At 66.0% G+C, this 112,427-nt stretch carries 108 protein-coding genes, 5 tRNA genes and 1 riboswitch (2 of these 114 cut by a window edge); of the genes, 35 read left to right on the forward strand and 78 right to left on the reverse strand.

All coding sequences use genetic code 11. From position 1 onward, the window contains the following. The 13 genes from rplJ to IIE29_RS13365 all read right to left on the reverse strand — a co-directional run. A protein-coding gene (gene rplJ / locus IIE29_RS13305) for a 50S ribosomal protein L10 (protein WP_209325787.1) crosses the window boundary here: on the reverse strand, window positions 1-517 show its 5' portion. Its footprint begins 11 nt before the window's first position; only the first 517 of its 528 coding nucleotides appear in the window; its start codon is at window positions 515-517; its stop codon lies beyond the left edge, outside the window. Between the two features lie 352 nt (window positions 518-869). Next, complete coding sequence (gene adhP / locus IIE29_RS13310) at window positions 870-1,889, reverse strand: alcohol dehydrogenase AdhP (protein WP_209325788.1); 1,020 nt, start codon at window positions 1,887-1,889, stop codon at window positions 870-872. Window positions 1,890-2,023: 134 nt separating this feature from the next. Beyond that, the gene (exaC, locus tag IIE29_RS13315) at window positions 2,024-3,547 is read right to left on the reverse strand and encodes an acetaldehyde dehydrogenase ExaC (protein WP_209325789.1); all 1,524 of its coding nucleotides are present in this window, start codon (window positions 3,545-3,547) and stop codon (window positions 2,024-2,026) included. Window positions 3,548-3,662: 115 nt separating this feature from the next. Beyond that, the gene (locus tag IIE29_RS13320; RefSeq protein ID WP_209325790.1) at window positions 3,663-4,955 is read right to left on the reverse strand and encodes a GAF domain-containing protein; all 1,293 of its coding nucleotides are present in this window, start codon (window positions 4,953-4,955) and stop codon (window positions 3,663-3,665) included. 164 nt (window positions 4,956-5,119) lie between these two features. Next, a complete protein-coding gene (gene rplA / locus IIE29_RS13325) occupies window positions 5,120-5,815 on the reverse strand; it encodes a 50S ribosomal protein L1 (RefSeq protein ID WP_209325791.1) in 696 nt (231 codons plus the stop codon). A gap of 64 nt (window positions 5,816-5,879) precedes the next feature. Continuing rightward, the gene (gene rplK / locus IIE29_RS13330) at window positions 5,880-6,317 is read right to left on the reverse strand and encodes a 50S ribosomal protein L11 (RefSeq protein WP_209325792.1); all 438 of its coding nucleotides are present in this window, start codon (window positions 6,315-6,317) and stop codon (window positions 5,880-5,882) included. Window positions 6,318-6,567: 250 nt separating this feature from the next. After that, window positions 6,568-7,407 (reverse strand): transcription termination/antitermination protein NusG, encoded by an 840-nt coding sequence (gene nusG / locus IIE29_RS13335; RefSeq protein ID WP_209325793.1) that lies wholly within the window; start codon window positions 7,405-7,407, stop codon window positions 6,568-6,570. Between the two features lie 82 nt (window positions 7,408-7,489). After that, a complete protein-coding gene (gene secE, locus IIE29_RS13340; RefSeq protein ID WP_135537149.1) occupies window positions 7,490-7,768 on the reverse strand; it encodes a preprotein translocase subunit SecE in 279 nt (92 codons plus the stop codon). A 97-nt stretch (window positions 7,769-7,865) separates the two neighbouring features. Next, a tRNA-Trp gene (locus IIE29_RS13345) sits at window positions 7,866-7,938 on the reverse strand. Between the two features lie 126 nt (window positions 7,939-8,064). After that, on the reverse strand, window positions 8,065-9,711 hold the full coding sequence (locus IIE29_RS13350; RefSeq protein ID WP_343071911.1) for a metallophosphoesterase family protein: 1,647 nt from the start codon (window positions 9,709-9,711) through the stop codon (window positions 8,065-8,067). A 14-nt stretch (window positions 9,712-9,725) separates the two neighbouring features. After that, on the reverse strand, window positions 9,726-10,823 hold the full coding sequence (locus tag IIE29_RS13355) for a UDP-N-acetylmuramate dehydrogenase (RefSeq protein WP_343071902.1): 1,098 nt from the start codon (window positions 10,821-10,823) through the stop codon (window positions 9,726-9,728). Continuing rightward, complete coding sequence (locus IIE29_RS13360; RefSeq protein ID WP_209325794.1) at window positions 10,820-11,263, reverse strand: MaoC/PaaZ C-terminal domain-containing protein; 444 nt, start codon at window positions 11,261-11,263, stop codon at window positions 10,820-10,822. Before IIE29_RS13360 ends, IIE29_RS13355 begins: the two co-directional genes overlap by 4 nt. Then, a complete protein-coding gene (locus IIE29_RS13365; RefSeq protein ID WP_209325795.1) occupies window positions 11,260-11,709 on the reverse strand; it encodes an FAS1-like dehydratase domain-containing protein in 450 nt (149 codons plus the stop codon). The genes IIE29_RS13360 and IIE29_RS13365 overlap by 4 nt, the downstream gene beginning before the upstream one ends. 196 nt (window positions 11,710-11,905) lie before the next feature. Here IIE29_RS13365 and IIE29_RS13370 point away from each other — a divergent pair, with 196 nt between their 5' ends. From IIE29_RS13370 to IIE29_RS13380, 3 genes are all read left to right on the forward strand, one after another. Then, window positions 11,906-13,513: a biotin carboxylase gene (locus tag IIE29_RS13370; protein WP_209325796.1), complete on the forward strand. Its 1,608-nt coding sequence runs from the start codon at window positions 11,906-11,908 to the stop codon at window positions 13,511-13,513. 139 nt (window positions 13,514-13,652) lie between these two features. Continuing rightward, window positions 13,653-14,909: a serine hydrolase domain-containing protein gene (locus IIE29_RS13375; protein ID WP_343071903.1), complete on the forward strand. Its 1,257-nt coding sequence runs from the start codon at window positions 13,653-13,655 to the stop codon at window positions 14,907-14,909. 374 nt (window positions 14,910-15,283) lie between these two features. Continuing rightward, window positions 15,284-15,904, forward strand: a complete 621-nt coding sequence (locus IIE29_RS13380; RefSeq protein ID WP_209325797.1) for a hypothetical protein — start codon at window positions 15,284-15,286, stop codon at window positions 15,902-15,904. Between the two features lie 30 nt (window positions 15,905-15,934). Here the strand turns inward: IIE29_RS13380 and IIE29_RS13385 are convergent, their stop codons facing one another. From IIE29_RS13385 to IIE29_RS13400, 4 genes are all read right to left on the reverse strand, one after another. Next, a complete protein-coding gene (locus tag IIE29_RS13385; RefSeq protein WP_209325798.1) occupies window positions 15,935-17,125 on the reverse strand; it encodes a M20 metallopeptidase family protein in 1,191 nt (396 codons plus the stop codon). 235 nt (window positions 17,126-17,360) lie between these two features. Next, window positions 17,361-17,434 (reverse strand) — tRNA-Met (locus tag IIE29_RS13390). Between the two features lie 27 nt (window positions 17,435-17,461). Then, a tRNA-Thr gene (locus IIE29_RS13395) sits at window positions 17,462-17,534 on the reverse strand. 89 nt (window positions 17,535-17,623) lie between these two features. Further along, the gene (locus IIE29_RS13400) at window positions 17,624-18,424 is read right to left on the reverse strand and encodes a glycerophosphodiester phosphodiesterase (RefSeq protein WP_209325799.1); all 801 of its coding nucleotides are present in this window, start codon (window positions 18,422-18,424) and stop codon (window positions 17,624-17,626) included. A 150-nt stretch (window positions 18,425-18,574) separates the two neighbouring features. On the opposite strand from IIE29_RS13400, the gene IIE29_RS13405 reads away from it, so the two are divergent. Continuing rightward, window positions 18,575-19,747 (forward strand): hypothetical protein, encoded by a 1,173-nt coding sequence (locus tag IIE29_RS13405; RefSeq protein WP_209325800.1) that lies wholly within the window; start codon window positions 18,575-18,577, stop codon window positions 19,745-19,747. A 24-nt stretch (window positions 19,748-19,771) separates the two neighbouring features. Continuing rightward, window positions 19,772-20,977 (forward strand): M20 metallopeptidase family protein, encoded by a 1,206-nt coding sequence (locus tag IIE29_RS13410; RefSeq protein WP_209325801.1) that lies wholly within the window; start codon window positions 19,772-19,774, stop codon window positions 20,975-20,977. Between the two features lie 6 nt (window positions 20,978-20,983). Here the strand turns inward: IIE29_RS13410 and IIE29_RS13415 are convergent, their stop codons facing one another. Beyond that, window positions 20,984-21,556 (reverse strand): DnaJ family domain-containing protein, encoded by a 573-nt coding sequence (locus IIE29_RS13415; RefSeq protein ID WP_209325802.1) that lies wholly within the window; start codon window positions 21,554-21,556, stop codon window positions 20,984-20,986. A gap of 118 nt (window positions 21,557-21,674) precedes the next feature. Further along, window positions 21,675-21,756: transfer RNA gene (locus tag IIE29_RS13420), tRNA-Tyr, on the reverse strand. Window positions 21,757-21,916: 160 nt separating this feature from the next. Here IIE29_RS13420 and IIE29_RS13425 point away from each other — a divergent pair. The 4 genes from IIE29_RS13425 to IIE29_RS17245 all read left to right on the forward strand — a co-directional run bounded on the left by IIE29_RS13425 (window position 21,917) and on the right by IIE29_RS17245 (window position 25,991). After that, complete coding sequence (locus IIE29_RS13425; RefSeq protein WP_209325803.1) at window positions 21,917-22,408, forward strand: YajQ family cyclic di-GMP-binding protein; 492 nt, start codon at window positions 21,917-21,919, stop codon at window positions 22,406-22,408. A 172-nt stretch (window positions 22,409-22,580) separates the two neighbouring features. Next, a complete protein-coding gene (locus IIE29_RS13430; RefSeq protein ID WP_209325804.1) occupies window positions 22,581-23,642 on the forward strand; it encodes a methylenetetrahydrofolate reductase in 1,062 nt (353 codons plus the stop codon). Then, window positions 23,639-25,123, forward strand: a complete 1,485-nt coding sequence (locus IIE29_RS17240; protein ID WP_425491470.1) for a hypothetical protein — start codon at window positions 23,639-23,641, stop codon at window positions 25,121-25,123. Before IIE29_RS13430 ends, IIE29_RS17240 begins: the two co-directional genes overlap by 4 nt. Further along, window positions 25,053-25,991, forward strand: a complete 939-nt coding sequence (locus IIE29_RS17245; RefSeq protein ID WP_425491471.1) for a hypothetical protein — start codon at window positions 25,053-25,055, stop codon at window positions 25,989-25,991. Before IIE29_RS17240 ends, IIE29_RS17245 begins: the two co-directional genes overlap by 71 nt. A gap of 26 nt (window positions 25,992-26,017) precedes the next feature. On the opposite strand, the gene IIE29_RS13440 is transcribed toward IIE29_RS17245, so the two are convergent. After that, window positions 26,018-26,944, reverse strand: a complete 927-nt coding sequence (locus IIE29_RS13440; protein WP_209325805.1) for a GTP pyrophosphokinase — start codon at window positions 26,942-26,944, stop codon at window positions 26,018-26,020. Between the two features lie 289 nt (window positions 26,945-27,233). Beyond that, window positions 27,234-28,652: an FAD-dependent oxidoreductase gene (locus IIE29_RS13445; RefSeq protein WP_209325806.1), complete on the reverse strand. Its 1,419-nt coding sequence runs from the start codon at window positions 28,650-28,652 to the stop codon at window positions 27,234-27,236. Between the two features lie 155 nt (window positions 28,653-28,807). Between IIE29_RS13445 and rarD the strand changes: the two genes are divergently transcribed. The 4 genes from rarD (at window position 28,808) to IIE29_RS13465 (ending at window position 31,900) form a co-directional block, all read left to right on the forward strand. Further along, the gene (gene rarD, locus IIE29_RS13450) at window positions 28,808-29,713 is read left to right on the forward strand and encodes an EamA family transporter RarD (RefSeq protein ID WP_209325905.1); all 906 of its coding nucleotides are present in this window, start codon (window positions 28,808-28,810) and stop codon (window positions 29,711-29,713) included. A 112-nt stretch (window positions 29,714-29,825) separates the two neighbouring features. Next, window positions 29,826-30,239 carry a GntR family transcriptional regulator gene (locus IIE29_RS13455; RefSeq protein ID WP_216629782.1) on the forward strand — a complete coding sequence of 138 codons (414 nt, stop codon included), beginning with the start codon at window positions 29,826-29,828 and terminating at the stop codon, window positions 30,237-30,239. A 3-nt stretch (window positions 30,240-30,242) separates the two neighbouring features. Then, window positions 30,243-31,160 (forward strand): ABC transporter ATP-binding protein, encoded by a 918-nt coding sequence (locus tag IIE29_RS13460; protein WP_209325807.1) that lies wholly within the window; start codon window positions 30,243-30,245, stop codon window positions 31,158-31,160. Further along, the gene (locus IIE29_RS13465) at window positions 31,157-31,900 is read left to right on the forward strand and encodes a hypothetical protein (RefSeq protein ID WP_209325808.1); all 744 of its coding nucleotides are present in this window, start codon (window positions 31,157-31,159) and stop codon (window positions 31,898-31,900) included. Before IIE29_RS13460 ends, IIE29_RS13465 begins: the two co-directional genes overlap by 4 nt. Before the next feature lie 141 nt (window positions 31,901-32,041). On the opposite strand, the gene IIE29_RS13470 is transcribed toward IIE29_RS13465, so the two are convergent. From IIE29_RS13470 to IIE29_RS13480, 3 genes are read right to left on the reverse strand one after another with little or no spacing between them, the layout of a single operon-like run. Beyond that, window positions 32,042-33,052, reverse strand: coding sequence for a polyprenyl synthetase family protein (locus IIE29_RS13470; RefSeq protein ID WP_209325809.1), 1,011 nt, complete (start codon window positions 33,050-33,052; stop codon window positions 32,042-32,044). A 45-nt stretch (window positions 33,053-33,097) separates the two neighbouring features. Then, complete coding sequence (locus IIE29_RS13475; RefSeq protein ID WP_209325907.1) at window positions 33,098-34,399, reverse strand: geranylgeranyl reductase family protein; 1,302 nt, start codon at window positions 34,397-34,399, stop codon at window positions 33,098-33,100. Window positions 34,400-34,407: 8 nt separating this feature from the next. Next, entirely contained in the window at window positions 34,408-35,157 is a 750-nt protein-coding gene (locus IIE29_RS13480) for a demethylmenaquinone methyltransferase (protein ID WP_209325810.1), read from the reverse strand. A 159-nt stretch (window positions 35,158-35,316) separates the two neighbouring features. Between IIE29_RS13480 and IIE29_RS13485 the strand changes: the two genes are divergently transcribed. Continuing rightward, entirely contained in the window at window positions 35,317-36,681 is a 1,365-nt protein-coding gene (locus IIE29_RS13485) for an isochorismate synthase (protein WP_209325811.1), read from the forward strand. A gap of 36 nt (window positions 36,682-36,717) precedes the next feature. Here the strand turns inward: IIE29_RS13485 and menD are convergent, their stop codons facing one another. Then, window positions 36,718-38,481, reverse strand: coding sequence for a 2-succinyl-5-enolpyruvyl-6-hydroxy-3-cyclohexene-1-carboxylic-acid synthase (gene menD / locus IIE29_RS13490; protein WP_216629783.1), 1,764 nt, complete (start codon window positions 38,479-38,481; stop codon window positions 36,718-36,720). Between the two features lie 59 nt (window positions 38,482-38,540). On the opposite strand from menD, the gene IIE29_RS13495 reads away from it, so the two are divergent. After that, window positions 38,541-40,148 carry an alpha/beta hydrolase gene (locus tag IIE29_RS13495; protein ID WP_209325812.1) on the forward strand — a complete coding sequence of 536 codons (1,608 nt, stop codon included), beginning with the start codon at window positions 38,541-38,543 and terminating at the stop codon, window positions 40,146-40,148. 15 nt (window positions 40,149-40,163) lie between these two features. Beyond that, window positions 40,164-40,871 (forward strand): hypothetical protein, encoded by a 708-nt coding sequence (locus IIE29_RS13500; RefSeq protein WP_209325813.1) that lies wholly within the window; start codon window positions 40,164-40,166, stop codon window positions 40,869-40,871. A 1-nt stretch (window position 40,872) separates the two neighbouring features. Here the strand turns inward: IIE29_RS13500 and IIE29_RS13505 are convergent, their stop codons facing one another. Both IIE29_RS13505 and IIE29_RS13510 read right to left on the reverse strand, forming a co-directional pair. Further along, the gene (locus tag IIE29_RS13505; RefSeq protein WP_209325814.1) at window positions 40,873-42,033 is read right to left on the reverse strand and encodes an o-succinylbenzoate synthase; all 1,161 of its coding nucleotides are present in this window, start codon (window positions 42,031-42,033) and stop codon (window positions 40,873-40,875) included. Between the two features lie 68 nt (window positions 42,034-42,101). After that, window positions 42,102-42,671 carry a dienelactone hydrolase family protein gene (locus tag IIE29_RS13510; protein ID WP_209325815.1) on the reverse strand — a complete coding sequence of 190 codons (570 nt, stop codon included), beginning with the start codon at window positions 42,669-42,671 and terminating at the stop codon, window positions 42,102-42,104. Window positions 42,672-42,791: 120 nt separating this feature from the next. Between IIE29_RS13510 and IIE29_RS13515 the strand changes: the two genes are divergently transcribed. Genes IIE29_RS13515 through IIE29_RS13525 form a run of 3 tightly spaced genes read left to right on the forward strand, consistent with a single transcriptional unit; the run spans window position 42,792 to window position 45,964 of the window. Further along, window positions 42,792-43,712 (forward strand): 1,4-dihydroxy-2-naphthoyl-CoA synthase, encoded by a 921-nt coding sequence (locus tag IIE29_RS13515; RefSeq protein ID WP_209325816.1) that lies wholly within the window; start codon window positions 42,792-42,794, stop codon window positions 43,710-43,712. 20 nt (window positions 43,713-43,732) lie between these two features. Further along, window positions 43,733-44,977, forward strand: a complete 1,245-nt coding sequence (locus IIE29_RS13520; RefSeq protein ID WP_209325817.1) for an AMP-binding protein — start codon at window positions 43,733-43,735, stop codon at window positions 44,975-44,977. Between the two features lie 54 nt (window positions 44,978-45,031). Beyond that, the gene (locus tag IIE29_RS13525) at window positions 45,032-45,964 is read left to right on the forward strand and encodes a 1,4-dihydroxy-2-naphthoate polyprenyltransferase (RefSeq protein WP_209325818.1); all 933 of its coding nucleotides are present in this window, start codon (window positions 45,032-45,034) and stop codon (window positions 45,962-45,964) included. A gap of 46 nt (window positions 45,965-46,010) precedes the next feature. Here the strand turns inward: IIE29_RS13525 and IIE29_RS13530 are convergent, their stop codons facing one another. Then, window positions 46,011-46,319, reverse strand: coding sequence for a DUF4229 domain-containing protein (locus IIE29_RS13530; protein WP_209325819.1), 309 nt, complete (start codon window positions 46,317-46,319; stop codon window positions 46,011-46,013). 84 nt (window positions 46,320-46,403) lie between these two features. Here IIE29_RS13530 and IIE29_RS13535 point away from each other — a divergent pair, with 84 nt between their 5' ends. Then, the gene (locus IIE29_RS13535; protein ID WP_209325820.1) at window positions 46,404-46,838 is read left to right on the forward strand and encodes a PLD nuclease N-terminal domain-containing protein; all 435 of its coding nucleotides are present in this window, start codon (window positions 46,404-46,406) and stop codon (window positions 46,836-46,838) included. 356 nt (window positions 46,839-47,194) lie between these two features. On the opposite strand, the gene ccsB is transcribed toward IIE29_RS13535, so the two are convergent. The 14 genes from ccsB to IIE29_RS13605 all read right to left on the reverse strand — a co-directional run bounded on the left by ccsB (window position 47,195) and on the right by IIE29_RS13605 (window position 61,441). Beyond that, window positions 47,195-48,202 (reverse strand): c-type cytochrome biogenesis protein CcsB, encoded by a 1,008-nt coding sequence (gene ccsB, locus IIE29_RS13540; protein WP_209325821.1) that lies wholly within the window; start codon window positions 48,200-48,202, stop codon window positions 47,195-47,197. Between the two features lie 132 nt (window positions 48,203-48,334). Further along, window positions 48,335-49,966, reverse strand: coding sequence for a cytochrome c biogenesis protein ResB (gene resB / locus IIE29_RS13545; RefSeq protein WP_343071904.1), 1,632 nt, complete (start codon window positions 49,964-49,966; stop codon window positions 48,335-48,337). After that, on the reverse strand, window positions 49,966-50,721 hold the full coding sequence (locus tag IIE29_RS13550) for a cytochrome c biogenesis CcdA family protein (RefSeq protein ID WP_209325910.1): 756 nt from the start codon (window positions 50,719-50,721) through the stop codon (window positions 49,966-49,968). The genes resB and IIE29_RS13550 overlap by 1 nt, the downstream gene beginning before the upstream one ends. 5 nt (window positions 50,722-50,726) lie before the next feature. Continuing rightward, window positions 50,727-51,326, reverse strand: coding sequence for a TlpA family protein disulfide reductase (locus IIE29_RS13555; protein WP_209325822.1), 600 nt, complete (start codon window positions 51,324-51,326; stop codon window positions 50,727-50,729). Next, window positions 51,323-51,964, reverse strand: a complete 642-nt coding sequence (locus tag IIE29_RS13560; protein WP_209325823.1) for a histidine phosphatase family protein — start codon at window positions 51,962-51,964, stop codon at window positions 51,323-51,325. Before IIE29_RS13560 ends, IIE29_RS13555 begins: the two co-directional genes overlap by 4 nt. Next, window positions 51,961-53,322, reverse strand: coding sequence for a glutamate-1-semialdehyde 2,1-aminomutase (hemL, locus tag IIE29_RS13565; protein WP_209325824.1), 1,362 nt, complete (start codon window positions 53,320-53,322; stop codon window positions 51,961-51,963). Before hemL ends, IIE29_RS13560 begins: the two co-directional genes overlap by 4 nt. A 53-nt stretch (window positions 53,323-53,375) precedes the next feature. Beyond that, window positions 53,376-53,846, reverse strand: a complete 471-nt coding sequence (locus tag IIE29_RS13570) for a MarR family winged helix-turn-helix transcriptional regulator (protein WP_343071905.1) — start codon at window positions 53,844-53,846, stop codon at window positions 53,376-53,378. After that, window positions 53,843-54,874, reverse strand: a complete 1,032-nt coding sequence (gene hemB, locus IIE29_RS13575; protein WP_209325825.1) for a porphobilinogen synthase — start codon at window positions 54,872-54,874, stop codon at window positions 53,843-53,845. The genes IIE29_RS13570 and hemB overlap by 4 nt, the downstream gene beginning before the upstream one ends. Before the next feature lies 1 nt (window position 54,875). Next, the gene (locus IIE29_RS13580) at window positions 54,876-56,480 is read right to left on the reverse strand and encodes a bifunctional uroporphyrinogen-III C-methyltransferase/uroporphyrinogen-III synthase (protein ID WP_209325826.1); all 1,605 of its coding nucleotides are present in this window, start codon (window positions 56,478-56,480) and stop codon (window positions 54,876-54,878) included. Beyond that, complete coding sequence (gene hemA / locus IIE29_RS13585; protein ID WP_209325827.1) at window positions 56,477-58,954, reverse strand: glutamyl-tRNA reductase; 2,478 nt, start codon at window positions 58,952-58,954, stop codon at window positions 56,477-56,479. Before hemA ends, IIE29_RS13580 begins: the two co-directional genes overlap by 4 nt. Further along, window positions 58,951-59,646, reverse strand: coding sequence for a redox-sensing transcriptional repressor Rex (locus IIE29_RS13590; RefSeq protein WP_209325828.1), 696 nt, complete (start codon window positions 59,644-59,646; stop codon window positions 58,951-58,953). The genes hemA and IIE29_RS13590 overlap by 4 nt, the downstream gene beginning before the upstream one ends. Before the next feature lie 27 nt (window positions 59,647-59,673). Continuing rightward, the gene (locus IIE29_RS13595) at window positions 59,674-59,919 is read right to left on the reverse strand and encodes a glutaredoxin family protein (protein WP_209325829.1); all 246 of its coding nucleotides are present in this window, start codon (window positions 59,917-59,919) and stop codon (window positions 59,674-59,676) included. Between the two features lie 75 nt (window positions 59,920-59,994). Then, window positions 59,995-60,093, reverse strand: a complete 99-nt coding sequence (locus tag IIE29_RS13600) for a 30S ribosomal protein bS22 (protein WP_209325830.1) — start codon at window positions 60,091-60,093, stop codon at window positions 59,995-59,997. Between the two features lie 151 nt (window positions 60,094-60,244). Then, on the reverse strand, window positions 60,245-61,441 hold the full coding sequence (locus IIE29_RS13605; protein ID WP_209325831.1) for an acetoin utilization protein AcuC: 1,197 nt from the start codon (window positions 61,439-61,441) through the stop codon (window positions 60,245-60,247). Between the two features lie 58 nt (window positions 61,442-61,499). On the opposite strand from IIE29_RS13605, the gene IIE29_RS13610 reads away from it, so the two are divergent. Further along, window positions 61,500-62,918 (forward strand): TrkH family potassium uptake protein, encoded by a 1,419-nt coding sequence (locus IIE29_RS13610; RefSeq protein ID WP_209325832.1) that lies wholly within the window; start codon window positions 61,500-61,502, stop codon window positions 62,916-62,918. Beyond that, on the forward strand, window positions 62,911-63,573 hold the full coding sequence (locus tag IIE29_RS13615; protein WP_209325833.1) for a potassium channel family protein: 663 nt from the start codon (window positions 62,911-62,913) through the stop codon (window positions 63,571-63,573). Before IIE29_RS13610 ends, IIE29_RS13615 begins: the two co-directional genes overlap by 8 nt. A 268-nt stretch (window positions 63,574-63,841) precedes the next feature. Here the strand turns inward: IIE29_RS13615 and IIE29_RS13620 are convergent. The 3 genes from IIE29_RS13620 to IIE29_RS13630 form a co-directional block, all read right to left on the reverse strand. Beyond that, a tRNA-Gly gene (locus tag IIE29_RS13620) sits at window positions 63,842-63,912 on the reverse strand. A 290-nt stretch (window positions 63,913-64,202) separates the two neighbouring features. Continuing rightward, complete coding sequence (locus IIE29_RS13625) at window positions 64,203-65,816, reverse strand: solute symporter family protein (RefSeq protein WP_209325912.1); 1,614 nt, start codon at window positions 65,814-65,816, stop codon at window positions 64,203-64,205. A 35-nt stretch (window positions 65,817-65,851) separates the two neighbouring features. Further along, window positions 65,852-66,193 (reverse strand): DUF485 domain-containing protein, encoded by a 342-nt coding sequence (locus IIE29_RS13630; protein WP_209325834.1) that lies wholly within the window; start codon window positions 66,191-66,193, stop codon window positions 65,852-65,854. Window positions 66,194-66,299: 106 nt separating this feature from the next. On the opposite strand from IIE29_RS13630, the gene IIE29_RS13635 reads away from it, so the two are divergent. Next, on the forward strand, window positions 66,300-67,181 hold the full coding sequence (locus IIE29_RS13635; RefSeq protein ID WP_209325835.1) for a helix-turn-helix transcriptional regulator: 882 nt from the start codon (window positions 66,300-66,302) through the stop codon (window positions 67,179-67,181). Between the two features lie 29 nt (window positions 67,182-67,210). On the opposite strand, the gene proC is transcribed toward IIE29_RS13635, so the two are convergent. The 10 genes from proC to IIE29_RS13685 form a co-directional block, all read right to left on the reverse strand. After that, window positions 67,211-68,047, reverse strand: a complete 837-nt coding sequence (gene proC / locus IIE29_RS13640; protein WP_209325836.1) for a pyrroline-5-carboxylate reductase — start codon at window positions 68,045-68,047, stop codon at window positions 67,211-67,213. Window positions 68,048-68,111: 64 nt separating this feature from the next. Further along, a complete protein-coding gene (locus tag IIE29_RS13645; protein WP_209325837.1) occupies window positions 68,112-69,110 on the reverse strand; it encodes a sugar phosphate isomerase/epimerase family protein in 999 nt (332 codons plus the stop codon). Window positions 69,111-69,270: 160 nt separating this feature from the next. Next, on the reverse strand, window positions 69,271-70,803 hold the full coding sequence (glpK, locus tag IIE29_RS13650; protein ID WP_209325838.1) for a glycerol kinase GlpK: 1,533 nt from the start codon (window positions 70,801-70,803) through the stop codon (window positions 69,271-69,273). A gap of 41 nt (window positions 70,804-70,844) precedes the next feature. After that, window positions 70,845-71,567, reverse strand: a complete 723-nt coding sequence (locus IIE29_RS13655) for an MIP/aquaporin family protein (protein WP_209325839.1) — start codon at window positions 71,565-71,567, stop codon at window positions 70,845-70,847. A gap of 38 nt (window positions 71,568-71,605) precedes the next feature. Then, window positions 71,606-73,324 (reverse strand): glycerol-3-phosphate dehydrogenase/oxidase, encoded by a 1,719-nt coding sequence (locus IIE29_RS13660; RefSeq protein ID WP_209325840.1) that lies wholly within the window; start codon window positions 73,322-73,324, stop codon window positions 71,606-71,608. Window positions 73,325-73,467: 143 nt separating this feature from the next. Next, the gene (locus tag IIE29_RS13665; protein ID WP_209325841.1) at window positions 73,468-74,445 is read right to left on the reverse strand and encodes a Ppx/GppA phosphatase family protein; all 978 of its coding nucleotides are present in this window, start codon (window positions 74,443-74,445) and stop codon (window positions 73,468-73,470) included. Window positions 74,446-74,600: 155 nt separating this feature from the next. Further along, window positions 74,601-75,437: an enoyl-CoA hydratase/isomerase family protein gene (locus IIE29_RS13670; protein WP_209325842.1), complete on the reverse strand. Its 837-nt coding sequence runs from the start codon at window positions 75,435-75,437 to the stop codon at window positions 74,601-74,603. A 23-nt stretch (window positions 75,438-75,460) separates the two neighbouring features. After that, complete coding sequence (locus IIE29_RS13675) at window positions 75,461-76,582, reverse strand: bifunctional 2-methylcitrate synthase/citrate synthase (protein WP_209325843.1); 1,122 nt, start codon at window positions 76,580-76,582, stop codon at window positions 75,461-75,463. After that, window positions 76,579-77,484, reverse strand: coding sequence for a methylisocitrate lyase (gene prpB, locus IIE29_RS13680; protein WP_209325844.1), 906 nt, complete (start codon window positions 77,482-77,484; stop codon window positions 76,579-76,581). The genes IIE29_RS13675 and prpB overlap by 4 nt, the downstream gene beginning before the upstream one ends. After that, the gene (locus IIE29_RS13685; protein WP_209325845.1) at window positions 77,484-78,980 is read right to left on the reverse strand and encodes an MmgE/PrpD family protein; all 1,497 of its coding nucleotides are present in this window, start codon (window positions 78,978-78,980) and stop codon (window positions 77,484-77,486) included. The genes prpB and IIE29_RS13685 overlap by 1 nt, the downstream gene beginning before the upstream one ends. Before the next feature lie 195 nt (window positions 78,981-79,175). Here IIE29_RS13685 and IIE29_RS13690 point away from each other — a divergent pair, with 195 nt between their 5' ends. The 5 genes from IIE29_RS13690 to IIE29_RS13710 all read left to right on the forward strand — a co-directional run bounded on the left by IIE29_RS13690 (window position 79,176) and on the right by IIE29_RS13710 (window position 83,973). After that, the gene (locus IIE29_RS13690; RefSeq protein ID WP_209325846.1) at window positions 79,176-79,715 is read left to right on the forward strand and encodes a DUF4916 domain-containing protein; all 540 of its coding nucleotides are present in this window, start codon (window positions 79,176-79,178) and stop codon (window positions 79,713-79,715) included. A 136-nt stretch (window positions 79,716-79,851) separates the two neighbouring features. Then, window positions 79,852-80,784: a universal stress protein gene (locus tag IIE29_RS13695; RefSeq protein WP_209325847.1), complete on the forward strand. Its 933-nt coding sequence runs from the start codon at window positions 79,852-79,854 to the stop codon at window positions 80,782-80,784. A 60-nt stretch (window positions 80,785-80,844) separates the two neighbouring features. Next, window positions 80,845-80,953: riboswitch (TPP riboswitch) on the forward strand. Between the two features lie 23 nt (window positions 80,954-80,976). Then, a complete protein-coding gene (locus IIE29_RS13700; RefSeq protein ID WP_209325848.1) occupies window positions 80,977-81,606 on the forward strand; it encodes an ECF transporter S component in 630 nt (209 codons plus the stop codon). Continuing rightward, window positions 81,606-83,135 (forward strand): ABC transporter ATP-binding protein, encoded by a 1,530-nt coding sequence (locus IIE29_RS13705; protein WP_209325849.1) that lies wholly within the window; start codon window positions 81,606-81,608, stop codon window positions 83,133-83,135. Before IIE29_RS13700 ends, IIE29_RS13705 begins: the two co-directional genes overlap by 1 nt. Window positions 83,136-83,175: 40 nt before the next feature. Continuing rightward, window positions 83,176-83,973, forward strand: coding sequence for an energy-coupling factor transporter transmembrane component T family protein (locus IIE29_RS13710; protein ID WP_343071906.1), 798 nt, complete (start codon window positions 83,176-83,178; stop codon window positions 83,971-83,973). A gap of 40 nt (window positions 83,974-84,013) precedes the next feature. On the opposite strand, the gene IIE29_RS13715 is transcribed toward IIE29_RS13710, so the two are convergent. The 4 genes from IIE29_RS13715 to IIE29_RS13730 form a co-directional block, all read right to left on the reverse strand. Next, entirely contained in the window at window positions 84,014-84,556 is a 543-nt protein-coding gene (locus IIE29_RS13715) for a hypothetical protein (protein WP_209325850.1), read from the reverse strand. Between the two features lie 50 nt (window positions 84,557-84,606). Then, window positions 84,607-84,927 (reverse strand): putative quinol monooxygenase, encoded by a 321-nt coding sequence (locus tag IIE29_RS13720; RefSeq protein WP_209325851.1) that lies wholly within the window; start codon window positions 84,925-84,927, stop codon window positions 84,607-84,609. A gap of 102 nt (window positions 84,928-85,029) precedes the next feature. Then, window positions 85,030-85,632 carry a class I SAM-dependent methyltransferase gene (locus IIE29_RS13725; RefSeq protein WP_209325852.1) on the reverse strand — a complete coding sequence of 201 codons (603 nt, stop codon included), beginning with the start codon at window positions 85,630-85,632 and terminating at the stop codon, window positions 85,030-85,032. 22 nt (window positions 85,633-85,654) lie between these two features. Continuing rightward, the gene (locus IIE29_RS13730; RefSeq protein WP_209325853.1) at window positions 85,655-86,530 is read right to left on the reverse strand and encodes a LysR family transcriptional regulator; all 876 of its coding nucleotides are present in this window, start codon (window positions 86,528-86,530) and stop codon (window positions 85,655-85,657) included. A 180-nt stretch (window positions 86,531-86,710) separates the two neighbouring features. Between IIE29_RS13730 and IIE29_RS13735 the strand changes: the two genes are divergently transcribed. Continuing rightward, entirely contained in the window at window positions 86,711-87,913 is a 1,203-nt protein-coding gene (locus IIE29_RS13735) for an NAD(P)/FAD-dependent oxidoreductase (RefSeq protein ID WP_343071907.1), read from the forward strand. 75 nt (window positions 87,914-87,988) lie between these two features. After that, window positions 87,989-89,524, forward strand: coding sequence for an L-piperidine-6-carboxylate dehydrogenase (gene amaB / locus IIE29_RS13740; protein WP_209325854.1), 1,536 nt, complete (start codon window positions 87,989-87,991; stop codon window positions 89,522-89,524). 100 nt (window positions 89,525-89,624) lie between these two features. On the opposite strand, the gene IIE29_RS13745 is transcribed toward amaB, so the two are convergent. Beyond that, complete coding sequence (locus tag IIE29_RS13745; RefSeq protein ID WP_209325855.1) at window positions 89,625-89,837, reverse strand: hypothetical protein; 213 nt, start codon at window positions 89,835-89,837, stop codon at window positions 89,625-89,627. 166 nt (window positions 89,838-90,003) lie between these two features. Between IIE29_RS13745 and map the strand changes: the two genes are divergently transcribed. The 3 genes from map (at window position 90,004) to IIE29_RS13760 (ending at window position 92,665) form a co-directional block, all read left to right on the forward strand. Next, entirely contained in the window at window positions 90,004-90,771 is a 768-nt protein-coding gene (gene map / locus IIE29_RS13750) for a type I methionyl aminopeptidase (protein WP_209325856.1), read from the forward strand. 102 nt (window positions 90,772-90,873) lie between these two features. Continuing rightward, window positions 90,874-92,220, forward strand: coding sequence for a DNA repair protein RadA (gene radA, locus IIE29_RS13755; protein WP_209325857.1), 1,347 nt, complete (start codon window positions 90,874-90,876; stop codon window positions 92,218-92,220). 52 nt (window positions 92,221-92,272) lie between these two features. After that, window positions 92,273-92,665, forward strand: a complete 393-nt coding sequence (locus IIE29_RS13760; RefSeq protein ID WP_246475951.1) for a VOC family protein — start codon at window positions 92,273-92,275, stop codon at window positions 92,663-92,665. A gap of 25 nt (window positions 92,666-92,690) precedes the next feature. Here the strand turns inward: IIE29_RS13760 and IIE29_RS13765 are convergent, their stop codons facing one another. After that, entirely contained in the window at window positions 92,691-93,434 is a 744-nt protein-coding gene (locus IIE29_RS13765) for a hypothetical protein (RefSeq protein WP_209325858.1), read from the reverse strand. 117 nt (window positions 93,435-93,551) lie between these two features. Here IIE29_RS13765 and IIE29_RS13770 point away from each other — a divergent pair, with 117 nt between their 5' ends. After that, window positions 93,552-94,580, forward strand: a complete 1,029-nt coding sequence (locus IIE29_RS13770) for an HhH-GPD family protein (protein ID WP_209325859.1) — start codon at window positions 93,552-93,554, stop codon at window positions 94,578-94,580. A gap of 16 nt (window positions 94,581-94,596) precedes the next feature. Here IIE29_RS13770 and IIE29_RS13775 read toward each other — a convergent pair whose 3' ends face one another. The 17 genes from IIE29_RS13775 to IIE29_RS13860 form a co-directional block, all read right to left on the reverse strand. After that, window positions 94,597-95,181, reverse strand: a complete 585-nt coding sequence (locus tag IIE29_RS13775; protein WP_209325860.1) for an amino-acid N-acetyltransferase — start codon at window positions 95,179-95,181, stop codon at window positions 94,597-94,599. A 92-nt stretch (window positions 95,182-95,273) separates the two neighbouring features. Next, the gene (locus IIE29_RS13780; RefSeq protein WP_209325861.1) at window positions 95,274-97,814 is read right to left on the reverse strand and encodes an ATP-dependent Clp protease ATP-binding subunit; all 2,541 of its coding nucleotides are present in this window, start codon (window positions 97,812-97,814) and stop codon (window positions 95,274-95,276) included. 299 nt (window positions 97,815-98,113) lie between these two features. Then, complete coding sequence (locus IIE29_RS13785) at window positions 98,114-98,257, reverse strand: GPGG-motif small membrane protein (RefSeq protein ID WP_209325862.1); 144 nt, start codon at window positions 98,255-98,257, stop codon at window positions 98,114-98,116. Window positions 98,258-98,326: 69 nt separating this feature from the next. Continuing rightward, window positions 98,327-98,854 carry a hypothetical protein gene (locus IIE29_RS13790; RefSeq protein ID WP_209325863.1) on the reverse strand — a complete coding sequence of 176 codons (528 nt, stop codon included), beginning with the start codon at window positions 98,852-98,854 and terminating at the stop codon, window positions 98,327-98,329. Window positions 98,855-99,424: 570 nt separating this feature from the next. Continuing rightward, the gene (locus tag IIE29_RS13800; RefSeq protein ID WP_209325865.1) at window positions 99,425-99,757 is read right to left on the reverse strand and encodes a histone-like nucleoid-structuring protein Lsr2; all 333 of its coding nucleotides are present in this window, start codon (window positions 99,755-99,757) and stop codon (window positions 99,425-99,427) included. Next, a complete protein-coding gene (locus IIE29_RS13805; protein ID WP_209325919.1) occupies window positions 99,723-99,968 on the reverse strand; it encodes a hypothetical protein in 246 nt (81 codons plus the stop codon). Before IIE29_RS13805 ends, IIE29_RS13800 begins: the two co-directional genes overlap by 35 nt. 5 nt (window positions 99,969-99,973) lie before the next feature. After that, window positions 99,974-101,533 (reverse strand): lysine--tRNA ligase, encoded by a 1,560-nt coding sequence (gene lysS, locus IIE29_RS13810; protein WP_209325866.1) that lies wholly within the window; start codon window positions 101,531-101,533, stop codon window positions 99,974-99,976. Window positions 101,534-101,576: 43 nt separating this feature from the next. Further along, the gene (locus IIE29_RS13815) at window positions 101,577-102,467 is read right to left on the reverse strand and encodes a Rossmann-like and DUF2520 domain-containing protein (protein WP_209325867.1); all 891 of its coding nucleotides are present in this window, start codon (window positions 102,465-102,467) and stop codon (window positions 101,577-101,579) included. After that, a complete protein-coding gene (locus tag IIE29_RS13820) occupies window positions 102,464-104,272 on the reverse strand; it encodes a PH domain-containing protein (protein ID WP_209325916.1) in 1,809 nt (602 codons plus the stop codon). Before IIE29_RS13820 ends, IIE29_RS13815 begins: the two co-directional genes overlap by 4 nt. A gap of 2 nt (window positions 104,273-104,274) precedes the next feature. Beyond that, entirely contained in the window at window positions 104,275-104,775 is a 501-nt protein-coding gene (locus IIE29_RS13825) for a PH domain-containing protein (RefSeq protein WP_209325868.1), read from the reverse strand. Next, window positions 104,772-105,233, reverse strand: coding sequence for a DUF3180 domain-containing protein (locus IIE29_RS13830; RefSeq protein ID WP_209325869.1), 462 nt, complete (start codon window positions 105,231-105,233; stop codon window positions 104,772-104,774). The genes IIE29_RS13825 and IIE29_RS13830 overlap by 4 nt, the downstream gene beginning before the upstream one ends. A gap of 28 nt (window positions 105,234-105,261) precedes the next feature. After that, the gene (folK, locus tag IIE29_RS13835) at window positions 105,262-106,170 is read right to left on the reverse strand and encodes a 2-amino-4-hydroxy-6-hydroxymethyldihydropteridine diphosphokinase (RefSeq protein ID WP_209325870.1); all 909 of its coding nucleotides are present in this window, start codon (window positions 106,168-106,170) and stop codon (window positions 105,262-105,264) included. After that, a complete protein-coding gene (gene folP / locus IIE29_RS13840; RefSeq protein WP_246475952.1) occupies window positions 106,167-107,036 on the reverse strand; it encodes a dihydropteroate synthase in 870 nt (289 codons plus the stop codon). Before folP ends, folK begins: the two co-directional genes overlap by 4 nt. 7 nt (window positions 107,037-107,043) lie before the next feature. Beyond that, window positions 107,044-107,667: a GTP cyclohydrolase I FolE gene (gene folE, locus IIE29_RS13845; RefSeq protein WP_209325871.1), complete on the reverse strand. Its 624-nt coding sequence runs from the start codon at window positions 107,665-107,667 to the stop codon at window positions 107,044-107,046. Then, on the reverse strand, window positions 107,667-109,850 hold the full coding sequence (ftsH, locus tag IIE29_RS13850; RefSeq protein ID WP_209325872.1) for an ATP-dependent zinc metalloprotease FtsH: 2,184 nt from the start codon (window positions 109,848-109,850) through the stop codon (window positions 107,667-107,669). The genes folE and ftsH overlap by 1 nt, the downstream gene beginning before the upstream one ends. Window positions 109,851-110,030: 180 nt before the next feature. After that, window positions 110,031-110,582, reverse strand: coding sequence for a hypoxanthine phosphoribosyltransferase (gene hpt, locus IIE29_RS13855; protein WP_209325873.1), 552 nt, complete (start codon window positions 110,580-110,582; stop codon window positions 110,031-110,033). A 46-nt stretch (window positions 110,583-110,628) separates the two neighbouring features. Further along, window positions 110,629-111,900 (reverse strand): MFS transporter, encoded by a 1,272-nt coding sequence (locus IIE29_RS13860; RefSeq protein ID WP_209325874.1) that lies wholly within the window; start codon window positions 111,898-111,900, stop codon window positions 110,629-110,631. A gap of 127 nt (window positions 111,901-112,027) precedes the next feature. Between IIE29_RS13860 and IIE29_RS13865 the strand changes: the two genes are divergently transcribed. Beyond that, window positions 112,028-112,427 carry the start of an amidohydrolase family protein gene (locus IIE29_RS13865; protein ID WP_209325875.1) on the forward strand. 875 nt of this gene lie beyond the right edge of the window, so only the first 400 of its 1,275 coding nucleotides appear in the window; it begins with the start codon at window positions 112,028-112,030; the stop codon falls past the right edge of the window.

Raw genomic sequence — 112,427 nt, forward strand, 5'->3', positions numbered from 1 at the left:
GAGTGTCGTCCTGCTTCTCGCGGAGGGCATCGACAGTGCGCGCGGCCTTGACCAGCGGAGCGGTGAACAGGTAAGCCGCCTGGTGGAGGCTTGCCTTCATGGCACCGGCTGCCTTTGCAAGCAGCACTTCGCGGGATTCGAGGTCGGCGAGCTGGTTGACCTGCTCGGCGCTGAGAGCGGCTCCATCGAAGTAACCGCCCTTCACCACGAGCTGGGAGTTCGCCTTGGCAAAGTTACGCAGAGCCTTGGCAGCCTCAGGGGGTTCGCCGTTGACGAACGCGATCGCGGTGGGCCCGTTGAGGTGCTCATCGAGACCGGTGACTCCGGCTTCCTTGGCTGCAATCTTGGTCAGCGTGTTCTTTACCACGGCGTAGCTGACGTTCTCACCGAGAGAAACGCGCAGTTCTTTCATCTGCGCGACGGTGAGACCGCGGTACTCGGTCAGCAACACAGCGTCGGAGTTCTCAAACTGCTGTTTGATCTCCTCGACTGCGGCTGCCTTGTCTGGCCTCGCCATGGTGTTCCTTTCATAAGTCGTCCGGTCTGTCCCGACAACAGAAAAAGCGCTCCACGCAGGAAGGCGTGAAACGCTTGGCCGCCGATTCCGAAAGGAATCCAGCGGAAGTATCTCGAGCTCACCTGCGTGGGACACTCACTGGGAGTCTTCGCCCGCGGGCACCTGAATCCGATGGCGAATCCAGGTGGAACCGCAGAGACCGACGGTCTTGGGTGTGTTCAGTCTAGCCAACCCCGTCGCGCCAAGTCCAATCCCGCCCCGAGATCCCCACCACACCTCTCCCCCACGGCATCTGACGGCGGCTCTGGTGCCACGCGCGTGGCACCGGAGCCGCCGTCAGACAGCAGCGAGGTCAGTATTCGATGACGACTCGGCCGTCGATCTTCCCATGGACCATCTCGTCGAAGATCGCGTTGATGTCCTCGAGCGGCCTCTTCGTGAACGTCGGACGGATCTTCCCGGCGGCATAGAATTCGAGCGCCTCGACCATGTCTTGCCGAGTGCCGACGATCGAGCCGCGGATCGTCAGTCCCTTGAGCACGATGTCGAAGATCGGTGCGGGGAAGTCGCCCGGAGGCAGACCGTTGAAGACGATCGTCCCACCCCGGCGGGTCATGTTGATGGCCTGACCGAAGGCCGCCGGGTGCACCGCCGTGACGAGGACTCCGTGCGAGCCGCCGATCTCGGACTGGATGATCTCGGCCGGGTCCTCGGCGAAGGCATTGACGGTGATCTCCGCCCCGTGCTTCTTCGCCAGCGCCAGTTTGTCATCGGCGACGTCGACGGCGACGACACGCATACCCATCGCCACCGCATACTGCACGGCGATGTGACCGAGTCCGCCGATGCCGGAGATGACGACCCACTGTCCCGGCTTGACCTCAGTGCGCTTGAGTCCTTTGTAGACGGTGACTCCGGCGCACAGGACCGGAGCGATCTCATAGGGATCGGAGCCTTCGGGGATGATCGCCGCGAACTTCGTGTCCACGAGCATGTACTCGCCGAAGGAGCCGTTGGTGCCGTAGCCGCCGTTGACCTGCCGCTCGCACAGGGTCTCCCAGCCCTGGCGGCAGTGCTCGCAGGTTCCGCAGGCGCTCCACAGCCACGCATTGCCGATCATCTGCCCGACCTCGACGTCGGTGACGCCTTCGCCGACCTTCTCGACGATGCCCACGCCCTCGTGGCCCGGGATGAGAGGGACCTTGGGCTTGACCGGCCAGTCGCCCTGCGCCGCATGGAGATCGGTATGGCAGACCCCCGAGGCGATGAGCTTGACGAGAGCCTGGCCCGGCCCGGGTTTGGGAATGTCGCTGTCGGTGACGGTGAGCTCCTTGCCGAGCTCTTCGACGATCGCTGCCTTCATTTCGGACATCATTCGCTCCTTTGTGACGATGTGGGGTTTCCTGATCATGCGGGGTTTGAGATCGCAGCGGCGGGCAGAATGTTGCTGCCGCCTCCGGAGTCGGTGCCGGACGGGACCCGGCACCGCTCGGTGAATCGAATCGCTCAGAAGAATCCCTGTGCGTTCTCGGAGTAGCTAACCAGCAGGTTCTTCGTCTGCTGGTAGTGGTCGAGCATCATCTTGTGGTTCTCGCGTCCGATGCCCGAGGCCTTGTAGCCGCCGAAGGCCGCATGCGCCGGGTAGGCGTGATAGTTGTTGACCCACACGCGTCCGGCTTGGATGTCCCTGCCCGCGCGGTAGGCGGTGTTGCCGTCGCGCGACCAGACACCGGCACCGAGGCCGTAGAGGGTGTCGTTGGCCGTGGTCAGGGCATCGTCGTAGCCCGAGAAGGTCGCGACCGAGACGACGGGCCCGAAGATCTCCTCTTGGAAGATGCGCATCGAGTTCGTGCCCTTGAAGATCGTCGGCTGGACGTAGAAGCCGCCGGCGAGGTCGCCGTCGAGTTCGGCCCGGCCACCGCCGGTGAGCACCTCGGCGCCCTCCTGCCGACCGATGTCGAGGTAGGACATGATCTTCTCGAACTGATCGTTCGAGGCTTGGGCGCCCATCATGGTGTCGGTGTCGAGGGGATTGCCCTGGACGATCTTCTTGGTCCTGGCCACAGCCGCCTCGAGGAACGGATCGGCGATCGCGTCCTGGATGAGAGCACGGGACGGGCATGTGCAGACTTCGCCCTGGTTGAGCGCGAACATCGTGAAGCCCTCCAGGGCCTTGTCCGCGAACGCATCGTCTTTCGCCAGCACATCCTCGAAGAAGATGTTCGGCGACTTCCCGCCGAGCTCGAGGGTCACCGGGATGATGTTCTGCGAGGCGTACTGCATGATCAGACGACCCGTGGTCGTCTCACCGGTGAACGCGATCTTCGAGATCCGCTTGTTCGATGCCAAGGGCTTGCCGGCCTCGAGGCCGAAGCCGTTGACGACGTTGAGCACGCCGTCGGGCAGCAGGTCGGCGATGAGTTCGACGAGCACGAGGATCGAGGCCGGCGTCTGCTCGGCCGGCTTGAGGACGATCGCGTTGCCGGCAGCCAGTGCCGGAGCCATCTTCCACACGCCCATGAGGATCGGAAAGTTCCAGGGAATGATCTGGCCGACCACGCCGAGGGGCTCATGGAAGTGATAAGCCACGGTGTCGTCGTCGATCTGGGACAGTCCGCCCTCCTGGGCGCGGATGGCTCCGGCGAAATAGCGGAAGTGGTCGACGGCCAACGGCAGATCCGCGTTGAGAGGCTCACGGATCGCTTTGCCGTTGTCCCAGGTCTCGGCCACAGCGAGCAGCTCGAGGTTCTCCTCGATGCGGTCGGCGATCCTGTTGAGGATGTTCGCCCGTTCGGCCACCGGAGTCTTGCCCCAGGACGGAGCGGCCTTGTGTGCGGCGTCGAGGGCGAGTTCGATGTCGGCGGAGGTGCTGGCAGGAACCTCGGTGAAGGCCTGTCCGGTGACCGGGGTGGGGTTCGCGAAATAGTCTCCGTCGACCGGCGGCACCCACTGCCCTCCGATGAAGTTCTCGTAGCGGGACTTGAAGGTGACGAGCGACCCGTCCTGACCTGGCTGTGCGTAGACAGTCATTGCAACTCCTTTGATGCGTCTGCTTCCACCGGATGTTCTCCGTGTGGTCACGACCCTACCGAGGGCAACGTTGCAAGTGGGTTGCATCACACCGGATCGTGAGCTCCCCGGGACCTCAGCACCCGAGGGCCTCCAGACGCACAACAGCCGCATGGCGCTCGACGGCCTCGGGAGGTGCCAAGCGCAGGACTGTCATGAGGACCTCGACATCGTCGCGGAAGCCGGGCAGATCGGCATAGCGCCACAGCTGCTGCCAGGTTCCGTCCTGGAGCAGCGTCTCCCGTATGAGCGCATCGAACTCTGCACTGATCTCGCGCACACCCGGAGCGTCCGAATCCGGCAGCACGAGCCCGCGGTACTGTCCCAGCGCCGTATCCACGTCCCCCTGGGACAGCGCCTCACGGGCGCGTTCGAGATCGGAGCTGAGCTCACCGCGCAGCCGATAGGGACGGGCATCGATCCGCAGATCGCCGAGACCCTCGATGGCTCTGCGCAGCCGGTTGATCTCGGCGCGCACGGTGACTTCGCTGCCGCCGGACGGCCACAGCAGATCGACGAGGCCGGATCCGCTGACACCGTCGGGAAAACGGTGCAGCAGGAGCAGGATCTCAGCATGCCGCCTCGTCAGTGGCACGGTCGTGCCGTCGGGAGTCTGCAGAGCTGGGCTGGGACCGAAGACGGCGAGCTCGCTCCCGGCCGCCTCGGTGTCCGCACACAGCGCCCGCTGCGGGGTGTAGAGCTGGGACAGCCGCGCGCCTGCGGCCTTCGCCGTCGAGGCGAGCAGCGGCAGCACGATCGACGACACCGCATCGTCGCCGCCGGTGACGTCGATGATGCCGATGACACGACCGGTCAGCGGATGGGTCACGGGAACGGCGCTGCAGCTCCAGGAGTGGACGTCGGGGGCGAAGTGCTCGGCCCGACTGATCTGCACCGCCTTCTTGGACTGCAGAGCCAAGCCGGGCGCCGAGGTGCCCATGACCTCTTCGGACCAGTCCGTGCCCGGAAGGAACCCCATGGCCTCGGCGCGACCCCGCACCGTCCGCTCCCCCTCGACCCACAGCAGCCGTCCCTGCTCGTCACCGAGTGCCGCCAAGAGCCCCGCATCCTTGGCAGGTTCGATGAGGTGCGAACGCAGCAGCGGCATGATCGAGTGGAAGGGGTGACGTCTCCGCACTTCGGCGAGACGGTCGGCCTCATAGGCCACGCGCACCCGGGCTCCGGCAGGATCACGCAGTCGGTCGAGGGAGCGCCCCCACGATTCCAGCACCGAGGCGCGCACCCCCTCGGAGTGCCCGTCCGCATTCCGCTCGTGTTCGCCGAGCATCGACGACGGTGTCTGCAGGCGATCATGTGCTCGCCGCACGGTTCGCTGATAGGCGTCTTCGAGCAGAAGCGTCGAATGCATGACGGATGGTCCACCTCCATCGGCGGGTGTCGGAAGAGAGCCTCGATTGCTCATAATCTAATCGCGAAGCCTTCCCCGGGCAAGGGCGGCAACGGCAGAGGGCGGGAAGCGAAGTGCTCGCTTCCCGCCCTCTGTCAGGCTGCGCCGACGCGCTGATCAGTCGATCAGACGCGCAGGCCCGAGTGGTCGACCGGAACGGCGGGGCCGTTCGAGGTCGTGATCGTCGCCTTGCTGATGTAGCGGCCCTTCGAGGAGGACGGCTTCAGACGCAGGATCTCGTCGATGGCGGCATCGAAGTTCGCCTGCAGCGCATCCTCGGAGAAGGAGACCTTTCCGATGATGAAGTGCAGGTTCGAGTGCTTGTCGACGCGGAATTCGATCTTTCCGCCCTTGATGTCGGTCACGGCCTTGGCGACGTCCATGGTCACGGTGCCGGTCTTCGGGTTCGGCATCAGGCCACGGGGGCCGAGCACCTTGCCGAGCCGGCCGACCTTGCCCATCATGTCGGGGGTCGCGACGGCGGCATCGAAGTCGGTGAACCCTCCGGCCACCTTCTCCAGCAGGTCATCGGAGCCGACGAAGTCAGCACCTGCTTCACGGGCAGCTTCTGCACGGTCGCCGGCGGCGAACACCAGGACCCGGGCGGTCTTGCCGGTACCATGCGGAAGGTTGACGGTGCCGCGCACCATCTGATCCGCCTTGCGGGGGTCAACACCCAGGCGGAGGGCGACCTCGACGGTGGCGTCGTACTTCGCCACGCTGGTCTCTTTGGCCAGGGCGATCGCCTGGGCCGGTTCGTAGTTCACATCTGCGGCGATCTTCTCAGCCGCGGCCTGGTAGGCCTTCGAACGCTTTGCCATCTGCTTTGCTCCTTGCAGTCGTGGTGTGGGCTGCGTGGGCCCTGCCACTGTGTGAGGTGAGGTCTCAGACCTCGATGTCGGTGGTGATGCCCATGGAACGTGCGGTTCCGGCGACGATGCGGTCGGCCTGCTCCGGGGTGTTGGCGTTGAGGTCGGGCATCTTCGTGTTGGCGATCTCACGCACCTGGTCGGCGCTCAGGTGGGCGACCTTGACGGTATGCGGCGTGGCCGAACCCGACTTCACTCCGGCAGCCTTCTTGATCAGCTCAGCCGCCGGCGGGGTCTTGAGAACGAAGGTGAACGAACGGTCTTCGTACACAGTGATCTCGACGGGAACGATGTTTCCGCGCTGGGATTCTGTAGCGGCGTTGTAGGCCTTGCAGAATTCCATGATGTTGACGCCGTGCTGGGCAAGCGCCGGACCGATCGGAGGCGCCGGGTTGGCGGCACCTGCCTGAATCTGGAGCTTGACGAGGCCGGCTACCTTTTTCTTGGGAGGCATGTACGGTCCTTAATCTTGAAGTTTCGATGTGCCAGACGAATACAGCACATCGTTCGACGACGGCCTCCGATGAGGGCCGCAATCAAACCACACCAGTATTCCATGCGCGCCTGCCCGTGAGCAAATGCTCGTGAGCCGGATCACGCCGCCGCCCGGCTCCGCTCGAGCCGGGGCAGGGAGAACGACGAAGGGGCCCGGAATCCTCCGGGCCCCTTCGCTGCCGACCGTCTTGGCGATCAGCTCTCAGTTCTCACAGCTTCGAGACTTGGTCGAAGCCGAGTTCGACGGGGACATCGCGTTCGAAGATCGACAGAAGCACGGTGAGCTTCTGCGATTCGGGGCGGATCTCCTGAATGGTGGCCGGATGACCCTCGAAGGAGCCCTCCTTGACGAGGACGGATTCGCCGACCTCGAACTCCACCTCGGTGATGGGAGCCGACTTGGCGGCGGCCTCGGCGGCCGGTCCCTCGGCAGCGGCGGCCTCGGCCTGGCGCTCTTCGAAGATCGGGGCGAGCATCGAGAAGACCTCGTCGATTGACAGCGGGGTCGGATCATAGGCATTGCCGACGAACCCGGTCACACCCGGGGTGTGGCGCACGGCGCCCCAGGACTCATCAGTCAGTTCCATGCGGACGAGCACGTAGCCGGGGATGCGCACGCGGCGCACCTGCTTGCGCTGGCCGTTCTTGATCTCGACGACGTCTTCCATCGGCACCTGGGACTCGAAGATGTACTCTTCGAGGTTGAGGCTGATGGTGCGGTTCTCGAGATTCTGCTTGACGCGGTTCTCGTAGCCCGCGTAGGAGTGGATGACATACCAGTCGCCCTCCTGCATGCGCAGCTCGGCCTTGAACTCCTCGGCCGGGTCCTCCTCGGCAGCGGTCTCGGCAGCATCGCCCTCAGCGGCGGATTCGGAATCTGCCGACTCCGCGTCCGCTGCCTCGGTCTCGCTCGCCTCTGACTCGGTCGCCTCGGCGTCGACGGCCGGAGCTTCGGATTCGGTTTCGGGCACCACTGCGGCACCCGATTCCTCGGGAGTGACGTCCTGGGTCTCAGGGGTCTCCTGCTCAGGTGAACTGGTATCCGACACCGATCAATTCCTCGCTTCGCGTGTTGTGATTCCCGGATGGGAGTGAAGATTCAGCATAAAGTGTGTCACTGCGGAAGGCGTGTCACCACAGGGGCCACAGCGGCGTTCCGCCGAAGACGAATCCGACGAGCTTGCCGAACACCAGGTCCAGGACCGTGACGAGAAGCATCATGAACAGAATGAAGCCCAGAACCACCAGAGTGTAATTGACCAGCTGCTTGCGCGTCGGCGTGACGACCTTCTTGAGCTCCGCCACAACCTCGCGGAAGAACTGCAGGATTCGTCCGAAGAATCCGAGCTTCTTGGGACCGGAGGCACTGCTGGGTGCGCTGCCAGTCTTCTTTGCCGGTGTGTCGCTCACACATCCTCACTCGGTCGGTTTCGTTTGGGGCTTCACAATTGTTCGTGCCAGTCGAGGACGGCGCCTAGCCGATGGGACTTCGGCAGAGTCAACTGCGCAGGGGTGACAGGACTCGAACCTGCAACCTACGGTTTTGGAGACCGTTGCGCTACCAATTGCGCCACACCCCTTCGATCGAACGGCTCGGACCCTGCGGATCCGGATGCTGTCCAACCACGAGAAACGAGCATACCGTGCCCGACCGCCGTTCGTCGAACCGGTGGCCCCGGCGGACACGGAAGCGTGTCGCCGCTCACTCATTCGGCGGGCTCTTCCTCCGGTGGCTGCGACACCAGCGGCAGCGGCTCAGGGAAGCGCACCCACGGTTCGATGCGCACTTCCTGGTCGGGGGTGACGGTGACGATCTGCACATCGATCGGCCGCTTCGTGGCATTGTCGACGCGGATGATGCTCAGCTCCGCGTTCATCTTCAGCGGGCCGGGCGTCAGCGCATTCGCGAGCGCTCCGCCTGTCGTCGAGCTGAGGTAGCGGACTCCGCTGCCGAAGGTCTCGGGGCCGACTCTGCGATGCCAGTGTCCGCTCAGAGCGTAGTCGGCGCATCCGGCGCGCAGCGTCGGAGCAGCCACGGCGGCATCGTGGATGAGCATGATGTCGAAGTCCGTCTCGCAGGCTTCGTCGCGCAGGCGCTGCGCGTACTGATCGGCGGTGAGGTCGGTCTCGAGCTGCGGACCGGAGCCGAAGACGGTGCGGCGGGGGTCCGGGGAGCCGAAGAAGGTCACCCCGGCCATCTCGGCCGTCGAGTCCTCGAGCACCTCCCATCCGCGGCTCCTGGCGTGCCGTGTCGTCTCCTGCGAATCGTGGTTGCCCTTGACGATCATGCGCGGCAGTTTCTCGGGCAGCTCATCGTCGAGGACGTCGAGGCAGTAGTTCTCGGCGGAGGTTCCGGTCATCGTGATGTCGCCGCCGTCGATGTAGGCGTCGGCACCGCTCAGTTCGGAGACCGCACCGACGACTCGTGCCATACCGATATTGCAGTGGATGTCGGAGCCGAAGACGAAGGTCGTCACTGCCCCGTCCGAGCCTCCCGAGTCCTTCGCGTCCCCCTGTCCGCCGGTCTCGGCGGGTGGGATCATTCCGCGATCGGTCCAGTTGCCCGTGATCGGGCGGTCGTTCCACTGGGTCCGCAGAGCGGTGAGGACCTGGTCGTAGAACGCATCGTTGTCGTCGGCGAAGTCCCGCACCGCGGTGAACGCGGTGTCGATGATCCCGCCGAGGCGGCCGGTGACCTGGGAGCCGGCCAAGGGGGTTCCTTCGAAGGCGGGATCGGCCACGATCGGGTGCGGACGTTTGAGCACGACAGTGCCGAGGCCGGCCAGCACGAGCACGATGACGAGGCCGATGCCGATGAGCTCCTTGCCGGCGAAGGCCCGCATAAGGCCGTCGAGGCGCTGCGGGCCGAGCACGATTCCGACCCCGACGAGTCCTCCGGTGATCAGACACACGGCCAGAGCCCAACGAATGAGGATCTCCCGGGTGAGCCCCTCGACGACCTGATCGATCTGCGCCTGCGGGGACGAGAACAGGGCTGCGTACGAGGCAATGTCACCGCCGAGGGCATCGACGGCTCCCCCGCCGGGGTCCTTCACCTTCGCAGGGTCGGCAGCGGGCCGCTCCTCATCCCGATCGTCGCCGGACACGGGGATCTCCCCGATGTCGACGTGCAGTCCGAGACCGAGAGGGATCGAGTCGTCGGCCGGCACGAGCAGCCGGCCCAAGGGGCCGAAGTCCACGGTCAGCCGGGAGTCCGCGGTGATTCGGTACTGCGCCTCGTGCGGACCGAAGGTGAGGTCGGCTCGGGAGGTGAAGACCGCCCACGGCAGGGTCATCAGAGCGATGACCGCCAGGGCGATGAGAAGAGTGAGGGTTCTGCGACGAGGTGACACGTCCAAGGAAGCCCTCAGCCGTCCAAGGCACAGCCGATGAAGGTCGGCTCGGGTTCGAGCGTGATTCCGAAGGCGTCTTCGACGCCGGTGACGATGGTGCGGGCCAGATCGATCACATCCGAGGTGCTCGCGTGTCCCCGATTCGTCAGCGCCAGGGTGTGCTTGTCGGACAGCGCAGCGCGACCGGCTCCGATGCTGAAGCCCTTGGAGAATCCGGCGTGCTCGATCAGCCAAGCCGCTGAGGTCTTCGTCTTCCCCGCGATCTTCGCCCCGCTGAGCGGATCATTCACCGGGTAGCGAGGAGCTTCGGCCGGCAAGGCGTCGGCGTCGTCGACGATGGGATTGGTGAAGAAGGAGCCCGCAGACCAGGAGTCATGGTCATCGGGGTCGAGCACCATTCCCTTCGACCGGCGCAGAGCGATGACGTGCTCACGCACGAGCGTCGCCGACACGCGGTTGCCGATCTCGACGTCCAGGGCGGAGGCGAGTTGGGCATAGCGGACGGGCAGGGACTGCTCGCTGCGCTTGAGATCGAAGGTCACGGACAGGACCACGAACTGCGGGGTCCCGGCCGCGATCTGCGCGCGTTTGAGCGCCGAGGTGCGGTAGCCGAATTCGAGTTCGACGGCGCTGAGGTGCCGCACCTGACCGGCGACGCGATCGAAGACCTCGACCGAGGTGATGAGCTCACCGACCTCGGTGCCGTAAGCCCCGACGTTCTGGATCGGCGTGGCCCCGACGGACCCGGGGATGCCGGACAGCGCCTCGAGGCCGGAGAGCCCGAGCTCGAGCGTGTGGGCGACGAAATCGTCCCAGTCCTCCCCTGCCTCGGCGGTCACCCGGGTGTCGGTGGTCGTGATCTCGATCGTCGTCACACCGGTGGTCCGTACGACGCACACCGCACCGTCGAAGCCGTCATCGGAGATCAGCAGGTTCGATCCGCCTCCGATGAAGAGGACACCGGTCGGCTCCTCACCGGTCAGGCCCAGCTGATGGGCGCAGCAGAATCCGATCAGCTCATCGCGCGTCTCGGCGACGGTCACATCCGTTGCCGGGCCGCCGAGGCGGAAAGTGGTGAATCTCGACAGAACCTCACTCACGGCTTCGGTCACCGGCTGATCCGGACCTGCGTGCGGCTGAGCACATCGGTGTCACCGGACTTCACGGTGATGTCGATGCGGGCCGTGCCCACAGCGGCATCGACGGCGCCGACCGTGGCGGTCAGCTTCAGCGAAGTCGTCGGTGTCGTGGGGGCTCCGGTGTCTGCGTCGGGGACGAGGACCGGTGCGGAGAACCGTGTCCGATAGTCGACGACCGCGCCCGGATCGCCGAGCCATTCGACGACCGGGGCGATGACCGCACCCATTGAGAGCATGCCGTGGGCGATGACGCCGTCGAGGCCGACTTCGCGGGCGAAGCGTTCGTTCCAGTGGATCGGGTTGTGATCGCCCGAGGCGGCGGCGTAGTCGATCAGCGAGGCCCGGGAGAGGGGAATCTCCGTCTCGACGACGGTGTCTCCGATGGTCAGCTGGCAGAAGTCGATGGGATTCATTCTCCAACTCCTCTCACGACGAGGGTCGAGGTCACGGTGACGACCGGCTGCTCGGCGGCATCGGTGAGCTCGGTGCGGGTGGTGATCATGGCGTTGTCGCCCGCGGCGCGGATGCCGTCGACGTGGGTGACGGCCGAGAGGAGGTCACCGGCGACGATGGGACGAGTGAAGGAGAACTGCTCGGAGCCGTGGACGACCTTCGAGAAATCGATGCCCGAGTCCGGGTCGGAGACATAGGCGGCCTCCGACTTCTGCGCGATGATCACGGGGAACGTGGTCGGTGCGACGACGTCGCGGTAGCCCAGCGCGGCGGCCGCCTCGGCGTCGAAATGGTAATCGGCCTGCGCTCCGGTGGCGCGCGCGAACTCCGCGATCGCCTCTCGGGAGACTTCGTAGGGCTGAGGCAGGGAGAACGAAGCTCCCTGCCTCTCGGTATTCACCGGCATATCCGTTCTCTTTTCAACTGTGGTCGATTTCGACTCCAGCCTAAAGCACGGTCCTCCCGAGCGGCATCTCCGGCTCGTCCGCCTGCGCCCGGGCGTCCGCCTGCATCCGAGCGATCACATAATTCCTGCACCATCGGGGCCGTGACTTCGAAAGTGGTATATGTTGTCCACATCACATTTGCTAAGGAGTAGTGCGATGATGAACGAATCCCCCGTTGCCGACCCAGCGCTCCCCGACGTGCAGACGCGAGAGGACTCGGCTCCGCCGCAGGTCGAGGTCGCTGTCGCCACCGATGCAGCCTATGCCGGCGAGGAGGCCGATCGGGTGCAGATCAGGCGCCCTCTGCGCAACGTCTCCGAAGTCCGACACTTCTTCCGGACGAATCAGACGCCGATCTACTTCGTCGGAGCCACCCCATTCAACCTGCTCGGCCTCGACCGCTGGGTGCGGAACTTCTCCTACATCACCTACTACGACGGCTGGGACGGCGGGCATCCTCGCGTGTTCTCACCGCGCTACAAACCCTATGTCGAGTTCGAGTCGGGCGAAGCGATCAACAACTGGCTGCTGCTCAACGCCGAGGTGCGCGCCCATATGACGCGCAATGTCCCCCACGGCGAACGGGTCAAAGTCGCCATGGTCTTCTTCGACGACGAGACCGAACGGATCTGCCGGGAGCTCGGCTACGACCTCATCCTGCCCTCGGCCGCGCTGCGCAACCAGCTCGACTCGAAGATCGAGACCACGAAGCTCGGCAACGAGGCCGGAGCGTTCTCCGTGCCCAATGTGCTCACGACGGCCGACACCTTTGCCGCTCTCAGTGAGCAGGCCGCCGAGGCGGGGCTCGGCAGCGACCTCGTCGTCCAGACGCCCTACGGCGATTCGGGGAAGACGACTTTCTTCATCTCCTCGTCCTCCGATTGGGAGGCGCACAAGGACGACATCATCGGCGAGCAGCTGAAGGTGATGAAGCGGATCAACAACACCCCGGTCGCGGTCGAGGCGGTCATCACCTCCAGCGGTGTCGTCGTCGGCCCCTACCTCACCGAGTTGGCGGGATTCGCCGAGCTGACCCCGTACAAGGGCGGGTGGTGCGGCAATGAGATGAAGCCCGATGTCCTCACCGTCGAGCAGCGGGCACAGACCCGCGACCTCGTGCGCAGAATGGGCGAGGGACTGCGCAGACGCGGGTATCGGGGGTTCTTCGAGGTCGATGTTCTCGTCGACCTCGACAGCGATGACGTCTATCTCGGCGAACTCAATCCGCGGATCTCCGGCGCCTCGGCGATCACGAACGTCACCGCCGGCGCCTATGCGGACGTTCCGCTGTTCCTCTTCCATCTGCTCGAATACCTCGATGTCGAATTCGACCTCGACATCGATGAGATCAATGAGCGGTGGGAGGAGCTCTCCGGTGCCGACGAGTGGAGCCAGATGATCATCAAGGAGACGGCTCCGATCACCGAGTACATCACTCATTCGCCGCTGACCGGTCAGTACTATCTCGACCAGTACGGGACGCTGACGTACAAGCGGGCGGCGCTGGACTGGCACCCGTTGCAGAACGGAAATGAGGTGTTCTTCCTGCGCATCTTCGGTGCCGGCGACTACCGTTGGAAGGGCGCGGACCTCGGTGTGCTCGTGACGAAGAACCCTCTGCAGACCAAGGCCGGCGGGCCCGATGCGCTGAGCATCAGGGCCAAGCACTTCATCGATTCGATCCGGGCCATGTACGCCGGTGTCCCGGTGGTGGACGAGGATCCGTCCCCGGCGCTGGGCGGACCGGGAGCCAAGAGCGACTGACTCCGGGAGGCGGGGCCGCCCCGGTGGTACTCTCATCACGATTCGAGGCGCCGCCGCCATCCATCTGCGCCGAACCATCTGCACCGAACCGTCGGCGCCGACCGTCGGCGCCTTACGACCTGAGAACAAGAGGTGAAGCGTGACCGAACCGTCACCGGACCAGACCGTGCCCGCTCCCCCAGCGAATGCCGCCGTGACCCCGGCAGGCACACCCGCCGGTGCCGTCGCCGGCATCAACAGGGACAACTGGCAGGCTCCCGACAACGTCCGGTGGTCGTTCCAGAACGTCGCACAGGTCCTGCCGACGACCCCGATCCCGCGCGGGACCGGACCGGTGGCCGAATTGCCGGTCGATCTGCAGGACCTCGGCGCGGTCGTCATCCCCGCGACCGAGCACTCCGCGGCACGCACCGTCCGCAGCGTCATCGAGACCACCGACACGGACGGGTGGATGCTGCTCCACAACGGCACGGTCCTCACCGAGGAGTACTTCGGTGAGATGACTCCGACGACCGAACATCTGCTCATGTCGGTGAGCAAATCACTCGTCGGCACGGTCGCCGGCGTGCTCATCGGCACCGGTGATCTCGAGCCCGACCGCTTGATCACCGACTATGTGCCCGAACTCGCCGGGTCCGGATATTCCGGCGCCATCGTTCGGCACATCCTCGACATGCGTTCGGGGATCCGGTTCTCCGAGGACTACCTCGACCCGAAGTCCGAGGTCAGGCAGATCGAGGAGTCGATCGGCTGGTCCGAGGCCAAGCGGGAGAGCCCGGGCATCGGCATGTACGAGTTCCTGACCACCCTGCAGGCGAAGTCCGAGCACGGCGGGGTCTTCGAGTACCGTTCGTGCGAGACCGATGCGCTCGGGTGGGTGTGCGAGAAGATCGCCGGGGAGAGCATGCAGACGCTGATGTCACGGGTGCTGTGGTCCCGCCTCGGCGCGGAGCAGGACGCACTCATCGCCACCGACCAGTACGGTGTCGGCATGTTCGACGGCGGTATCAACACCACCCTGCGCGACCTCGCCCGCTTCGGATTCGTCTACGCCAACCGCGGCCAGTCGCTGACGGGCCAGCAGGTCGCTCCGACGGCGTGGATCGGGGATACGCTGACGACCTCGGAGGGTGTGCGGCAGGCCTTCGCTGACGGGCCCGGGGACAATCGGATGCCCGGCGGTGCGTATCACAACCAGTTCTGGTTCCCGTTCCCCGACTCCCACGCGTTCCTCGCCCTGGGCATCCACGGACAGATGATCTACATCAACCCCGGAGCGAATGTCGTCGGGGTCAAGCTCTCCAGCTGGGGGCTGCCGCAGGACGCCACGAAGCTGTTCCCGACGATCCGGGCGTTCGAAGCCCTGGCCGCAGCCGTGAACTCGCCCGCTAAGTAGCACTGGGCCTCCAGCCCTATCACACCCCGGCAGCGTCACAGCGCCCTAGCGACACCATCACGCCCCATCAGCGTCACAGCGCCCCTGAGGTGACAGCTCCTACAGTTGCTGAGCCATCACGACCCGGTAGTGACACACCCTCCTGGTGCAACGCGCGGTTATGCGACTGGCGAGGAGTGACGGTCTGCGGGCGAGGGCACTTCGCGGCGGCACCCGACAGCACCCGACTGGGCCGCCGGACCGCCTCATGTGCCCGGATCGCCACATCTGTTCCCGGACCCGCACACACAACCGCTGTCGGGGGCAATCGGCCATGGCAGAATCGTCATGTATCGACAACGTCTGTGATCGCAAGATTGCGAAGGAGAGAGACCATGACACCGATTCGCCGATCCACCTGGATGCCTCGGCTGCTCACGGCAACTGCCGGAACGGCCCTGGCACTGTCGCTGACCGGCTGCGGTCTGCTCGGCGGCGGCGAACCGGCCGAGGACCAGCAGTCGGAGGCCGCGCAGCCCAGTGAGGGCACGTCGGACGAGGACGCGAGCTCCGAGGGCGAAGGCTTCGTGAGTCAGACCACTCCGAGCGAAACTGCCGCTTCGGAGCCCACCGAGGCGGAGCCGAGCGATACGAAGTCGACCGACCCGTATGCGGACGCCGCAAAGACCACCAACTGGGCCAGTGACGATGCGATGGACGTCGACAAGAAGGGCAATGGAATCGTGCCCGCCAGATCGATCGAGGCCGACCTCATCGACCTGTTCGAGAACAAGCTCGAGATGAAGGTCAAAAAAGCCGAATGCGCGGACGACATGGAGCTCCGCGAGTGGTACGGATTCAAGACCTGTGATGTCACGGTCAAGGACAAAGAGAGATCCACGGGAGAGAAGACCTATTACGGAACGGTGAAGATCGTCGACCACAAAGACTCGATGATCAAGTACGAACTCATGTTCCCAGGCATCGATCAGGAGGACTTCGACTTCAAGGACTGACGTCGGCCGTCCTCAGGACCCAGGGCCGCCTCATTCCCGCAGCGACCGTTGCCAGGCAAGTGTCGCCAGAGCCGCAGACTGATCCGGCAGGTGGGCATCGTCGAAGAGAACCTCCGGGGAATGATTCGTCGCCGCCGTCGCCGGGTCGACGTCCTTCGGGGAGACGAAGAGGAACAGGAATGTCCCCGGCACCTCGTTGAGCACATAGGAGAAGTCCTCCGAGCCCATGACCGGGTCGGGCGCGGTGACGACCCGGCCCGGTCCGAAGGATTCGGTCAGCGTCGCCGAGGCGAATGCGGCCTCGGCGGCATCGTTGACCGTCACGGGGTACTGTTCGGTCCACTCGACCTCGGCGGAGCAGCGGTGGGCAGCGGCGATCGACTCGGCCAGACGGGCGGCGAGCTCGGGAAACCTCTTCGTCGTGTCGTTCGACAACGTCCGCACGGAGGCCCCGATGCTCGCGGTCGAGGGGATGACGTTGACGGCGTCGCCCGCACTCAGCTGGGTCACCTCGGCGACTATGGGGTCGAAGACGCTGAACGAGCCGGAAATCATCGCGTAGAGGGCCTGCCCGAACTCGAGCACGGGCCGGACGGGGTCGATCGAATCCTGGGGCCGCGAGCTGTGTCCGCCCTTGCCGTGCATCGTCACGTGCAGGGTGTTCGCCCCGGCCATGATCGTTCCCGGACGGGTGACGAATGTGCCCGGCGCTCCCGGCGCGACGTGGATGGCGTAGGCCGCATCGGGGATGCCGCCGATCGCATCGAACATGCCCTCGTCGATCATGATCTTCGCTCCGCCCATTCCCTCTTCGCCGGGTTGGAACATGAAGGCCACGGTTCCCGCGAGCTCGGCCTGATGGGCCGCCAGGAGCCGAGCCGCCCCGACGAGACCCGAAACATGGAGATCATGTCCGCAGGCGTGCATGCTCCCGTTCTGGGAGGCGAACTCGAGTCCGGTGTTCTCGACGACGGGCAGAGCGTCCATGTCGCCGCGCAGCAATGTGATCGGCCCCGGCCGCCCACCACGCAGCACCGCGACCACGGAGCTCAGCTCCCGGCCGAGTGTGATCTCCAGCGGCAGGCCCTCCAGAGCCTGCAGAATCCGCTTCTGCGTATACGGCAGGTCGAGCCCGAGTTCAGGGTTCCGATGCAGGTCCCGACGCAGTTCGCTGAGGTCGGCGGCCAGCGCCGCAGCTTCGGTGGTGAAATCAACTGTCATGGTCACATCCTTGTCTGGTTCGAATCGGGATGAGAGTCTACTGCCTTCTTGCTCTCTCGTCCGGTGCGATTCGACAAGGTCGGGACGTGACCCGATTCCTCCGATCACGCAGAGTTCAGCTGATCTCGCTCACAACGATCCGAGCACAGACCCGGGAGAGGAACAGCGGAACAGCTGCGTGGAAATAAGAAAACTCCCCCATCGGATCGAGCATCCTGATGAGGGAGTTGATCGGTAGCGGGAGGGGGACTCGATCCCCCGACCTCACGATTATGAGTCGTGCGCTCTAACCAGCTGAGCTACCCCGCCCCAGCACCGCATTTGTGGCGGCACGAGAGCCCCGAAAGGGAATCGAACCCTTGACCTTCTCCTTACCATGGAGATGCTCTGCCGACTGAGCTATCGGGGCAACAGGTAAGAATTTACACGGGTTGCAGCGAGGAGGGCAAATCGGGGTCGCGTGACCTCACTCACAAGTCTGAAACCGGCGCCGAGGCGTTATGCCACCGGATCGAACCGACCCGCCAGGAACCCCTGCAGTCGGCCGGGATGATTCGTGATGATTCCGTCCACCTCGGCGTCAAGGAGCTCCCTCCATTCGTTCATCTCATCGACCGTCCAGACGAAGACACCGAGGTCGTTGTCACGAATCTCGGACACGACGGACCTGCGCAGCGTGAAGCCCTTGTAGGAGGGGTTGATCGCGACGGCCCCGAGCTCGCGAGCCATCTCGATGTCTTCGGGCCTGGGCACCATGCGCAGCAGGAACCGGGCCACCATCGGCAGCATGTCCCGGCAGGTCTCCAACGTTTCGACGTTGAATGACTGCACCACCATCCGGTCGGCGATGCCGGTCTCGACCACGAGCTCGGAGACCCTGGCCACTGCACCCGCCGACCACTCCCCCTTGAACTCGAGGATCAATTCACCGCCGCGGCGCTGGATGTCGCGCATCACCGCCGCCAGCGTCGGAATCCGCACACCCGTGAATCCGGGGCCCATCCAGGAGCCGGCGTCGACGAATGACAGCTCCTCGGCAGTGAGATTGACCACCGGGCCCTTCCGGTTCGTCGTGCGATCGAGATCGGGATCGTGGAGGATGACGGGCACACCATCGGCGCTGGTCGACGTGTCGACCTCGATGAAGTCCACCCCGAGCGCCCGAGCCGCGTCGACCGCAGCCAGGCTGTTCTCCGGAACCACTGCCGAATAGCCTCGGTGGGCGATCACCAGCGGACGAGTCGCGGACCCGGGTCGCTCGGACATTCCACGCTCGCGCAGGAACTGCAGAAAACTCATACGCCCAGACTATGCCCTGACGCAGCGACTGTCGCACGCGGAGGCGGCAGCTCTTCTCGAATATCGGGAAGTCGCGGAGAAACCCACACAGACGCCTGATCTCGTACTATCTTGTGACCTGGGCCACCTCCCCGACTCGAAGGGCCAACCATGGAAGCCATCTACGCTGCCGCCGTCGTCCTCGCGTTCATCGCATTCGGCGAACTCATCTCGATCTGGTCAAAGGCTCGGATACCCAGCCTGCTGGTGGCCATGCTCGGCATCTTCGTCTTCGCGAAGCTCGGAATCGTTCCGGAGTCCGTCGTCGACGATTCGATGCTCGTCCAGATCTATACGATCCTCGTCGCGCCCCTCCTGTTCCACATGGGCACGCTCATTCCCCTGCGTGTGATGCTCAAACAGTGGCGTTCGGTGATCATCGCGATCTCCGGCATGCTCGTCGCAGTCCTCCTCATCCTCGCCATCGTCGCTCCGCTGTTCGGATTCGACACCTTCGTCGCCGGGTCCGGTCCGCTCGCCGGCGGCATCGTCGCCACCAGCCTGACGACGGAAGGGCTGACGGCCCACGGGGCCGCCTCGTCGATCATCGTCCTGCCCGCCCTTGTGCTCATGCTGCAGTCGCTGCCGTCGATGCCGCTGACGAATTTCCTGCTGCGCCGGTACGCCACGAAACTGCGCGACAGCGGTGAACTGCAGGAGCTCGCCGAAGCCCACCAGGCCGAAGAGGAGGAGGCAGAGCAGAAGAGGAAGCTCGTCACCCTGCCCGGCTTCCTCGTGGACAATCAGCTGTTCATGCTCTTCCTCATCCTCGTCGGCGGCTCGGCTGCGACCCTGCTCGCCGTTCCCACGCACATCCCCTCCTCGATCCTCGCGCTGATCCTCGGCATCCTCGCGGCCGCAGTCGGGCTCGCCCCGGACAAGGCCATGGAACGCTCGAACTCCTTCGGCATCGCCATGGCCGGCGTCATCGCCATCGTCATGGCGCCGCTGGTGACAGCATCCGTGCAGGACGTCATCAATGCGTTTCTGCCCACGCTGACGATCCTCGTCGTCGGCGGCAGCGGCATCGTCCTCGGCGGGTTCATCGCCGCGAAGCTGCTGCGTTGGAAGTCGGGACTGGGCATGTCGGTGGCGTTGACCGCCATGTACGGCTTCCCGGCCGACTACCTGCTGACCAACGAGGTCGCCCGCTCCATCGCCCGTGATGAGGATGAGAAGGAGGCCCTGCTCAACGCGATGCTTCCGCCGATGCTCGTCGGCGGGTTCACCTCGGTCAGCGCCGGGTCGGTCGTCATCGCCAGCGTCCTCGTCAGTCTGCTCTGATCCACCGCACGAAAGGACCGTCCCATGCACTCCCTCATCGCTGAGGCGAACGACCTCCTCCCGCAGCTGCAGGAGCTGCGCCGGACGCTGCATGCCAACCCCGAGGTGGGACTCGAGCTGCCTCGCACCCAGGCCGCTGTTCTCAAAGCCCTGGACGGTCTCGACCTCGAGGTGAGCACAGGTACGGCCACCACCTCGGTGGTCGCGGTCCTGCGCGGCAGCCACCCGGACCGGCCGGCCGATGCCCCGGCGGTGCTGCTGCGCGGGGACATGGATGCGCTGCCCCTGCGCGAAGAGACCGACGAACCGTTCGCATCGAGCAACGGGAACATGCACGCCTGCGGCCATGACCTGCACACCGCCGGGCTCGTCGGCGCGGCCCGACTCCTGCACGCCCATCGTGACGAGCTTCGCGGGGATGTCGTGTTCATGTTCCAACCCGGCGAAGAAGGGTACAACGGCGCCTCCGTGATGATCGACGAAGGCGTGCTCGACGCGGCCGGCAGCCGCGCCGTCGCGGCGTTCGGAGCACATGTGAATACGAGTGCACGCGGCGTCATCTCCACGCGGCCGGGGACTCTCCAAGCCGGGTCGAACGTCCTCGAGATCACGATCCACGGGCGCGGCGGCCACGGTTCCCAACCGCAGACGGCCGTCGATCCGGTCCCGGCCCTGGCAGAGCTCGTCACCGCGCTGCAGAACATGGTCAACCGCCGCATCGACACTTTCGACCCCGTCGTCCTCAGCGTCACCCAGCTGCGGGCAGGCGATGCCGTCAACGTCATCCCCGCCTCGGCTAGCCTGGGTGCGACCGTCCGCACTCTGTCCGATTCCTCGCTCGCGGCAGTCCGCGAGCGGTCGAAGCAGTTAGCCGAGGGCATCGCCGCGGCCCACGGCTGCACCGCCGAGGTCGACTTCGCCGTCCAGTACCCCGTGACGGTCAACGACGAGTCTGAGACCACATGGGCGCTCGAACAGATCGAGGACCTGCTCGGTCAGGACCGGGTGAACGTCCTGCCGCAGCCGATCATGCCCAGTGAGGACTTCTCGTTCGTGCTCCGGAACGTCCCGGGCACCTACCTCATGCTCGGCGCCGAACGCACCGACGTTCCCCGCGAGCGTCAGGGAGACAATCACTCCCCCTTCGTCATCTTCGATGACTCCGTCCTGGCCGATCAGGCCGCGATACTCAGCCATCTGGCGATCGAGCGGCTGAAGACGGCGCTCTGAACGCCCTCAGCGTCGTCTGCGCTGCCACCATCGCCGAGGTGGAGCGGTATCCTCTGCCGCGGTCCGCCCCGCGCCCTCGGTCCTCGCCGGTTCCGCAGGGCTTGTCTGGCCGTCTTCTGAGCGCTCGCCGCTGCTCGGTACGGACCTCGCTCTGCGCTCCCGCCAGGCGGCGACCTCATGTTCGACATTGCGCGGCGGGGTGAAGATCGGCGGTCCTTCGCGCAGGTCCATCACGGCCGCACGCACTCTGCCGTTGAAACCGGCGAGGTAGTCGCGAACGTCGTCCTCTCGGACGAACGCGTCGAGAGTGGCCTCCATCTCCGCGTTCTCCTTGCGCAGCTGGAATGCGGCCGGAGCGACGCCGCTGATACCTTCGGCGTCCAGCTTCTGTTTGATCCACCAGTCCGGGTCGTCGGCGCGGTGCAGACCGGTCAGCGGCTTTCCCAGCCCGGGAAGATCGTCGAAGTCGCCGCGCTTGATGGCTCTGTCGAGGGCGGATTCGACCACGGCATTGCGCTCCTCGAGCGAATTCAGCCGCCGAGGCGGCTCGTCGTCCGAATCGTGAGGGTCCTGGTTCATCGTCTCGCCTCCCTCGGCGGATGCGTCACCGCAGTGCCTCTTACGCTAGGCGGGCGCGCTGGGCGTGGCAAGAGGAAAGTCCCGTGACCGATTCGGTCACGGGACTTTCCGTTCTGCGTGGCAGATGAAGGATTCGAACCTTCGAAGGCAATGCCGGCTGATTTACAGTCAGCTCCCTTTGGCCGCTCGGGCAATCTGCCGCAGTCAGCGCTCGATGAGCACCTGAAAAGAATACAAGGCACGGGCCGGATTCACCAACTCGGTTGACGCAGATCACATCCAGGCCCCTGGACTAGACTCGGAGACAGAAGCCAAGCCCGCTTCCTGCGGGCACGAATCACCGAAAACGAAGGAGCATCAATGGCCAGCGAATCCTCATTCGACGTCGTCAGCAAGGTCGACCGCCAGGAAGCCGACAATGCGCTCAACCAGGCGGCTAAAGAGATCAACTCGCGCTACGACTTCCGCGGCACCGACGCCTCGATCGCCTGGAGCGGTGAGGCCATTCAGATGAAAGCCAACAGCGAAGACCGCGTCAAGGCCATCCTCGACGTCTTCCAGTCGAAGCTGGTCAAGCGCGGAATCTCCCTGAAATCCCTCGAAGACGGGGAGCCCTACCCCTCGGGCAAGGAACACCGCATCGATGCTTCCATCAAGGAAGGCATCGACAAGGACAACGCGAAGAAGATCTCGAAGATCATCCGCGACGAAGGTCCCAAGGGCGTCAAGGCTCAGATCCAAGGCGACGAGCTGCGAGTGAGCTCGAAGAAGCGCGACGATCTGCAGAGCGTCATCGCCCTGCTCAAGGGCCAGGATCTCGACGTCGACCTCCAGTTCGTCAACTACCGGTAAGACCGGCGGCCCTCCCCTCGTCAAGTCCCCATCGACCGCCCCGTCAGGTCTCGATGACGGAACATGTCCCCATCTGACGTCGGCGAACGTCGTTTGACCCGTTCATGACGGGCTGTGACGCCGATCGTCGTTCGGCCTCGGACGATCCCGGGCCCGCTGTCAGCATGAAGGCATGTCATCGACCCACACCGCCCCCAGGGCCTCCGCATCGGTGCCCAGGCTCTCGGCATCGGCGCCCGCGACCGTGCCCGAGAGCCTGCCCGCCGCCCGGCACCGGCTGCGGCGAGCGCTGTCGTTCGAGGTCATCCCTCCCCGTTCAGCCGCCCAGGCCGCGCGAATGCCGCAGCTGCTGAGGTTCCTCGATTCCCTCAGCCCCGATTATCTGGCCGTGACCTCCTCCGCCAAGAGCGATTGGCTCAAGGGCACGGCTGACTTCATCGCCGAGGTCACGTCCACGACCTCGCTCAGGCCCTTGGCCCATCTCGCCTGCACCGCCGGCACCGAGCCCGAGCTGTTGGCCTGGATCGATCATCTCCTGCAGGTCGGCGTGCGCGGTTTCCTCGCCATCCGCGGGGACGTCCCTGACGGTGAGACCAGCGTCCCGCCCGAGCACCTGCCGCACGCCGATGCCTTGGTCAGTCTCCTGCGACGCGTCGAATCGGATAACGTCGCCTGCCTGGCCGCCGGCCGGCTCGGCATCGGGGTCGCAGCCTATCCATCCGGCCACCCGGAATCGACGGGGCCCGAAGAGGACCTCGACGTGCTCGCGGCCAAACAGCGCAATGGTGCCGATTTCGCGATCACCCAGCTCTTCTTCGACCCCACCGCCTACTCCAGGCTGAGACGACGGGCCGAGCACGCGGGCATCACCATCCCGATCATCCCCGGCATCCTTCCCATCACCGATGCCCGCCGGCTGCACACGATGTCGCGCCTCTCGGGGCAGCCGGTCCCGGAGCACCTGCTCGCCCGCTTCGACGGAGTCTCCGACCCCGCCTCGGCACGACGGATAGGACTCGACATCACGGCAGAACACACGGCCGCGATCCTCGACCAGGAAGCCGACGGGCTGCACTTCTACACCTTCAACGACCAGAACACGACCGAGGACCTGCTCACCGCCCTCGGCGACCGAGGGGTGTCCGTGTCCTCATTCCCACCGCCACCGCCTCCTCGGCGCTGGCCGCCATCATCCGCAACAGAAACAACGACAGAGAAGGAAACCCGTTCATGACCGCATCATTTCCGACCGCGACCATCACCGGCTACCCCCGCATCGGAGCCCGCCGCGAGCAGAAGAAGGCGCTCGAGAGCTTCTGGGCCGGTCGCATCGGTGCCGAGGACTTCGCCCGGTCCGTGCACACGCTGCGCATCGGCACGTATCACCGCTTGGCGCAGTTGGGGCTGCGCGAGGACTATGCGATCCCGGCCTCCTACAGCCATTACGACCACGTTCTCGACACCGCGCTCACAGTCGGTCTCATCCCCTCGGTCACGACCGGCACCGATTTCGATCTCGACGAGTATTTCGCTCTCGCCCGCGGCACCGCGCAGCGCTCTCCCCTCGAGATGACGAAGTGGTTCGACACGAACTACCACTACCTCGTACCCGAGCTCTCCGATGACACGAGGTTCACCGCGCGTCCCCAACATCTGCTGTCGCTGGTCAGCGAGGCCAAGACCGCGGGGCACCTCGTCCGTCCCGTACTCGTCGGACCGCTGACCCTGCTCGCCCTGACCAAACCCGCACCGGGCACGCCCACGCGTCCCCTCGACCGGCTCGCCGAGCTCACCGACGTCTACCTCGACATCATCGGAGTTCTGGCCGCCGCCGGTGTCGAATGGGTTCAGTTCGACGAGCCGGCGCTGGTCGCCGACATCGCCGGAACGAGCGACCACGAACTCGCCGAGGCCGCCCACCGCACGTATTCGACCCTGGCCTCTGCCCGCACCCGCCCGCAGCTGTTCGTCGCCACCCCATACGGCAGCCTCCGCGAGGGCTTGGACGAGCTGGCCGGTTCCGGCATCGACGCCCTCGGCGTCGATCTCGCGGCCGCGACCCGAGCCTCCGATCCCGAGTACGCGAACCGTCTGGCCGCGGCTGTGCCCCAGCAGGTCCGCCTCGTCGCCGGTGTCGTCGACGGCCGCAACATCTGGGCCGATGATCTTCGGACCAGCCTCGAGGTGCTGCAGGGTCTGGAGCGCGAGTCGTTGAGTGTGTCGACCTCGACGTCACTGCTGCATGTGCCCTACACCGTGGAGCAGGAGAGCTCTCTGCCGGTCGATGTCGCTTCCTGGCTGTCCTTCGCCGAGGAGAAGGTCACCGAGGTCGAGGCTCTGGCCACGGCCGTCACCGCCGGACCGGATGCTCGTGTCGAAGCGTTCAACCGCGCTGATCGGGCCCGCCGCACTCGGGCCGAATCCGTCCGGGTCCACAGCCCGGAGGTGAGAAAGCGCACCGCCGCCACGGCAGGTCAGGACGGGTTCCGGACCGACTTCGCGCAAAGGCGACAGGCCCAGGACGCACTGGTCATCCCCGCTCTGCCGACGACGACCATCGGTTCCTTCCCGCAGACGGCCGAGGTCCGTCGCGCGCGCCGATCACCGGGCCGGTCGCCTCGACGACGACACCTACGCGCAGACGATGAGGACGGAGATCGATCGTGTGATCGAGCTGCAGGAGGACCTGGGCCTCGACCTCATCGTCCACGGTGAACCCGAACGCAATGACATGGTCCAGTACTTCGCCGAGAACCTCGACGGATTCGCCACCACCGAACACGGCTGGGTGCAGTCCTATGGTTCGCGGTGTACCCGTCCCCCGATCCTCTTCGGCGATGTGTCCCGCCCGAATCCGATCACCGTCGGCTGGTCGGCCTACACCGCGCAGCAGACGCAGAAGACGGTCAAGGGCATGCTCACCGGACCGGTCACCATCCTCGCGTGGTCATTCGTCCGCGATGATTTGCCGCTGCGCGAATCGGCCGATCAGATCGCCTTGGCCCTGGCCGATGAGGTCGCCGACCTCGAGGCGGCCGGCATCGACGTCATCCAGGTCGACGAACCGGCTCTGCGCGAACTGCTGCCGCTGCGCGAATCCGACCGCGCCGAGTACCTCGACTGGTCGGTGCGCTCGTTCCGGCTGGTCAATGCCCAGGTCAGTCCCCGCACTCAGATCCACACCCATCTGTGCTACTCGGAGTTCGGGGAGATCATCGACGCGATCAATGCCCTCGACGCCGATGTCACCAGCATTGAGGCGGCCCGGTCCCGGATGGGGGTCCTCGACGACATCGCCGATTTCGGGTTCGAACGCGGAATCGGTCCCGGCGTCTACGACATCCATTCCCCGCGGGTGCCCACGGTGCCCGAACTCGTCGAACTCATCGAGGCCGCACTCAAGCATGTTGCGCCCCACCAGCTGTGGATCAATCCGGACTGCGGTCTGAAGACGCGCAGCTATGCCGAGGTGCGCGCCTCTCTGGCCAATCTCGTCGCCGCTCGCAACCAGGTGGTGGCCGCCGGCATCCCGAGCGGCGCCCGGTCCGAGACCCCGGCCGCGGCTGTGGGAGTGTCCGTCTGAGTCCGGAGCCGAGACGCTGTCTGGGATCAGTGTCGGGGCAGTTCGAGGGGAATGTAGTACAGACCCTTCGAGTCCTCCTCGACGCTGACTCGCAGACGGTCGTCGAGGTGGATGTAGTCGTTGACCTTGATGGTTCCCTTCGTCCCGCTCAGACGTCGGATCGCGAAGGCCGGAACGAGGCCCTGCCGCCCGAACCCGTCGACGGCGAGCGCATATTTGGGGCCGGTCGCGCGGACCCTGACTTCGGTGCCGTTCTCCTTCTCCCGCAGTTCATCGAGCCCGAGCTCGGGTTCGGGATCGGTGAGGGCGGTGAGCTCGACGGCGAGCGTATCGGCCATGTCGTCGACGGTGGCGAGCATATTCGCCATGGCACGGGCGAACTCGCCGTGCAGCTTGCTCGGCTTCATCGCCGCACCGGGTTTGTACATGTCCTCGTGGGTCAGTTCGCTCCAGGCGTCCTGGAGTCGCGTCTTGACCTGGATCTCGGCGAAGACCGGCGCACCTTGGTCCGAGGGGATGCGGAGGGTGACGTGGCAGGCTCGGTAGCCGCTGGCCTTCGGCGGCTTCGTGTAGTCCTTCTGTTCGATGAGTTCGAAGGCGCCCAGCTGCTCGGGATCGCACAGGGCGGCGAACATCATGCGCTGGTCGCGCGGTGATTTGCACAGCACCTTGACCCCGACGATGTCGCGGATCTGGTCCTCGACGTCAGCGGTGCCGTGGACACTCAGCTGCGGGTCCTCGTCGGCCTTCTCGGTGAGCTTCGCCAGGGTTCTCGCCGCGTCCTTGATCCGGTGCCCGTCGACGTCGAGGCGGGAGATGTCCTTATCCTTGAGCAGGCCCTTCTGCTGCTCCTTGAGCCAGTGCTTGATCCGCACGGCCGCCGTCTGCCAGGCGTCGATCCGCTCGACGTAGGCGCGTTCGACGATCGTCTTCAGCGACGATTCGCTCTTCATGTGTCCTCCCTGCCTGCCGACGGTCCGCGCTCTGGGGCGCTCTGTTCCGTTCCGACTCTACGCGGCGGAGCCATCACGGTCCGTCAGCGACTCGTCACCGCGGTGCAACGGGGTGACGAACGACTGCGGGTGCGCAGTGGGTGACGGGGCGTAGGCAGTGCTGCTGCCGGTGCGGGTTGTTGGCAACGGTGCAGGCTGCCACTGCCGGTGGGGGATGCCAGATCCAACCGCGCGGCACCAGGTCGCCCGGTCCAGGCGAGTCCCCGGACCGGGCTTCCGTTCGTAGTGATCAGTGCCCGGAGGCAGGTTGTCCCACGGATTCAGCCGTGACGTGCCCGCGCGCCTCGGCGAGCATCGCCTCACGGGTGGCGAGCTTGACCCGTTCGCGCCCCTCGGCCTCTCCGGCCGCCTTCTCGGCGGCTTCGACACGGTGGTAACCCTCCCAATCGACGTAGTCGACGCCCTTGGAGACGAGCAGGTCGACGATGGCCGATTCGTCAGGGTAGACGGGATCCGTGAGCACTCCGGCGGCCCGGTCGTCGAGGATGTGGCCGATGGTCTCCAGGGCATCGCCCTTGGTGTGGCCGATGAGCCCGACGGGCCCTCGCTTGATCCACCCGGTGGCATAGACGCCCTGCACGACGTCGGCCTCGGCGGCCGTAGCCTGGTCGTCGGAATCGACGACCCGGCCTTCATGGTTGGGGATGACGCGCTTGCGGCCGTCGAAGGGCAGCTGAGGCAGTTCGGTGCCCGCATAGCCGACCGCACGGTAGACGGCGTCGAGTTCCCAGTCGTGGAAGCTGCCGGTGCCATTGACCCCGCCGGAGCCGTCGAGCTCCATGCGTTCGGTGCGCAGACCAGTCACCCGATCCTCGCCGAGGATGGCCACGGGAGCGTGCAGGAAGTGCAGGTGGAGGCGTCGCTTCGCCCCGGTGGGTTCGCGCATCGTGAAGTCCGTGAGCGTCTTCGCCACCTGCTTGGTCTGATTGCTCGACTCGATGGCCTCCATCGAGCCTTCGTCGAACTCGAAGTCCTCGGGGTAGACGATGATGTCGACATCCTTGACATGGCCGAGTTCCCGCAGCTCCAGCGGGGTGAACTTCGCCTGTGCCGGTCCACGCCGGCCGAAGATGTGCACATCAGTGACGCGCGAGGCCTTGAGACCTTCGTACACATGGTCGGGGATCTCGGTGGTGTGCATGTCATCGGCCTGCTTCGACAGCACTCGGGCGACGTCGAGGGCGACATTGCCGTTGCCGATGACGGCGACCCGTTCAGCATCCAGCGGCCAGCTCTGGCCCACATCAGGATGTGAGTCGTACCAGTTGACGAAGTCCGCGGCACCATAGGAGCCGGGAAGATCGACACCGGGCAGGTCGAGCGCGGCGTCGACGAAACAGCCGGTGGAGAAGATCACGGCGTCATAGCGGTCAGTGAGTTCCTCGAGATGGAGGTCGACTCCGTATTCGACGTTCGTGAACAGGCGGATGTCGCCGCGGTCGAGAACCTTGATCAGCGCATTGATGATGCCTTTGATCCGCGGGTGGTCGGGGGCGACTCCGTAGCGGACGAGGCCGAAGGGAGTCGGCAGACGATCGAAGAGATCGATGCTCAGATCGAAATCACGCTCTGCCTTCGTCATGAGATCAGCAGCGTAGATCCCGGCAGGACCGGCGCCGACGATGGCCACCCGGAAGGGACGAGTCATTCTCACACCTCTCTATTCAGTCGCCCCCGAGTCTATCGCCAATGTAGGTCATCCTTACAACGACGTGATCAAACTCGCATTCGCATCGACCGTCTCAGCCGCCGACCCGACTCCGTGTCGCCCATCGCGGTCTCATTAGACTGAAGTCCGTGAGCATGAACCCTGCCCCTGATGAGAACGCGATTCGCCGCGCCGGCCTGATCAACGGATTCTCCGCATATCTGCTGTGGGGCATCATGCCGTTGCTCTTCGCCGCCGCTGTGCCCACGGGCGCCCTCGAACTCGTGTCCCACCGTGTCATCTGGTCGCTGGCCTTCTGCACAGTCCTCCTCGTCTTCACCGGAGGATTCTCCCGCACTCTGCAGATTCTGCGGTCGCCGCGGACCTTCGGTCTCCTCGTGCTCGCCTCGGTGCTCATCGCGATCAATTGGACGACCTTCATCTACGGTGTCGAGACCAATCAGCTCGTCGAGGTCTCCCTCGGCTACTACCTCAATCCGCTGATCTCGATCGGTCTGGGTGTGCTCTTCCTCGGAGAGAAGCTGCGCCCCCTGCAGTGGACGGCTGTGGGCTTCGGCCTCCTGGCCGTGATCATCGTCGGCGTCGGGCTCGGCCGCATGCCCTATCTCTCCTTCACCGTGGCTCTGTCGTTCGGCCTCTACGGCCTCGTGAAGAACAAGGTCGGCGGCCGCGTCGGAGCGCTCGAGGGCATGACCGTCGAAAGCCTCGTACTCGCCGTGCCCTCAGCGATCTACCTCATCGCCCTCGGCTCCCAGGGGCTGCAGACGTTCACCGGCTTCGGTGCCTGGCATGTCGTCGTCATCATCGTCACCGGTCCCGCCACGGCCATCCCGCTCATCCTCTTCAGCGCCGCGGCACGGCGCATCCCTTTGTCCTGGGTGGGCATGCTCCAGTACATCACCCCGACCCTCCAGTTCATCCTCGGCATCACCGTCCTCGGCGAGGCGATGTCGACGCCGAGGTGGATCGGGTTCTTCATCATCTGGATCGCCGTGGTCCTGCTCTGCGCGGACATGCTCCGCCACAGCCGTCGACGCTGACGGACCCGCCCTGCCGAACCCCGGCTCACCCTGGCACCCGAAGAATCTCGCCTGGGATCTTGACACCGCCTTTGGCACCATGGTTCATTAGTTAGGTAATTAACCAACTCACATGGAGTCGAATGTGATCGACGACGGCACACCCCTGTTCACCCAAATAGCCGAGAAGGTCGAGGACTCGATCCTCAACGGAACCCTCCCCGAACTCTCCCGGGCTCCGTCGACGAACGAACTCGCCGGCTTCTATTCCATCAACCCGGCCACCGCGGCCAAAGGCATCAACCAGCTCGTGTCCAAAGGCGTTCTGGAGAAGCGACGCGGCGTCGGGATGTTCGTCACCGAAGGTGCTCGTGCGCTGCTGATCAACGAACACCGCACCGCATTCTCCGAGAGCTTCATCACTCCCTTGCTCAACGAGGCCAACCGCCTCGGACTGGGGGCGAAGGACGTGATCGCGCTCATCGAAGAGCGCTCCCGAGAACTCCGCCTGACCACCGCTGCCGATCCGACCGCTTCGAAAGGATGACCCATGAATTCAGTCGTCGAGCTCCGCCACCTCACCAAGGCATACAAGAGCATGATCGCCCTCAACGATGTCAGCCTGAGCATCGAGCAGGACTCGATCTACGGCCTCCTAGGACGCAACGGCGCAGGAAAGACGACGCTGATGTCGATACTGACCGCCCAGAACTTCGCCACCAGCGGTGAGGTCGAGGTCTTCGGGGAGAACCCCTACGAGAACGCCCGCGTACTCAAACGAATGTGCTTCGTCCGCGAGAGCCAGAAGTACCCTGAGGACTCCAAAGCCAAGCACGCGTTCGCCAACGCACGGCGGTTCTTCCCCCACTGGGACCAAGTCTTCGCCGAGGAGCTCATCGAGGAGTTCCGCCTGCCCCTGAATACGACGGTCAAGAAGCTCTCCCGCGGCCAGCAGTCGGCCATCGGCGTCATCATCGGTCTGGCCTCACGCGCCGAGATCACGTTCTTCGACGAGCCCTACCTCGGTTTCGACGCGGTTGCGCGGCAGACGTTCTACGACCGTCTCATCGCCGACTATGCAGAACACCCCCGCACAGTCGTGCTCTCGAGCCACCTCATCGACGAGGTGGCCGATCTCATCGAGAACGTCATCGTCATCGACCGCGGCAGCATCATCATCGACGATTCCGCCGAAGAGGTCCGGAAGCGCGCAGTCAACATCGTCGGGGACGCCGATGCGATCGCCCGCCTCGTCGCCGGTCGGGAAGTCATCCATCGCGAGTCACTGGGTCGGGTCGCCTCAGTGACCATGCTCGGTCGGCTCAGCTCGGTCGATCACGAATACATCGCCGATGCCAACCTCGACCTCACTCCGGTCTCCCTGCAGCAGCTCATCGTACGCACCACCCAGGAAGGCCCCGTCGATCCGTCCGCAGCCGCCACCGAAGTCAGGAGCGTTCAGACATGACCACCATCGTCGAGCAACCGTCCGGAGGCATGACCTCCCGCCCGAAGAGCCGGACCTGGGGAGTCGTCCGCCTCCAATTCACCAACAAGCAGACTTTCGTCTGGGTCCCAGTCGTCGTCCTCGGTGGGGTCTGGCTGATCACCCTGATCATCTACTGGATCGTTTCGCCCTCGGGTGCGAACTCCCCGATGTACAGCGGGGGATCGCAGGCACCACTGTGGTACTTCGCCGTCGTCGGCGCCCAGGCGATGAATCTCACCTTCTACTTCTCGCAGGCCATGAGTCTCACTCGCCGGGAGTTCTACCTCGGCTCCCTGCTCGCCGCGGGCATCAGCGCCGTCGGCATCTCCCTCGTCTTCGTCGCCCTCGGCCTCATCAAACAGGCCACCGACGGCTATGGCATCAACGGCTATTTCGCCTACCTGCCCTGGATATGGGAGGGGGGCCCGCTGGCTGCCGGCACGATCTACTTCGTGCTGACGATGCTGTGGTTCGTCCTCGGCTTCTGGTTCGCCATCGTCAAGAACCGCTTCGGCTCGCTCATCGTCGCGGTTTCGCTCATCGGCATCGCCCTGGTCCTCGTGGCCGGTGCTGCGTGGGTCAGCTTCAATCGGGCCTGGCCAGAAGTCTGGATGCGACTGGTCGATGCTCAGGCGATCGGACTGGCCTGCTGGGCGCTGGGGCTTACTGTGGTCTTCGCTCTCGGGTCGTACCTGACCCTGCGTCGCCTGACCTCCTGACCCGGCCGGATCAGCCGACTCCGCCGTCGCCGATCAGCTCAGCAGCGCCAGCGCTCCCCCGGTATGCTGCACAAGTCTTGCACGGCAGCCAGTCGGCGATCCCGACCCGGCGCGGCACCCGGTCCGGCACCTGTCGGGTGGTCACGAACTGCGGGCGACGACCGAATCGGCGAAGGCGAACAGGGAGTCCTTGACGCGACCGGCGGGCACCGGCTCCAGCGCCGCCTTCGCCTCCTCAGCCCAATGCAGCGCCTCGGCCCGCGCCCGTTCGGTCACGGGGTGGGCGGCCAGCGCGGCTCGGGCTGCCTCCAGGGCCTCATCGGAGGTGAGGTCGGCGTCGAGGAGTCGGACCACCTCGGCGGCGGCTTCGTCACCGCGGGCGGCGGCGGCCCGCACATAGAGCACGGGCAGGGTCGGGACGCGTTCGCGCAGATCCGTGCCCGGTGTCTTGCCCGACTCCGACGATGCCGTCGTGAGATCGATGATGTCGTCGGCGAGCTGGAAGGCGACGCCGACGCGTTCGCCGAAGATGCGGACCGGTTCGGCCAAGGCCTGATCGGCGCCTGAGAACATGATCCCGAACCGCGCCGAGGTGGCGATGAGCGATCCTGTCTTGTCCGCGAGCACCCGGAGGTAGTGCTCGATCTCGTCAGCGCCCTCGGGCGGGCCGGCGAATTCGTTGAGCTGCCCGAGGACGAGGCGTTCGAAGGTCTCGGCCTGGATGCGCACGGCCTCGGGACCGAGCTTCGCGGTCACCCCGGAGGCCTTGGAGAAGAGGAGATCGCCGGTGAGGATGGCCACCGAGTTGCCCCACACCTCATGAGCGGCAGGTGCCCCACGACGCACAGGCGCGTCGTCCATCACATCGTCGTGGTAGAGAGAGGCGAGGTGGATGAGTTCGACGGCCACGGCCGCGTCGATGATGTCATCCTGCTCGGCCTCACCGAGGCGGGCGGTGAGGAGCACCAGGTTCGGGCGGGCGCGTTTGCCGCCGGCGGCCAGCAGATGCTTCGAGGTCGTGTCCGGCAGTTTGCGGGTCTGCTCGGTCACCTCGTAGAGCCTGGCCTCGACGGCCTCCAGCTGAGTCGAGATCTCCGCCGCGAGCTGGGCGTCGGCACCGGTGAAAGTGGCCGGAGAGGCTAAATGGCTCATGTCCTCGTCATTCATCGTAGTCGGTGTCTGTCCTCGCCCGAGCGCTCAGACATTGCTGGTGGCCGGGACGATTCGGGTCAGGGCTGAGATCACCCTGTCGATGAGATCGGCCTCGGAGGCCTTCGGATCGCGGTAGAGGTTCGCCAACAATTTGACGACGAACTCCATCACAACGTCAACACCCATACCGTACTTGATTCCGAACTGCATGAGGGCAGGGTGGCCGATGATCTCAGCGAAAACCCGCCCCAGGGTGAAGTAGCCGCCCAGGGAATCCCCGAGCAGCGCGGGGTACTCCTGCAGACGACGGCGCATCACCTGCTGCGGGTAGCGGGAGTACGTGGAGATCACCTCGGCGGCGATGCGGGCGGATTCGAGCGCATAGTCGATGCCCTCCCCGTTGAAGGGATTGACCATTCCCCCGGAGTCACCGATGAGCAGCAGCCCGCGGTGGAAATGCGGCGTCCGGTTGAAGGCCATGGGCAGGGCAGCAGACTTGATCGGCCCCAGCGAGGTCGTCTCGTCGATGCCCCATTCGTGGCCCATGTCCGCGATCCACTGCCCCATCACCGAGCGCAGGTCGACGGATCTGAACTGCGGGGAGGAGTCGAGGAGGCCGGCCCCGATATTCACCGTCCCGTCGCCGAGGGGGAAGATCCACCCGTAGCCGGGCAGGGACTCGGAGCCGCCGGACGAGTTCGCCGACCGCATCTCGACCCAGCTCTCGATGTAGTCGTCGGTGTGCCGCGGCGAGGTGTGGTACGCCCGAGCGGCGATGCCCATGGGACGGTCGTCGCGCTTCTCCAGCCCCATGGCCACCGCCAGCCGGGACGACACCCCGTCAGCGGCGATGACGATGGGCGCACGGAAGTGGGCCTCGGGACCGACCCTGCGGCCGCGGTGATCGGTGCCGGAGGCGTGCACCCCCTGGATCCAGCCGTCCTCGCCGATGTCCGGCGACATCGCTCTGACCTGCTCGAACAGTCTCGCCCCGCAGCGCTGCGCATGCCGGGCAAAGGCCTCGTCCATACCCATGCGCGGGCGCGTGAGACCGAAGTTCGGGGTGCCGTCGATATCGGGCCAGTCGAGTTCGAGGCGGTGACCGCCGCCGATCAGCCGCAGCCCCCTGTTCGGATGCCAGCCGTCGGAGGCCGGAAGGTCCATACCGAGGAACCCAGCTTCCTTGACCGCACGCGGGGTCAGCGCGTCGCCGCAGATCTTGTCGCGCGGGAACCCAGACTTCTCGAGGATGATCACTTCGTGCCCGGCCTGGGCGAGGTAGGCGCCGATCGCCGATCCCGCCGGTCCGGCGCCGACGACGACGACCTCGGCCTCGAACTCGTTCAGCTTCGCGTTCAAGACTCGTGCGACTCCGCTGCCTCGGCATGCGCGTTCGGCTCGCCGCTCGTCTCCGTGGGCTTGAGTGCGTGGTGGACGGCAACGATCCCGCCGGTGAGGTTGCGGTACTTCACCTGGTCGAAACCGGCGTCGAGGATCTGGTGGGCGAACGCGTCCTGGTTCGGCCAGGCGCGGATCGACTCCGCCAGATAGACATAGGCCTCGGGATTCGAGGACACGGTGCGGGCCACGGCGGGCAGGGCCCGCATGAGGTACTCCTTGTAGACGAGGCTGAAGGCGTCGAGTGTGGGTGTGGAGAATTCGCAGATGATGAGCCGTCCGCCGGGCTTGAGCACGCGCAGCATCTCAGCCAGTGCCGTGTCGACGTCGTGGACGTTGCGGATGCCGAAGGAGATCGTGACGACGTCGAAGCTGGCATCGGCGAAGGGCAGGTCCATCGCATCGGCGTAGATGAAGTCGATCTTCGGGTGGCGGCGACGGCCCTCGGCGAGCATCCCGGTGGAGATGTCGCCGGCGACCACCTCGGCGCCGTGGCGGGTGAACGTCATCGACGAGGTTCCGGTCCCAGCCGCCAGGTCGAGGACCCGCTCACCGGGGCCGGCGGCCACGGAGTACGCGACGGTGCGTCGCCAGGCGCGGGCGAGGCCGAAGGTGAGGACATCGTTCGTGAGGTCGTATCGGGAGGCGACATCATCGAACATCGACGCGACGTCGTCGGGCTGCTTGTCCAGCTGGGCACGATTCATGCCCTCATTGTCTCAACACCTCAACGCAGACTGCGAATCCAACCGCACGCAACCGGGCCGCAGCGGATGTGGAAATGACCACATTCCTCGATCGGCCGACCTCAGCGGCGATCCGCGAAGAGGATGCGGCCCCGGGTTCTCGTCTAGAGTTGGACCGACATGACTACGACTTTCGGCACCTCCGACATCATCACCGCTCCCCCGCGCCTGCACGTGCGCTCCCGTTTCGTCGACGACGTCGACCCGGGCCCCGGGTTCCCCTTCCAATCCGGGCTGCCGACCACCGTCGAGCAGACCCTCGAGCTGCTGCCCACCTCCGGTTTCTCCTGCTGGGTCCGTGACACCTCCGGTCTGATCGGGTTCGGCAGGACGCTGCGCATCCGCGCCCGCGGCCCGGAACGCTTCACACAGCTCTCGGCCGCGTGGAAGGCGATCACGGCCGAGGCCAGCGTCGAGGACGAGGTCGAGCTGCTGGGCTCGGGTCTGATGTGCTTCACGACGGTCGCCTATTCGGGCGAATCGAGTGTCGACTCGATCATCCACGTGCCCGAGTTCGTTCTCGGTCGCCGAGGCGGTCGCGTCTGGCTGACATCGATCTCGACCGATCCGACTCCGCCCACTCCCCCGGTTCTGCAGGCCGAACCCCTGCGCCGGGTCGCCTCGGCGCGGTCTGCGGACGGGGATCTCGACCCGGCGAAGTGGGCGGAACTGGTCGCGGAGGTCTCCGGCATGCTCACTCCCATCGACACGTCCGCAGAGGTGGATGCCTTCAGCGACGATCCGACCCTGCGCAAGATCGTGCTCGCCCGCGACGAAGTGGTCACCACCGACGACGACATCGACGTCCGGTCGGTGCTCGGCGCGCTCAATCGCAGCTACCCCAGCTGCTGGACCTTCGATGTCGCCGGTCTCATCGGCTCGACGCCCGAACTGCTCATCGGCGTCGAGAACGGCCGGGTGACCTCCCGTGTCCTGGCTGGGACCTACCGCGTCGAGCAGGACCCGATGGAGGAGATGCCCGCGGCCAGGAAGCTGCTCAGCGCGCACAAGGACAGCACCGAGCACGCCTTCGCCATCGCCTCCCTGCAGCGCAGCCTCGGTTCGATCGCCGAGGACGTCAGCGTCGATGAGCGTCCGCATCTGCTCCCGCTGGCCAACGTCATCCATTCGGCTTCGGACGCGCAGGCGAACCTTCCGACCGGCTCCGCTCTCAACGCCCTCGACGTCGCCGCAGCGGTCCATCCGACGGCCGCCGTCGGCGGCTACCCGCAGGCGAGCGCCGTGGCGCACGTCGATTCGCTCGAACCCCTCGACCGCGGACGCTACTCGGGTCCGGTGGGGTGGATGGACGGCCGCGGCAACGGTCAGTTCGGCATCGCTCTGCGCTGCGGTCAGCTCGAGGACCGCAATCGGATCAGACTCTACGCCGGGGCCGGGATCATGCCCGATTCGGATCCCACCGCCGAGGTGGCCGAAACGGATGCGAAACTCGCTCCGATGCGCCGGGCCCTGGGCCTCGACTGAGAGGCAACCGTCTTCGTCGGTGACGACGGGATCGCCCTACCGGGCCGGTGCCACTTCGATGATCCGACGGCCCCCCGCGCCTGCGCCCCGGCGACGCTCTCCGACAGTGCCGAAGGCCGCCGCGAACTCCTCCGCGCTGCGCACTCGGGTGTGCTCCCACCCATAGGCTGCGGCGAGTTCGGCGAAGCCTCGGCCGTGCGGGACCGTGAAATAGCGGTTGAGGTAGCCCGCCAGGTGGGACTGCGAGTGCTCGAGTCCGGCGAAGATCGCTCCGCCGTCGTCGTTGAGGACCACGATCGTCAGGTCCCCGGTCTCTTCGGCGCTCGGGGTGAGCAGACCGCCTGCATCGTGGAGCATCGCGATATCGCCGATGAGGAGGACGACCGGCTCCTCCAGCCCCAGTGACAGGCCGGTGGCAGTGGAGACGAGTCCGTCGATTCCGGCCAGACCCCGCGAGGCGTGGATGCGGGCACGGACATCGGTGGCGTCGCTGAGGTAGCGCACCGAGTTCGAACTCGCCACGAACAGCGTATGATCCTGGGCGGCCAGGCTCTCGGTGATCTCCCGGGCGATGGCTTCGAAGACCATCGCAGGGCTCGTGAGCACATCGATGCTCTCGCCCCTCGCCGAGGCGGTCTCCGACGCCGCCGCGCGTTCGGCGCGCGCGGCGGCTACAGCGGCTTCGCCGGCACTCACCCAGGCTCGGACCCAGTCGGGGCCCGAGAGCGTCTCATCACTCGTCTCGTCGGTGACGATCAAGTCGCGGGCATCGACGTCGTCGGGCAGACGACGGACATGCACTGCCGCGTCGGCGAGCAGCGCGGCGACAGGACGGGTCAGGGTCGGTTTTCCGTGCACGATGACGGTGCGGATCGCATCCGTCAGCTCCGCACGCTCTCCGAGCACCCGAGCGTGGGCGGGAACGGGCGGCGCGGCCCCTCCGATGCTCCGGGCCAAGGGGTTCGAGGGTTCGGCCAGCACGGGCAGGTGATGACCGGCGGCGAGCTCCCGCAGGGTCTCGGCCGGATGTCCTCCGGCGTCTCCGGCCACGATGACCGTGCCATCGGTGACAGTCAGCCTCACTTCGCGCTGTGCGCGTTCGTTGTCGAGGCCCGGTCCGTGCGCGACCGCGGATGCGCCACCGGACGAGCCGGCAGGTGCGGTCGTGTCGGCTCCGGCAGGGGCCGCTGCCCATCCGCGGATCTCGTCCGTCCACGCCTCCAACTCGACCGGGGTGGGCACGAGCGGCGCGTCGAACTGCACGTTCAGCTGGACCGGTCCGGCCGCCTCGGCGCCGGTTGCCTCACTCTGCCCCAGCGCGGCCGAAACGGCCTCGGACATCGCTGCCTCGACGGCGGTCGGGGCCTCACTCGCGGGCAGGTCGAAACGGCCGCGGACGTCGCTGAGTACGTGCGCCTGGCCATCGATCGTCTGATTAGCGCCGGTCCCGCGCAGCCTGGCGGGCCGGTCGGCGGTCAGAGCCAGCAGCGGCAGGTGCCCGTACGAGGCTTCGAGGACAGACGGGTGAAGATTGGCCACGGCCGAGCCCGAGGTCGTCACGATCGCCACCGCACGGTCCTCGCCGCGCGCACGCCGGCCCCGTGCCAGTCCCAAGGCGAGGAACCCGGCATCGCGCTCATCGATGCGCACATGCGTACGGATCAGGCCCGCCTCGGCGAGGGGCGCCAGGGCATAGACCAAGGGAGCGGACCGGGATCCGGGGGCGATGACCACGTCCGTCACTGCCGATCGGACCAGGTCTCTGGCAATCTGCTGCGCCACCGCGCTCGAGTTCGACATCACCTGATATTCAACCACTAACCCACCTGCCGTTCATCTCCGCACTCTAGCCTCGACGCATGCGCCGCTCGTTGATCATCGCGCTGGGGGCGCGCGCCGTCCGCACTCTGACTGCGGCTCGCTCCCATCGCGGACGGTATCCCACCTGCGACCAGAACAGCTCATTCCTCGGGCCCGAGCCTCGCGGCAAAGCGGCACGGAAGTGGCACATCCGGGACAAACGCAAACTGTCTGCGCGTCTGCGCGAATTCTTCATCTACTCTCCCGCGCTCGGGCGAACCGTCGGTGTGCGCGTGCTCCTGCCGGGCATACCTGCCGAGGTCAGCCCCGTCATCCACCTCTTCCATGGAGGAGGCGACGACTTCCGGTCGTGGACGGACTTCGGGTCCGCCGAAGCCCTCACCCTGGACACGCCCTATCTCGTCGTCATGCCAGACGGCGGCGCCGGCACGTATTCCCGGATGCCCGTCGGCAGCGAGGTCCACGACTGGCCTCGCTTCCACACCGAGGAGATCCCCGAATTCCTCGACGCGACCTTCTCCGTCGACTTCGCCCCCGGCAGTCAGCTGCTCGCCGGCTTGTCCATGGGCGGGTACGGGGCGATGAAATATGCCGCCTGGCACCCTGACAGATACGGTGCCGCAGCCGCGTTCTCCTCCCCACTGGACCCGCTGGCGACGGTGCCGGCCTTCGACATCATCGCCATGCGCGAAGGCGCGAGGTCGATGACGCTCTTCGGTGACCCCGTGGCCGATCGCAGCGAGTGGCTGGCGAACTCCCCCTACGCCCTGGCCGAGAACCTCCGCGGCCTCGACCTGTGGTTCAGCGCTGGTTCCGGCAGCCTCGAGGAGTCGAAGGACCGCGATCTGCTCGAGACGATGATCAACAGTCAGGGCGAGCGCTTCTCCGCCCGACTCAACGCCCTGGGCATCCGCCATTCATGGTTTCCCCGCACGAGCGGACTGCACAACTGGCTCAGCTGGGAACGCGAACTCGGCGCCTGGCTGAAGACGCTGGCCCGCCGCCGAAACTATGTGAGCTCGGATCGGTTCGGGCCCGGTGCAGGTGCAGGTGCAGCGTCCTTCCGTCGCCGAGGCGGGGCCCGGGTCGCCGACGGCGGGGAGTTCTCGTACCTCACCGGCCATGCCCTCTTCGACATCCACGGCTGGAGGGTGGAGATCTCCCGCCGCCGAGCTCAGATCGTGCGCTTCGACGCCGTCAGCGCCGGAGGGTTCTCCCTCAGCGGCACCGGCAGCTTCCGGGTGCGCACCCCAGGGCTGTTCGAACCCGGACGCCGCTATGACATCAGCGTCTCCGGCCCCAGCGGCGACAACGCCTATCAGCAGCGGGCGGACAAGAAGGGACGGCTGACGTTCACCGGGCGGCTGGCCGCGGCCATGCACGACCCCATCATCCCCGGCAGACGAACACAGCACTTCACCACGCTGGGTCAGGAGGAGGTGACGACAGTGCGGATCGCCTCGGCGCCGGAGGATGCGAACGCGAGCGGCGGCCAGGCTGCGGGCAGAGCGAACGTCGCCGGCGAGCCGGCCGCGGAGGTCGATGTTTCGGAGCCGCCACAGACGAAGACTGCAAACGACACGCAGGACGCATATATTGATAGCGGTCGCGGTTCTGCGGCTGCCGATTCTCCTTCCGAACGCTGACTCGAGAGGCCCATCATGAAACGCACACTCCCAGCCATCGCGCTCATCGCCGGTCTGACCCTTGCGGGATGTTCGGGTGGCCAGGACAGCGGCCAGGCACAGGATCGGTCCGGCGGCGATGCCGCACCGGCCGCAACCGAGGACGCCCCGCAGGCGACTCAGCTCGACGAAGCGACGCTCAAGGAGATCCTCGAATCCACCGATGCGGAGGGACAGGCCTTCAAAGCCATCGACACCACCGCGACTTCGGGCAGTGAGGCCATGAAAGCTCTCGAAAAGGCCGAGTTCGAGCCCAGCGCATGCAAGGACCTGTCGATGGCGGCACTCAATGCCGCCGAGGCCAGTGACAAGGTCACCGGCGTCTCGAGCGACAGCACGCTGTCCGTCGCGCTCGTCAGCCTCGCCGACGAGGACGCCGCCGGTTCCCAGCTGGCGGCATCGACCAAGGTGACCGAGAAATGCAGTGACGTGACCGTCAAGTCCCAAGGCATCGAGATGGCGATGAGCTTCGAACCCTTCGACGCCGAGGTCGCCGGTGCCGATGAGACCGTCGGAGTCAAAGCCACGATCGATGCCGGCGGGCAGACGATCCTCAACACGAACTCCATCAGCGCACGTATCGGCAACAACGTGGTCACCGCGGCCAATGTCGTCGACATCGAGGAGTCCACCGTCGCGAAGACCGCCGAGGCGTTCGTCGACGCGGTCGCCAACGCAGGCTGACTCAGTCCGCCCGGCCTCCGCTGCGCAGCCGGGACCAGCACTGCTGGAGGCGCTGGGCCCACCAGTCGTACCGCCCCGGGTCCACCGCCAGAGACTGCAGGCGGTCGGGGTCCGGGACGATCCGCGTCACGGGAACAGCTCCGTCGACCGGGCGCATCCCCGCAGTGTCGGCGACGACATCGGTCGCGAAGAGCCGGACAGTGCCCAGTCCGCAGGCCGGGTTCTCACCGAGAAGGGCGCGGCTGCGGACGGTTCGCGGCAGCTGGGCTGCGAGCCTCGCCCCGGCGGCCAGACCAACCGATGATTCCAGGGCCGAGGACACCACGGCCGGCAGCCCGCAGGCGTCGATGACCGCACGTGCCGCGGCGATCCCGCCCAAAGGCTGGACCTTGACGATGATGACCTCGGCGGCGCCGAGAGCGGCCACCCGCAGCGGGTCCTCGGCCTTGCGGATCGATTCGTCTGCGGCGAGCACGATCGGCAGATCCCTGCCGACCAGCTCCTCGCGCAGTCGGGCCATGTCCTCGACGCCGGGGACAGGTTGCTCGAAGTACTGGAGGTCGAAGTCCGCGAACCGCTCACAGACTCGCAGTCCGTCGTCGAGAGAGTAACCGGCATTGGCGTCCAGGCGGAGGTCGGTGCGGGGGAAGAGACGACGGAACTCCCGCAGCCTCTCGATGTCCTCGTCCAGGGAGTCGAGACCGTGTTCGGCGACCTTCGCCTTCACCGTGCCGACATGGCCGTACCGTGCCAATACCGGCTCGACCTCATCGGGCGGGCAGGCCGGGAGTGTGGCGTTGACGGCGACCGTCCGGGGCTCTGCATCTGCGGCGGCGCTGGCAGATGGCTGGCCTGCGCGATCACCGGGCAGCAGCCCCGCGCATTCGAGGGCGGCATGCAGCCACCGGCTCGCCTCCTCGGTGCCGTACTCGGTGAACGGGGAGAACTCGGCCCAGCCGGCGGGCCCGGAGAAGAGCGCGACCTCACGTTCGGTGATGCCTCGGAACCGGGTGACCATGGGCAGACGGAGCACATGCAGGTCCTCGATGACGTCCTCGAAGTGTTCGGGCAGATCGAGCGGTTCCTTCGTTCCCGGCGGCCCGGCCGGTGTGTGCGATCCCGAGAGGGACTGCGAGGGTGCGGACAGAGATGAATCGGCCATGGGCCCAGACTATCCCCACGTCTCGAGGAGCCTCCGAGTGCCATGAGCTGCACAGAGGCTTGAGCTGCTCAGAGGCCGGCGAGGAACGAATGCACCCGCTCGAGCAGCAGAGCGGCCGCGTCTTCATCGAAGGCGCCGAGCGAGGAGTCGGTGAAGAGGTGCCGGTCGCCGGGATAGACGTACAGTTCGGCCGCAGGGGCGGATCCGGCGAGCTCCCGCGAAGCCGGGAGGTCCTCGTCGAAGAATTCGTCGTCGCGCATCCCATGGATCTGCACCGGGACGTCGGGCGGCCACGATTGGCCGAACTCGGCGACCGGAATGCACGAATGCATGAGCAGAGCACCGCGAGCACCGGGTTTCGTCTGCGCGAGCTGTTGGGCGATCATCACTCCGAAGGACAGCCCGGCATAGACGAGGTCGGGGCTCAGACCGTCGGCCGCGGCCGTGCCGCGCACCCGGAGCTCATCGATGCCTGCCGCCTCGGCGAAGGCGAACCCCTCGTCGATGGAGGCGAACGTCCCGCCGTCGAACAGGTCGGGGGTGTGGACGGTGTGGCCGGCCCGGCGCAGGTCCTCGGCGAAGGCTCTCACCCCGTCGGTCAGGCCCTGGATGTGGTGGTAGAGCAGCACTTCCGCCATTGCAGTCCCCCATCGACTGTCGCTCCGCCTGTCGGAGCCGTTGCCCGAGTGTAGTCCGATGTGATACGAGCCACAAGGCGCCGACCGGACTCTGCATGCCCAGGCGATAGGCTGGGGACTATGACGGTTTCAGAAATCTTCGATCCCTCTCTGTGGCGTGAGGTCTCCGGCTTCGACTTCACCGATATCACCTACCACCGGGCGATCGACCCCGCCGACGGCAACGACCTCGGCTGCGTGCGCATCGCCTTCGACCGCCCCGAGGTCCGCAACGCCTTCCGGCCGCACACCGTCGACGAGCTCTACCGCGCCCTCGATCATGCCCGCCAGACCTCGGACGTCGGAGCGGTGCTGCTGACCGGCAACGGCCCGAGTGAGAAGGACGGCGGGTGGGCGTTCTGCTCCGGCGGCGATCAGCGCATCCGCGGCCGCTCCGGCTATCAGTACGCCGCCGGCGAGACCCGTGAGAGTGTGGATCCGGCCCGGGCGGGTCGCCTGCACATCCTCGAGGTCCAGCGTCTCATCCGCACCATGCCCAAGGTCGTCATCGCCGTCGTCCCGGGGTGGGCGGCCGGAGGCGGTCACAGCCTCCATGTCGTGTGCGATATGACCATCGCCTCGGCCCAGCATGCGAAGTTCAAGCAGACCGACGCCGATGTCGGCTCCTATGATGCCGGCTACGGCTCCGCCTATCTGGCGAAGATGGTCGGACAGAAGAAGGCCCGTGAGATCTTCTTCCTCGGCCGCACCTATTCGGCTCAGGACATGGCCGCCATGGGGGCGGTGAACGAGGTCGTCGACCACGCCGAACTCGAAACGGCCGCCCTGACGATGGCGAAGGAGATCCTCGGCAAGTCCCCGAACGCGCAGCGGATGCTCAAATTCGCCTTCAACCTCGTCGATGACGGTCTCATGGGCCAGCAGGTCTTCGCCGGTGAGGCCACTCGCCTGGGCTATATGACCGACGAGGCCGTCGAAGGCCGTGATGCCTTCCTCGACAAGCGCGACCCCGACTGGTCGCCGTTCCCCTGGTACTACTGAGCAGCCGGTTCGAGCCCACCGTGACCGCACGCGAACTCAGCGCCGTCGAACTGCCCGAGGCCATCGACCGGGCGCTTCGGGGAGACTCGATCCTCATCCTGCCCGCCGCCCGCACCGGGGCCGTCACCGAGGCGGCTCCCAGTTCGTGGACCGGGCCCGGACCGGCGCCGGCGCTCATCCTCTTCACCTCGGGGTCGACCGGGCAGGCGAAGTCCGTGGCGCTGTCCGCACACGCGCTGACCACCTCGGCGCGGGCGACGGAACGGTCGCTGTCGGGCGCCGGCGACTGGCATCTGTGCCTGCCGGTCAATCACATCGCCGGTTTCCAGGTGGAGCTGCGCGCTCGGCTGGCGGGGCGACCTCCGGTGCGGACCGCCTCGGCGAGGTTCACAGCGGCCTCCTTCGCCGCCGAGGTCGACGAGCTGCTGCACAGGGCGGGGTCCCGCCCCACCTACACCTCGCTCGTACCCACTCAGCTGCATCGCATCCTCGCCGACGATCACGCCACCGACCAGGCGTCGAGGATCGATCACATCCTCCTCGGCGGGGCGGCGATCTCACCGGCCCTGCTCGACAGCGCCGCCGAGGCGGGACTGTCGCTGGTGCGCACCTACGGGATGAGCGAGACCGCCGGCGGCTGCGTATACAACGGGGTGCCCTTCGACGGGGTCGACATCACCATCACCGAGGCGGGCACAATCGATCTGGCGGGCCCCGTCGTCGCCGACGCCTACGTCGAAGTCACCGCAGACGGCACCATCGCCGCCGTGGACTCCCCCGGCCTCGAGGCGGACGGCAGCGGCCGGCGCATCGTGCACACGAGTGATCTCGGGCGCCTCGATCATGGTGTGCTCACGGTGCTCGGCCGCGCCGATGACATCATCGTCTCCGGAGGCACGAACGTGTCCCCGCACGCGCTGGAGACCGGGCTGCTGCCGAGCTGGCAGCGCGCGGGCGTCGCCGAGGTGCTCGTGACCTGGGTGCCCGACGCTGAGTGGGGGAAGCAGGTCGTCGCCCTCGTCAGGCTCGCAGACGGCGACGAGGGGACTGCCGATGCCACACCGGTCTCCGCCGCAGATTCTCCGCGCGAACTCGCCCGCCGGCTGACCGGTCTCGATCACGGGATGAGCGGGCAGCTGCTGCCGCAGCTGGTCTTCCCCGTCGACGAGATCCCGAGCCGGTCGATCGGCAAACCCGACCGCAGGGCCGCGGCGAAGATCGCGGCCGATCTCAACGCCCGCAGAACCGAATACCCTTGCCGGTGAACAATCGGTAATATGAGACGGTTCCACAACTGATGAGGAAGGTGAGCGAGACCTATGGCTGATGCCGCCCAGTGGATTTCGGGAGCTCGACTGCGAACTCTCCCCCTGGCTCTCGCACCCGTGCTCATCGGAACCGGTGCCGCGATCGGATCGCTCGGCGGTTTCACCGCCTTCATCCTCGACAACATCTCGGGCGGCTCCGACCATGTCGGACTGCCGCAGATCCTGCTGCGCGGCTTCCTCGCCCTCCTCGTGGCCCTCTGCCTGCAGATCGGCTCGAACTACGCCAACGACTACTCCGATGGCATTCGCGGCACCGACGACGACCGAGTCGGCCCGGTCCGTCTCACGGCGACCGGGCTGGCCGAGGCGCACGAGGTCAAACGTGCGGCCTTCCTCTTCTTCGGCATCGCCGGCGTCGCCGGCCTCGTCCTCATCCTCATCTCGCAGGCCTGGTGGTTCCTCGTCGTCGGAGCCGCCGCGGTGGCCGCGGCATGGTTCTACACAGGAGGGAAGCAGCCCTACGGATACATGGGCCTCGGCGAGCTCTTCGTCTTCGTCTTCTTCGGCCTCGTCGCGACCTTGGGGACGATGTGGATGCAGGTCGGACACCTCAGCCTCAGCGGCTGGGCCGGGGCCGTGTCGATCGGGTCGCTCGCCTCGGCGGTCCTCATGGTCAACAACCTCCGTGACATCCCCACCGATACCGAGGCAGGCAAGATCACGCTCGCCGTGCGGCTGGGCGACAATGCCGCCCGCATCGCCTATGCGGTGCTGGTGCTGCTGCCATTCGCGCTCCTGGCCCTGGCGATCCTCGACGGGCACCCGGCTGTCGCTCTGGCGATCCTCGCCCTGGTGCCGGCGCTCAGCCCGCTCAAGACGGTTCTCAGCGGGACTGCGGGGCACGGGCTCATTCCGCCGATCAAGACGACAGGACTGACCGGATTGGCCTTCTCAGCGCTGATGGGACTGGGCCTGGCCCTCTGATCGGATCGGGTTCGTCTGCTCGGGACCGACCTGCGGGCACGGCGGGCTATTTGTTCTGATCTCCGTCTTCGCTGACGTGGTCGTCTTCGCCGATGCGTTCGTCGACGATGCGATCCTCGGCCGCTTCGTCGGCGCTTCGCTTCTTCGGTTCGGCGGCGCGTTTGGCCACACGGGCTTCGATATCGGCCGCCACCCGTGCACGCATATTGCCGAGGAACAGGTAGCTCAGCAGTGCGCCGATGACGATTGCAGAGACGGCCATGAGCATGTTGAGGCCGAGGAAGGGAAACAGAACGAGGCCCACGGCGACGATGATGCCGAGGCGGGCGAGTGAGTAGAGCCAGAAGGTGCGCATTGAGCCTATTTTAGCCCTCGATCGTGACCGTCTCGTCACCAGATGCTTGAGTCGGTGCTCAGGTTCGTGGACTATCCTGGATGCATGGCTCGATTTCTCATTGCCGCGATCGTCCTGGCGGCTGCGGTGACACTGTACGGACTCTTCGATTGCCTGTTGCGCGATCGGGGTCTGATTCGAGTCCTGCCCAAACCTGCCTGGGCCCTCATCATCCTCTTCATCCCCGTGCTCGGGTTCGTCCTCTGGTATCTCTTCGGTCGCGGCTCCGAGGGCAAGTCCGCTTCGCCGAGCCGACCGCGCGGGCAGGTCGCGCCCGATGACGACGAGGACTACCTCCGCCAGGTCGACCGGGAAGTCCAGCTCGGCAAACATGCTCCGCGGGCCCGTGAGAACGACGAGGCCTCCTCAACGAACGATGGCTCCGCCGAAACCGACGAGGACAGCGATTCCGCTGCCGACTCCTCAGCCGACTCCGATGAGCACGGCACCAAGGGCGAAGGCCGCGGCCGCTCGAACTGAGTTTCGCAGCGTTTCAACCCAGCACAGCCCAGCCTCCTGACGTCCACTGAAACAGCACAGTCTGCTCTGGCCCGCCTGATTCGGCCGACGGCTCGCTCTGCGATTCAGAGCTCTGTATGCAAACAGAGCTTCCAGTCGCAGGTCGAGCCGTCGCCGTTTCAGGAGCGCGACGTCACGCCGTTCGAGCGGCCCTTGTCCCTGAGGCAGTCGCAGACCGAGCCGCCGCACGGCAGAGGCCCTGCTCGGCCGCAGGCGGGACCGCACTGTCTCGAACCGGCTCGTCGCGGTCCGACTCCCCTCAGTCGAGACCGGAGTATCCGACCCCCCTCAGCCGAAGTCGGAGTGTCCGACTCCCCTCAGTCGAGGCCGGAGTAGGAGTGCAGACCGTTGAAGTAGACGTTGACGACGGTGAAGTTGAAGATCACCGAGGCGATGCCGATGAGATTGAGCACCGCGACCTTCGTCGGGCCCCAACCGCGGGTGGCTCGGGCATGCAGGTAGGCGGCGTAGATGACCCACACGACGAAGGTCCAGATCTCCTTCGAGTCCCAGCCCCAGTAGCGGCTCCAGGCCACCTCGGCCCAGATGGCACCGGCGATGAGGGTGAACGTCCAGGTGATGAAGCCGACGGCCGCAATCGTGTAGGAAGTCCGCTCGAGATCGGTGCTGGCGGGCAGTCGGTGCATGAACCGCAGCCACTTCGGGTCCTTGGTCTCGTGGACGCTCTTGAGGATCTGGAAGACGGCGAGGATCGCCGAGATGTAGAGCAGCGCAGTCGAGAGGATCGCGATCGGCACGTGGATGGCGATCCAGTACGAGTCCAGCGCCGGGATGAGCTTGGCCGCCGGAGTGTAGAAGACGGTGATCGCCAGCCCCAAGCACAGCAGCACTCCACCGGACACGAAGGTGCCGAGGTAGCGTACGTCCTTCTTGATCAGCACGACGAGATAGACGATGACGGTGATCGTCGTGGCCGTGAGGACGTATTCCATCATGTTGCCCCACGGCACCCGAGCCACGGACAGTGCGCGTGTGAGGACTGCCGCCGCATGCAGCAGGACGGCGAGCACGAGCAGGGAGGTCCCGATCCGGGCTCCCCTGCGCCGATTCTTCCGAGTGGAAGCGGCAGGAGCGGCAGAATCGTCGTCACCGGGACGGTCGAGGACCGCAGTGCTCGCGGTCTTACGATTCGTCCGCCGCACAGAGCTCGCCCTGGCTGTGCTGCCCACGGCGGTCTGAGACGCCTTGAGCTCCCGGGAGCCGAACAGGTCGAAGGCATAGAAGATCATGGCGAAGGCGTAGACGATCATCGCCGAGATGATCAGCTGGTTGGACCACATTGCGAGGTCAGTGTTGACGTCCATTCATCCTCCGCACCTCAGGTGCTCTAATATCGCGTGCTGTCGGGTGTCGCTGTCAATGTGCTCGAAGCCCTCTGCGGGAGCTCCGGTTCTCTCGCACTCCGCGGCTATTCTACTCCGCGTAGTAGCTCGGACTCATCTTTCCGCGTCGCTCTCTTCCCCATCGTCGTCGGGTTCGGGATCGCGCAAGTCCCTGACCAGGTCGGCGACTGCGCGTTCGACCATCGGATCCTCGCCACGGGCCAGTGCGGCCACCTCGGCGTCGCCGTCCTTGATCCGGACCCATACGCGTCGGCGCGGGATGAACAGGGACAGCCCGAGTCCCGCCAGGACGAGGATCGCGCTGATGAGCATGAGCGCCTGTGTCGGGTCCTGTGAGATGTCGACGGCGATGTACTTCTTGACTCCGTCGAACGTCACCGAACCGCCTCCCGGCAGCTTCTGGGTCTCCCCTTCGGCCAGCTGGATGATGAGCGGGTTGCCGGACTCGTCGGTCATCTCCGTCATGTTCTCGGCATCGAGGGAGTACACCGACTGCGGGACTCCCGAGTCGAGTCCGAGGTCGCCGGTGTACCCGCTCATCACGAGGTAGGGGTTGCGCAGCTCGGCGAAGCTCGAGACGAGCTCGCCGTCCTGATTCTGGGTGGCGGTGGGCAGGAATACCCCGACGAAGCCCATCTGGGTGCCGGCCGAGTCCGGCACCTTGATGACCCCCTCGGAGGTGTAGCCCGGGTCGCCGCCGTCGGGGATGAACACCTGCGGTCCGGACTCGACGATGTTGCCCTGCGCATCGCGGACGGTCACTTCGGGGGCATAGCCGTTGCCGGTGAGGTAGACGCCGACGCCATTGACGCGGACCGGTTCGTTGACCTTGAGCGTGTGCTTCTCGTTCTTCCCGTCGACCGTGGTCGTGACGTTCGCGTCGAAGCTGCGCGGCTGGCCGAACTGGTTGCCCGCCGCCTGGTCGTCGAAGGTCGAGGTGAAGCTGTCGAGCTTCAGCCGGAAGGCCGGCAGATTGTCGGCGTCGTAGTAGGAGCCGGGTTCGAACGAATCATAGGAGACCAGCGAGTTCGTGAACGTCTCCCCCTCGACGAGGATGCGCTGGCCTTCGTAGCCGAACAGCGAGCCGATGGCCATCGTGAGAGTCGCCATGAGCAGAGCGATGTGGAAGACGAGATTGCCGGTCTCCCGCAGATAGCCGCGTTCGGCGGCGACATGGTCCGCCTGCCGGTTGATGCGGTAGCCGGACTTCTTCAGCCGTGCCTCGGCGCTGTCGAGGAACGCCTGATCCGCGATCTCTCGCGACTCGGCTTCCCCCTGCGCCGAGGCGAAGCTCGAGTAGCCTGGCATCCGACGCAGCCGCCTCGGCGCTTTGGGCGGAGCCGACCGCATCGCCTTCCAGTGCTGTTTGGTGCGGGGGATGATGCACCCGACGAGGGAGACCATCAGCAGCAGATAGATCGCGGAGAACCAGACGGAGGAATAGACGTCGAACATCTGGATGGCATCGAGGAACCGTCCCCAGGCACCGTTGTTCTCCAGGAACTTGTTCACCCGTCCCGGGTCCTGGATGCGCTGCGGCAGCAGAGATCCGGGGATCGCAGCGAGAGCGAGGACGAGCAGCAGGATCAGCGCCACGCGCATCGTCGTCAGCTGCGTCCAGGCCCATCGGCACATGCCGAGGAAGCCCAGCTGCGGCTGCGTCACGGTCGCCTTCGCGCCCGACTTCGCCGGCTTCTTCTCCGCGCCTTCGGTCTTGCCCTCCACTAGATCACCACTTCGAATCCATTGATCAGACCTTGCAGTGAGGTCATCCACATATTCCAAACGCCGCTGGCCATGAGCACCCCGAGGATGATGAGCATGATGCCGCCGGCGCGCACGATCGCGCTCTGGTGCCTGCGCACCCACTCGAGTCGTCCCGCACCCTTGTGGATGGCCAGCGCCAGGAGGATGAACGGGATGCCCAGCCCGAGGCAGTAGACGAAGGCGAGCAGGGCACCGCGCCAGATCATCCCGTCGCCGCCGAAGCTCACCGACATGCTCAGCACGGCCGACAGGGTCGGACCCACGCAGGGAGCCCAGCCGAGTGCGAAGCTCGCCCCGAGGACCGGGGCGCCCCAGAGCCCCGCCTTCGGCCTCGCGCGGATCCGGTGTTCGCTCTGCAGCAGGCCGAACCCGCCCATGAACACGAAACCGGCGAGGATGACGAGGACACCGAGGATGCGGATGATGATGTCCTGCCATTGCGAGAACAGCGCCCCGAGCGCAGAGAAACTGGTTCCCAGGAGGACGAAGACGACGGTGAAGCCGAGCACGAACAGGCTGATGCCGACTGCGACGCGCCAGGTCTGCTTGTCCTTGAGCGAGGACCCGGACAGGCCGGTGACGTATCCGACGTAGCCGGGCACCAGAGGCAGCACGCACGGGGAGAGGAAGGACACCAGACCCGCCAGTGCTGCAGCGCCGGCGGCCAACAGCAGTGGACCGGAGAGAACCGTCTGGGCGAACTCCGCCCCGATCCCACTCACTCGGCCCGCACGTCCTCGATGAGTCCCTTGAGCGTTGACGCGTCGACCTCGCCGACCACCCGGGCGGCGGCTCGCCCCTGAGAGTCGAGCACCACCGTCGAGGGTGTGGCCTGCGGGGGCAGGACGCCCGAGAGGAGGGAGACCATCTCACCGTTCGAGTCGAGCATGTTCGGATACGGGACCTGGTAGCTGCTGATGAACGCGTTGGCCGCGGCAGCCTGGTCGCGGACGTTGACGCCGATGAATTGCGCCTTGTCGCCGAAGCTCTCCGATACGGATTTCAGTTCCGGCGCTTCCTTCCGACACGGCGGGCAGGCCGCGTACCAGAGGTTGATGACCACGGGGGTCGGGCGCAGGTCGGCCAGGGACATCTTCTCGCCGTCGAGGGTCTCGAAGCTCAGCTCGAGGGGCTCACCGCGATCTTCGGCGGCCACCTGCGAGACCACTCCCGATCCGGAGACGTACCCCTGATCGGATCCGGCCTGATCGGCCAGTTCGTCGTTCTCGCTGCAGGCGCTGAGCGCCAGGGCCGTGCCGGCGGCGATAGCCGAGGTGAAGAGGGTGCGACGGCTGAGTGGGCTGCGGCCGAAACTCATGCTCCGGCCACCGCGGTTCCCGGCTGCAGATCAGCGCAGATGCTCTCATAACTCACGGACACCAGTGTGGACGATGCGAATGTGAAACTGGTGATAGAAGCCAGGTCACATTCCCGTCGACGCGGGTCGTGGACGAGCGGACGCTCCTCCGCCGCCAGCCGCGTCATCCAGATCGGCAGCTGGTGCGAGACGATGACTCCCTCGGCCTCGGGACCGTGTTGGGCCAGCTTGGCACGCAGGCTGGCCATCGCCGCGCGCATGCGCAGCACGATCTGCCGGTACGGCTCGCCCCATGAGGGGGTGAGCGGGTTGTACAGACGCAGGAGATTCTTCGGTTCCGCCAGCCGACGGGCATTGACCTTCTGCCCTTCGAAGGAGTTCGCGGCCTCGATCACCCGGTCATCCGTGAACACCGGCAGGTCCAGGGCCTTCGCCAGCGGTGCGATCGTCTGCTGAGTGCGCAGCAGCGGCGAGGCGACGAGCGCGGCCGGAGCGGTCGTCGCAGTCGAGAAGTGCTTCGCGACGCGCTCGGCCATCTCATGGCCGCGGTCGGTCAGTCCGAAATGCGGCAGCCGACCATAGAGGATCCCTTCGGGATTGTCGACCTCCCCGTGCCGGACCAGGTGGATGGTGGTCATGCCTGCGCCCTCCCCGCCTCCGGCACGGCGGCCGCGGCCTTCGCCGCTGCGGGCAGGGCGGTCACGATCCTGTCGAGGATCTCATCCGTGTGGGCGTAGGACAGGAACCAGGCCTCGAAGGCGCTCGGCGGCATGTGGATGCCCTGGTCGAGCATGGCGTTGAAGAACGCCGAGTAGCGCTCGACGTTCTGTCCGCGCGCCTGTTCGTAGTTCGTCACCTCCGAGTCGGTGAAGAAGACCGAGAACATCGAGTTCGCGGACTGGATGACGTGGGCGACGCCTTCGGCCTCCAGGCTCGCTGCGACGGCCGGTCGCAGAATGTCCGCAGCGCGTCCGATGTGCGAGTACACGTCGAGCTCGGTGGTGAGCTTGAGCGTGGTCAGCCCCGCAGCCGTGGCCACCGGGTTGCCCGAGAGCGTTCCCGCCTGATAGACGGGACCGGCCGGTGCGAGATGGGCCATGACATCGGCGCGACCGCCGAAGGCCGCTGCGGGGAATCCCCCGCCCATGACCTTGCCGAAGGTGAACAGATCGGCAGGACCCTCGGGGTAGCCGAGTGCCTCGGACTCGTAGCCGTACCAGCCGGCGGCCGAGACGCGGAACCCGGTCATCACCTCGTCGCTGATCATCAGTGCCCCGTGGGCGCGGGTGAGGCGGCGGATGGTGTTCGTGAAGCCCTCGCGCGGGGGCACCACACCCATATTGCCGGGGCTGGCCTCGGTGATGACGCAGGCGATGTCCTCGCCGTGTTCGGCGAAGACCGCTTCGAGGCCGGCGGCGTCGTTGTAGTCGACGACGATGGTGTCCTGAGCCTGCGCCCCGGTCACTCCCGGTGTGTCCGGCAGTGAGAAGGTGGCCAGGCCGGAACCGGCCTGAGCGAGCAGGGAGTCGACGTGGCCGTGGTAGCAGCCGGCGAACTTCACGACCTTCGACCGTCCCGTGTACCCGCGAGCCAACCGGATCGCGGACATGGTCGCCTCGGTGCCCGAGGACACGAGCCGCACCTGGTCGACGGGTTCGACGCGGGCCACGATCTCCTCGGCGAGCTCGACTTCGCCGGTCGAGGGGGTGCCGAAGGAGAAGCCCTTGGCCGCGGCTTCCTGGACGGCGGCGAGCACCTCGGGGCGGGAATGGCCCATGATCATCGGCCCCCAGGAGCCGATGAGGTCGATGTAGTCGTTCCCGTCGACGTCGCGCAGCCAGGCACCGGTGGCCGAAGTGATGAAACGGGGGGTGCCGCCGACGGCCTTGAACGCGCGCACCGGGGAGTTGACTCCGCCGGGGATGACCGCCTCGGCGCGGGTGAAGAGTCCGGCGGACTGTTCGGTGGTTCGGCCCTGCGTCGGTTCTGTCGTCATGGGGTCTCCTCTGATTCTTCGCGGGATCGTGGTCGAAAACGTGGCGGGGCGCCTCAGGCGCCGTCGAGGTCGCGCATATGGTCGTTCACCTTCGTGAAGATGCGTCCCAGGGTCGCCATCTCCTCGGGATCGAGCAGGTCGACGAGGTGGTCGCGGACGCCGACCACATGGTCGGGGGCGGCGTTGCGCAGCAGCTCCCAGCCGGCGGCGGTCATCACGCAGTTGACTCCGCGTCCGTCCTCGGCGATGGCCGAGCGCTCGAGCAGTCCCCTCTTCTCCATCCGGGCCACGCTGTGGGTCAGACGCGAACGCGACATGGTCGTGTCCGCGGCCAGCAGCGCCATCCGCATGGTCCGGTCCTCATGCTCGGAGAGGCGGACGAGGATCTCGTACTCGGGCAGCCCGATGCCGTGGCTCTCGCGCAGCTCCTTGTCCAGCTGCGCGGTCAGCAGCTGGGAGCCGTTGAGGTAGCTTCGCCACGCCTTCTGATCCGCAGCGGACAGCCAGCGGGGCTCGCCCATCATCGGCCCCCGGCTGCTGCGGAGGCACCGGTGCGGTGGCCTGCGGCTTCTGCCTGGAGCCTCTGCGCCACCTCGGTGGCCCAGTAGGTGAGGATCGCGTCGGTGCCGGCTCGTTTGAAGGCGATGAGGGACTCCTCGATGGCCCGCTCGCGGTCGATCGCTCCGGCGGCGGCCGCGAACTCGATCATCGCGTACTCGCCCGACACCTGGTAGGTCCACACGGGCACGATGGATTCGCGGGCCACCTCGGCGAGGACGTCGAGGTAGGGCAGTCCGGGTTTGACCATGACGATGTCGGCACCCTCGGCGAGGTCGAGGCCGAGTTCGCGCAGGGCCTCGCGGCCGTTGGCGGGATCCTGCTGGTAGGTCTTGCGGTCGCCCTGCAGCTCGGAGTCCACGGCCTCGCGGAACGGGCCGTAGAAGGCCGAAGCGTATTTCGCGGTGTAGCCCATGATGACGGTGTCGGTGAACCCGGCGGCGTCGAGTGCCTCGCGGCAGTAGGCGACCTGGCCGTCCATCATGCCCGAGAGCCCGAGGACCTGGGCTCCGGCGCGAGCCTGTGCCAGCGCCATCGAGGCGTAGCGGTCGAGTGTGGCGTCGTTGTCGACTCCCCCTGCCGAGTCGAGGACTCCGCAGTGGCCGTGGGAGGTGAATTCGTCGAGGCACAGATCGGCCATGACGACCGTCTCCTCGCCGAGATGTTCGCTCAGCAGCGCCAGCGCCCGGTTGAGGATGCCGTCGGGGTCGTCGGCCTGGGAGCCGATCTCGTCCTTGTGTTCGGGGATGCCGAAGAGCATGAGGCCGCCGACTCCGGCCGCGACGGCTTCCTGTGCGGCGGCCAGCAGCGAGTCGAGCGTGTGCTGGACGACACCGGGCATCGCCTCCAAGGGCACCGGTTCGCTCAGTCCCTCCTTGACGAACATCGGCAGGATCAGCTCGGACGGATGCAGCCGCACCTCGGACACGAGGCGACGAAGCGCCTTCGTCGAACGCAGGCGGCGAGGGCGAACGGATCCGGGTACCAATGACATGTCAGGCCTTCCTTCTGCGGCGCTTCTGGCTCGGACGCTGCGGGGAGATCCCGGCGTCCACGTCTTCGGCCCGCTTGGTGAGTGCGAATTCGACGAGTCCGTCGATGAGCGAGGTGAGGTTGGCTTCCTCGGCGAGCACATCCACGCGCAGTCCGTGCTCGGCGGCCGTGTTCGCGGTCGCCGGGCCGATGCAGCAGATCACCGAGGTGGGGGCGGGTTTGCCGGCGATGCCGACGAGGTTGCGCACGGTCGACGAAGAGGTGAAGAGGAAGGCGTCGAAGTCGCCGGCCTTGATCGACTCGCGGATCGGCGCCGGCGGCGGCGACGCCCGCACGGTCCGGTAGGCGGTGACGTCGTCGGGGTCCCAGCCCTTCTCGAGCAGCCCGGCCACGAGCACCTCCGTGGCGATGTCCGCACGCGGCAGGAGCACGGTGTTCATCGGATCGATGTCGTCGACGTAGTCCGGCCAGGCGGCGGCCAGGCCCCTGGCCGAGTGCTCACCGTCGGGGACGAGGTCGGGAGTGATGCCCCAGTCGACGAGCGCGGCCGCTGTCCGTCCGCCCACGGCCGCGACCTTGACACCGGCCATCGACCGGGAGTCGAGCCCGAAGTCCTCGAACCACATACGCACCGCGCGCACGGCGTTGACCGAGGTGAAGCCCACCCATTCGTAGGACCCGTCGACGAGTCCGCGGATGGCCTTCTCCATCTGGGTCGGAGTGCGCGGGGGCTGCACGGCGATGGTGGGAACGACGGTGCCGACTGCGCCGAGCTCGGCCAGCGCCTCGGCGGTGGAGGTCCCCTGCTCCTTCGTCCGCGGGATCAGCACCTGCCAGCCGAAGAGCGGTTTGGATTCGAACCAGCTGAGTTCGCCCCTGGATTCCACTCCCTGTCCCATGATGACCACCATACGATCCGATCCTGTCTGCGCCATGGAAAGGGCCTGCTTCAATGTCGTCTCCACGCTCGTCTGCTCGATCGTGGAGATCCCCCACCCGAGCAGCACTTTCGTGTCTTCGTCCCAGCCGTCGGCGAGCAGAGCGCTGATGGCCTGCTCGTGAGCGGCGGCGGTGCCGGTGAGCACATGGCTGGTGTTGCGGTGGCGGGAGACGTCGACGTGCGTCTGGGGCCCGGCCTCGATGAAGCGCACGGAGCGGACCCGGTTCGTCGTCAGTGCGGTGCCGGTGTAGGCCGCGGTCGAGGCGGACAGGCCGACTCCGGGCACGATCTCGACCTCGACGTCGGCTTTGCGGCACACGGCGGCCTCGGCCGTCGTGTTCGTGAAGATCAGACCGTCGTCGGAGCTCAGGCGCACCACGGTGTTGTCGGGGCGGGCGAGTTCGGCCAGCCGACGCCCGCGGGTCGAGGCGGCGACACCGAGGTCGGCGGCATCGATGAGCCGTGCCGCCTGCGGAACATAGGCGGTGACGATCTCCGAATGGACACCGGCGTCGTAGACGACGGTCTCCGCTGTTGCGAGGATCTCGGCTCCGCGCATCGTCATCAGTCCCGATTCGCCCGGACCGCTGCCGATGAAGACGACTCGCGGCGCGGCCGGCAGCAGTCGGCGCGGTTGGACCTGGCCCGTGGACGGTGTGCTGTTCATCCCTGCTCCTGAGCCCTGACGGGGGTGAGGTGATCGGCGCTTTCGGCAGGGTCGATGCCGAGCCGGCCGAGCAGGTCCTCAGCGGCAGCGGTGCCGAGTTCGTCGGCGACGCGGGCCAGTTCCTTGCCGGTGACCGTCAGCTCCTGCTCCGTCGCGGTGGTCCAGTCGACGTCGGGCACGACGGGCAGCTCCGTGCTCTGCTGCGTGCGGGCGAGCGTGCCGTCGTCATCGGCCATCACGGCGTCGACGATGAACCGGTTCCCCTCGATCTTCGCCAGGGCGCCGATGGGCGCCGAGCATCCGGCCTCGGCGCGGGAGAGGATCGCACGCTCACAGGTCACGGCCAGATCCGTGGTCCGGTCGTGGATGCGGCGCAGAGCGGCACGCACCTCGGCGTCGGCGTTGAGGATGTCCTCGGACTGCGCATAGGCGCTGTCGGCGCTGCGCGTCTCAACGGCCAGTGCCCCTTGGCCGGGGGCCGGGAGCATGACGTCGAAGCCGAGGGAATCGGTGGCCTCGGCCAGTCGGCCGATCCTGCGCACCCCGGCTGCGGCGAGCACGACGGCGTCGAGTCGTCCGTCACGGACGTGGGCGATGCGGGTATCGACGTTTCCGCGCACTCCCCGGACCTCGATATCAGGGCGGGCGGCCCGCAGCTGCACGGCGCGCCGGGGCGAGCCGGTGCCGATGGCCGAGCCGGCGGGCAGCTCGGACAGGCTCAGGCCGTCACGGCCGATGAGCACATCGGCGGGGTCGACGCGGGGCGGGATCGCCGCCATCTGGATGCCCGCCTCGGGGGTGGTGGGCAGGTCCTTGAGCGAGTGGACGGCGAGATCGATCTTGCCCTGGTGCAGGGCCTGCCGGACCGCGGAGACGAAGACTCCGGTGCCGCCGAAGCCCGCCAGCGGGGACATGTTGACATCGCCCTCGGTCACGACCTCGACGATCTCGACTCGCCACCCGGTCAGGGCCGCGATCTGGTGGGCGATCGCCGTGGACTGGGACCGAGCCAGCTGGGACCGGCGGGTGCCGAGGCGCACGGTGCGTCCGCTGTAGTGTTCGGGTTCGACGATGTCGAGGGTGTGGTCGGCCACCGGGCGGATTCCGTCGGCCTCGACGTGGTGGGCGCTGGCGGCCGTCGCGACCTTCGTCTCCGGCGGGGTCATCGCATGCGCGACCTTGTTCACGGGCAGGTCGAACAGCTGCATCAGCGCCTGGGCGTAGTCGACCTCGGATTCGGTCACGGCCAGCTCCTTGACCTTCACGGTCGGTGTGTGGATGAGTTTCTCGGCCACTCGGTGCAGGGACTTGCGGATCTCGCCGAAGGCCTTGTCGTCGACGGCTGCACCGATCTTCTTCTCCAGGCGTTCGGTCTCGGCGGCGAGCACGTCCTTGGCGTGGGAACGCAGCGCGGTCACGGTCGGGGCGACGGAGCGCTCCTTGTTGCCGGTGGCGATGTTCTCCAGCTCGGAGGCGATGATCCCCCGTACGTCCTCGACGGTGCTCACGACCTTCGCATCGCGTTCCCTGTCGGAGCTCTTGAGCAGCTCGCGGATCTCGCCCAGGCCGAAGAGCGCGACGTGTTCGAACTCGCGCACGCTGGGGTCGATGTCGTGCGGCAGGGCGAGGTCGATGAAGGCCTTGTTGGCCGCGCCCTTGGGGTTCTGGGACAGACCGGCGACGATGTCGTCGCGGGTCACGACCACGCCGCGGGCTCCCGTGCTGGAGACGATGAGGTCGGCGTCGGCGATCTCCTCGGCCATCACCCGCGGGGTCAGCTCGCGCGCCCGTCCGCCCACCTCGGCGACGAGGCGCTCTGCCTTCTCGAGTGTGCGGTTGAGCACCGTGATGCGGCCCACCCCTTCCTTGTGCAGGCCGGAGACGACGAGACCGGACATGGCTCCGGCCCCGATGACCAGGGCGTTTGCGGCCCGCAGGGAACCGATGTGCGCGGCCGAGGCCTCGAGTGCGGCACCGAACAGCGACCGCGCGACCTCCCCGAGGTCGGTCTCCGAGTGCGCACGCTTGCCCACTCGCAGCGCCTGCTGGAGGGCTTGGGAGAGTTCCGAGGTCAGGGCCCTGTCCGTCTGCGATTCGGTGAAGGACGAACGCAGCTGGCCGAGGATCTGAGCCTCGCCGATGGCCATCGAATCGAGCCCGCAGGCGACTTTGAGCAGGTGCTCCATGGCCTGGGTGTCGTAGTGGGCGTAGAAGTGCCCGGCGATGTCCGACCATTCCTTGTCGATCGAGGACACGAGGGCATTGCCGAGGTCGGCCAGTCCGCCGTGGAAGGCAGTGACATCGGCGATGAGCTCGAGACGGTTGCACGTCGAGAGCACGGCCAGTCCTTCGATGTTCTCACCGGTCAGTGCGTCCTTGCGCAGGGAGCCGACCTCGCCTGCATCGAAGGCCAACTTGTCGAGCATGTCGATCGGAGCCGACTGATGTGAAATGCCGAGAACCAAGAGAGTCAATTCCTGTGCTCCTCAAAACCAGGGTTGAGCGGTGCCGTGTCCAGCGCCGAATAGTATGCGAGTACTTGCAGCTCACTGGCCAGGTCGACTTGGTGGACACGGACGGTGTCCGGGGCGTCGAGCACGGTAGGTGAGAAGTTGAGAATGCCGCGCACACCCGCTTCGGCGGCCGCGCGGGCCGCCGCGGGTGCCGCGGCTGCGGGGACGGCCATGACGACCAGGTCGAGGTCTTCGGACCAGTCGGGCAGATCGTCGAGGTCGGAGACGGTCAGCGTGCCGATCGCGGTGCCGATCTTCTCCTCATCGATGTCGAAGATGGCCGTCAGCCGCAGTCCCCGGCGCTGGAACCCGGCGTAGTCGGCCAGGGCCGAGCCGAGGCGTCCCGCACCGATGATGGCGACTCGCCGATCACGGTCGAGGCCGAGGAATGTGCGCAGCGTGGAGGCCAGCTCCCGACAGGAGTAGCCGACTCCGCGCGTGCCTGAGCGCCCCAGCTGGGACAGGTCCTTGCGCAGAATCGACGGGGACACTCCGCTGCGCGCGGCGAGGTCCTCCGACGAGACGGTCTCCTTGCCTGTTGCGGCGATGGTCTCGACTGTCTGAAGGTAGATCGGGAGTCGGGAGATCACGCGTTCGGGTACGTCCTTGCGAACGACACCCTCAATCCTGTTGGCGGACAGAATCTCGCCCACGAATCCGTCTCACTCCTTCATTCGATCTCATGCGCCCAGTCCCGCCAGGGCTCTGGACAGCCGATCCTTGTCGACGCGATGAAAACTGTGCTGCCGGCCGTTGAGGAGCACCACCGGAACGTCCCAGCCGTACTGCGCGGCCAGGTCGTCGTCGGTGTCGATGTCGACCTCGGTCACTCTCACGTCCCGGCCGGCCGCCACCTCTGCGACGGTCTCGCGCGCGAGGGCGCAGAGATGGCAGTCGACGCGCGTGAGGAAGGTCAGCTCAACCATGGGTCGCTCCTCATCGGGTGCAACAAACCCCGCCGAGAAGCACTCGAGCGGGGGCGCAGGACCGTCGTCTCGGCCTTACTTCTTGTTGCGACGCTGGTGACGTGTCCGGCGAAGCTGCTTGCGGTGCTTCTTCTTCGACATACGCTTGCGGCGCTTCTTGATGACTGAGCCCACGCGGGTACCCCTTGTGCTTGTCGGTGGAGGGTGAACAGCGGATGCCCACCCATTGAACTAACCGTGCAATTCTATCGCTTGGCCGCCTGCTTTCCCAAAACTGTGTCCAGTTCCACAGCCGGTGGGCCGATCTTCCGCGCGGCCTCGGGGCTCAGTCGAAGTACGGGTCGAGGGCGAAGAACGGAAACACGTTCTTCCGGGTGCCCATCACGGCCCGATCGAGTTCGGATTCGGGATCGAACCCCTTCGACCAGGGTTCGAAGGCGCCGTCGAATCCGTCGGTCATCGACAAGGGCGCCTCTCGGCCGGTCTTCGTCTGGGCGTAGTCCGCCCAGCGTCCGGGGATCCGGGCCGCCGGATCGATGTCGCGGTCGGCGGCGATGGCCAGCAGGTTCGTCCACACGCGTGGGACGACGTCGATGATCGCATAGCCGCCTCCCCCGACAGACAGCCATCTCCCCTCCGCATGGTCGACGGCGAGCCGTCGGACCCTTTCCGCCGCGATCCGCATGGCGTCCACGCTCAGACGCATATGCGTCAGCGGGTCGGAGCGGTGACCGTCGCAGCCGTGCTGGGAGACGATGACCTGGGGCTCGAAGGCGGCGACGACCTGCGGCACGGTGGCGTCGAAGGCACGCAGCCAGTCCGCATCGCCGGTGCGCGGGGGCAAGGCGATGTTCACCGCCGAGGCGGCCGCCTTCAGTCCCCCGATGTCGGCCGGGTACCCGGTGCCGGGGAAGAGGAACTTCCCCGATTCGTGGATCGAGATCGTCAGCACCCGCGGATCGTCCCAGAAGAACTTCTCGACCCCGTCGCCGTGATGGGCGTCGAGGTCGAGGTAGACGACGCGTTCGTAGCCGGCGTCGAGGAACTCGCTGATCGCCCCGGCGGCGTCGTTGTAGACGCAGAAGCCGCTGGCCCTGTCCGGCATCGCATGGTGCATTCCGCCGGAGAAGTTCACCGCGCGCTCGTACTCACCGGAGATGATGGCTCCGGCGGCGTCGACGCTGCCTTGGAACAGCAGAGCCGAGGCGGTGTGCATGTTCTCGAACCCCGGCACATCCTCGGTGCCGATGCCGTAGCGGTTCGCATCCTCGTCGCTGAGACCCTCCGGGGTCCCAGCCTGCTTCACTGCGGCGATGAAGTCACGATCGTGGAGACGGGCGAGCTTGGCCTCGTCGATCTCGCCGACCGGATGGACGTGCACGTCGTCGGCGTCGAAAAGATCGAAGTCCATCGCGAGCTTCGCTGTCAGGTCGAGCCTGAGGGGGTGCATGGGGTGGCTGGGACCGAAGTTGTAACCGGTCACTGCGTCGTCCCAAACGACATACACATCATTTTCGGCCATGCGCACCATGCTATATGGCACAGCTCACTTGCACCGATTCCGGGGGCCGGGATCTACCATGGTGCTTGTGTCCAAGAATTCCGCACCGCGCTACGACCGGCTGCTGCGGCCCGGACGGTGGGTTCGAGACTTCGTCGACGACCTCGCCGTCGCCTCGCCGGCCCGGTTGGCGATCGGCTCCTTCGTCGCCGTCGTCGCGCTCTTCGCGATCCTGCTGATGCTGCCGACGAGCATGCGCCACCCGGGTTCGGTGGATCAGGCCACTCATATCGCGAACTCCGTCTTCGTGGCGGTCTCGGCCGTCTGCGTGACCGGGCTCAGCCCGGTGGTCACGGAAGAGTACTGGTCGGACTTCGGGATCTCGGTCATCACCGCCGGCATCCAGGTCGGCGGACTCGGCATCCTCACGCTCGCCTCGGTGCTGGGCATGGCGGTCTCGCGCAGGCTGGGCGTGCGCCAGCGGCTCATCGCCCAGCAGGCCACCTCGGCGCTCAATCTCGGCCAGGTCGGCTCCCTGCTCAAGACGGTGGTCATCACCATCGTCACCGCCGAGGCGATCCTCGCGGTGCTCATGTTCCCGCGCTTCCTCATGCGCGGGGAGTCCATCGGCGATGCCACCTGGTACTCGGTGTTCTATTCGATCTCGGCGTTCAACAATGCCGGCTTCACCATCCACCCCGGAGGCGGCGCCTACTTCGCTTCGGATCCGTGGATCCTGTCCCTGCTCATGGCCGGTGTGTTCGTCGGTTCCCTCGGCTTCCCGGTCGTGCTCATGGTCGCGATGTACTGGAACCGGCCGAAGCGGTGGGATCTGCACACGAAGCTGACCCTGACCACGACCACGACGGTGCTGGCCATCGGCCTGCTGCTCTTGGCGCTCTTCGAATCGGCGAATCCGGCGACGCTCGGCGACAAGAACGCCGGCCACACCTTCGTCGAGGTGCTGTTCATGGCCGTCATGCCTCGCTCGGGCGGGTTCTCGACGATGGAGATCGCGGACATGAGCCAGGCCTCGCACCTGCTCATGGACCTCATGATGTTCATCGGCGGCGGATCCTCCTCGACCGCCGGCGGCATCAAGGTCACGACCGTGGCCGTGCTCGTGCTGGCCGCCTTCGCCGAGGCCAGGGGTCTGCAGGACGTGCACGTATTCGGTCGCCGCCTGACCTCCTCGACGATCAAACTCTCGATCTCGATCCTGCTCACGGGTGCCTCCATCGTCTTCATCGGCACGCTGGCGATGCTTCAGATCAGCGCCGAACCGCTCGACCGGGTGCTGTTCGAGGTGATCTCGGCCTTCGGCACAGTCGGCCTGAGCTCCGGGGTGTCGACGACATCGCCGAATTCGGGTCTCTATGTGCTCTCGGTGATCATGCTCATCGGCCGACTCGGTACGATTACCCTTGCGGCCGCCCTGTCCATGCAGGACTCCGCGCGTCTGTACCGCTACCCCGAGGAAAGGCCGGTCGTTGGCTAACGAACACACCTCCATCCTGGTCATCGGACTGGGACGCTTCGGATCCTCGACGGCGGCTACCCTGGCCCGACTGGGGCGCGAGGTGATGGCCATCGAGCACAATCCCGAACTCGTCAAGGACTGGAGCGGCAAGCTCACCCACGTCGTCGAAGCCGATTCCACGAACATCGACGCGCTGCGGCAGGTCGGCGCCGGCGACTTCTCGACCGCAGTGGTCGGCATCGGCACCTCGATCGAGGACAGCGTGCTCACCACGGCCAACCTCGTCGACCTCGGTGTGGGTCAGGTGTGGGCGAAGGCGATCTCACCCTCCCACGGCAAGATCCTCCACCGCATCGGCGCCCACCACGTCCTCTACCCCGAATCGGATGCGGGACGGCGTGTGGCCCACCTCGTCAGCTCCCGGATGATGGAGTACATCGAGTTCGACGAAGGCCATTTCGCAGTGGTGAAGATGCGTCCACCGCGGGAGATCCAGGGCTTCACACTCAGCGAATCCGGTGTGCGCGACAAGTACGGTGTGACGATCGTGGGCATCAAGAGCCCCGGACGCGATTTCACCTACGCGGATCCGACGACCCGGGTGGGCAAACAGGACCTGCTCATCGTCGCCGGGCACGTAGAGCTGCTGGGGCGCTTCGCCGGTCGTCCCTGAGGACCCTGAGCCTCAGGGTCAGCCTGGGGCCGGCGTGATTCGCCGACCGTCCGCAGCCCCGCAGCCCCTCGACGCTGCGGCGTCCTCGGCCCACTCCCCTCGGCCCTGCAGCGTCGTCGGCCACGCAAACCACTTTTTGTGGTCACTCAACCGAGGGAGAATCGCGAAATCGGCGTTTTCGCCTCGGCGCATCGACCACAAACGGGTCGCGACGACGCAGTGGGCAGGGGAAAGACTGTACAGGCCGGCCCGTTTTCGGGCACAAGAGAGCGGGCGACGGGAATCGAACCCGCGTCATCGGCTTGGGAAGCCGAAGCTTTGCCATTAAGCTACGCCCGCAATTCCACTTCGGCGGCAAGACCACATCGATGCAGGTGAAACCTGTCAGCATCGGTCCGTACCGGTGGACTCGAACCAGTGTACATCCTCGGCGCAGGTTCGAGGAACGAGGCAGACGGCGACATGTCATACAGGTGCGCCGAGGCGGGTCGAGGCTGGACCGCGCACGCCTCGAGGGGGTGGCCGGAGCCACCCCCTCGTACGTCCGATCGTGTTCGGCAGCTGCCGGCCGATCGCTGGTGCGTCTGTCGTGAAGCCCTGCCGCTGAGCAGCGGAGCCCCACTGCAGGCTCAGTGTTCGACCGCCTCCTCTGCGCCGAAGCCGGTGTGGGCGCGGACGTCCATCTCGGCGGCGAGCTCCGGATTCTCGACGGTCTTGTCCGTGACCGAAGCGATCCAACCGAGGATGAAGCCCAGCGGAATCGAGATGATTCCGGGATTCGCCAAGGGGAAGATCGCGAAGTCGGCTCCGGGGATCATCGCGGTTTCGGAACCGGACACGACCGGCGAGAACGTGATGAGCAGCATCGCCGAGATCAGACCGCCGTAGATCGACCACACGGCACCGCGGGTGGTGAAGCGCTTCCAGAACAGCGAATACACGATCGTCGGCAGGTTCGCGCTCGCGGCCACTGCGAAGGCCAGAGCCACGAGGAACGCAATGTTCTGACCCTGCACACCGATCCCGCCGATGATCGCGACCGCGCCGATGACGATGACGGTCCGGCGAGCGATCTTGACCTCGGCCTCGGAGTCCTCGACCTTGCCCTTCTTGATGACATTGGCGTAGATGTCGTGGGCGAACGAGGCCGCAGCAGTGATCGCCAGACCTGCCACGACGGCGAGGATCGTGGCGAAGGCGACCGCGGAGATGAAGCCCATGAGGATGGGACCGCCGAGGTGGAGCGCCAGCAGCGGCGCCGCCGAGTTCACACCACCGGGGGCGTTCTTGATCTCCTCAGCGCCGACGAGTGCGGCCGCACCGTAGCCGAGCACGAGCGTGAAGAGGTAGAAGGCGCCGATGAGCCAGATCGCCCACACCACTGAGCGTCGGGCCTCCTTCGCCGTGGGCACGGTGTAGAAGCGCATGAGCACGTGCGGAAGACCGGCGGTGCCCAGAACCAGTGCCAGGGCCAGCGAGATGAAGTCGAGCGGGTTCTCACCGTATTGCAGCCCAGGGTTGAGGACTCCCTCGCCGACGCCTTCGGCGGCATTCTCCACAGCCGACGCCAGTAGGGAGGAGAGATTGAAGCCGTTGAGTGCGAGCACCCAGACGGTCATCGCGAAAGCACCGGCGACGAGCAGCATGGCCTTGACGATCTGCACCCAGGTGGTGCCCTTCATCCCGCCGACGAGGACGTAGATGATCATCAGCGCGCCGACGACGGCGATGACCAGCGACTGGCCGATCTTGCTGTCGATGCCCATGAGCAGGGACACGAGGCCACCGGCGCCGGCCATCTGTGCCAGCAGGTAGAAGAAGCAGACGGCAAGGGTCGACAGGGCCGCGGCCATGCGCACGGGCCGCTGCTTGAGACGGAAGGACAGCACATCGGCCATCGTGAACTTACCCGTATTGCGCATGAGCTCGGCGACGACGAGCAGAGCCACGAGCCAGGCGACGAGGAAGCCGATCGAATAGAGGAATCCGTCGTAGCCGTTGACCGCGATCGCACCGCAGATGCCGAGGAACGAGGCCGCCGAGAGATAGTCACCGGAGATGGCGAAGCCGTTCTGCGGTCCGGTGAAGGACCGCCCGCCCGCATAGTAATCGGAAGCCGACTTGTTGTTGCGGCTGGCGCGCAGCACGATGAACATGGTCACGGCGACGAAGGCGGCGAAGATCGTGATGTTGAGGATGGGGTTGTTCTCGACTTCGGTCGTGGCCGCCCCCAGGAGGTCCATACCCGAGGCGACGATGTCGTTGAATGCCGACGCGCTCATGACAGGTGTCCTTCCGACTGGGCCGTGAGACGCTCACGGATCTCCTCCGCAGGAGGGTCGAGCTTCTTATTGGCGAACGAAACGTAGAACATCGTGATCCCGAAGGTCGTCACGAACTGCAGCAGCCCGAAGACCAGCCCGATGTTGATTTCGCCCACGACCTTCGTGGACATGAAGTCGTGCGCATAGGTGCTGAGGATGACGTAGAGGAAATACCAGACGAGGAACGCAATCGACAGCGGTATCACCACCGAGAACCGTTTGCGCTTCAGCGCCTTGAATTCAGGGGTCTCCTCCTCCTTGAGGAAGTCAACCCCAGTGTTGACAGAGTCAGTCATTCTTTCTCCTTCAATGGGCAGGACATCAGTGTCCTGAATCACATGACCCAAAGGTAACGTTCAGCATGCGCTGGGGAATACCACCGAAAGTTGGTAGCTTGTTCACATGAACGCGCACGCCAAGGAAACGCGGGCTCTCAAGGCCGAGACCCGCCGACTGTTCGTCGAGGCTGTCGATTCGCTGCACCGGAGCGGCACGGGCGACGTCGTCTTCGGAGGCATGGTCGAGCAGGATTCCGTTGCCGTCGAGGCGGTCGCAGGCGCCGGTCAGGATCTGCTCTCGTCCCTCATCGTCAGCACCGGTCGGGGGCTCGGCGGTCGCGCCATGACCGAAGGAACCCCGCAGCTGACACGGGACTACGAGATCGACCCCTTCATCACCCACCACTACGACGAAGAGGTGCTCGGCGAAGGAATTCGGGTCCTCGTGGCCGTCCCCACTCTGCACGGCGGAGAGGTCACCGGAATGGTCTACTGCGGTCACCGCTCGGACTACGATGCCGCCGCGCCGCAGACGGGAGACCTCGTCAGACGAGTCCGGCAGCTGTCGGTCGATCTCGCCCGGCTCGGCTACCGCCAGGAGCCTCAACGCACAACCGGACGCAAACAGCTCTATCCGGATCTGGACCCCTCGGGCAGGGAGGCGCTGCGCCGCACCTACGCCGAGCTGCGGGCCATCCGCTCGGGAATCCTCGACGATGAGACACGGGAGAAGCTCACCGCGGTCGAGGCGCGCCTGGCCGACATCCTCTCCGGCCACAATCCGGAGAACTTCCAGTCACCTGTCCCGGCGGTGCGGCTGTCACCCAGGGAGACGGACATCCTCTCCCACGTGGCGTTGGGCTGGTCGAATGCGCACATCGCAGAGACCCTCGGCCTGCGCGAATCGACCGTGAAGTCCTATCTCAACACCGCCATGGTCAAACTGTCGGCGCGGACCCGGCACGAGGCCGTGTCGATCGCTCGGTCGTCGAACGTCCTCCCCTGACCGGGAGGCCCCGGCGAGGTCGGGCGGCATCAGCCGTTGATGACTTCGGAGTTCTCCCGTTCCATCTCCAGGGATCGGTCCGCTGCTGCCTGCGCGGCCGCCTCGGCGATGTCGAAGATGCCGGCGTCGATGAACTTCGACAGCCCCGCCAGAGTCGTCCCGCCTTTGCTGCTCACGGCCTGGCGCTGGGCGGCCGGATCGGGCTTCTCGCTGAGGAGACGTCCGGCGCCGTCTGCGGTGGCCACGACCATCTGCCGGGCGGAGTCCTCGCTCAGCCCCTGCTCGACGCCGGCCGCGATCATCGCCTCTGCCAGAAGGAAGAAGTAGGCGACTCCGGAGCCGGAGATTCCGGTCATGGCAGGGATCTGGGACTCGTCGAGATCGACGACGAGTCCGGCGCCGGACAGCAGCTTCTTCAGGGTCTCGACGCTGTCGGCAGGCACCGCGGCATCGGGGGCGAGCGCGATGACACCATGGCCGATGGAGCTCGGCGTATTCGGCATGATGCGCACGATCGGGTTCTCCGGAGCCAGCTTCGCCAAGTCTGCCGTCGCGACCCCGGCGGCCATCGACACGAGCACCGCTGTCGGCTCGAGGCCCTGTGCGAGTTCGCGCAGGGTTTCGGCCATCATCCACGGCTTCACGCCGAGGAATACGAAATCGGCTCCGCTCGCAGCCTTCCGGTTGGCGTCGGCATCGTCCTCCACCGAGGTGACCGTCGCTCGGGCCAGATCGCTGCTCAGGCGCTTCGCCGAGGCGGCCGAATTCGTCGTCGCCCGGACGGTGATGTCCTCGTCGGCGCTGAGGATTCCCTGAATCAGCGCAGTTCCCATGTTTCCGGTTCCGATGGAGGCGATAGTGGTCAAATCGAGCCAGCCTTTCGTCGTGTCTGCATTGTGTCGATGGTGGGTGGGTTCGGGCTCGCTCGGATCAGTCCGCAGTGCCGTCGCCGCCTCTGGAGGACGGACGCTCCGAGGTGCGGGTGTGGCTGCGGGCATAGCGACGCGGGGCGTTCTCGTCGAGGCCGAGGTGCTCGCGGGCGAACGCGATGGAGTCGGCGAGCATCTTCTCCCGGGTCGACTGCTTGCGCACGAAGCGGGTGTTTACCTCGACGACGACATCGCCGGCCCAGTTGTGTTTTGCGAGGTGCTGCAGGGTCTCGGCCACGGGCATGGTGCCGGTTCCGGGCACGAGGTGCTCGTCCTTCAGGGATCCCGCACCGTCGGTGAGGTGGACGTGCCGGAGGCGGTCGAAGATCTCGGACACCGTCTCGAGGGCGTTCATTCCGGCCGTGGAGGCGTGGGAGAAGTCGAAAGTGAGGTTGTCGTAGTCCTCGTCCAGCGGATTCCAGTCCGGGTAGTAGACGAGGATCTCTCGCAGGCCCGCACGCCACGGATACATGTTCTCCACCGCCAAGTTCACACCGGTCTCCTGCGAGACCGCACGGACTCCGTCGACGAAGCCGAGTGCGTACTCACCCTGCCAGCGGAACGGCGGGTGGAGCACCACAGTGTCGGCGCCCACCTCCTTGGCGAGGTTGGCGGTGATCCGCAGCTTCTCCCAGTGGTCCTTGTGGAGCACGCGCGGCAGGAAGAGCAGGGTCGGGGCGTGCAGGGAGATGACCTCGAGACCGGTGTCCTTCGCGAGCCCGTTGATGAGGTCGACATCGCGGGTCTCGGCATTGTGCGTGACCATGATCTCGACGCCGTCGTAGCCGTGCTTGGCAGCCTGGTCGAAGGTCTCCTCGACGGTCATGGGTGAGACGGAGGAGCTGGACAGACCGAGGCGGATCCGGTTGTCGGAAACGTGATGCGCGTCGTGTTCGTAGACCTCGTGGCTGTCGAAGTAGTCACGGTGGCGTCTCGAATTCGAGCGCGCGGAATTCTTGGTGGTCAGCACCTTCCGCTTGGACTTCGACTTCTTACTCATCGTTTCCAGTTTAGCGCTCCCCGAATCCACATTCGCTCAGAGTCGGGTGAGATCGCGCGCGCTCGGGGCCGTCGTCTGCCTCAGTTCTCCTCCGAAACGACTCGACGGGATTTCTGGCACCTCGCAGAGGTGGCAGAACTCCCGTCACGTCCACCGGGTGTCAGCCGTAGAGTTCTTCGGTGTCCTCGTCGACCCACTTCTTCGACTTCTCGACGGCCTTGTTCCACAGGCGGTAGAGACGGTCGACCTTCTCGTCGTCCATCGAAGGATCCCAGCGCTTGTCCTCACGCCAGTTGCTGCTCACGTCCTCTTCGCCGTTCCAGAACTTCACGGCGATGCCCGCCGCATAGGCCGCACCCAGAGCCGTGGTCTCGATGACCTCGGGGCGGATGACGGGCACGCCGAGGAGATCGGCCTGGAACTGCATGAGCGTCTCGTTGGCGACCATGCCGCCGTCGACCTTGAGCTCGGTGAGCTCGACGCCGGAGTCGAGGTCCATCGCATCGAGGACCTCACGCGACTGGAAGGCCACGGATTCGAGAGTGGCCCGGGCGATGTGGTTCTTGTTGACGTACCGGGTCAGTCCCACGATCACCCCGCGGGCGTCGGACTCCCAATGCGGTGCGAAGAGTCCCGAGAACGCGGGCACGATATAGCACCCGCCGTTGTCGTCGACCTCCTTGGCGAGGGTCTCGACCTCCGGGGCGTCCTTGATGAGGCCGAGGTTGTCGCGGATCCACTGCACGAGCGAACCGGTGACGGCCACCGAACCTTCGAGCGCGTAGACGGCCTCGTCCTCGCCGATCTTGTAGGCGACGGTGGTGAGCAGACCGTTCTTGCTGGCCACCGGCTCGGTGCCGGTGTTGATGAGCATGAAGTTGCCGGTGCCGTAGGTGTTCTTCGCCTGGCCCTTCTCGAAGCAGGCCTGGCCGAAGGTCGCCGCCTGCTGGTCACCGAGGATGCCGCAGATCGGGGTGTCGATGATCAGCCCGTTCTTCGCCCCGTAGCCGTAGATCTCCGAGCAGGACTTGATCTCCGGCAGCATCTCGACGGGGATGCCCATGTCCGCGGCGATATCGGCGTTCCAGTCGAGGGAGTCGATGTTCATCAGCATCGTCCGCGAGGCGTTCGTAACATCGGTGACGTGGACTCCCCCGTTGGTCCCTCCGGTGAGGTTCCAGATCACCCAGGTGTCCATGGTGCCGAAGAGGAGGTCTCCGGCCTCGGCGGCCTCCTTGACTCCGTCGACATTGTCGAAGACCCACTTGGCCTTCGGGCCGGCGAAGTACGTGGCCAGGGGCAGGCCCACTCGGTCCTTGTACTTGTCGGCGCCGTCATCGCCGGCGAGTTCGTCGCAGATCTTCTGCGTGCGGGTGTCCTGCCACACGATGGCGTTGTAGACGGGCTTGCCGGTCTTCTTGTTCCAGATCACGGTCGTCTCACGCTGATTCGTGATGCCCACGCCTTCGAGCTGGTGGCGGTTGATGTTCGCCCGCGTCAGCGCCTGCCCGATCGCCTCGTTGGTATTCTTGATGATCTCCATCGGGTCGTGTTCGACCCACCCGGCCCGCGGGAAGATCTGCTCGTGCTCGAGCTGTCCGGAGGACACAATCTGTCCGTCATGGTCGAAGACGATCGCCCGCGACGAGGTGGTGCCTTGGTCGATGGCGAGGATGTACTTTTCCTGACTCATTCTGACTCCTGTGTCGAAGTTCGCTGTGGCTGTGATCGTACTCAGATGAAGGCTTGGGAGGCCAGACCCGCAATGACGGCACCGACCAGCGGCCCGAAGACCGGGACCCAGGAATAGGCCCAGTCGGAGCCGCCCTTGTTCGGGATCGGCAGCAGGGTGTGGACGATGCGGGGCCCGAGGTCACGGGCGGGGTTGATGGCGTATCCGGTGGGGCCGCCCAGCGAGGCGCCGATGGCGACGACGATGAGGGCGACTGCCAACGGGCCCAGCCTGTCCGGTGTTCCCCCGAAGACGAGGATGACGAAGACGAGCACGAAGGTCGCGAGGACCTCGGTGACGAAGTTCCAGCCGTAGGAGCGGATCTCCGGGCCGGTCGAGAATGTGCCGAGGATGCTGGCGGCGTCCTTCTCCTCGTCGTAGTGCTTCTTGTACGCGGCCCAGGCGAGGAACGCGCCGAGCATCGCACCGATCATCTCGGCGGCGAGGTAGGCGACTGTATTGGCGAAGGTGACCGGAATCCCCTCCGCGTATTCGGAGGCCCCGCTGAAGAGGATGCCGAAGGTCACTGCCGGGTTGAGGTGCGCTCCGGTCTTGAAAGCGACGAAGACACCGGCGAAGACCGCGAGGCCCCAACCGAACGAGATCAGCAGCCAGCCGCCCGCGTTGCCCTTGGTCTTGCCGAGCACGACGTTGGCGACGACGCCGACGCCGAGCAGCATGAGCATCGCCGTACCGGCGATCTCATAGAGAAAGATAGTGCCCATATCTCACAAACTCCTCATGTCTGTTCTGTCCGCGGGTTTCAGGGATTGGCGGATTCGACGAGGGCGGCGGCTGAGGCATCGTCGTCTGTGCCCTCGGCCGCGACCTGTGCGTCGACGTGGTTGTTGAAAGCCGTGACCTCGGCCGCTTCCCGTTCGGCGTCCCAGCCCAGGAGCGGCGCGACGATCGCAGCGACTGCCTCGGCGGCGCTCTTGCCCCGGTCACGCACCTCGTAGTTCAGTCGCATGCGCCGTTCGAGGATGTCGTCGAGGTGGACGACGCCCTCTGCGATCGCGGCGTAATGGGCCTCGACGCGCAGATACCGTTCGGCACCGGGCAGCGGCTGCCCGAGCTCGGGATCGTCGTCGACGAGGTCGAGCAGATCCTCGATGAGGGTGCCGTAGCGGCGGATGAGGCGGCCGACGCGCTCTTCGTCCCAGCCGTACTTCTCGGCGATGCCGGACTGTCCGCGGCGCAGCGCACCGACGCCCTGGGCACCGAGCAGCGGCACGGACTCCGTCAGGGAGCGGCGATCCTTCGCATCGTCGCCGAGGACGAAGTCGACGGCGTCCTCGGCCATCACCCGGTAGGTGGTGAATTTGCCGCCGGCGATGGCGGCCAGAGCCGGCTCCACCTCCATCACCGTGTGCTCACGGGACACCTTCGTCGAGGCCTGCCCTTCCTTAGCGACCGGCTGCAGCAGCGGGCGCAGACCCGAGTAGACGCCGATGACGTCATCGCGCGTGAGCTTCTCGGCCAGGATCGCATTCGCGTGCTCGAGCAGGTATTCGATGTCCTTCGACGTCGCCACGGGAGCGTCCACGTCCTCGTTCCACGGAGTGTCGGTGGTGCCGATGACCCAATAGCCGTCCCACGGGATGACGAAGAGCACGGACTTCTCGGTCTTCGAGATGATGCCGGTGTTCGCGTCGGCCTTGATCTTGTCCTGGGAGACGGTGATGTGCACACCCTTGGAGGCGAGCACCTTGAGACCGGCATCGGACTTCGCGAGGTCCTGCTGCTCCTCGGTCCAGACGCCGCCGGCGAGGATCGTGCGGCGGGCGTGGATGTCGAATTCCTCGCCGGTGACCTCGTCGCGGGCGCGCACTCCGGTGACCTCGGTACCGTTGTGGAGGTAGTCGATGACGGAGACATGGTTGGCTGCGGCGGCGCCGTATCCGACAGCCGAGCGGATGAGGGTCATAACGAAGCGGGCGTCGTCGACCTTCGCATCGTAGTATTCGAGCGCTCCGACTGCGGCATCGTCGGCCAGGCCCGGGAAGTGCGAGCTCAGAGCCTTCTTGCTCAGATGACGGTGCATCGGCACCGCCCGTTTGCGGCCGGGCCGGGTGGCCATCGTGTCGTAGAGGAGGACGCCCGAGCCGATGAAGGCCCTGTCGATGAGTCGATGTTCGAAGGGGAAGACGAAGGCCACCGGCTCGACGAGATGAGGCGCGGTGTGCTGGAGGAGCAGGTCGCGTTCCTTGAGTGCCTCGGCGACGAGCTTGAAGTCGAGCATCTCCAGGTAGCGCAGGCCGCCGTGCATGAGCTTGGACGACCGAGAGGAGGTGCCCGAGGCCCAGTCCTTGGCGTCGACGACGCCGACCTTGAGCCCGCGGGTGGCCGCATCGAAAGCCGATCCGGCTCCGGTGACGCCGCCGCCGACGACGAAGACGTCGAGGGGGTCATCGGCAGTGGTGCTCTTCAGGGTGTCGAGGGCCTGAGCACGGAACGATGGTGAGAGCTCAGCATTTCGCATAGTCCGGTCTGTTCCTTCTTTCAGATATTCAGGAGTCCACCGTTGTCGTCACCGGAGCACAGCTTCGGCTTCTGACTGAGCGGTTATTCAAAAACTAGCAGGCGAAACTGAATTCCGGTGTCTTCGAAGATATGAATTCGCGCTCAGTCGAGTGCGGCGACGGACTCCATGCGCATGGCCGAGGACTGCTCGGCCGAATCCAGCAGATCGAGTTTGCGCATGATGATGCCTTCTCGCAGCGCCCAGGGTGAGATGTTCATGACGCCGACGTCGAAGATCGTGAAGGCCGCCTCGGCGACGATCGCGCCGGCCAGCACCTGACCGGCGCGGGCTTCGGAGACTCCGGGAAGTTCCGCCCGCTCCGCCGGAGTGCGGGAGGCCAGCGTGTCGATGATGCCTTCGAGATCGCGGCGGAAGAGTTTGCGGGGCGCATAGATCCCGTCCCCGCTCGGGGCTGCGCCGGCGATGCGCGCCAGTGACCGGAAGGTCTTCGAAGAGCCGACGACCTGGTCGGGAATGCCGACGCGGTTGATCTTGCCGGCGATGCGGCCGATCTGTGCGCGAGCGTGCTTGCGCAGGTTGTGGACGTCGTCGGCCGTGGGGATCGGATCGGTGAGGAACTCCGAATAGGTGCGTCCGGCACCGAGCGGGACCGAGACGGCCGCCTGCGGGTATTCGTCCTGCCCGGCTGCGATCTCGAGCGAACCGCCGCCGATATCGAGCAGCAGGATCTTGCCGGCGGACCAGCCGAACCAGCGGCGGGCGGCGAGGAAGGTCACGCGAGCCTCGTCCTTGCCGGTCATGACGTTGAGGGTCACCCCGAGCTGGGCGTTGATGGAGTCGATGAGGGCCACACCGTTCGGTGCGTCGCGGACCGCCGAGGTGGCGAAGGCCAGGATCTGCTCGGCTCCCTGGTCCTCGGCGATCTCGACCGCCTCGGTGACGAAGTCGTGCAGGCGTTCCTGGCCTTCGGCATCGATCGTTCCGTCGTCGCTGAGGTGCTCGGCGAGACGGAGCACCTCCTTGTGCGAGGTGGCCGGCAGCGGCGGGGCTCCGACATGAGCGTCGACGACGAGGAGGTGGACGCTGTTGGAGCCGATATCGAGGACAGCTAGACGCATTCGGCCAGTTTATCGCGGGAAAGGGACCGATCGGCACTTTTGGGTGCTTCCGCTGCTGAGAACGGCCGAGCCTCTTCTGCCGAGGGGACCACTCGGCGCCGAAGGGACCAGATGTGACCGGTCCTCTCGGCGCCGAGCGGTCCGCTCGGTGGAGCTCAGTCCCAGGCGGATTTGGTGAAGGTGAACTCCGGTGGGCGCTTGGCGAAGAACGCCTCCTGACCGCGGGCGATCTCCCGGCGGTAGGCCGCGTCGAGCCAGGCCGGCGGTGCCGCGACGTCCGAGCCGCCGGCCGCCGATGCGTCGGCGCTCGCCGAGGCGGCCCCCTCGCCGGGCGGACGTCCGTCGAGGATCGCTTTGGCTCCGATCTGGCTCAGCCGAGAGAGACCGACGATCCGCTCCCCCAGCGCCTGTGCCGTGTCCAGGGGAGAGTCCGAGACCTCATGGAAGAAGCCGAGCTCGTCCATCTTCTCGAACTTCACGATCGAAGCCGTGATCAGCAGATACCTCGCCCAGGTGTCGCCGAGGACCTGCGCCAGCCGCTTCGTGGGACCGGCCGGGTAGACGAGACCGAGTTTGGCGGCGGTGACGCCGAAGATCGATCCGGGGGCGGCGATGCGGATATCGCAGGCGGCCGCGATCTCGGTGCCGCCGCCCACGCAGTTGCCTGTGATGGCGGCGATCGTCGGAGTCCGCGAATTCGCCACGGCCGCCTCGGCGGTGGAGTTGAGCTCCCAGAAATCGGGCAGCGGAACATCCAGATCCGCGATGTCCGAACCGGCGGAGAAGTGCCCGCCGGCACCGGTGATCACGAGCGCACCGATCGAGTCGTCGGCGTCGACGGAGGCGATGATCCCGGGGAGCGCCCGCCACATCGGGCGGGAGATCGCATTGCGCTTCTCGGTCCGATCAATGACGAGGGTTCCGACTCCACCGGCGACGGTGAAGTCGAAACCCTCGAGATCGACCGGACGGTAGGTGCCGTCAGCGGTCATATGCTGTGCCTTTCCTGCCGCGCTCAGCCCCGGCTGTCGGGAACTTCGCGCTGGTCCTCACCGTCATAGGCGCTCAGGGGACGGATCAGGGCGTTGTTCGCCTGCTGCTCGAGGATGTGAGCGGTCCACCCGGTGATGCGCGACATCACGAAGATCGGAGTGAACTGCTCGGTGTCGAAGCCCATCAGGTGGTAGGCCGGGCCCGAAGGGTAGTCGAGGTTGGGGTAGATGCCCTTGCGTGAGACGAAGTCCTCTTCGAAGGCGTTGTAGAGAGCGAGCAGATCCTTCGCCCCCTTGGCCTCGACCATGTCCTCGAAGGCCTTGCGCATGGTGGGAACGCGCGAATCGCCGTTCTTGTACACACGATGGCCGAAGCCCATGATCTTCGCCTTCTTGGCCAGCGCTTCGTCGATCCAGGCCGAAGCCCTGTCGGCGGTGCCGACCTCTTCGAGCATCGCCATGACGGCCTCGTTGGCCCCGCCGTGCAGGGGCCCCTTGAGCGCGCCGACGCCGCCGGCGACGGCCGAGTACAGATCGGACGTCGTCGAGGTGATCACTCGGGTGGTGAAGGTCGAGGCGTTGAAGGAGTGCTCGGCGTAGAGGATCATCGACACGTCGAAGCAGCGCACGACCTCCTTGGCGGGTACCTCATCGAAGACCATCTTGAAGAAGTTCGCGGCGTAGCCGAGGTCCTGCGTCGGCGCGACGGGGTCGAGGCCGTGGCGCCGACGGTGGTCGATGGCCACGATCGTCGGCAGCTGGGCATAGAGGCGCTCGGCTTTGGCGAGGTTCGCCTCCTCGCCTTCGACATCGGCCTCGGGGTCGACGGCACCGAGGTAGGCCACAGCGGTCTGCACGACGTGCATGGGGTGGCAGTCCTTGGGCAGGTCGAGGATGAGCTGGACCAGCTTGTCGTCGATCGTCCGCTGCGAGCGCTCGCGGGCCTGGAACTCTTCGAGCTGCGATTCGGTGGGCAGTTCGCCGTTCCAGATGAGGTAGGCGACGTCCTCGAAGCTGCGCTTGGCGGCGAGCTCCTGAACCGGGTACCCGCGATAGGTCAGGGAGTTGGTCTCCTGGACCACCTTGGAGACGGCCGTGGTGTCGACGACGACGCCGGCCAGGCCCTTCTTGATTTCTTCGGTCACTGGTGACCCTCCTGTGAGAAGTTGAATACGGCAGCGTCAAAATCGTTGTACGCAGCGTAGTCGATCGTGTCGTACAGGTCCGCACGGGTCTGCATGCCCTCGAGCAGGTCCACCTGGGTGCCCTGATCGCGGATGGTCTGCAGGCCCGACTTGATCGCACCCATGGCGAGACGCAGAGTCGTGACCGGGTAGATCACGAGCTTGACTCCGACGTTCGCCAACTGCTCGGTCGTGAACAGTTCGCTCTTTCCGAATTCTGTCATGTTCGCCAGAATCGGCACATCCACGCTGGAGGCGAACTTCTCGAACTCGCCCAGATCGCGCATGGCTTCGGGGAAGATCAGATCCGCGCCGGCGTCGACGTAGGCCTTTGCCCGGTCGATCGCCGCGTCGAGGCCCTCGCCGGCACGGGAATCGGTGCGAGCGCTGATGACGAAGTTCTCATCGCGGCGGCCTTTCACGGCGGCTTTGATGCGTTTGCTCATCTCTGCGGCGGTGACCACCTCTTTGCCGTCGAGGTGGCCGCAGCGCTTCGGGTTGACCTGATCCTCGAGGTGCATCCCCGAGATCCCGGCGTCCTCGAACTCCTGGACTGTGCGAGCCACGTTCATGGCCTCGCCCCAGCCGGTGTCGGCGTCGATGAACGTCGGCAGGTTCGTCACCCGGGCGATGTTGCGTCCGTGGTCGGCCACCTCGGTGAGCGTGGTCAGCCCGATATCGGGCAGGCCCATGGCCGCAGAGAACGCACCGCCGGAGATGTAGACGCCCTCGAATCCGGTCTGTTCGATGATCTGAGCGTTGATCGGGTTGATGGCGCCGGGGAACTGGACGATCTGATCGCCGGCGAGCAGATCGCGGAACTTCGCGCGGCGCTCAGCCGGGGTTGCAGTTGCGCCCAGCATCAGAAGATGCCCTTCGATCCGCTGTGCTCGAGGCCGTCGACGGTGAAGGACAGTTCGGCCACGCCCTTCGCGTCGAGGTTCTCGAGGTTCTCGGCCAGGTCGAGGAAGCGGGCCTGCTCGGAATCGCTGACGATGCCCTCGGCCAGGGTCTTGAACTTCTCGACGTAGTTCGCACGAGCGAAGGGACGAGCGCCGAAGGGATGCGCGTCGGCGACGGCGATCTCGTCGACCAGGGTCGAGCCGTCCTCGAATTCGATTTCGACGCGTCCGCCGAAGGCCTTCTCGTTCGGGTCGGTCGAGTGGTAGCGACGGGTCCACTCGGGATCCTCGGTGGTCTCGATCTTGTGCCAGAGCTCGACGGTGTCGGGGCGACCGGCACGCTCGGGGGCGTAGGAGTGCTCGTGGTGCCAGCCCTGGTCCTGCATGGCCACAGCGAAGATGTACATGATCGAGTGGTCGAGGGTCTCACGGCTGGCACCAGGATCCATCTTCTGCGGATCGTTCGCGCCGGTGCCGATGACGTAGTGGGTGTGGTGCGAGGTGTGGATGACGACGCGCCTGATCTTCGTCAGGTCCTCGATCTCACCGCCGAGCTTGCGGGCGAGGTCGATGAGCGCCTGGGCCTGGTACTCGGCCGAGTGCTCCTTGGTGTAGGTGTCGAGGATCGCGCGCTTGGACTCGCCCTTGCCGGGAAGCGGGATCGTGTAGCGGGCCTCGGGACCGGAGAGGATCCACGCGATGAAGCCGTCCTCGCCCTCGTAGATCGGGTTCGGCGCGCCTTCGCCGCGCATCGCACGGTCGACGGCCTCGACGGCCATCTTGCCGGCGAAGGCGGGAGCGTGGGCCTTCCAGGACGAGATCTCGCCCTTGCGCGACTGACGGGTCGCCGTGGTCACGTGCAGAGCCTGCTGGACGGCCTGGAAAGTGACCTCCGTGGGCAGGTGGAGCATGGCTCCGATGCCGGCTGCGGCCGAGGGGCCGAGGTGGGCTACGTGGTCGATCTTGTGCTCGTGCAGGCACATGCCCTTGACGAGGTCGACCTGGATCTCGTAGCCGGTGGCGACACCGTTGATGAGGTCCTTGCCGTCGATGCCCTTGTGCTGGGCGACGGCGAGGACCGGCGGGATGTTGTCGCCGGGATGGGAGTACTCGGCGGCGAGGAAGGTGTCGTGGAAGTCGAGTTCACGGACGGCCACGCCGTTGGCCCAAGCGGCCCATTCCGGCGAGAAGCGGTCGGCCAGCGGGAGACCGAAGATGCTGGCGCCCGGGGTGAACGGGTGGGTCTGCGCCTGCTCGCGGGCGTGCATCGGAGCGGAGCGGCGCACCGAGGCGGCCGCGACGGAGGCGTTGTCGATGATGCGGTTGATGACCATCTCGGTGACGTCGGAATCGACCGGTGTCGGATCGGATGCGACCTCTGCGATCTTCCAGGCGAGCTGATCCTCTCGAGCCAGGTTCTCTGAGCTCTTATGAGTGCGGACTTCATGATTGATCATGGGTACCCCTTCATAGTCCTCGACCGGTTCCGGTCGGAAAGTGCTGACACAACTGTAGGCCACGTCACTTGGGCAGTTCTCTGCCGGTCGGAAATTTATCTCGATGTCAAGATACTTTACCCGATGTGTGTGCTGGTTCACCACCAAAGCCGCGGAGCGCTTCTGCCTCGGCCCACGATGTGGGACGATTGCCTCATGACTCGAACTGCCCTGGACTTCGACGAGAACTGGTTCGACGACGCGGAGTACGCCCAACTGCGCAGACGCCTGCCGATCCCCTATGTCAACGCGATCCCGGTGCGAGTGGGAGAGTCGGGCAACGTCGAGCGCATCGGACTGCTGCTGCGCAGCCTCGAGGACGGGACCCTGGGGCGGGAGGTCGTCGGCGGACGCATCCGCTTCCACGAGACCATCCGCTCCGCGCTCATGCGCCATGCGGAGAACGATCTGGGCCCGATGGCGCTGCCGGTCGTCCCGCCGGCGATCTCGCCGTTCCACATCGCCGAGTACTTCCCCACCGAGGGATCCTCTCTGCTCCACGATCCGCGCCAGCATGCCATCTCCATGTGCTTCATCCTCGAGGTCCGCGGTGAGTGCACCCCACGCGCCGACGCCCTCAGCCTCGACTGGCTGACCCCCGAGGAGACGCTGCGTCCCGATATCACGGGCGAGCTCTGCTACGGCCAGGAACACGTCCTCAAGGCCGCGCTCACCCATCTGGGCTTCCCGGTCTGAGACCGAGGCTCTCACCCGCACATTTTTCTACGCCGCGTAGAAGCCTCTTGGTAGGATGGTCCCGACGCCGTCGATACCGCCAGTCGGGGCCGTCGTCGGCGTCCGGGTTGGCAAGGCCCCGACCGAGAGGTCCGAGATGTCTGCCCAGTCCCGTCCGTCCGAAACACGCCCGTCAGAGTCAGGCCTCTCCCGAGAGGTCGGAGTCCTCGTCGGCTTCGACGGCTCCGAACTCTCAGCTCTGGCCGTCCGCCGCGGCGCGGTCGAGGCCGAGCGCCGGCATACCGCGCTGACCGTCGTCACCGCCTATGCGCTGCCGACGATGATCTATCCGAACATGGCCTCCCTCCCCAGCGAGCCCGAAGACGTGACCGCGAAGAAGGAAGCGGAGGCGACCCTCGCCGAGGCGGTCGAGCTGTTGCGAGATCACCCCGGTGAGAAGAGCTTCCGCACCGCACCGGGCGATGCCGCCGGCGTCCTCGTCACCCTCAGCTCCGAGGCCGAGGTCGTCATCGTCGGCGCGCGAGGTCGCGGCGGCTTCATGGGCCGCGTGCTGGGATCGGTCTCCACCGCCCTTCCGGCCCATGCGCACTGTCCGACCATCGTGGTGCCGCAGCATGCCGCACCCGACTCAGCACAGAACGGCCCCGTGGTCGTCGCCGTCGACGGCTCGGACACAGGACGCGTCGCCATGTTCACCGCGGCCGCCGAGGCCGCGGTGCGCGAAGCTCCGCTCGAGGTCGTCTCGGTGCTGCCGACGGGAGACGAATGGCTGTACTGGTACCCCGAGCTCGAGCTCAGCTCGGAGGTCTCAGGGCGTCGGCAGAAGGAGCTCGCCGCCGGGCTCGAGAGAGAGGTCGCCGAGCTTCGCGAGCAGTTCCCCTCGCTGTCCGTATCCACATCGGTTCCGATCGGCGATCCCACCGAGACACTCATCGAAACCAGCGCCCGCGCCCAGCTGACCGTGCTGGGCACGCGCGGTCGCGGACGTCTGAAGAGCGCTTTGCTCGGCTCCGTCTCCCGCGGTGTCCTCAACCGTGCCGCGGGACCGGTGATGGTGGTGCCGAGCTGATCGGCGTCGCCGGGCGCCCCTGAGACCCGCTGCCTCTCACCGCCGTCTGCTGTACAGTGGTGGCTACGACAGGGGAGCGCCATCAGGGGCGCTGAGAGTGCAGAAGAAGCTGCAGACCCTCGAACCTGATGCGGTCAGTACCGCCGAAGGAAGTCGAGACTCTTCCACCCCTCCTTGATCCGAGGAGGCACAATGCCGAAAACCACCACGTCGAATTCCGCACCGTCCACGGCACCGGCCCACACCCTGGCGCCGAAGACGAAGAAATGGCGGGTCGTCGACTACGTCACCACCGCCGTGCTCGGCATCGCCGTCGGACTCGTGTTCTGGGTGCTGGCGCTGAGCTGGAAGATCCTCGAGCTCGCCTTCCAGGCGTTCCCGCCCTCGATCGGGCTCATCGCCGGCCTGTGGGTCCTCGCCGGCCCCCTGGCCGGTGCGATCATCCGCAAACCCGGGGCCGCACTCCTGTGCGAACTCATCGCCGCCATCGTCGAAGCGGTCCTCGGCTCTCACTTCGGCGCAGCCGTGCTGCTGTCGGGGCTCGTCCAGGGTCTCGGCGCCGAACTCGTCTTCGCCGCCTTCGGCTACAAGCGGTTCACGCTCTGGATCACCGCACTGGCCGGAATGCTGGCCGCGGCTTTCATGGCCGTGAGCGAGAACATCATGTACAACGCCGAATGGCAGTTCGGCTTCCAGACCGTCTATGCCGTGTGCGCGATCGTCTCGGGCCTCGTCATCTCCGGCATCGGCGCCTGGTACGCCCATCGGGCGATCGCGAGGACGGGCGCGCTGAGCTCCTTCGCCTCCGGTCGCCTGCGCTGATGGGGCTGCCGATCACGGCGCGGGAGTACTCGTGGACGCATGCCGACCGTGATGCTCCCGCCGTCGGTCCTCTCGACCTCGAGATCACGGCCGGTGAGAGAGTCCTCGTCCTCGGACGCTCGGGAGCAGGCAAGTCGACTCTCCTCCATGCGCTTGCCGGTGTCCTGCCCGACGAGTCCGGAGAGGCGACCGGTGAGCTCCTCGTCGGAAACGCTCCCCCGGATCCTCGCCGAGGCGGCTCCGGGCTGGTCCTGCAGGATCCCGAATCGCAGGTGATCTTCTCTCGCGTCGGCGACGATGTCGCCTTCGGTATGGAGAACCTCGGGCTGCCCGCCGAGGTCATCGAGTCCCGGATCCCCGGCTCGCTGGCCGCACTCGGCCTCGATCTGCCGCTCGACCATCCGACGGCGGCGCTGTCCGGCGGCCAGAAGCAGCGCCTGGCCCTGGCCGGGATCCACGCGATGTCGCCTGAGGTCATCATCCTCGATGAACCCACAGCGAACATCGACCCGGACTCGGCCGCTGAGGTCCGCGACTCCGTCCTCTCCGTGCAGACTGCCGCCTCGGCGACGATGGTCATCGTCGAGCATCGGGTCGGACTGTGGCTCGACCACGTCGATCGCGTCATCGTGCTCGGTCCTCACGGGCTCCTCGCACAGGGTCCGCCGAAGCGGATCTTCTCCGACCCGAGCCTGTCCGAGGCGCTCATCGACTGCGGCATCTGGATGCCGCACGGATCGGAGACGACGTCAGGAGGGGGCTTGTCGCCCACAGCCGAGGCCGCGATCTGCTCGAGTCCCGGCGACGGACGAGGGGATGTGCTGCTGCGGGCCGCGGGCCTCGCCGTGGGCCGGCCGCGAGCGAAGGCACCGGCGGCGGCCGGCATCGATCTCGCCGTCCGCGCAGGAGAGGCTGTGGGCCTCGTCGGCCCCAATGGCGCCGGCAAGTCCACGACCGCGCTGACGCTGGCCGGTCTGCTTCCCGAGTTCGCGGGACGGGTCACCGCCGAGGCGGCGCTGCGGGGCGAGTCGAAGCACGCCCGTCCGTTCGCGTGGCCCTCGGCGCTGCTCGCGCCGCGCATCGGCATGGTCTTCCAGGAACCGGCACATCAGTTCCTCACCTCCGGTGTAGCCGCGGAGCTGAGTCTGGGACCGCGCCTGGCCGGGTGGTCGGACGCGGAGGTCGACGACCGCGTCGTCCAGCTGCTCGACGTGCTCGGCTTGCAGGCGCTGGCCGAAGCGCATCCGCAGAGCCTGTCCGGCGGCGAGAAGCGCCGCCTGTCGGTGGCGGCCATGCTCGCTCCCCGACCACAGGTCCTCATCGTCGACGAGCCGACCTTCGGCCAGGACGCTCTGACCTGGGCCGGGCTGGTCGAACTGTTCGTCGATGCCCTGGACCGCGGCTCGGCCGTCGTCGCCGTCAGCCATGATCATGCCTTCCTCGACGCGATCGGGGCCCGACGGGTCGACCTCGGGGCGTTCTCCACCTCCTCGACGGCTCGGGCAGGGGCGGGTGAGCGCGGTGAGTGAGCAATTGGCGCGCAGGCGGCAACCGCCACCCGAGGTGGGGGTGGAAGATCCCGGTCAGCTCATTCCCGTGGTGCGCAGCACGGCTCTGGTCCGATGCAATCCGCTGACGAAGATCACCATGGCGCTCATCCTCATGATCGGTGCGCTGTTGAGCATCGATGTCGTCTCTGCCGGTGTGGTGCTCGCGTTCTCACTGCTCGGGCTGCCCGCCACCGGGCTCGATCTCGCCGCGACGATCAGGCGGCTGTGGTTCCTTCCTGCCGGTGCTCTGCTCGCGGCGTGGGGGACGGCGATCCTCGCGGAGAAGACCGGGGAGGTCGTCATCGACTTCGGTCCGCTGCTCATGACAAGTGACTCCCTGGCTGCGGCTGCGGCGATCTTCGTGCGCGTCCTCGCCTTGGCGATACCGCTCATCGTGCTCGTCTCGACGATCGATCCGCGTGACCTCGCCGATGCGCTGATCCAGCATCTGCGGCTGCCCGAGGTCGTCGTCATCTCCGTGCTCGCCGCGAGCCGACTGCTGGGTCTGCTGGTCAGTGAGTGGCAGGTGCTGGCGATGGCCAGGCGGGCCAGAGGTGTGGCCGGCGGTTCGCTCGTTCGGCGCACCAGGAGTCTGTTCGGCGCGGTCTTCGTTCTGCTCGTGGTCTCGATCAGGCGTGCCACGACTCTGGCGATGGCGATGGAGGGTCGCGCATTCGGTCGTCCCGGACGCACGTGGCGCAGGCGATCGAGTTTCGCAGTCCGAGATGTCGCAGCGGTAGTCCACAGCCTGGTTGTCTGCGGGACAGCGATCGGAGCGGCTCACGTGCTCGGCGTCTGGAACCCGATCATCGGCTGAAACGAAGCGGAATCGTCGGAGCTGTTCCGCTTCCGGACGGTCAGAGCTGCTTGAGGAGGTCCTTGCCGAAGGCCCGCCATTTCTCGAGGGCTTCCGGACTGGCCAGCTTGGACGTGGTGAGGACGACGAGGGTCTTGTCTTCGCTCTTCGTCTCAGCTGCGGCTTCGATCTTGATGCCGCCGTCGAGGTTCGCTCGCCAGAAGGAGCGCTTCGCCGTCTCCGAGGTGCGGGGATCACCGTCGAGGGCCGTCTCGTTGAGGGTATCGCCGATCAGAGAGGCGAACTTTTCGATGAGTTCGGAACGATCGCCGGGCATCGTGCGGGACACGGCCACGTCGAAGGTGCCATCGGCACGCTGACCGGGCACGCGACGGCCGATCTCCTGTTCGTAGGCAACGACCGCGCCCTGGACCCACCAGCCGTGGTTGTCGACTCTGCCGTCGAACTGGGGATAGAGAGCGTCGGCGAGTTCTTTGTGACTCGCCGACGCTCCCCCGGCGGCTTCGAGGCGAGCATGGATATCGGCCCATGGCTCGCCGAGGGCCTTTTCTATCGATCCGATGTTCTGCGCCTTGGTCACCATGCCAGAAGTCTATTCGTCCGATCGATGCGAGATGAAGGCCAGGAAGGCGATCAGTCGATCTTGAGCTCGCCCATCTCGTCCCAGCCTTCGCCGTCGATCTTGCGTGAGATGATCTTCGGCGTCGAGGCCAGGTGCGGACGCATGGCTTCGAGTCCGGCGGCGAAGTGATCGCTCTTGACGTGCGGTTCCGCGCCTTCGTCGGTGAATGCCTCGACGAGGACGTACTCGTTCGGGTTCTCCAGGCTCTTCGACCATTCGAACCACAGGTTCCCGGGTTCTGCGCGCGTCGCCTCGGTGAAGGCGCGCACAGCCTCGGGGAATTTCTCGACGCTCTCGGGCTTCACGTCGTACTTCACAACGATGAAGATCATGGTGGATTCTCCTCGGTTGATTCTCGGTGGGGTCGGTGTCAGCTTAGTTCGAGCCGTTCGGCGTTGCGACCGCCCCGGGCTCCGCGGACAGGTCGAGGGTCCTCAGAGCCTCTCGGCGATGAGGACGAGGAAGTCGCTGTCGGCTTCGAAGGGGTGGAGTTCCCAGGTGGAGAACTTCAGGTCGACGAACATTCCGGTGGCCTTGATGTCCTCGACGAAATCGTCGAAGTCGTAGCCGCGGCCGGCTCCGAACCCGGAGACGAGACGTCCGCCGTGCTTGACCGTCGATTTGATGTTGCCCAGGGTCTGCCTGCGTGAGGCCGGGTCGAGGAAGGCGAGCACATTGCCGGCGCAGAAGGCCACGTCGATCTCGGTGATTCCGGCGCCGGCGAAGTCGAAGTCGGCGAGGTCGCCGGTGTGCCATTGGCCGCTCGGGAAGTCCTCCTCGGCGACGGCGATGAGGAATTCGTCGAGGTCGACACCGTAGACGGTGTGTCCCTCCTCGATGAGCAGCCCGCCGACGCGGCCGGTTCCGCAGCCGGCGTCGAGGATGCGGGCACCGCGCGGGGCCATCGCATTGACGAAGCGCGCTTCTCCGCCGATGTCGTGCCCCTCGGCGACGCGCTTGCGCCACATCTGGGCATAGTTGGCCGAATGCTCGGGATTGGCCCTGCGTACCTTGTTCCACTGATGGTCGAAGCTCATGCCCTCATCCTAGGCCGGAACTTCACGCGAAGACTTCGGCGACCACCTCGGCGACGGCGCGCACCGGCTCGCTCGGGTCCGGGGAGGTCAGGACGATGATCTCCCGCCCGCCCGCTTCGGCCACGGGTTGGAGTTCGACCTCGGCGCCGCCCAAGGACATCATGATCGGGGTCGCCAGGGTCAGTCCCAGCCCAGTCCCGGCCAGGGCGAGCGCGACGGCGGTGTCGGTGACGATATGCGTCTCCTTCGCGGTGATCCCCAGCGCCGAGGTGGCCAGACGCATCGCGCGTCCGAAGAGCTCCTCGGCCGGCGGGAGGATCCAATCGGCCTCGGCCAGCTGCCCGGGCCGCGGCTTCGCCGATCCGGCGGGCACGACGATGCCGAAGTCCTCCCCGGCCACGGCTTCCCAGCTCAGCCCTCGCATCGCCGGCAGCGGCACGGCCGGATAGTTGATCCCGATCCCCAGATCGATGACTCCGTCGATGACGGCCGAGGACATCGTCTCGACGTTGATCTCACGGGCTCGGACCTCGATATCGGGGTGGCGCTTCTCGAGCCGGCGCACCACCTGCGGCAGCGCCGTGGTCGATGCCGATCCGAAGACGCCGAGGGTGACGATGGCCTCGCTGCGGAAGTCCCGGCCGAGCATCGCCATCTCGGCCTGCTTCTGCGCGGCGAGGATGTTCCTGGCCCGGGGCAGCAGCGTGCGACCGGCCTCGGCGAGGACGAGGCCGCGACCGCGGCGCAGGAACAGATCGGAATCGACGACGCGCCGCAGAGCGGTGATGTGCTGGGAGACGGCCCCGACGCTGTAGCCGAGGTGCTCGGCGGCACGCGTCATCGAGCCGAGCTCTGCCACAGCGACGAAAGTGCGCAGCTGCCCGAGTGTCCAAGCCATGAGTGCATGATAGCGACTTTCACACTTCCTAAACAAAGCGTTCATAAACTCTCTCTTGTCCTTAACTGTGATCGGACGCACAATGGTGACATGTCACAGTCCGCCGACATCGTCGTCGGCATCTTCCGCTGCTGCGGCGGCCGACGGAGGCCGTCGCAGCAGCAGACAGTGAGGTGAAACGTGGAGACCCCGACCACTTCGAACAGCCCGCATTCCGCAGCCGATTCGATGCCCGAAAGCGCCTCGGTCGTCATCATCGGTGCAGGTGTGATGGGGGCGGCCATCGCCTACCATCTGGCCGAACGCGGGGTCGAGGACATCGTCCTCGTCGAACGCGACACCCCCGGCTCCGGCTCGACGTCGAAGGCGGCAGGAGGTGTGCGCTGTCAGTTCTCCGACGAGGTGAATATCGCCCTCGCCGCGCGCGGCCTCGAGGTGCTGCGGAACTTCGAGGCCGATTTCGGCGTCGACATCGATCTCGTCAGCAACGGCTACCTGTTCCTCCTCGACTCGAACGAATCCGCCGATGCCTTCGCCGCGAATGTCGCCCTCCAGCAGAGGATGGGCCTCGTTTCGCGGATGCTCACCGTCGCCGAGGTGGCCGAACTCGCCCCCTTCGTCGACACCGAAGGCCTCGTGGCAGGGGCATTCAACCCCGGGGACGGGCATTGCACCCCCGAGGCGGTCGTCTCCGGCTACATCACCGCTGCACGAGAGCGAGGCGTGCGCGTGCTCAAGAACTGCGAGGTGACCGGCTTCGAAGCCGACGACGGCCCCAGCCGCCGCGTCACCTCGGTGATCACCGACCGTGGAACCATCTCCTGCTCCCAGGTCGTGTGCGCGGCCGGAGCCTGGTCGGGCCTCATCGGGCAGCTGGCCGGCGTCGACCTGCCGGTGAAGCCTCTGCGGCGCGAGATCATGGTCAGCGAACCGGTCGACTTCGACACGAGCGGCATGCCATTCACCATCGACTTCTCGACCAGCTACTACGTCCACCCGGAAGGATCCGGCCTGCTCTTCGGCTGCCCCGACGAGGTCGATGACTGGTCGTTCAACGACAAACGCGACCCGAACTGGCTGTCGACACTGGCCGAGCACATCGCCGCCCGCACGCCCGCACTCGGCGAGGTCGAGGCCAAGCACGGCTGGGCGGGTCTGTACGAGATGACTCCCGACCACAATGCGCTCATCGGTGAGGCCGAGGAGCTGTCCGGGTTCTTCTACGCCTGCGGGTTCTCCGGCCACGGCTTCCTCATGGGCCCTGCCGTCGGGGAGGTGCTCGCCGATCTCATCACCGGAGGCGAGCCCTTCGTCGATGTCTCCCCGATGGACAAGCGTCGCTTCGCCACCACCGGGCTGCGCAAGGAGCTCAACGTGGTCTGAACTCTCCGTCCCGCCCCGCCACCTCGCAACGACCTCTGAAGAACTGATGAAACGACATTCGACGAAAGGACGGCAATGACCGCACTGCCCACCGACCAGACCATCTCCGAACTCCTGTCCTCAGGACTGAGCGCCTGCGGGGTCGACACCGACGCACTCAGGGCATCGGCCGCCTCGGCGAACCTGCCTGCCCGCTCCCCCATCACCGGTCAGGAGCTCGGCACCCTCGCCGCCGACACCGCGGAGACCGCAGCACACAAGATCGGCGCCGCCCAGACAGCCTTCGCGACCTGGCGCGATGTGCCCGCCCCCGCACGCGGGCAGCTCGTGCAGCGCTGGGGACAGCTGCTGGGAGAGCACAAGGAGGACCTGGCGAAGATCATCACCGTCGAAGCAGGCAAGACCCCCTCGGAGGCGGCCGGCGAGGTGCAGGAGATGATCGACATCTGCGAATTCGCCCTCGGGCAGTCCCGGCAGCTGTGGGGCAAGACCATGCCGAGCGAGCGCCCGGGGCACCGTCTCATGGAGACCTGGCATCCGCTCGGCGTCGTCGGGGTCATCTCCGCCTTCAACTTCCCCGTGGCCGTGTACTCGTGGAACACGGCGCTCGCGCTGGTCGCCGGTGACGCGGTGGTGTGGAAGCCCTCGGAGAACGCGGTCCTCGCAGCCCTCGGGGCACAGTCGCTCCTGGCCCGCGCCGCAGCCGAGGTCGGAGCACCGGAGAACCTCGTGCCCGTCCTCGTCGGCGGTCGTGACATCGGCGATGTCATGGTCCGCGACGAGCGCGTGGCCTTGGTCTCGGCGACCGGTTCGGTGCGGATGGGACGTGAGGTCGGCCCCGTGGTGGCAGAGCGCTTCGGACGGATCCTGCTCGAGCTCGGCGGCAACAACGCAGCCATCGTGGCTCCGAGCGCCGACATCGATCTGGCGTTGCGCGGGGTGGTCTTCGCCGCTGCCGGCACCGCCGGTCAGCGCTGCACGACCCTGCGTCGGCTGATCGTGCACGAGTCCATCGCCGATGAGTTCGTCGACAAGATCGTCGCGGCGTACAAGACACTGAGCATCGGCTCGCCGACCGAAGACGGAGTGCTCGTGGGCCCGCTCATCAATGAGGGCTCGTACGAGGCGATGCAGGCGGCCCTCGAGCAGGCGAAGTCCGAAGGCGGTGAGGTCCTCTGCGGCGGCGGACGCGTGCTGGCCGAGGAACGTCCGGATGCGCATTATGTCGAACCGGCGGTCGTGCGGATGCCGTCACAGACCGCGGTGATGAAGGACGAGACCTTCGCCCCGATCCTCTATGTCGTGACCTATTCGGACCTCGACGAGGCGCTCGAGATCCACAACGGGGTTCCGCAGGGTCTGTCCTCGGCGATCTTCACTTCAGAGCTCGCCGAATCCGAGAGATTCCTCTCGCGGTCGGACTGCGGCATCGCCAATGTCAACATCGGCACCTCGGGAGCGGAGATCGGCGGCGCCTTCGGCGGTGAGAAGGAGACCGGCGGCGGACGCGAATCCGGTTCGGACTCGTGGAAGGCCTATATGCGACAGGCCACGAACACGATCAACTACTCCGGCGAGCTGCCGCTGGCACAGGGAGTCGAGTTCCTCTGACCCTCGGGCTCCTGCCGCTCGCTCAAGGGCGGGCTCGGATGTGTCGCCGTCGAAAGCCACATTTCTGAGCTCGCCCTTGAGCGAGCGTATGCGTCCGGCGCTACGCTCTGGGAGCGCCCTCGGCCGATGCTCGTTTCCTCTGCTTCTTCCTAAATTCGATGAGCTGGGCGGCAAAACCGATCAGGGCGAGCGGCGCGAAGAAGCACAGCCAGAGCATCCACTCTCGGTCGCCTTCGTGCAGGAGATCGGCTCCCGAGGTCACCGCCAGCGCGAATGACATGCCGAGAGCGAAAGCCGCGATGATGTTTCCCATGGCCTCAAGCCTACTTTTGGACAAGCCCTCCTGCGAATGAGCGAAGCGGCTCGGGAAGCGTCTGCCGCGTCATTCCGCTCACAGAACCGGATGCGCCCGCGACCACGGCCGGGCCAGGGACTAAAATCGATGTCGAAGCCCCGAGCCCTGCCGAAGGAGAACCCCTGTGATTGAGCTGAAGACGCCTGCCGAGATCGACAAGATGGCGGTGACCGGCCGTTTCGTCGCGAAGACCTTGGCGGAGCTGACCTCGATCGCAGAACCCGGTATGGACATCATGCACCTGGAGAAGCGGGCCCGGAAGCTCATCGAAGACGCCGGTGCGAAGTCCTGCTATTGGGACTACGCACCGTCCTTCGGTTCGGGCCCTTTCCGCAATGTCATCTGCCTGTCTGTCAACGACGGGGTCCTCCACGGCAAACCGCACAGCTATGTGATGGAGGACGGCGACGTCCTGACTCTCGACTTCGCCGTGTCCATCGACGGGTGGGTCGCCGACGCCGCCCGCTCCGTCGTCGTCGGCGACGGCCGCGAGGAGGACCAGCGTCTCATCGACTCCACCTGGGCCGGCCTCGAAGCGGGCATCGGTGCGGCGCAGGCGGGCAACCGCCTCGGCGACATCTCGAAAGCCATCGGAGATGTCGCCGGTGCTCAGCGCATCCCGGTCAATCTCGACTTCGGCGGTCATGGCCTCGGGCACACGATGCACGAGGATCCGCATGTTCCCAATCGGGGCAAGGGCGGTCGCGGACTCGTGCTCAAACCGGGCCTGACACTGGCGATCGAACCCTGGTGGTCGTTCACCTCGAAGAAGCTCACCGTCGACAAGGACGGCTGGACCCTGCGCCTGGCCGACGGCTCGAACGGCGCGCATTCGGAGAACACGATCGCCATCACCGAGGACGGTCCCAGAGTCCTCACCACCGTCGACTGACCGGCTGCCGCACTCCTCGCGAAGGGCGCCCGACGATCTCGTCGTCGAGCGCCCTTCCGCTTCCCCACCCCCTGTGTCAGCTGCTCATGCCAGAATTGCGGTATGTCTTTCACCTGCACCGAATGCGGCTATTCGACGGTCAAATGGCTCGGACGCTGCCCCGAATGCCAGGCCTGGGGCACCCTTGAGGAGAAGGGCGCGAGCTCGTCGAAGGTGAAGACCAAGGTCAAGAAGTCCAGCGGAGCGAAGCCGATCAACGAGATCGACTCCACCCTGGCTCAGGCGAAGTCCACTTTCGTCCCCGAACTCGATCGGGTGCTCGGCGGTGGGATCGTGCCCGGCGCGGTCGTCCTGCTCTCCGGAGAACCGGGAGTCGGCAAGTCGACGCTGCTGCTCGATGTAGCCGCGAAGACAGCGATGTTCGGAGCCAAAGTCCTCTACGTCACCGGTGAGGAATCAGCCGGACAGGTCAGACTGCGGGCCGAACGGATCAATGCCTTGGCAGATTCTCTCCTGCTGGCCGCAGAGACCGATCTCGGTTCGGTCCTGGGCATGATCGAGGCGGAGGAGCCCGAGCTGCTCATCGTCGATTCGATCCAGACACTGGCCTCTTCCGAGGTCGAAGGGGTGCCCGGCGGAGTCACCCAAGTCCGCGAGGTCGCCGCAGCCCTCATCAGGGAGGCGAAGGCCAAATCTCTGCCCACTGTGCTCGTCGGCCACATCACGAAGGACGGCACCATCGCCGGACCGCGTCTCCTCGAACACCTCGTCGACGTCGTGTGCACCTTCGAAGGCGAGCGGCATTCGCGTCTGCGCATGCTGCGGGCGGTGAAGAACCGCTTCGGTCCCACGGACGACGTGGGCTGCTTCGATATGGAGGAGAACGGGATCAAGAGCCTCGAGGACCCGTCCGGGCTCTTCCTCTCCCGCAGCGGAGCGAATCCGCCGGGAACCTGCCTGACCGTCACCCAGGAGGGCAAACGCCCATTGCTGGTCGAGGTCCAATCTCTGGTCACCGAGTCCGCCGGTGGCCAGTCGCGCCGGTCCGTGTCCGGGGTCGATTCCTCACGAGTGGCGATGATGCTGGCCGTGCTCAGTCAGAACATCCCGAATTCCAATCTTTCCAAGAGCGATGTCTTCACCGCCACGGTCGGCGGTGCGAAACTGGCGGAACCGGCCAGCGACCTCGCCATCTGTCTGTCCCTGGCCTCGGCCGTCATGGGCAGGCCTCTGGCCAAGAGGTTCGTGGGCATCGGCGAGATCAGCCTGTCCGGAGAGATCCGCAACGTCCCCAACCTCGGCCAGCGCCTCAACGAAGCCAAGCGTCTGGGCATCACCCACGCCATCGTGGCCAAGGGCGCCATGAGCAATGTGGCCACGCCGCAGGACATGAAAGTGAAGGGATGCGAGCATATCGCTGAGGCGGTCGAGATCCTGCTGAAGAGCTGAACGTCTCGAGGAAGTTCGGGACTTTCGGACGAAAATGGAGCATCCTTGAGTCATGACCACGACAGTTTTTCCGGCAATGAGGACCACGGATGCGGCAGCGACGATCGCTCTGCTGGTCACGCTCGGGTTCACTGAGCGTGTGGTGATCCGCAATGAACAGGATCCCGAACTCGTCGAGCATGCCGAATACGCGCTCGGTGATACCGGTGGGATCATGTTCGGGTCCGTCCGCAACGACGGGTCAGCACTCGACGCGGTCGGCGGCAGCTCGATCTACGTCGTCGTCGACACTGAACGCGAAGTCGATCGTCTCTATCAGGAGATCGTCGATATGGGGCATGCGATCGTCCGACCCGTGGCGACGCAGGACTACGGCGGACGGGAGTTCGACTTCCGCGACCATGACGGCAATTCCTGGGGCGTGGGCTCCTACCGCGGAGCCTGACCTGCCGTCCTCCGGTCCAACGGACTCAGTTCTGCGAGCCCTCTGACTCCTGGTCCTGCGGCTCACCCTCCGAGGGCTTCTCCTCGGAGCCGTCCTTCTCCCCGGACTCCTCCTCAGAAGAGTCCTTCTTCTCAGACTCCTCCTCTTCGGCCTTCTTCTCCTCGGCCTTCGCGGCAGCGTCCTTCTCAAGCTCGAACGTCGTCGGCTTGCTCTCCTTGTCATCGAGCTTGACGATGAGATCGTATTCGCCCGGCGCGAAGTCGTCATCCTTCCGATTGCAGTTCTTGTCGACCGGGATCCGGTTCCACTTGAGCTTCGCGGTCTTCTCCGAGTGCGGTGCGAACTCGGTTGAGACTTCCGCGTTCTCGTCCTTCGACGCCGCACAGTACTTCGACGACCAGACGACGTCGCCGTCCTTCTCGACGACGAACTCCTGCTGCTTGGTTCCGACCTCGATGAGACAGGTCGCGGTGTGCTTGTTCTCGATGACCATGCCGAACTCGGGTTTCTGCCCGTCCTTCACGGATTTCGGATCGACTTTCGCTTTGAGGGCGATCTTGTCCTCGGGACATCTTCCGCTCGCAGCCTTCTTGTCCGGCACCGGAGCCGCCGTGGTGCTTTCGGACTGTTTCTCCGGCTCTGCGGTGACCTCGTCTCCATCTCCTCCGCTGCCGCCGATGGCTTTGGCGATGCCGACGATGCCCAGCACCAACAGCCCGAGGACGACGAGGCTGAGTACGCCCAAGGTGATGCGGCGTCTGCGGTACACGTGAGCAGGCAGCTTCCCGCTAGACTGGCGAGGCTGCCCCGCAGCTCTCTTCGGCTGCGAACCGCGATTGGAAGGAGTCATCGCTTTGAGCCTAGGCAATTGCGAATGAGCAACCAAATGACACACCGAGTCGGTCTCGAATCGAATGCGCACCGGTCTGCCGCTCCATTTCCCGAGGTCGCCGAACCGCTGGTGCGACGCGTGCAGACGACGATCACCTCCTGGTTCTCCTCAGCTGCTCGCGACCTTCCGTGGCGAGAGGCGGACACCAGCGCCTGGGCTGTGCTCGTCAGCGAGATCATGTCTCAGCAGACGCCCGTGGCCCGGGTCGAGCCGCGCTGGCGGGAGTGGATGGAAGCGTGGCCGACCCCTGCCGACCTCGCCGCGGCTCCGACCGCCGACGTCCTCCATCGGTGGGGCCGCTTGGGGTACCCGCGCAGGGCGCTGAGGCTGCAGGAGGCCGCTCGCGTCATCGCCGAGGACCTCGACAATGTGGTTCCCACGACCGTCGAGGAACTCGAACGGCTGCCGGGCATCGGCTCCTACACTGCCGCGGCGGTGGCTTCCTTCGCTCACGGAAGGCGCACGACGGTCCTGGACACGAACGTGCGACGGGTTCTCGTCCGCCTCTTCGCGGGCAGGGAGCGGCCCACCGCTTCACCCGGTCGGAAGGAGACCGACTGGGCCGCCCGCTTCGTTCCCGAGGACGATCATGTGCGATGGAACGCCGGGGTGATGGAGTTCGGCGCTCTGATCTGCACAGCACGCAGCCCTGACTGTGCCGCCTGTCCGCTGCGCGACATCTGCACCTGGTACCGGCTGGGCAGGCCCGCCTCGGCCACGAAGCCGAAGATTCAGAAGTGGACGGGGACGGACCGCCAGCTGCGTGGGGCGATCATGGACGTGCTCAAGACAGCTCACGCCGCCGACGCGCGACCGGCAGGGGTCCGCGTCGACCTCTTCACCACCTCGGTGACCGAGCTGGATCCCGAGTTCGTCGAAGAGCTCGATGAACCGACAGCGGCCGCAGTGGCCCGCGTGCGCGAACTCAGCGCGGACCGGGAACGAATCGCTCGCCTCATCTCGGATCTCGTCGCCGATGGCCTGGCCGGGAAGGTCGACGGCAGATTGGCGTTGCCGTCCTGACGGCAGGAGCGCTCGGTCAGAGGTACCTGATCATGCGCGAATTGCCCAAGGTGTTCGGTTTGACCCGCGCCAGGTCGAGGAACTCCGCCACGCCTTCGTCCGTCGAGTGCAGGAGTTCGACGTAGACCTCGGGCGAGACAGGGATGCCTTTGATCGGTTCGAAACCGAGGGAACCGAAGAACGCGGTCTCGAAGGTCAGGCAGAACACGCGATCGACCCCGATCTCGCGGGCATCGGCGAGCAGCTGGCGGATGATGGCTTTGCCCACTCCCCTGCCCCGATAGTCGGGCGAGGTCGCGACCGTCCGGGCTTCGGCGAGATCAGCCCAGATGATGTGCAATGCCCCGCAGCCGGCAAGGATCTCCGAGCCATCGGGCTGCGGGTCGACGACGAGCCAGAATTCCTGCAGCGATTCGAAGTACGTCACCGTGTCCTTGGCCAGGAGGATCCGTTCTCCTGCCAGGGGTGCCACGAGCGCCTCGATGCCCTTGACATCGCCGGTTCTGGCTCGTCGCAGATAGAGCCCACCTGGAAGTTCGTGGTTGAGATGGTGGTCTCCGGAGATCCGTTCATGATCGAATTCGGCAGAATGAGAACTCATGTCCTCATTCAACACCATTGCGTCGCGAGCATACGAAAGAGTCCGGGGAACCGGCCAGCGGCCGACTCCCCGGACTCTTTCGTCGCTATCGCTCAGGCGGAGGTGTCCGACGGTCCGTTCGAACCGGAGGACCCTGCAGCGGCGAGTTCGTTCTCCTCGTCGTCACCGGGCTTCAGGCTCTCGGTCTCGGTGCCTTCGAAGGTGAACTCGGCCTCACGGCCCTCACCCTTGACGTCGACCTTGATGGTCTGGCCCCGTCCGATCTCCTTGAACAGGATCTTCTCCGACAGAGTGTCCTCGACCTCGAGCTGGATGGTCCGACGCAGCGGCCGGGCACCCAGCACGGGATCGTAGCCGCGTTCGGCGAGCAGGTTCTTCGCCGCATCCGAGACCTCGACCTTCATGCCCTGATCGGCAAGCCGTGTGTCGAGGCGATCGAGGAAGAGGTCGACGATCTTGATGATCTCTTCCATGCTCAGCTGCGGGAACACGATCGTGTCATCGACGCGGTTGAGGAACTCGGGACGGAAGTGCTGCTTGAGCTCCTCGTTGACCCGCTGCTTCATCCGGTCGTAGTTCGTCTTCGTGTCGCCCTCGACCTGGAATCCGAGTTGGAGTCCGCTCGAGATATCGCGCGTACCGAGGTTGGTCGTCATGATGATGATGGTGTTCTTGAAGTCCACCTCACGCCCCTGGGAGTCGGTGAGGCGACCATCCTCGAGAATCTGCAGCAGCGAGTTGAAGATGTCCGAATGAGCCTTCTCCACCTCGTCGAAGAGGACGACCGAGAACGGCTTGCGGCGGACCTTCTCCGTCAGCTGACCGCCCTCTTCGTAGCCGACGTATCCCGGAGGGGAGCCGAAGAGACGAGAAACGGTGTGCTTCTCCGAGTACTCCGACATGTCGAGACTGATGAGGGAATCCTCATCGCCGAAGAGGAACTCGGACAGCGCCTTGGCCAGCTCGGTCTTGCCCACGCCGGTCGGGCCGGCGAAGATGAACGAACCGGACGGACGCTTCGGGTCCTTGAGGCCGGCGCGGGTGCGGCGGATCGCGCGGGAGATCGACTTGACCGCGTCGTCCTGACCGATGACTCGCTTGTGCAGCTCGTCTTCCATCCGCAGCAGTCGCGAGGACTCTTCCTCGGTGAGCTTGAAGATCGGGATGCCGGTGGCTGCAGCGAGCACCTCGGCGATGAGATCGGCGTCGACGACCTTCGAGGTGTCGGTGCCGGACTTGCGCCAGGCTTCGGTCTGCTCCTCCTTCTCCTTGACCAGCTTCATCTCGGAGTCGCGCTCCGAAGCGGCCAGCTCGAAGTCCTGAGCATCGATCGCAGCCTCCTTGCGGTGGCGGGCCTCGAGGATCTTCTCCTCCAGATCCCGGACCTCCTGGGGCACCGACAGCCGCGAGATCCGCAGCTTGGCACCGGCTTCGTCGATGAGGTCGATCGCCTTGTCCGGCAGGTACCGGTCATTGATGTAGCGATCGGACATGTTCACCGCGGCAGCCAGGGCACCGTCGGTGACGGTGACCTTGTGGTGTGCCTCGTACTTGTCCCGCAGCCCCTTGAGGATCTCGATCGAATGCGCCAGCGACGGTTCGGGAACCTGGATCGGCTGGAACCGGCGCTCGAGGGCGGCATCTTTCTCGATGTGCTTGCGGTACTCATCGAGGGTGGTCGCGCCGATGGTCTGCAGCTCCCCACGAGCCAGCATGGGCTTGAGGATCGAGGCGGCATCGATCGCGCCCTCGGCGGCGCCGGCACCGACCAGGGTGTGGATCTCGTCGATGAAGAGGATGATGTCACCGCGGGTGCGGATCTCCTTGAGCACCTTCTTCAGGCGTTCCTCGAAGTCGCCGCGGTAGCGGGAACCGGCGACCAGCGATCCGAGGTCGAGCGTGTACAGCTGCTTGTCCGTGAGGATCTCCGGCACATCGCCGTTGACGATGGCCTGTGCGAGCCCCTCGACGACGGCGGTCTTACCCACACCGGGCTCGCCGATGAGGACCGGGTTGTTCTTCGTTCGGCGCGAGAGGATCTGCATCACGCGCTGCATCTGATCGTGTCGGCCGATGACCGGGTCGAGTTTCGCCTCACGGGCCGCAGCCGTGAGATTGGTGCCGAACTGGTCGAGCACGAGCGACCCCGAAGGCGCCCCTTCCTCGCGTCCGCCGGCCGAGACGGGCTCCTTGCCCTGGTAGCCGGAGAGCAGCTTGATGACCTCCTGGCGCACCCGCCCGAGGTCGGCACCGAGCTTCACGAGCACCTGAGCCGCGACGCCCTCGCCCTCACGGATGAGGCCGAGCAGAATGTGCTCGGTGCCGATGTAGCTGTGGCCCAGCTGCAGTGCCTCACGGAGGCTGAGCTCGAGGACCTTCTTCGCCCGCGGCGTGAAGGGAATGTGTCCGCTCGGTGCCTGCTGGCCCTGTCCGATGATCTCCTGGACCTGGTCGCGCACCTGCTCGAGGGAGATGTCCATGCCCTCAAGAGCCTTCGCCGCCAGACCTTCACCTTCGTGGATCAGGCCGAGCAGAATGTGCTCGGTGCCGATGTAGTTGTGTTTGAGAAGTTTCGCTTCTTCCTGCGCGAGCACCACAACGCGTCGTGCTCGGTCGGTGAACCGCTCGAACATTTTCATCCTCCTCGGTCTTCTTATTCTTCTGAGCCTAACGACGATGAGCGCGGTTCTATTGCACGTTTCGCCGTCAGCCGAAACCGTTCGGCTATGGGCGAAATTCCATTGCCATCGGGATGCGCCCTCCTTGTGCGCAAGGTGGGAAGCGCCTCCTTGCGGCGAAGGCAGCAGGGCAGAAGAAGGCCGTCTGAGTCGATGGGCCTCCCCGCATCGGCCTGCCGCGCCAGCCAGGTCGTGTGAATGAGCGTCGCCCCAGCCTGTTCCGGCTGGGGCGACGCTGTCGCACTTTCCGCGAGCTAGGCGAAGAGACTGACTCCGCCCGGCCCCACGAGGCAGCCGACCACGATGAGGACGATGCCCCACAGGATCTGCTTGCGGAAGATCGCGAAGATGCCGGAGATGACGAGTATGGCAGCGATTATCCAGAGTATGAAAGCCATTGTGCTGACCCTTCCTTCCATGTTTGACGGTGGGTACTGCGCCGACAGGATGCGGATCCTGCCGGAGTCTCAGTGTCGCGGCGAGTCAGGGTCCTCGATGTTGCGCCGTCCCGCTTGTGGATCGACGCTGCGATCATCGAGCCTGTTCTCGTCGGCAGCACGAGCGCCGCCGGCTTCGGTGCGTCCGTCGGCAGTCCTGCTGCGGTTGCCGTGCGCGTCGACATCGGGGTCGAGGTCATCGGCGTGACGGAGCCTGCGTTCCTGTTCATCACGCTCGGCACGCGCCACGCGGTCGCGCTCGGCGGCTTCGGCGTCCAACCGTTCCGCTTCGGCCTGTCTGCGCTTGGCTTCGGCGGCCTGCACCTCCGCGTCGGCGTCGGCCTGTTTGGCTTCTGCCCGACGCTGCTCCGCTTCGGCCTCACGAGCATGCAGCTGGTGCTCGGACTCGGCCGTCTCCTGACGGATCCTCGCCGCCTCCAGACGCTGATGCTCGCGCTTCTTCGCAGCGGCCTTCCGGCTCACCGCGACAATGATGCCGACGACAATCAGAACTACGACGACTGCTGCGACTATCCAGATGATGGTGGTGGCATTCATGCGTTCTCTCCTTGCTGTCCGTTCGGTTGCCATTGATCACGTGGAACCGATCAACAGGGTGAAGTCATCGTTGCACGCCATCACCGGCCTGACAAGGACCTTCTCGTTTCCGCCCCGATCGCCGAGGTGGCCCGGATCCCCGCTTCGGTCTGTGCTGCAGGCTCCGGCCCTGCACGCTCGTGTCTATCGCGGATGCCTCGTCCGGACGCCGCCGTCGGCGTCCTCGGGCGATCGATTCTGCTCAGACTCGAACTGCTCGTGGCCGCAGACATCATTCGCAGTCGCCGTGGCTCCTTCGTCGCAGACCCGCAGATACCGGCCCAGGACTCAACCTGCCTTGTCGCGCGTGGAAATAGCTTGTGTCATTTGCCATATGCGAGCGGCATCTGCGCGGTGCGTTCGTCGAATTCCTGGCAGTTCCCTGTGTTTCTGTCACCGCGCCGGATTTCCTCATATTGTTCCCCAGCAGTTCATGAAATGAATCCATAGACAAAGAACTGAGGGGCCAGCGAATTTCTTCGCTGGCCCCTCAGACCTATTCGGATGATTCCGCCGCTCGGAGGCGAACCCTTATTTCTCCGCAGCCTCGTAGGCTTCGACGATTTCGAGCGGGATGCGACCGCGGTCACCGAGCTGGTAGCCGTTGTTCTGAGCCCACTCGCGGATCTTCGCTGTGTCCCGCTTCGGTCCTGAGGCCGAACCGCCGCGACGACCCCGCCCGCCGGTATTGGCTACGCGACGTGCTTTGGCGATGAATGGGGCGAATGTCTCACGGAGCTTTTCGGCATTCTCTGTCGAGAGTTCGAGTTCGTAGGTCGCCTGGTCCAGGCTGAAGCGAACGGTTTCTGCCGCTTCTGTTCCGTCGAAATCATCCGTGAGAACGAGGCGCATTTCCCTTGCCATGTTCACTCTTTTCATGATCAGTGGTCTTTGTCGCAGTCATCTTAACATCCGATTCCGAATTATTCTCGCTCTCGCTAACGTCAATCTCCGAATAGTATTTATCCACTTGTTCGCGCTCATTGCGATCGGCGCGGAAGATATTCCTAATGACATACCAGAACAGCAATCCCACGCAGATCGAAGGGAGCAGCGCTTTGAGGATATCGAGCATCGTGATCAGCCCTCCTGAGCCGTGTCCTCATGCGAAGCGGCCAAAGGCTTCGTGAATGGGAACAGGATTGTTTCGCGGATTCCCAAACCGGTCAATGCCATGAGCAGACGATCGAGCCCCATGCCCATCCCGCCGGTCGGAGGCATTCCGTGCTCCATCGCCATGAGGAAGTCCTCGTCGAGGCCCATCGCCTCTTCGTCGCCGCGGGCGGCATCGGCGGCCTGGGCCTCGAACCGCTGGCGCTGGATGATCGGGTCGACGAGCTCCGAGTAGCCGGTGGCCAGTTCGAAGCCGCGCACGTAGAGGTCCCATTTCTCGACGACGCCCTTCTTCGTCCGATGCTCCCGCACCAACGGCGAGGTGTCGACCGGGAAGTCGGTGACGAAGGTCGGTTCCCACAGCCGATCCTGATAGAAGTGCTCCCACAGCTCCTCGACGTATTTGCCGTGTGAGCGGAAGACTCCCGTCAGATCGACATCGTTGTCGGCGGCGATCTTGTCGAGCACGTCCAGACCCGTCTCGGGAGTCACTTCGACGCCGGATTCCTCGGACAGGGAATCGTACATGCTCACGACCGCCCAGTCCCCGCCGAAATCGAATTCAGTGCCGTCCTCAAGGGTCACGACAAGTGAGCCGGTGGCATCCTGCGCGGCGTTCTGGATCAGAGTCTTCGTCAGATCGGCGATCGAATGGTAGTCGCCGAAGGACTGGTAGGCCTCGAGCATGGCGAATTCAGGGGAATGCGTGGAGTCAGCACCCTCATTGCGGAAATTGCGGTTGATCTCGAACACGTTCTCGATGCCGCCGACGATGGCCCGTTTGAGGAACAGCTCGGGGGCGATGCGCAGGTACATGTCGATGTCGTAGGCGTTCATGTGGGTCTTGAACGGGCGAGCCGAGGCCCCGCCGTGCATCGTCTGCAGCATCGGGGTCTCGATCTCGACGAAGTCCTGCTCGGCGAAGGTCCGACGCAGCGAGGTCATCACCTTCGCGCGAGTGAGCATTGTCTCCCGCGCCTGTTCTCGGGTGATGAGATCGAGGTAGCGCTGGCGGACACGCGTGTCCTCGGCCAGTTCGGTGTGCAGGCCCGGCAACGGACGGATCGCCTTCGAGGCGAGTGCCCAGGAGTCCGCGAGCACCGAGAGCTCTCCGCGCTTGGACTTGATCACCCGGCCGTGCAGGAACAGGAAGTCGCCGAGGTCGACATCGGTCTTGAAGTCGTCGAGGCGCTCCTGACCGACCTCGCGCAGCGAGAGCATCCCCTGCAGGCGAGTTCCGTCACCGGACTGCAGCGTGACGAAGCAGAGCTTGCCGGTGGTGCGGACGAAGACGACACGGCCGATGACGCCGACGATGTCCTCGGTCTCATCCCCTGCCTCGAGCCCGTCATGGGCGGAGTGGACCTCGACGAGGGTGTGGGTGCGGTCCACAGATACGGGGTAGGCTTCGGTTCCGGCATCGAGGAGACGCTGGCGCTTTTCCTTCCGGATCCGGATCTGCTCCGGATCGAGATGTTCGGGTGAAAGGTCTGCGTTCTCAGTAGTCTTCGAGTCGGTATTCGCCATGCTTCAAGGCTACCGTGGACCGGGCATGCGGGGGAATTCGGATTCAGTCGAGGATCGCCAGTATCCGCTGTGCCTGAGCCTCGGTGATCCGTCCCAGCGCCAGGGCCTTCGCCGTCGTCGATCGGGCCAGCGCGATGTAGCTGTTGCGCGCCCCGGGATTCGATCGGCTCAGGCTGAATTCGCTCAGCGCCGCCAGATGGGCTTCGACGGTCCCGACGTCGCCGCGGCTGACCGGTCCCGTCAGCGCCTTCGGTCCGTTCTGCAGGGTGTTGGCCACGCTGGCGTCGACGAGGGCATGGAGCACATGAGAGGGGTCGGCCGCCCCCGCTTCGGAGAGCATCTCCATGGCTTCGGACAGGATCGTGATCGAGTGGTTCGAGGCGTGGGTGATGGCTGCGTGGTAGAGAGGGCGGTCGGCCTCGGCGATCTCGATCGGTTCGGCACCCAGTTCGACCACGAGCGCTTCTCCCACCGGACGGATCGGTGCAGGGGCGGTGACGGCGATCGTCGCCTGGCGCAGCCGTGACAGATCCACGTTCGTCCCGGTGAATGTCAGGGACGGGTGCAGAGCGATGGGCAGAGCGCCGCGCCGAGTTCCCGCTTCGAGGATGTCCGTGCCGTACCTGCCCGAGCAGTGCACGAGGATCTGACCGGCATGGATGCGGCCGAGGTCGGCCAGGCCGGTCACCAGAGGAGCGATCTCGTCGTCGGGGACGGCCAGCAGCACGAGCTCGGCTCGTTCGGCGATCTCGTCGGGGTCGAGGACCGGGACGCCGGGCAGCATGTATTCGGCGCGTTCGCGACTGGCCGCCGAGGTGGCGCTGAGTCCGATGATCGCGTGTCCGGCTTGCCGCCAGGCTGCTCCGATGCTGGCTCCGACCCGGCCGCAGCCGATGATTCCGATGCCCAGTCGCGGCGCATCCTCCTGACTCATCGTTCGTCCTCCTTCGCAGTCTTCGCGGCGTCATCGTAGCGCAGGCGGGCGATGCGAGTGCGTTCGGCGTGCTCGGTGAAGAAGCGCTTCGCCTCGTCTTCGCTCTGGTGGGTGACTCGGGGATCGATGGGGCCGGCGGTCGAATGCACGGCCACCGTGCCGAGTCCGAGAGCGCGCATGAGCGGACCCTGGTGGTAGCGCAGGGACTGCACTCGCACGTGGGGGACGAAATCGACGCGTCGTTCGAGCGCACCGAGCCGCAGCACGAGCATCGAACCGGTCAGCGCATAGGCCCGCCGTTTCCACACGAGGGGGTCGAGGATCCGTGAGGAGCGGGGCTGGCTGTGGAAGAGCATCTCGGCGGCCGGCGCCTGCGGATCGCTCGACCTGCGATCGTACATGGCCGAGCGGACCAGGGTGTCGGCGGCGATATCGTCGGGCAGCTGCGGATCCGGCAACGCCAAGCCGACCATGAGCAGCGCCTGCTCGACGTCGCCGACCGGCAGCAGCAGGTTCGAGTCCTTGCTGCCGCCGGCGCTGGCGATATTGTACTCGGCCTGCCACCATCCGGCCCAGCGCCACAGCAGCGGCTGGTGGAGGCACACCGCCTGCAGGCGATCGAGTGGGATGACTTTCCGTGAGGTCGAGAACAGGCCGTGGCTGACGGCGAGACCGTTCTCGTCGAGGCGGACGACGAAGTTCGCGTTGTCGAGGTTCTTCTTGAACACGGAGAAGGCCGCGAAGACTCCGGGCAGGACACCGACGAGCATCGGGATGAACGCTTCCTTGACTCCGAAGGCAAGGAGCACGATGGCGCTGATGACGACGAGCACCACCACGGCGATCGACACCAGAGTCTCGGTCTTGAGCAGGGAGGCGATCACGACCCGGTGGACGGGAACGCGGATGATCTCGCCTTCTCTGCCGATGCTGGGTGCGAGGCGGTAGGGGGCGAGGAGATCGTTGAGCCCGGATTCGGCCTCGGCCGAGACACCGTCGGCCATGGCGCCGAGCCGTTTGGTCAGGCGCACGCCGAGGCTGTCGTCTCGCCGTTCGGGAATGGAGCGGTCGATTCCTTCGGCGGTCTCACCGGGGCCGCCCGGCTCCTCGGCTTGGTGCCCGACCGTTGCGGAGGGGATGGCGGCGACCGGACCTGATGCGGGTGCAGCGGCACCGTGGGCGGGTGCGCTCTCCTCCCCGGTGGCCGCCTCTCCCCCGGAGCTGCGGTCGTTCGCCTGCGTCGCTGTGCCCTGTCGCTTCTTCGCCCTGACCGCGTTCAGCAGTTCGTCGCGCAGCTCTTCGGCTCGTCTCTTCGACAGGTATTTCAGGGAGATGTTCGAATCCGTCCCGCCGGCGACGTCGAAGACGAGTTCGGCCATGCCGAGCAGCCGCGGCAGAAGCTTCTGCTGCAGGTCGATGGACTGGACCCGATCGAGGCGGGCCTTGCGCAGCTTCTTCGACAGCAGCCCCCGCCGGTAGTAGATCGCCTCGGCGTCGATCCGATAGCCCATGACCCGCCAGGCCAGCCAGCTGAAGAAGGCGGTGAGCAGGAGGACGAGGACGATCCCGCCGACGACGGCGAGGATCACCAGCGGATGTCCGCGCAGCCAATCGGCGAAGGTCAGGTTGACGCTGCGGCCGGAGGCCAGGTCCTCCACCGCCGATTGGAAGAAGTTCTGCAGACCATAGGCTGCGGCGATGAAGATGCCGACGAGAACGCCGAGGCTCTCGAGGATCGGCGTCAGCGGGTGGACGCGGTGCCAGACCTCGGGTGCCGCCTCGGCGGGTGGCGAGCCCTCATTCATGGTCACAGCCCTGCCATATTGGCCCGGCCGAGTCCGGCGAGGCTGTCGCGGAGACGGTCGGCTTCGGCTCTGGGCAGTCCGGGGATCGTCGCATCGGTCGCGGCCGAGGCGGTGTGGAGTTTTACTGTGGCCAGTCCGAACATGCGATCGACGGGGCCGGCGTCGACGTCGACGAACTGCAGCCGACCATAGGGCACGACGGTGGCCTTGTGGAACATGATGCCGCGGCGGATGAGCAGGTCGTCGGCGCGTTCGGCGTAGCCGATGGCCTTTGCCTGCCGGAGGATGACGATGGTGGCAGCGATTCCGTAGACCAGGACGGCGATCCAGATGATGTGCAGCCAGGGCGCTTCGGCGGTGAAGACGATCGCGAGGACGAGACCGACGACAAGCAGCGGCACCGCGATGATCATAGTGGCGAGGACTTCTTTCAGCCCGTACTTCGGGCTGACCCGGTTGAAGGGCACATCGGTGCCGATGGAGAAGGAGAATTCTTCGTTCATGCTGTTTCAGCTCCCGGTGGGTCTTGGGGCGGGATCTCGCAGAAGCCCTCGACGATGAGGCCCACGATCATCAGCGCGGCGGCAGAGACCATGGCGACGAGCATACCGGCGGCGAGATCGTTGCGGATCCCCGGTGCGGACAGGAAGTAGTAGCCGGCATTGCCCAGGTACCATCCGGCCAGTCCCGCCCCGGTCAGGGCGCTGGCTTTGGCCATGACTGCGACGCGGGCCGCCTGGATCGGGTCGATCTCCTTGGTCCGGTCCCCGTCGTTCCATTTCTTGATCGGCCAGCCGAGGACGAGCAGGACGGCGGCGAGGACGAGCATGCCGATGATAGCGAACCAGGGCAGGCCCGGCAGTGAGAAGCCCTGGCTTTCGAGCACCACGTCGACCACGATAGCCAGCACCGTGCCGATCACGGCCCAGACGGCGAGGGTGGACGAGGACGTTCTGTGCATAGGTCTCAGTCTCTCAGATCGCAGTCGTCTATGGTGAGGTGATCCGAGTGACCTCCTGGTCGCCGAGTTCGGTCAGCACGGTGGTGATGGGACGTCTCCCCTCCGGTGTGAGGATGGCCGTGTCGCCGACGAGCTCGGCCCATGGTGCCAGTACGAAGGCACGTTCGTGGGCGCGCGGGTGCGGCAGCCTGAGACGGTCGGTGTCGCTGATGACTTCGTCTGCGCCGGAGCCGAAGCGGATGAGGTCGATGTCGAGTGTCCGCGGTCCCCAGCGCAGCTCGCGGGTACGCCCGCAGGCGACCTCGATCCCCTGGGCCACGGCCAGGAGCTCGATCGCTGTCAGGGTGGTGGAGACGATGAGTCCGAGGTTGAGGAAGTCGTTCTGCTCGACTCCGCCCCAGGGTGCGGTCCGGTACAGCGAGGATCGGCGCTCGACGCTGATGCCCGGGTGCCGGTCGAGGGCTTCGACGGCCTGGTCGAGGGTGTCGCGGGCATCGCCGAGGTTGGCCCCGAGGCTGAGGTACGCCTCCGCCCGCGAGTCCGGCTCGGTTCGGGACTCGACACGGCAGCGCTCGACACTGACGCTGACATCGTTGAAGGCCCGTCGGATCGGGGCCGCCGGCTTGTGGACGACGACCTCGACGTGTGCGCACAGGCTCAGACAGTGCTCGGCGATGCGTTCAGCGAGGGTTTCGATGAGGTCGAAGGTGTTGTTCTCGACGATGCCGGCGACGTCCTCGGCGAGTTCACCGTAGTGGATGGTCTCGCTCAGGTCATCGGTGGCCGCGGCGCGGCTGACCGAGGTGTGCAGGACGACGTCGATGACGAAGTCCTGGCCCTCACGTTTCTCGAACTCGAAGACACCGTGATTGCCGCGCACCGTCAGTCCGCGCAGCTCTATGCGATCGGGAGCGCCTCCCGCCTCGGTGCCGGTCATGCCTGTCCCCCGGTATCGGCCGGACGGGCGTTCGGGGCGTGGTCGGCCACGGCCGCGACGACGCGGCAGGCGATCGCCGAGGTGGCCGGGTCGTGGACGCGGACCGCCCAGGCTCCGGCCTGTGCGGAGATCGCCGAGATCGTGGCCGTCGCCTGATCCTTGGCCGCCTGTTCGGCGAGCTTCGGATCCGCGGGACTGATGAGGCTGGAGATGAACCGCTTCCGACTGGCCGCGACGAGCAGACGGTGGTCGAGTGCGGCGAATTCGTCGAGGGCGGCCAGGATCTGCCAATTGTGTTCGGCGTTCTTCGAGAATCCCAGACCGGGATCGACGATGATGTTCGCCGGGTCCACGCCGACCGCGATGGCTTCGTCGATGCGGGCGCGCAGCTCGGCGATCACCTCGGCGACGACATCCTCGTAGTGGAAGGTCGCCGACGCCTGGTCGAGGTAGCCGCGCCAGTGCATGAGGACGATGGGGGCCGCTGCCTCCGCAGCGACACCGAGCATGGTCGGGTCGGACTGTCCGGCGGAGACGTCGTTGATGATGTGGGCACCGGCGGCCAGCGACTCCCGGGCGACGCGGGCACGCATCGTGTCGACGCTGATCACCGCACCGGCGGCGGCGAGTTCACGGACGACGGGCACAACGCGGCGCAGCTCCTCGTCCTCGTCGACGCGCACCGAACCCGGCCTCGTCGACTCGCCCCCGACGTCGATGATGTCGGCGCCGGCGGTCATGAGTTCGAGACCGTGGGCGATGGCCTTGTCGTGGTCGAAGTAGAGTCCGCCGTCGGAGAAGGAGTCGGGCGTGACATTGAGCACGCCCATGATCTTCGTCTGCCGGTGCATCGCTGAATCGTCCATCGCCGGCTCAGCGTCCGAGGATCAGACTCATCGCTTCGGCGCGGGAGGCGCTTTCGCGCAGCTGGCCGCGCACGGCCGAGGTGATCGTCGAAGCCCCGGGCTTGCGGACCCCGCGCATTGTCATGCACAGGTGCTCGGCCTCGACGACGACGATGACTCCCTGGGGATCGAGATGCTCGACGAGGGCGTCGGCGATCTGCGAAGTCAGGCGCTCCTGCACCTGCGGGCGACGGGCGAAGACCTCGACCAGCCGGGCCAGTTTCGACAGGCCAGTGACCTTGCCCTGTCTGCTCGGAATGTATCCGATGTGGGCGACCCCATGGAAGGGGACCAGGTGGTGTTCGCACGTCGAGTACAGGTCGATGTCGCGCACGAGCACGAGCTCTTCGTGGCTGATGTCGAAGGTGACGCCGAGGACCTCTGACGGTTCGCGGTGGAGTCCGGCGAAGACCTCTTCATAGGCTCGTGCGACTCTGCCCGGAGTCTCGACGAGTCCTTCACGATCAGGGTCCTCGCCCACGGCGATGAGGATCTCACGCACGGCCGCAGCGATCCGGTCCTGGTCGACTTTGTTCTCATGCCCCGCTGGGGCAGGTCCGAGGCCGGCGGAGACCTCTTCGATATCGGCCATCAGATGCTGTTCCCTCTGTCGTCGTCGTTCGTGCCGGTGGTGTTCGGTCCCCCGTCGCCGGTCCGCCCAGGTCCGCCTGCAGGACCGCCGGGTCTGCCCGGTCCCGAGGTTCCGGGCTCATTCGGGTTCTGTGGACCCGGCGGGTTCTGCGGCACGTTCGGCCCGCTCACGCCCGAGGGGCCGGCCCCGGGCAGGTCGGTGGTGTCCACCTCGGCGCCTCCCGAGCCCTCACCGGTGTTCCGGCTGCTCGGCGACGACGGCGGGTCGATCGGTCCGCGTTCGGACACGGGACGGTCGTCATGGGCCAGCCAGACCTCGCGGATCGGGCGTTTGGCGACATCGGCGAAGATCGCCTCGAGCGCCGCCTGGTCGAGGGTCTCGCGTTCGAGCAGCTGATAGGCGAGGTTGTCGAGCACATCGCGATTGCGCGTCAGCGCCCAGTAGGCGTCGGCGTGGGCGGAGTCGATGAGCGTGCGGACTTCGCGATCGATCGAGGACAGGGTCGAGTCCCCGTACTCATCGCCGCCGCCGTAGCCGCGGCCGGCGAAGGGCTCGGACTGGTCGTCGCCGATCTTGACCATGCCCAGCTTCTCGCTCATGCCGTACTGGGTGACCATCTTGCGGGCGATGTTCGTCGCCTTCTCGATGTCGTTGCTCGCTCCCGTCGTCGGATCGTGGAAGACGATCTCCTCGGCGACCCGTCCGCCCATGGCATAGGCGAGCTGGTCGAGCAGTTCGTTGCGGGTCGTCGAGTACTTGTCCTCGCTGGGCAGCACCATGGTGTAGCCCAGGGCGCGACCGCGCGGGAGGATGGTGACCTTCGTGACCGGGTCGGTCTGGTTCATCGCCGCGGCCACGAGAGCATGTCCTCCCTCGTGGTAGGCGGTGACGAGGCGCTCCTTGTCGTTCATCAGCCGGGTCCGCTTCTGCGGACCGGCGATGACGCGGTCGATCGCTTCGTCCAGGATCCGGTTGTCGATGACCTTCGCGTTCTCGCGGGCGGTCAGCAGAGCCGCCTCGTTGAGCACGTTGGCCAGATCCGCGCCGGAGAACCCGGGGGTGCGCTTGGCGATCTGTGAGAGGTCGACTTCGTCGGCCAGCGGCTTGTCGGCGGCATGGACCTCGAGGATGTGCCGACGGCCCTTCATATCCGGAGCTTCGACGGGGATCTGGCGGTCGAAGCGGCCGGGACGCAGCAGGGCCGGGTCGAGGACATCGGGTCGGTTGGTCGCGGCGATGAGGATGACGTTGGTCTTGACGTCGAAGCCGTCCATCTCGACGAGCAGCTGGTTGAGCGTCTGCTCACGCTCGTCGTGTCCGCCGCCCATGCCGGCACCGCGCTGCCGGCCGACGGCGTCGATCTCGTCGATGAAGATGATGCACGGGGCGTTGGACTTCGCCTGCTCGAACAGGTCGCGCACGCGCGAGGCGCCGACGCCGACGTACATTTCGACGAAGTCGGAACCGGAGATCGAGTAGAAGGGCACTCCGGCCTCACCGGCGACGGCCTTGGCCAGGAGGGTCTTACCGGTGCCTGGCTGGCCGTAGAGGAGCACGCCCTTGGGGATCTTCGCGCCCACGGCCTTGAACTTCTCGGGTTCGGCGAGGAATTCCTTGATCTCCTCGAGCTCTTCGAGTGCCTCGTCGACTCCGGCGACGTCTTTGAAGGTGACGTCCGGGTTCTCCTTGTTGACGAGCTTGGCCTTCGATTTGCCGAAGTTCATCATCTTCCCGCCCGACATCTGGGAGATGAGGAACCAGAAGACGACGAAGATGATGACGAACGGGATGAGGGTGCCCAGCAGGGACATCAGCCAGCTCTGCTTGGGCACCTCGTCGGTGAAGCCCTTGTCCGGCGCGGCGGAGTCGACGGCCTTGATGACCTGGTCACCGCGCTGTTCGACGTAGAAGAACTGGACCTTCTTGCCGAAGTCCTTGCCATCGACCTTGTAGTCGTCCTTGAGGGTGAGGTCGACGCGCTGATCCTTGTCGACGATCTTGGCCTGTTCGACCTTGTCGTCCCCCAGCAGCTGCAGGCCCTGTTCGGTGTCGATCTGGCTGAATCCGGTCTGGCTGAAGAGCAGAGCGCCGATGGACACCACGAGCAGTGCCATGACGATCCAGACCAACGGGCCCTTCGTCGCCTTGTTGAGCAGCGGGCGACGTTTGTTCGACTCGGCCATAAGTCCTCTCAGGAAAAAGATGTGGGCAACCGCTTCAGGCTACCGAGGCTGCCTGGGAACATCCCCCACAGCCTAGTACTTCGCACCGTCATAGCCCGAATGCGCCCGGATCTGTTCCGTCACAGGCCCCAGGCCGCAGATCGGTTCGCCGCGGGCGCAATTCTGCGGCGGCGCGAGGGATCAGCTGTAGACGTGCTGAGCCAGGGTCGCGACGAAGGGCACGTTGCGGTACTTCTCCGCATAGTCGAGTCCGTATCCGATGACGAACTCGTTGGGCACGTCGAAGCCGACGTACTTGACGTCGATATCGACCTTGACGGCCTCGGGCTTGCGCAGCATGGTGCAGATCTCGACGGTGGCCGCCCCGCGGGTGCGCAGGTTCTGGACCAGCCAGGACAGGGTCAGACCGGAGTCGATCACGTCTTCGACGATGAGCACGTGACGGTCGGTCAGGTCGGTGTCGAGGTCCTTGAGGATGCGCACGACGCCGGAGGACTTCGTTCCCGAACCGTAGGAGGACACGGCCATCCAGTCCATCGTCACCGGCGAGTGCAGGGCCCGGGCGAGGTCGGCCATGACCATCACAGCACCCTTGAGGACGCCGACGAGGAGAATGTCTTTGTCCTTGTAGTCTTCATCGATGGCGGCTGCCAGTTCAACGAGTCGTGCGGCTATCTGCTCTTCCGAGACGAGTACCTTGTCGATGTCATTGCCGAGATCGTTGATGTCCACGGGTGTCGCTTCTCCTCAGATGGGGTCCTGGAGCTTCCATTATGGGTCACTTCCCCTCACCGGTGCCACTGCGCCCGGCGCCGATCGCCAGCTCTTCGTCGACGCTGCCCGGCCCGGCCGAGAGCCACCCGGTGATGCCCATGAGCGCGGAGATGCCGACCATCAGCCACAGCGGCACCGCCCAGCTCCCGCTCCATCCGAGCAGGCCGCCGACGGCCAGCGGCCCGATGGCTGCCAGCACATAGCCTGAGGACTGCACGAATGCGGAGGTGGCCGCCGTGACCGCGACCTCCCTCGTCCGGGAGGTGATGAGCGCGAGCGCGGCCGGGAAGGCGAATCCCCCGTAGCCGAGCAGGATCGCCCACACCACCGGCGTGGTCGCGGGGATGAACAGCAGTCCCAGGTAGCCGAGAACCGCGCTGGCTCCGAAGGAGACGAGGAAGACGCGTGGGGCGATGCTTCGCACGATGATCTGCGGAGCCAGGAACCCGCCCGGCAGCCCGCCGAACGTGACGACCGTGAGCATGATGCCGGCGAGCACCGGGTCGAGACCGGCGTCGCGGTAGATCTGGGGCAGCCACCCGAACTGGACGTAGGCATTGGCCGATTGGAGGCCGAAGAAGATCGCCATGTACCTGGCCTTCGGTGAGGCGAGCACCGAGCGCCGAGGCGGCTCTTCCTTCCGTTCGCCAGCGGCGGGGTCCTGCTGCCGCCCGAGATCGGGCACAGAACCGACCAGGCGCAGCACGGTCCAGGTGATGAGCGCCGACAGAGGCAGCACGAGCCAGAAGCCGAGCCCGAAACGCCAGTCGCCGAACTGTGCTGCCAGCGGCGCGGTGAGCAGAGCCGGCAGCATGGATCCGAGACCGAGTGAGACGGTGAAGGTCGTGGCGCCGAGCGTGGGCCGATGCGGGAACCGGGTCTTGACGTAGACGGGCAGGATGACGTTGCCGATCGACATCCCGGCCAGGGCGAGGACCGTGAGCAGGGCGAAGGACACCCACCCGGTGACGACCGCTCGGAGGCCGACGCCGAGGATGATGCAGGCGCAGCTGAGCAGCAGTGTGGAGAAGAGTCCGAGCCGCTTGAGCACGGGCACGGCGATGACGCCGCAGGCGGCGAACACGAGGCCGGGCAGGGCTGTGAGCAGTCCGGTCTGCCACTCGGCGAGCGAGAAGCCGGTCGTGACTTCGGACAGCACGGGACCGAGCGAGGACGCGGCCGGACGGAGCGAGGCCGCGATGAGCACGAGGCAGGCCAGGGCGAGTGCATCGAGGCCCCGAGTGCGGCGGAACCCGAACTCGGGCGTAGTCGTCATGGGCTCATCCTTCCAGACGTCTGTCGTCATCGTGCGACCGGACCGGGCAGCGGAAGCGATCGCATCCGACACGACAGACAGGCACAGCCTCCGATGGTATACCGTTGCGACTCCGTATTCTGGACCGATGACGATCGTGAAGAACGTGCGCCTCTTCCCGCGCACCGCAGATGCCCCTGCAGTCGATGTCGAGATCTCCGAAGGACGATTCTCCGGCGTCTCTCCGGCCTCGGACACTGCGCCGGGCCACAGCGAGGACGGGCCTCGGAGCAACGGGATCGGAGCCGAGGTCGTCGAGGGTGCAGGCCGGGTCCTGCTGCCCAGCCTCGGCGACGTCCATGCACACCTGGATTCGAACCGGATGGGCCAGACCTTCCGACCGCACACCTCCGACGGCACCCTGCACGGACTCATCATGGATGACCGGGAGAATTGGCGCCTGGGCGAGCGCAGCGTCGCCGGCCAGGCCGCATTCGCCCTCGGGACGATCATCGCCTCGGGTGGGACCCGCATCCGCTCGCACGCAC

This window comes from Brevibacterium renqingii (genome assembly GCF_017808095.1).
GTDB classification, from domain to species: Bacteria; Actinomycetota; Actinomycetes; order Actinomycetales; family Brevibacteriaceae; genus Brevibacterium; species Brevibacterium renqingii.

What these genes read in the sequence shown, in the direction of transcription:
- adhP (WP_209325788.1), bottom strand. Translation starts at nt 1,889, where the DNA reads ATGTCCGAAATGAAGGCAGCGATCGTCGAAGAGCTCGGCAAGGAGCTC.
- exaC (WP_209325789.1), bottom strand. Translation starts at nt 3,547, where the DNA reads ATGACTGTCTACGCACAGCCAGGTCAGGACGGGTCGCTCGTCACCTTC.
- IIE29_RS13320 (WP_209325790.1), bottom strand. Translation starts at nt 4,955, where the DNA reads ATGCATTCGACGCTTCTGCTCGAAGACGCCTATCAGCGAACCGTGCGG.
- rplA (WP_209325791.1), bottom strand. Translation starts at nt 5,815, where the DNA reads ATGGCAAAGCGTTCGAAGGCCTACCAGGCCGCGGCTGAGAAGATCGCC.
- rplK (WP_209325792.1), bottom strand. Translation starts at nt 6,317, where the DNA reads ATGCCTCCCAAGAAAAAGGTAGCCGGCCTCGTCAAGCTCCAGATTCAG.
- IIE29_RS13360 (WP_209325794.1), bottom strand. Translation starts at nt 11,263, where the DNA reads ATGAATCCCATCGACTTCTGCCAGCTGACCATCGGAGACACCGTCGTC.
- IIE29_RS13365 (WP_209325795.1), bottom strand. Translation starts at nt 11,709, where the DNA reads ATGCCGGTGAATACCGAGAGGCAGGGAGCTTCGTTCTCCCTGCCTCAG.
- IIE29_RS13370 (WP_209325796.1), top strand. Translation starts at nt 11,906, where the DNA reads ATGATGAACGAATCCCCCGTTGCCGACCCAGCGCTCCCCGACGTGCAG.
- IIE29_RS13380 (WP_209325797.1), top strand. Translation starts at nt 15,284, where the DNA reads ATGACACCGATTCGCCGATCCACCTGGATGCCTCGGCTGCTCACGGCA.
- IIE29_RS13385 (WP_209325798.1), bottom strand. Translation starts at nt 17,125, where the DNA reads ATGACAGTTGATTTCACCACCGAAGCTGCGGCGCTGGCCGCCGACCTC.
- IIE29_RS13400 (WP_209325799.1), bottom strand. Translation starts at nt 18,424, where the DNA reads ATGAGTTTTCTGCAGTTCCTGCGCGAGCGTGGAATGTCCGAGCGACCC.
- IIE29_RS13405 (WP_209325800.1), top strand. Translation starts at nt 18,575, where the DNA reads ATGGAAGCCATCTACGCTGCCGCCGTCGTCCTCGCGTTCATCGCATTC.
- IIE29_RS13410 (WP_209325801.1), top strand. Translation starts at nt 19,772, where the DNA reads ATGCACTCCCTCATCGCTGAGGCGAACGACCTCCTCCCGCAGCTGCAG.
- IIE29_RS13415 (WP_209325802.1), bottom strand. Translation starts at nt 21,556, where the DNA reads ATGAACCAGGACCCTCACGATTCGGACGACGAGCCGCCTCGGCGGCTG.
- IIE29_RS13425 (WP_209325803.1), top strand. Translation starts at nt 21,917, where the DNA reads ATGGCCAGCGAATCCTCATTCGACGTCGTCAGCAAGGTCGACCGCCAG.
- IIE29_RS13430 (WP_209325804.1), top strand. Translation starts at nt 22,581, where the DNA reads ATGTCATCGACCCACACCGCCCCCAGGGCCTCCGCATCGGTGCCCAGG.
- IIE29_RS17240 (WP_425491470.1), top strand. Translation starts at nt 23,639, where the DNA reads ATGACCGCATCATTTCCGACCGCGACCATCACCGGCTACCCCCGCATC.
- IIE29_RS17245 (WP_425491471.1), top strand. Translation starts at nt 25,053, where the DNA reads ATGAGGACGGAGATCGATCGTGTGATCGAGCTGCAGGAGGACCTGGGC.
- IIE29_RS13440 (WP_209325805.1), bottom strand. Translation starts at nt 26,944, where the DNA reads ATGAAGAGCGAATCGTCGCTGAAGACGATCGTCGAACGCGCCTACGTC.
- IIE29_RS13445 (WP_209325806.1), bottom strand. Translation starts at nt 28,652, where the DNA reads ATGACTCGTCCCTTCCGGGTGGCCATCGTCGGCGCCGGTCCTGCCGGG.
- rarD (WP_209325905.1), top strand. Translation starts at nt 28,808, where the DNA reads ATGAACCCTGCCCCTGATGAGAACGCGATTCGCCGCGCCGGCCTGATC.
- IIE29_RS13455 (WP_216629782.1), top strand. Translation starts at nt 29,826, where the DNA reads ATGGAGTCGAATGTGATCGACGACGGCACACCCCTGTTCACCCAAATA.
- IIE29_RS13460 (WP_209325807.1), top strand. Translation starts at nt 30,243, where the DNA reads ATGAATTCAGTCGTCGAGCTCCGCCACCTCACCAAGGCATACAAGAGC.
- IIE29_RS13465 (WP_209325808.1), top strand. Translation starts at nt 31,157, where the DNA reads ATGACCACCATCGTCGAGCAACCGTCCGGAGGCATGACCTCCCGCCCG.
- IIE29_RS13470 (WP_209325809.1), bottom strand. Translation starts at nt 33,052, where the DNA reads ATGAGCCATTTAGCCTCTCCGGCCACTTTCACCGGTGCCGACGCCCAG.
- IIE29_RS13480 (WP_209325810.1), bottom strand. Translation starts at nt 35,157, where the DNA reads ATGAATCGTGCCCAGCTGGACAAGCAGCCCGACGACGTCGCGTCGATG.
- IIE29_RS13485 (WP_209325811.1), top strand. Translation starts at nt 35,317, where the DNA reads ATGACTACGACTTTCGGCACCTCCGACATCATCACCGCTCCCCCGCGC.
- menD (WP_216629783.1), bottom strand. Translation starts at nt 38,481, where the DNA reads ATGTCGAACTCGAGCGCGGTGGCGCAGCAGATTGCCAGAGACCTGGTC.
- IIE29_RS13495 (WP_209325812.1), top strand. Translation starts at nt 38,541, where the DNA reads ATGCGCCGCTCGTTGATCATCGCGCTGGGGGCGCGCGCCGTCCGCACT.
- IIE29_RS13500 (WP_209325813.1), top strand. Translation starts at nt 40,164, where the DNA reads ATGAAACGCACACTCCCAGCCATCGCGCTCATCGCCGGTCTGACCCTT.
- IIE29_RS13505 (WP_209325814.1), bottom strand. Translation starts at nt 42,033, where the DNA reads ATGGCCGATTCATCTCTGTCCGCACCCTCGCAGTCCCTCTCGGGATCG.
- IIE29_RS13510 (WP_209325815.1), bottom strand. Translation starts at nt 42,671, where the DNA reads ATGGCGGAAGTGCTGCTCTACCACCACATCCAGGGCCTGACCGACGGG.
- IIE29_RS13515 (WP_209325816.1), top strand. Translation starts at nt 42,792, where the DNA reads ATGACGGTTTCAGAAATCTTCGATCCCTCTCTGTGGCGTGAGGTCTCC.
- IIE29_RS13525 (WP_209325818.1), top strand. Translation starts at nt 45,032, where the DNA reads ATGGCTGATGCCGCCCAGTGGATTTCGGGAGCTCGACTGCGAACTCTC.
- IIE29_RS13530 (WP_209325819.1), bottom strand. Translation starts at nt 46,319, where the DNA reads ATGCGCACCTTCTGGCTCTACTCACTCGCCCGCCTCGGCATCATCGTC.
- IIE29_RS13535 (WP_209325820.1), top strand. Translation starts at nt 46,404, where the DNA reads ATGGCTCGATTTCTCATTGCCGCGATCGTCCTGGCGGCTGCGGTGACA.
- ccsB (WP_209325821.1), bottom strand. Translation starts at nt 48,202, where the DNA reads ATGGACGTCAACACTGACCTCGCAATGTGGTCCAACCAGCTGATCATC.
- IIE29_RS13555 (WP_209325822.1), bottom strand. Translation starts at nt 51,326, where the DNA reads ATGAGTTTCGGCCGCAGCCCACTCAGCCGTCGCACCCTCTTCACCTCG.
- IIE29_RS13560 (WP_209325823.1), bottom strand. Translation starts at nt 51,964, where the DNA reads ATGACCACCATCCACCTGGTCCGGCACGGGGAGGTCGACAATCCCGAA.
- hemL (WP_209325824.1), bottom strand. Translation starts at nt 53,322, where the DNA reads ATGACGACAGAACCGACGCAGGGCCGAACCACCGAACAGTCCGCCGGA.
- IIE29_RS13570 (WP_343071905.1), bottom strand. Translation starts at nt 53,846, where the DNA reads ATGATGGGCGAGCCCCGCTGGCTGTCCGCTGCGGATCAGAAGGCGTGG.
- hemB (WP_209325825.1), bottom strand. Translation starts at nt 54,874, where the DNA reads ATGTCATTGGTACCCGGATCCGTTCGCCCTCGCCGCCTGCGTTCGACG.
- IIE29_RS13580 (WP_209325826.1), bottom strand. Translation starts at nt 56,480, where the DNA reads ATGAACAGCACACCGTCCACGGGCCAGGTCCAACCGCGCCGACTGCTG.
- IIE29_RS13595 (WP_209325829.1), bottom strand. Translation starts at nt 59,919, where the DNA reads ATGGTTGAGCTGACCTTCCTCACGCGCGTCGACTGCCATCTCTGCGCC.
- IIE29_RS13605 (WP_209325831.1), bottom strand. Translation starts at nt 61,441, where the DNA reads ATGGCCGAAAATGATGTGTATGTCGTTTGGGACGACGCAGTGACCGGT.
- IIE29_RS13610 (WP_209325832.1), top strand. Translation starts at nt 61,500, where the DNA reads ATGGTGCTTGTGTCCAAGAATTCCGCACCGCGCTACGACCGGCTGCTG.
- IIE29_RS13625 (WP_209325912.1), bottom strand. Translation starts at nt 65,816, where the DNA reads ATGGACCTCCTGGGGGCGGCCACGACCGAAGTCGAGAACAACCCCATC.
- IIE29_RS13630 (WP_209325834.1), bottom strand. Translation starts at nt 66,193, where the DNA reads ATGACTGACTCTGTCAACACTGGGGTTGACTTCCTCAAGGAGGAGGAG.
- IIE29_RS13635 (WP_209325835.1), top strand. Translation starts at nt 66,300, where the DNA reads ATGAACGCGCACGCCAAGGAAACGCGGGCTCTCAAGGCCGAGACCCGC.
- IIE29_RS13645 (WP_209325837.1), bottom strand. Translation starts at nt 69,110, where the DNA reads ATGAGTAAGAAGTCGAAGTCCAAGCGGAAGGTGCTGACCACCAAGAAT.
- glpK (WP_209325838.1), bottom strand. Translation starts at nt 70,803, where the DNA reads ATGAGTCAGGAAAAGTACATCCTCGCCATCGACCAAGGCACCACCTCG.
- IIE29_RS13655 (WP_209325839.1), bottom strand. Translation starts at nt 71,567, where the DNA reads ATGGGCACTATCTTTCTCTATGAGATCGCCGGTACGGCGATGCTCATG.
- IIE29_RS13660 (WP_209325840.1), bottom strand. Translation starts at nt 73,324, where the DNA reads ATGCGAAATGCTGAGCTCTCACCATCGTTCCGTGCTCAGGCCCTCGAC.
- IIE29_RS13665 (WP_209325841.1), bottom strand. Translation starts at nt 74,445, where the DNA reads ATGCGTCTAGCTGTCCTCGATATCGGCTCCAACAGCGTCCACCTCCTC.
- IIE29_RS13670 (WP_209325842.1), bottom strand. Translation starts at nt 75,437, where the DNA reads ATGACCGCTGACGGCACCTACCGTCCGGTCGATCTCGAGGGTTTCGAC.
- prpB (WP_209325844.1), bottom strand. Translation starts at nt 77,484, where the DNA reads ATGCTGGGCGCAACTGCAACCCCGGCTGAGCGCCGCGCGAAGTTCCGC.
- IIE29_RS13685 (WP_209325845.1), bottom strand. Translation starts at nt 78,980, where the DNA reads ATGATCAATCATGAAGTCCGCACTCATAAGAGCTCAGAGAACCTGGCT.
- IIE29_RS13690 (WP_209325846.1), top strand. Translation starts at nt 79,176, where the DNA reads ATGACTCGAACTGCCCTGGACTTCGACGAGAACTGGTTCGACGACGCG.
- IIE29_RS13695 (WP_209325847.1), top strand. Translation starts at nt 79,852, where the DNA reads ATGTCTGCCCAGTCCCGTCCGTCCGAAACACGCCCGTCAGAGTCAGGC.
- IIE29_RS13700 (WP_209325848.1), top strand. Translation starts at nt 80,977, where the DNA reads ATGCCGAAAACCACCACGTCGAATTCCGCACCGTCCACGGCACCGGCC.
- IIE29_RS13705 (WP_209325849.1), top strand. Translation starts at nt 81,606, where the DNA reads ATGGGGCTGCCGATCACGGCGCGGGAGTACTCGTGGACGCATGCCGAC.
- IIE29_RS13715 (WP_209325850.1), bottom strand. Translation starts at nt 84,556, where the DNA reads ATGGTGACCAAGGCGCAGAACATCGGATCGATAGAAAAGGCCCTCGGC.
- IIE29_RS13720 (WP_209325851.1), bottom strand. Translation starts at nt 84,927, where the DNA reads ATGATCTTCATCGTTGTGAAGTACGACGTGAAGCCCGAGAGCGTCGAG.
- IIE29_RS13725 (WP_209325852.1), bottom strand. Translation starts at nt 85,632, where the DNA reads ATGAGCTTCGACCATCAGTGGAACAAGGTACGCAGGGCCAATCCCGAG.
- IIE29_RS13730 (WP_209325853.1), bottom strand. Translation starts at nt 86,530, where the DNA reads ATGGCTTGGACACTCGGGCAGCTGCGCACTTTCGTCGCTGTGGCAGAG.
- amaB (WP_209325854.1), top strand. Translation starts at nt 87,989, where the DNA reads ATGACCGCACTGCCCACCGACCAGACCATCTCCGAACTCCTGTCCTCA.
- IIE29_RS13745 (WP_209325855.1), bottom strand. Translation starts at nt 89,837, where the DNA reads ATGGGAAACATCATCGCGGCTTTCGCTCTCGGCATGTCATTCGCGCTG.
- radA (WP_209325857.1), top strand. Translation starts at nt 90,874, where the DNA reads ATGTCTTTCACCTGCACCGAATGCGGCTATTCGACGGTCAAATGGCTC.
- IIE29_RS13760 (WP_246475951.1), top strand. Translation starts at nt 92,273, where the DNA reads ATGACCACGACAGTTTTTCCGGCAATGAGGACCACGGATGCGGCAGCG.
- IIE29_RS13770 (WP_209325859.1), top strand. Translation starts at nt 93,552, where the DNA reads ATGACACACCGAGTCGGTCTCGAATCGAATGCGCACCGGTCTGCCGCT.
- IIE29_RS13775 (WP_209325860.1), bottom strand. Translation starts at nt 95,181, where the DNA reads ATGAGTTCTCATTCTGCCGAATTCGATCATGAACGGATCTCCGGAGAC.
- IIE29_RS13780 (WP_209325861.1), bottom strand. Translation starts at nt 97,814, where the DNA reads ATGTTCGAGCGGTTCACCGACCGAGCACGACGCGTTGTGGTGCTCGCG.
- IIE29_RS13785 (WP_209325862.1), bottom strand. Translation starts at nt 98,257, where the DNA reads ATGGCTTTCATACTCTGGATAATCGCTGCCATACTCGTCATCTCCGGC.
- IIE29_RS13790 (WP_209325863.1), bottom strand. Translation starts at nt 98,854, where the DNA reads ATGAATGCCACCACCATCATCTGGATAGTCGCAGCAGTCGTCGTAGTT.
- IIE29_RS13800 (WP_209325865.1), bottom strand. Translation starts at nt 99,757, where the DNA reads ATGGCAAGGGAAATGCGCCTCGTTCTCACGGATGATTTCGACGGAACA.
- IIE29_RS13805 (WP_209325919.1), bottom strand. Translation starts at nt 99,968, where the DNA reads ATGCTCGATATCCTCAAAGCGCTGCTCCCTTCGATCTGCGTGGGATTG.
- lysS (WP_209325866.1), bottom strand. Translation starts at nt 101,533, where the DNA reads ATGGCGAATACCGACTCGAAGACTACTGAGAACGCAGACCTTTCACCC.
- IIE29_RS13815 (WP_209325867.1), bottom strand. Translation starts at nt 102,467, where the DNA reads ATGAGTCAGGAGGATGCGCCGCGACTGGGCATCGGAATCATCGGCTGC.
- IIE29_RS13820 (WP_209325916.1), bottom strand. Translation starts at nt 104,272, where the DNA reads ATGAATGAGGGCTCGCCACCCGCCGAGGCGGCACCCGAGGTCTGGCAC.
- IIE29_RS13825 (WP_209325868.1), bottom strand. Translation starts at nt 104,775, where the DNA reads ATGAACGAAGAATTCTCCTTCTCCATCGGCACCGATGTGCCCTTCAAC.
- IIE29_RS13830 (WP_209325869.1), bottom strand. Translation starts at nt 105,233, where the DNA reads ATGCACAGAACGTCCTCGTCCACCCTCGCCGTCTGGGCCGTGATCGGC.
- folK (WP_209325870.1), bottom strand. Translation starts at nt 106,170, where the DNA reads ATGACCGGCACCGAGGCGGGAGGCGCTCCCGATCGCATAGAGCTGCGC.
- folP (WP_246475952.1), bottom strand. Translation starts at nt 107,036, where the DNA reads ATGGACGATTCAGCGATGCACCGGCAGACGAAGATCATGGGCGTGCTC.
- folE (WP_209325871.1), bottom strand. Translation starts at nt 107,667, where the DNA reads ATGGCCGATATCGAAGAGGTCTCCGCCGGCCTCGGACCTGCCCCAGCG.
- ftsH (WP_209325872.1), bottom strand. Translation starts at nt 109,850, where the DNA reads ATGGCCGAGTCGAACAAACGTCGCCCGCTGCTCAACAAGGCGACGAAG.
- IIE29_RS13860 (WP_209325874.1), bottom strand. Translation starts at nt 111,900, where the DNA reads ATGACGACTACGCCCGAGTTCGGGTTCCGCCGCACTCGGGGCCTCGAT.